Below are 110964 nucleotides of genomic sequence, written 5' to 3'. Positions count from 1 at the left end.
CCGTGGTCATCGAGGGGCCGCATTTCAGGCCGATCGGGTTGATGACGCCCTTGCAGAACTCGACATGGGCGCCCTCGGGCTGGCGGGTGCGGTCGCCGATCCAGATCAGGTGGCCCGAGGTGTCGACCTGCTGCCCGGTGAGCGAGTCGGTGCGGGTCAGCGCCTCTTCGTACTCCAGCAGCAGCGCCTCGTGGGAGGTGTAGAAGTCCACCGTCGCCAGCTCGTGGTTCGTCTCCGAGGTCAGCCCGGCCGCGGTCATGAAGTCGAGCGCATCCTGGATGCGGTTCGCCATGTCGCGGTACTTCTCCGCTTCCTCGCTGTCGGTGAAGCCGAGGGTCCAGGCGTGGACGCGGTGAATGTCGGCGAAACCGCCCTTCGAGAAGGCGCGCAGCAGGTTCAGCGTGGCCGCGGCCTGGGAATAGGCCTCGATCATACGGTTCGGATCGGGGATCCGCGCCTCGGCCGTGAAGTCGAAGCCGTTGATGATGTCGCCGCGGTAGCTCGGCAGCTCGACGCCGCCCACCGTCTCGGTCGGGGCGCTGCGCGGCTTGGCGAACTGGCCGGCCATGCGGCCGACCTTCACCGTCGGCACCTTGGCGCCGAAGGTCAGGACCATCGCCATCTGGAGCATCACCTTGAAGGTGTCGCGGATGTTGTCGCCGCTGAACTCGGCGAAGCTTTCGGCGCAGTCGCCGCCCTGGAGCAGGAACGCCTCCCCGCGGGAAACGGCGGCCAGCTCCTTCCTGAGCGTGCGCGCCTCGCCCGCGAAGACCAGAGGCGGAAACTTCGCCAGCCGCGCCTCGGCCTTCTTCAGCGCCTCGGCGTCGGTATACTCCGGCATCTGGACCCGCGGTTTGCTGCGCCAGTCGGTTTTTTGCCAGGGTGTCATGGTCTCGCTCCGTCAGAAAAGGGCGATGCGGGCGTGCGGCCCGGATCGGCGCGTTGTATAACGGTGGAAGGGCCCGGGGCCAACTGCAAATGGCGTGATCCCGCGGCTTGCCGGCAGCGATACCCCGAACGCGACATTTGCCGTCGCCCCCAGACGGCCGCTTGATCCCCGCCCGCAAACCTGCTTCGCTCCGGATGAAACGATCGGATGCCCCATGGAAGCGAATTTCTACAGCGTCGACGTGGACGTTCAGGGCCGCAAGCCCCGTCACTTCGTCTTCGTCCTTCTCGAAAACTTCACCCTGCTGTCCTTCGCGGCCAGCCTGGATTCGCTCAGGATCGCCAACCGGCTGTCGAGAAAGACGCTCTATACCTGGAGCCTGATCGGGGACGGCGGCGAGGAGGTCAGCTGTTCGGCGGGCACCAGGTTCAGGCTCGACGGCGATCTGGACGAGCTGAACCGCGAGGACACGGTGCTGGTCTGCGGCGGCATCGACGTGGCGCAGGCGACGTCGAAACGGCTTCTGAACTGGCTCCGGCGCGAGGCGCGGCGCGGCGTGACCATGGGCGGGCTCTGCACCGCGGGCTATTCGCTGGCCAAGGCCGGGCTTCTGGACGGCAAGCGCGCCACGATCCACTGGGAGAACCAGGACAGCTTCGCCGAGGAGTTCGAGGAGGTGGACCTGACGAAATCCGTCTTCGTGATCGACGGCAACCGCTACACCACCGCCGGGGGCACATCGTCCATCGACCTGATGCTGAAGCTGATCGGGGACCACCACGGCGAAACGCTGGCCAGCGCGGTGGCCGACCAGCTGATCTATTCCTCGATCCGCACCGACCAGGACACGCAGCGCCTGTCCACCCCTACCCGGATCGGCGTCCGGCACCCGAAGCTCAGCCAGGTGATCCAGATGATGGAGAACCACATCGAGGATCCGATCAGCCCCGCCACCCTCGCCCGCGACGTCGGCATGAGCACGCGCCAGCTGGAACGGCTGTTCCGCCGCTACCTGAACCGCTCGCCCAAGCGGTACTACATGGAACTGAGGCTCCAGAAGGCGCGCAACCTGTTGATGCAGACGGACATGAGCGTGATAAACGTCGCCCTTGCCTGCGGTTTCGCCAGCCCCTCGCATTTCTCGAAATGCTACCGCTCGCACTACGACACGACACCCTATCGCGAGCGGGGCGTGCATGTCGCGCGGCTTTCCATCTGAGGCTGAACTGCCGCTACGGCCGCCAGCGTATTGTCTTTTCTTTCCAAATCCGCCGCTTTAGCATCCGGCGCAGGACAATGTTCCGCAACAGGGAGAATGACATGAGAAAGCTGCTTCTTGCCACGACCGCATCGGCCATGGCGATGATCGGCACCGCGCAGGCCGAGGACATCAAGCTCGGGGTCCTGCTGGGCTTCACCGGACCGCTCGAGACGATCACGCCGACCATGGGCGCCGCGGCCGAAATGGCGATCAAGGAAGTGTCGGACTCGGGCCAGCTGCTGGACGGCTCCACCGTCGAGGCGGTGCGCGGCGACAGCACCTGCATCGACGCCGGCGCCGCGACGGCCGCGGCCGAGCGCCTGGTGACCTCCGACAAGGTGGCCGCGATCGTCGGCGCCGACTGCTCGGGCGTGACCGGCGCCGTGCTGCAGAACGTGGCGCGGCCGAACGGCATCGTCATGGTCTCGCCCTCGGCCACCTCGCCCGGCCTGACCACTGCCGAATCCGACGACCTGTTCTACCGCACCGCGCCCTCCGACGCCCGCCAGGGCCAAGTGATGGCCGAGGTGATCAAGAACCGCGGCATCAACTCGGTCGCACTGACCTACACCAACAACGATTACGGCAAGGGCCTGGCCGATGCCTTCCAGGCGGCGTTCGAGGAGATGGGCGGCGAGGTCACCATCTCGGCCGCGCACGAGGACGGCAAGGCCGACTACTCGGCCGAAGTCGGCGCGCTGGCCTCGGCCGGGGGCGAGATCCTGGTCGTGGCGGGCTATGTCGACCAGGGCGGCAAGGGCGTGATCCAGGCCGCCGTCGACAGCGGCGCCTTCGACGTCTTCTACCTGCCCGACGGCATGTACGGCGAATCGCTGCTGCAGGCGCTCGGCGATTCGATGGACGGCAGCTTCGGCGACGTCCCGGGCATCGACAACGAGGGGTCGCAGAAGTTCCTCGAGATGGCGAAGGCCGCGGGCATCGACGGCACCTCGTCCTTCGCGCCGGAATCCTACGACGCGGCGGCGCTGATCCTGCTGGCGATGCAGGCGGCGAAGTCCTCGAACTCGGCCGACTTCAAGGGCAAGATCCTCGAGGTCGCCAACGGCCCCGGCGAGAAGATCCTGCCGGGCGAGCTGGCCAAGGGGCTGGAACTGCTGAAGAACGGCACCGCGATCGACTATGACGGCGCCACCGCCGTCGACCTCGTGAACGGCCGCGAGAGCAAGGGCAACTACCGGATCTACAACATCGAGGGCGGCAAGGCCGTCACCGACGGCTACATGTGATCCCGACAGGCGGTCCGGCATTGGCCGGGCCGCCTTCTGCCTTTCCCGAACGGAGAACTGCCCATGATCGTTGCCGAGAACGTCCACAAGCACTTCGGCGGTTTCCACGCCGTGGACGGGGCTTCGATCAGTATCGCGGAAGGGTCGATCACCGGACTGATCGGGCCGAACGGCGCCGGAAAGACCACGCTCTTCAACGTGATCGCGGGCGTCCTTCAACCGACCTCGGGCAAGGTGACGATGGCGGGCGAGGACATCACCGGCCTGCCGCCGCACACCCTGTTCCACAAGGGGTTGCTGCGAACGTTCCAGATCGCCCACGAATTCGGCTCGATGACCGTGCGCGAGAACCTGATGATGGTGCCCCCCGCGCAGGCGGGCGAGACGCTGTGGAACGCCTGGTTCAACCGCTCGCGCATCGCGCAGGAGGAAGCGGCGCTTCTGAGGAAGGCCGACGAAGTCCTTGAATTCCTGACGATAGACCACCTGAAGGACGAGCGTGCGGGGAACCTGTCGGGCGGCCAGAAGAAGCTTCTGGAGCTTGGCCGCACGATGATGGTCGAGGCGAAGATCGTGTTCCTGGACGAGGTCGGCGCGGGCGTGAACCGGACGCTGCTGAATACCGTGGGCGACGCGATCCTGCGGCTGAACCGGGAGCGCGGGTATACCTTCTGCATGATCGAGCACGACATGGATTTCATCGGCCGCCTCTGCGATCCGGTCATCGTGATGGCCGAGGGCAAGGTGCTGGCCGAGGGCTCGATCGAGGAGATCAAGGCGAACGAGCAGGTGATCGAGGCCTATCTCGGCACCGGGCTGAAGAACAAGGTGACGGCGTGAGCGGCAATCCCTGGCAGGACGGGCGGGGCAACAAGGACCGCTCGATCACGAAGAGCGACCGCGCGGGCAGCACCGGCGACGATCCGGTGCGCCGCGGCGGAAAGGCCCATGCGGCCCCTGGGGGACCATTCCTGATCGGCGATGGCATGACCGGCGGCTACGGCTCGGGCGCCGATATCCTGCACGGCTGCACCCTGTCGGTCGAGAAGGGCCAGATCGCGGTGATCGTCGGGCCGAACGGCGCGGGCAAGTCCACGGCGATGAAGGCCGTCTTCGGGATGCTGAACCTGCGCGAGGGCGCGGTGCGGCTCGACGGGACCGACATCACCGACCTCACGCCGCAGGACCGTGTGGCCCATGGCATGGGCTTCGTACCCCAGACCCACAACATCTTCACCTCGATGAGCGTCGAGGAGAACCTTGAAATGGGCGCCTTCCTGCGCCGCGACGACATCCGGGGCACGATGGAGCAGGTGTACGAACTGTTCCCGATCCTGAAGGAGAAGCGTCGGCAGGCGGCGGGCGAGCTTTCGGGCGGCCAGCGCCAGCAGGTCGCGGTGGGGCGCGCTCTGATGACCCAGCCGAAACTGCTGATGCTGGACGAGCCGACCGCGGGCGTGTCGCCCATCGTGATGGACGAGCTGTTCGACCGGATCATCGAGGTGGCGCGCACCGGCATATCGATCCTGATGGTCGAGCAGAACGCGCGCCAGGCGCTGGAGATCGCGGACCGCGGCTATGTGCTGGTGCAGGGGCGCAACGCCTTCACCGGGACGGGCCAGGAGCTTCTGGCCGATCCCGAGGTACGGCGGAGCTTCCTGGGCGGATGAGGATGCAGCGGTTTCCGGCGTTCGCGCCCTGCACGTTTTCTGGACGGGACCATGCCGTTCGGCCCATTGCTGACGCAGGCGCAACAGTCGTACAAAAAATTTGTGACAACACGAAACCTTTAAGCGGATATTGGCGTTTCCCATGGTTTGCTCAGGCCACGCGCTGCCTGTCGAGCGGTGGCGCACCCATCGCCCGGACCGGGGCGGCGGCGCTGGGGGCCGGGACGGGCCCTGCCCTCGCTGCGCCTTCGGCAGACCGGGCGGCAAACGAGGTGAACGCCCATGTCCATGCTGCCCCTGCTCCTCAGCGGCCTCCTGAGCGCCGTGTCCCCTGCCGCCGAGGTCAAACCCATGTCCTGTTCGTTCCAGAGCGGCGACTCGCCCGCCCTGACGGTGCGGATCGCGCCGAAGAGCGGCGCGGTGGCACCGGGCATGTTCCGGGTCGAGATGCAGCTGAAGGGCCAGGAGATCACGGGCAGCGCCGTGCCGCTGGCACGCAAGGACACCAACAACGTGGTGGTGCGGGCGGTGACGGCGGACCGGACCAAATGGCTGATCGCGGTGCGCGACAACGGCGCGGCCTTCCTCAAGGCGCAGGGCAGCGGATCGGACGTGGTCTCGCGCCCCGGCTCCTGCCGCGACGTCGGCGCGGCCTTCGAGGTCTGGCTGCACGGCTGAGCCTCGCGGGGCTGCTGCTGCCCGCCGCCGCTCCGGCCCTTGCCGAAGGCGCGGTGGTGCATCTGGAATGCCGCGTCGTGATGCGCTGCGACGGTGCGGGCACCTGCGCCGCACGGGATGAACCGGTCACGTTCACGCTGGACCCCATGGGCGCGGCCGAGGGCGGCGGCACGCGCTACCTGATCTCCTGGCGCGATACCTCTGCCGAGGCGGTCAGCCGCGACGGGCGGAGCTTCACCTTTTCCGAAGGCGCCGGTGACGTGCAGACGCTGCTGGCCGGCAACGGCACCGGACTGGTCTGGCACCGGCTGACCGAGGGCGCCGCGCCGTCCGCCACTGTCGATTTCCTGGATTGCGAGGCACCCCGCTGATGGACCCGTTGAACGCCATCGTGGCGCTGGCCAATTACGTCCTGATCCCCGGCGCCGCCTACGGCGCGCAGCTTGCGCTCGGCGCGCTCGGGGTCACGCTGATCTACGGCATCCTGCGCTTCTCGAACTTCGCCCACGGCGACACCATGGCCTTCGGGGCGATGGTGACGATCCTGTTCACCTGGGCGTTCCAGTCCTGGGGGATCGGCTTCGGCGTGCTGCCGACGGCGCTGCTGGCCCTGCCCTTCGGCATTGCCGTCACCGCGCTGCTGCTGCTCGGGACCGACCGCGCGGTCTACCGCTTTTATCGGCGGCAGAAGGCGGCGCCGGTGATCCTGGTGATCGTGTCGGTGGGCGTGATGTTCATCATGAACGGGCTGGTGCGGTTCATCATCGGCCCCGACGACCAGCAGTTCGCGGACGGCGCGCGCTTCGTCTTCTCGGCCCGCGACTTCAAGGAGTGGAGCGGGCTGGACGAGGCGCTGGTGCTCCGGACCTCGCAGGCGATCACCGTCGTCACGGCGGTGGTGGTGGTGATCGCGCTGTTCTGGTTCCTGAACCGCACCCGCACGGGCAAGTCGATGCGCGCCTTCTCGGACAACGAGGACCTGGCGCTGCTTTCCGGCATCAACCCCGAACGGGTGGTGGCGATCACCTGGATCATCGTCGCGGCCCTCGCCACGGTGGCCGGCGTGCTTTACGGACTCGACAAGTCGTTCCGGCCCTTCGTCTATTTCCAGCTGCTCCTGCCGGTCTTCGCCTCGGCCATCGTCGGCGGTCTCGGCTCGCCCGTCGGGGCGATCGCGGGGGGCTTCCTCATCGCCTTCTCCGAGGTCACGGTGACCTACGCGTTCAAGAAGGTGCTGGGCTATCTCGCGCCCGGCGGATGGGAGCCGGACGGGTTGGTGCAGCTTCTGTCCACCGACTACAAGTTCGCGGTCAGCTTCGCGATCCTGATCGTGGTGCTGCTGTTCCGTCCGACAGGTCTGTTCCGGGGGAAATCGGTATGAATTCCATGGGCATGGTGGCGGTGCAGGCCGTCGTTCTGGGGGCTCTCGGGTATTTCGCCGGCGGCGCGGCGGTGGCACTGCTGCTGGTGGCGCTGCGGCTTCTGGCCTTCGGCGTGACGGCCAGCGGAGCGGCCGGGCGGGCGGACCTCAGGAACGCGGCGCTGTTCGCGATCGTGGCGGTGCTGCTGGTCTATTCCGGCGCGACGCAGGGCTGGAACGTGGCGCTTGGCATCTTCAACATGGGCCTGATCAGCGCGATCATGGCGCTCGGCGTGAACATGCAGTGGGGCTATGCCGGGCTCTTCAACGTCGGGATCATGGGCTTCGTCGCCCTCGGCGGGCTTGGCGCCGTGCTGACGGGCATGCCGCCGGTGGCCGAAGCCTGGGCGGCGGGCGGTCTGCGCGTGCTTGCCGGCCTTGCCATCGGCGCTGCCACCATCGCCGGGGCGGTGGTGCTGTGGAAGCGGATGGCGAAGGGCGCCGCGCGGGGCTGGAGCATGGTGGCGCTGCTGGTTGTCGGCTTCTTCCTGTTCCGCTTCGTCTTCGACGCCGGCGTCGCCGCGGTGGAGGCGGTCAATCCCGCTTCGACGGGATATCTCGGCGGGCTGGGCCTGCCGGTGCTGATCGGCTGGCCGGTGGGCGGGCTGCTGGCGGCGGGGGCGGCCTGGATCGTGGGCAAGACGGCGCTCGGGCTGCGCAGCGACTACCTGGCCATCGCGACCCTCGGCATCGCCGAGATCGTGATCGCGGTGATGAAGAACGAGGACTGGCTGGCGCGTGGCGTGAAGAACGTGATCGGCCTGCCCCGCCCCGTGCCTTACGAGGTGAACCTCCAGGACACGGCCTCTTTCGTGCAGACCGCGCGGGATCTCGGGATGGATCCGGTCGAGGCCTCGTCCATCGCGGTGAAGCTCTGCTATGCCGGGCTGTTCGGCATCGTGCTGATCGCACTGCTCTGGCTCAGCCAGGCGGCGCTGAAATCGCCCTGGGGGCGGATGATGCGGGCGATCCGCGACAACGAGGTGGCGGCCGAGGCCATGGGCAAGGACGTGACCCGCCGCCATCTGCAGGTGTTCATTCTCGGTTCCGCCGTCTGCGGCCTGGCGGGCGCGATGATGACGACGCTCGACGGCCAGCTGACACCGGGCACCTACCAGCCGCTGCGCTTCACCTTCCTGATCTGGGTCATGGTGATCGTCGGCGGCTCGGGCAACAACTTCGGCGCGGTGCTGGGCGGGTTCCTGATCTGGTTCCTGTGGATCCAGGTCGAACCGATGGGCGCCTGGGTCATGCAGATCGTCACCTGGCCCCTGCCCGAAGGCTCGATGCTGCGCGATCACCTGGCGGATTCGGCGGCCTACATGCGCTACCTGACCATGGGGGTGGTGCTGCTCCTGGTGCTGCGCTTCTCGCCCCGGGGTCTGATCCCGGAGAAATGAGCGCGACATGAGCAGCGCCCTTCCCGTCACGATCCTTCTTTCCGCGGCGGGATCCTCCACGCGGATGCGGGGGCGTGACAAGCTGCTCGAGCCGGTGGCGGGCGAGCCGCTGCTTCGGCGTCAGGCCCGCGCGGCCTGCGCCACGGGGTGCCCGGTGCTGGTGACGCTTCCCCCCGATGCCGCGGCCCGGCGGCGCGCGCTGGCCGGGCTCGACCTTCGGATCCTGGAAGTGGCGCGCGCGGCCGAGGGCATGGGCGAGAGCCTGAAGGCCGGCGTGGCCGCTGCGGATCCGCGGGCGGCGGTGCTGGTGATGCTCGCCGACATGCCCGAGATCGGGGCCGCGGACCTCGACCGGCTGCTCGACGCCTATCGCAACCACGGCGGCACGGCGCTGGTGCGCGCGGCCGGTGCGGACGGCACGCCGGGCCATCCGGTGATCTTCCCGCCCGACACCCTGCCCGCCTTCGAGCGCCTGAAGGGCGATACGGGGGCAAAGGAGATCCTGAAAGCCGAGGCGCACCGCCTGAAGCTGCTGGCGCTGCCGGACCGACGGGCGCTGACCGACCTCGACACGCCCGAGGACTGGGCGGCCTGGAGGGCGTGGCGGGACTGACACGGGCCCGATCCTGCAACCGACCTGACCCGAAAGGAAAGGCCCGGATCCATGGATCCGGGCTGGAACATCGGCGACAACCCCGAGACGACGATGTCCACGCCTGTCCGCACATGCCGTGCGGGGTGCGGCGGCCGAACCCCTCCGGCCACCACACCGGCGTTCCTGTCACTTCACCAGCAGCTTCGCCTCGTGCTTCTTCAGCGTCCGGCGGGCCGACTCGTAGTTCTTGATGCCGGTGGCGTGCTCCAGCTCGGGGAACAGCTCCAGGATCTCGGAGCGCTGCGCGTTGCCGATCCCCTTCAGCGAGTAGTCGCCGGGCTGGAAGCTTTCGGTCCAGGCGCCATCGGACAGGACCACTTCGTGCTGCTCGAACATGAAGTGGATATAGGTCGTCTGGCTGGCCTCGACCGAGACGATGCCCTTGCCGTCGACCAGGTGCTTCGCCGCGACCAGAACCTCGCGCTCCTCGAAGTAGAGGGCGGTCTTGTCGTTGGCCACGAGCACGCGGTGGTTCGGCGACACCAGCATGTCCCGCTCGGGCAGGCCGTGGCCCAGGGCGCCGGCGCGGATCAGCACCGGCTGCATGTGCGGGCTGGCGGCCAGTTCGCGGCGGTCGATGGACTTTGCACCGACCCAGGCGATCTCCTGGATGCCGTTGTCGCGGGTGATGACCCGGTCGCCGGCCTTCAGCTCTTCCACCGGACGTTCGCCCCGCGGGGTCGCGATCAGGCTGCCGGGGGTGAAGCAGGGGATGATCTGCTCGATGTTGGTGAAGTCGATGCGCCCGGCCTCGTCGCCGTTGCCGTCGAAGTACACCACGGTGCCGTCGATGCCGTTGCCGTCGCTGTCGGTGGTGACATCCTGCAACTCGTAGCGCACGGCGCCCGAGGTGGCCCCGATCGAGCCGGTGAGGTCCAGCGTGTCGAAGTCCTGGCTTGTGGGGCCGAAGCCCGCCCCGCCCGACACAGTGTCGCCGCCGTTCAGGTCGGTGAAGGTGTCGGCATCGTCGGCGCCCGACAGGAAGTCGCTGCCGCCGTTGCCGGCGATGGTGTCCTCGCCGTCGTTGCCTTCCACCGTGTCGTCGCCGACGCCGCCGGACAGGATATCCTCGCCCGCGCCGCCGACGATGCTGTCGTCGCCGTCGCCGCCGGTCACCGCGTCGTTGCCGAAGCCGCCGACGATGGTGTCGTTGCCCATGCCGCCGTCGATGATGTCGTCGCCTTGGTTGCCGTCGATGCTGTCGTCACCGGTGCCGCCGAGCATGAAGTCGTTGCCTTGGCCACCCGACAGGGTGTCGTTGCCTGCGCCGCCTTCCACGGTGTCGTCCTGCGCGCCGCCCGCGACATAGTCGTCGCCCTCGCCGCCGACCACCGAGTCCTCGCCGCCGCCGCCGACGATGCTGTCATCGTCCACGCCGCCGTCGATGGTGTCGTTGCCCGACCCGCCGAGCAGGGTGTCGTTGTCGTCCTCGCCGTAGACCAGGTCGTTGCCTGCACCGGCGTTGACGAAGTCGCGTCCGTTCAGCGGCTGTGGATCGGTGGCGTCCGGGATCTCGCCGTCGAAGCCGGGGATCGGCTCGGGGCCGAAGCCGCCGTAGACGGTGTCGTCGCCCGCGCCCGCGTTGATCGTGTCGGAGCCGTGGGAGCCGATGAGCATGTCGTTGCCCGCGCCGCCGTCCACGCTGTCGTCGTCGATGCCCGCGTTCACGAAGTCGTTGCCGAGGCCGCCGACGACCGTGTCGCGGTCGTCGCCGGTGCGGATCGAGTCGTCGCCGTCGCCGCCGTCGACGAAGTCGCGCCCGTCCTCCTGGTTCGGGTCGGACTGGCCCGGCAGGTTGTTCGGGTCGTCGCCGACATAGTCGGACAGGGTGTCGATGCCCGCGATGATCGTGTCGTTGCCGTCGTTGCCGTAGATCGTGTCGGCGCCCTGGAGATCGTCGATATAGTCGTTGCCGGCACCGCCGTAGACCAGATCGTTGTCGATCCCTGCCATGATCGAGTCGTCGCCGTCGCCGCCATGGACGGTGTCGCGGTCGTCGCCAGTCATGATGGTGTCGTTGCCCGCGCCGCCCTCGACCGAGTCGCGGTCGTCGTTCGGGAAGGCGTCGGGTTCGAGAACGCCGGGGATCACGGCCACCGGATCGTCCAGCGCCGGGTCGTTGCCCGCGACGTCGATCAGGTCGTCGCCGTCGCCACCGATGGCGGTGTCCGAACCGCTGTCGTCGGTCAGGGTGTCGTTGCCGGTGCCGCCGTCGAGATAGTCGTCGCCCGCGCCGCCGTCGACGTTGTCGTCGCCGTCCATCGCATGGACCGTGTCGTCGCCCTCGTAGGCCTCGACGATGTCGTCGTTGCTGCCGGGGTTGCCGAGGATCGCGTCGCTGTTGTCGATCCGGTCGCCTTCGGGATCGCCGGTGTAGCCGAGGTCGATCAGGTCGTCGCCGGTGGTGCCTTCGACGATGCCGTCCAGCGCCGGGCCGACGCCAAGCAGGGTCTCGATCTCCTTGAAGTCGACGATGGTGCCGTCGTCGAGCGTCGCCACGCCCGCCAGGCCGCCGCCCGCGCCGGGATCGGAGTTGGTGTAGCTGACCTGGCTCGCATCGCTGATCAGGCCGGTGAGGTCGAGCGTGTCGCCCACCGTCTCGTCGCCCTCGCCGCCGGTGATGAAGATCGTCTGCCCTGCGCCCAGCTGGTTCTGGTCGATGGTGAAGCTGTCGTCGCCGTCGCCGCCGTTCACGGTGTCCTCGACACCGGCCGCGATCTGGTCGTTGCCCTTGCCGCCGTCGAAGACGTTGAGGCCGTCGCCGCCCCGCAGGGTGTCGTCGAAGTCGGAGCCGATGATGCCCTCGACGCTGTCGTTGATCGAATCGTTGCCGGCCGCGCCGCCCGAAAGGGTGTTCGCGGCGAGGTCGATGTTCACGCCCGCGTCGGAGGCGGAATAATCGATTGTGTCGAGCCCGGTGTTGCCGAAGAAGCTGTCGGCGCCCTCGCCCGCGATGAACACGTCGTCGCCCGCGCCGCCTTCGAGATAGTTCAGCCCGCCGTCGCCCTGCAGCGTGTCGTTGCCATCGCCGCCGCGCAGCGTGTCCTCGCCCGCGCCGCCGTGGATCTCGTCGTCGCCGTCCTGGCCGTAGGCGTCGTCGTTGCCCTCGCCCGCATAGATGGTGTCGTTGCCGACCCCCGCCTTGATCAGGTCGTCGTTGCTTCCGACGTTGCCGAAGACGGCGTCGTTGTTGTCGACACGGTCGCCTTCCGGATCGTCGAGGTAGTTGACGTCGATCAGGTCGTCCTTGTCTGCGTTCTGGTCGCCGGACACGATGCCGTTCGGCCCGCTGGACGGGGGCGTGACGGGATTGCAATCCAGTTCCGCGGCCGTGTCCTCGGGGGTGTAATCGTCATTCTTCATCGTACGGCTCCATCCATTGCAACGCGCAACCCGCGGCGGCGTCGAAATCCACATTCAAAACGCAGACGGCTCGACCGCCCTCGCCCTCACCAGCGCCCCTGAAGGGACGCGAAATCGTGCTTTGCCCAAGCGATGACCGCTCGCAGCAGACCTTTGTTCGACCGATCTTCGGAGTTTTCTCCCCTGGCCGGTCCGGTCGTCCCCCAACGACACTTCGAAAACCCAGTTCGCAGGGTCAATCTACTGGAACGCCCGAAGCCACCAAGGACAAAATTGTCCGAAAATTGGCATCGAAGGGATGCACGGCGGCCTTGTCGCGGCCTTTCTTTCCCACGCCAGACCCCCGATCACGGCATTTTGTTTCCATGAGCGCGACAGACGTCCCCGCGCCGCTGCGTCTACGGTCCAGTTTTTCGAGAGAAGAGGGGTGACGCGCTTCGGAGTCACCACTCTTGGCGGCGCGATCCGGAAACGATGCCATACCTCTTAAGAATTGGCCTTCCGAAGGCTCATGCCGTCTTGATCTTGCCACATTGCCGACACGGTCCGGGCATCAATGGCGCAGGCATGGCGGGATTGATGGCAGATTTCGAACGATGGTGTTCGAATCAATTCGAAACCGGTCGGACGGCCTGCCTTCAGACGCTCCACGCCGGGGCGCGCTTCTCGAGGAAGGCGCCGATACCCTCGGCGGTGTCCTCGCGCAGCATGTTGGTCACCATGACCTGCCCGGTGTGGGCATAGGCGGCGGCGAGGTCCATCTCGAGCTGTTCGTAGAAGGCGCGCTTGCCGATCCGGACCGCGCTGCCGAGCTTCGCGGCGATGGTGTCGGCCAGATCGGCCGTCTCCGCCTCCAGCCGCTCCGGCGCCACGGCCCGGTTTATCAGGCCCAGTTCCACCGCGCGGGCGGCGGTGATGAAGCTGCCGGTGGTCAGCATCTCGAACGCCTGCTTGCGGGGTATGTTGCGGGAGAGCGCGACCATGGGGGTCGAGCAGAACAGGCCGATGTTCACCCCGTTGACGCCGAAGCGCGTATCCTCGGCCGCGACCGCCAGATCGCAGGTGGCGACAAGCTGGCAGCCCGCGGCGGTGGCGATGCCGTGGACCCGGGCGATCACCGGCTGCGGCAGTTCGGGGATCATCTGCATGACCTCCGAGCAGCGGCTGAACAGGTCGGCGAAGGCGGCGGCGCCACCATCGGCCTGCGCCCTTGCCGCCGTCATCTCCTTCAGGTCGTGCCCCGCGCAGAAGGCTTTCCCGGCCCCCGCGATGACCACGACGCGGATCGCCCTGTCCTCGGCCAGGGCCGTAAACGCGGACTTCAGCTCGGCCAGCATCGCGTCCGACAGCGCGTTGAGGTTCGCGGGCGAGTTCAGCGTCAGCTGCGCCACCGCGCCACGGTCTTCTCTCTCAAGGATCGCCATCTTGTCCTCCACCGGCTTTGCGGCAAGTCTAGCGCGGCAGAGCGGCGGGAGAAAGCATGACACTGAAGATGGACGCGGACGCGCTGACCGCCTTCCTGGCCGAGGCATTCCCGCAGGTGGCGGCTGATTTCACCGTGGTGGCGGCGGAGCCCGACCTGCTGCGCGTGCGCCTCGACGTGGCCGAGCGCCACTTGCGCCCCGGCGGCACGGTGTCGGGGCCGTCGATGTTCGCGCTGGCCGATGTCGCGATCTACCTCGCGATCCTCGCCCGGATCGGGCCGGAGGCCTTGAGCGTGACGACGAACTGCTCGATCGACTTCATGAGGAAGCCCGCCGCGGGGGTGCCGCTGGTGGCCGAGGCGCGGCTGCTGAAGCTGGGCCGGGTGCTGGCGGTGGGCGACGTGCTGATCTTCTCGGAAGGGGTCGCGGCGCCGGTGGCCCGGGCCTCGCTCACCTATTCGATCCCGCCCGCAAGACCTCAGGCGGCGCGCTGAACCATGCCGAAGAGGTCGCGGGCATCGTCGGGGTCGGCGATCATGTCGAGCTCCTGGAACAGGCCGGTGTCCTTCAGCCGGGCCCGGACGTAGCGCAGCGCCGAGAAATCCTCGATGGCGAAGCCGACCGAGTCGAACAGCGTGATCTGCGCCTTCGACGTGCGCCCCTCGGCCGTGCCCGCCATGACCTGCCACAGCTCTGTCACCGGGTGGTCGTCGTCGAACTGCTGGATCTCGCCCTCGACCCGGGTCTGCGGCGGGTATTCGACGAAGATGGAGGAGCGCAGCAGGATGTCGCGGTGCAGCTCGGTCTTGCCGGGGCAGTCGCCGCCGATGGCGTTGATGTGGACACCCGCGCCGACCATGTTGTCGGTCAGGATCGTCGCGTACTGCTTGTCGGCGGTGCAGGTGGTGATGATGTCGGCGCCCTCGATGCAGGCCTCGGGGCTGTCGCAGGCGACGAGTTCCAGACCCTGCCCCTGCAGGTTCCGCATCGCCTTCCCGGTGGCCTTGCTGTCGATGTCGTAGAGGCGCACCGTGTCGATCCCGCAGACCGCCTTGAAGGCCAGCGCCTGGAATTCGCACTGTGCGCCGTTGCCGATCATCGCCATGACCTTCGCGTCCCGCGGCGCCAAGTGCTTCGCCGCCAGCGCCGACATGGCGGCGGTCCGGAGCGCGGTCAGGATCGTCATCTCCGACAGAAGCACCGGGTATCCGGTTGCGACATCCGCCAAGAGCCCGAAGGCCGTCACCGTCTGGAGGCCGGTCTTCGTGTTCTTCGGATGGCCGTTGACGTACTTGAACCCGTAGACGTCGCCGTCGGAGGTCGGCATCAGCTCGATCACCCCTTCGGCGGAGTGCGAGGCGATGCGCGGGGTCTTGTCGAAACTTTCCCACCTCAGGAAGTCGGCCTCAATCTCGGCGGCGATGCCGCGCAGCATCTCCTCGATGCCGATCTCGTGGATCAGCTGCATCATGTGCTGGACCGAGACGAACGGAACGAAGGCGCGGGGCGAAGGGGCTATCATCGGGCATATCCCTGGTGGAAGGGGCGGTTCGGGCGGTCGAACACCTTGCGGCCCATAAGCGAGCCGGTGAGGTCGACCATCAGCTGCGCGGTGCGGCCGCGCTCGTCGAGGAAGGGGTTCAGCTCGACGAGGTCCAGCGAGGTGACGAGGCCGCTTTCGTGCAGCATCTCCATCACGAGGTGCGCCTCGCGGAAGGTCGCGCCGCCGGGGACGGTGGTGCCCACGGCGGGGGCGATGGCGGGATCGAGGAAATCGACGTCGAGCGAGACGTGCAGCATCCCGTTCGCCGCCTCGACCTTCTCCAGGAACTCGCGCAGCGGCGCCGCCATGCCCGTTTCGTCGATCTGGCGCATGTCGTAGACCGAAACGTCAGTGTCGATCAGGGCGCTGTATTCCGCCGGGTCGACCGAACGGATGCCGATCATGCAGATGTTGGCGTCGGGCACGGGCGCCTCGACCTTCGGGAAGGGATCGAAGCCCGCGCGCCCCGTGGCATAGGCGACGGGCGTGCCGTGGAGGTTGCCGCTGGTCGAGGTCTCCATGGTGTGGAAATCGGTGTGGGCGTCGAGCCACAGCACGAACTGCTGCCGGCCCTGCGCCGCCGCGTGGGCCGCGACGCCTGTCACGGTGCCCATGGCCAGCGCATGGTCGCCGCCAAGGAAGATCGGCATGCTGTCCTTCATGGCGTCCCGCGCCGCGGCCTGCAGCGCTTTCGTCCAGGCCACGGTTTCGCCGAGGTGCTGGATATGGGCGGGCGCTCCGGGGTGCTCGGAGGCTGCGCCGGGGATGACGTTGCCCGCGTCGCGCACGCTGTGGCCCAGCCCCTCCAGCGCGGCGGCAAGGCCGGCCACGCGGAAGGCGTCGGGGCCCATCAGGCAGCCGCGCCGGGCCTTGCCGCAGTCCACGGGCGCGCCGATCAGGGTCACTTGGGTCATGGGGGTCTCCGTCCTGTCTGTCGCTGCCTGTGTCTACGCGGATCGGGTCGGACAACAGCGCACATTCTGATCAAATCGGGATGGCATTGGCCAAAACGATAAGTCATGCTACCGGAATGGACGATACCGACAAGGCCCTTCTGGCGGCGCTGCGCCGCGATGCCCGTGCCCCGCTCTCCGATCTCGCGATCGAGGTCGGGATCTCCCGTGCCACGGCCCGAACCCGGATCGAGCGGATGCAGGCCCGCGGCGACATCCAGGGCTTCACCGTGCTGACCCGCGCCGACGTCACCCGGGCCCCGGTGCGCGGCCTGATGATGCTGGCGATCGAGGGCGCGGGCACCCGCAAGCTGATCCATCGCCTGCGCGGACTGCGCCCGGTGAAGGCGGTCCATTCCACCAACGGCAAGTGGGACCTGATCGTGGAACTCGAGGCCGGGACGCTGGAGGAACTCGACCGCACCCTGTTCGAGATCCGCGAGCTTTCGGGCGTCACGGCGAGCGAGACCAGCCTGCTGCTGACGACAAGCACCGCCTGATCAGGTGTCGGCGCGTGGGGTTTGTCAGCAAGGAAGATGCCCCGGCTTCTTCTTTGCCCAAATACTCCCGCCGGAGGCGTCCGCACTATCCGCCCCGCGCCGTCCCCGCCGGCAGGGCGCCGTCAGCCCCGCCGCACCGCCTTGAGCCAGATCAGCGCCAGCAGGAACGAGAACAGCGCGTTCCACCCGGCCATGGAGATCCCCATGAGCGTCCAGGCCGCCTGGTCGCACATCACCACGAAGTTGCCCGCGCTGGTGTCGAGCAGGTCGGCACCCGACAACCCGCCGATCCCGCCGCCGCTGCCGGTGCAGGAGGTCGGGCCGGGCCAGAACTTCCACTCGATCCCCGCGTGATAGACCCCGATGCCCGAGGTCAGCAGCGCCGCGAGCCCGCCGATGACGGCGACGAGGCGCGCAGGCCAGAAGAAGCCGACGCCGCCCATGGCGATCGCCAGCCCGTGCGGCCAGCGCTGCCAGATGCAGAGCTTGCAGGGCGCATAGCCGAGGATCTGGAACACGAAGGCCCCGAGCAGCAGGAGAAGCGAGCCGCTTGCGGCGACAAGGATGAGGAACCGTCTGCTCATAGATATTTCACCAGGTAAAAGCCCCCGAGGATACCGACCACCAGGAGCGTGAACAGGAGTGCGAGCCGCCGCTCGATGAAGTCGCGGATCGGCGCGCCGAACTTCCACAGAAGCGCCGCGACGATGAAGAACCGCATTCCTCTCGCGACGATGCTGGCGGCGATGAAGATGGGCAGCGACAGGCCGGTGCTGCCCGACAGGATCGTGATGACCTTGAACGGGAACGGCGTGACCCCGGCGATCAGCACCGCCCAGGCGCCGAAGTCGTTGTAGCGGGCGCGGAACTCGTCGAAATAGACGTCCTTGCCGTAGAACTGCAGGACCGGCTTGCCCACCGTCTCGAACAGCCCGGCCCCGATCCAGTAGCCAAGCAGCGCGCCCAGCACCGAGCCGACAAGGCAGACCGTGGCGATCAGCCAGGCGCGCGAGGGGCGGGCCAGGATCATCGGGATCATCAACACGTCGGGCGGGATCGGAAAGACCGAGCTTTCGGCGAAGGCGACGAGCGCCAGCGCCCAGAGGGCGTGCGGCGACTCGGCCAGCGCGATCGTCCTGTCGTAGAGCGTTCTCAGCATGGCCCCGTCCCTGTTCGGCGCTCTTGCTACACCCTCCTCTCCCGGCGTCAATGGCACAGGCGCTGTCGGCGGGAACCGCCGCGGCCGGTGAGGCATTGCGTCACAGGCGCGCCGGGACGGTCCCCGCGCAAGGCAGGGAGAGACGGCAGGATGAGATGGCAGGGACGGCGGGGCAGCCGCAACATCGAGGATCGCCGCTCCATGTCCGGGGGCGCGATCGGCGGGATCGGCGGCGTCGGGCTTCTGGCGGTGCTCGCCATCGGCTATTTCTTCGGCATCGACGTCACGCCGATCCTGAACGAAGTGTCGGGCCAGGGACAGGGCCGCGGCGGCGAGGTCGAGCTGACGGAAGCCGACCAGCAGGCGGGCCAGTTCGTCTCGGTCACGCTGGCCGACACCGAGGAGATCTGGGGCCGCATCTTCCAGCAGCAGCTGGGCGCGACCTACGATCCGGCGACGCTGGTGCTGTTCAAGGGCGTCACGCAAAGCCCCTGCGGCAATGCCTCGGGTGCCACTGGCCCCTTCTACTGCCCGCTCGACCAGAAGGTGTACCTCGACACCGCCTTCTTCACCACGCTGTCCCGGCAGCTTGGCGCGAAGGGCGATTTCGCCGCCGCCTACGTCGTGGCCCACGAGGTCGCCCACCACGTGCAGGACGAGCTTGGCATCCTCGAAAAGGCCAACGCGCTGCGCCAGCGCTCGAGCGAGGCGGAGTCCAACGCGATCTCGGTCCGGATCGAGCTGCAGGCCGACTGCTTTTCCGGGATCTGGGCGAAGCAGGCGGAGGCGCAGTTCGGCACGCTCGAACCCGGCGACGTGGACGAGGCGATGAACGCCGCGGCGCAGATCGGCGACGACACGCTCCAGCGCAACGCGGGCCGGGTGCCCGCCCCCGAAAGCTTCACCCACGGCACGTCCGAGCAGCGCCAGCGCTGGTTCGCCAACGGCTATGAAGGCGGCGACGTCGACTCGTGCGACACCTTCGGGGCGAACCGGCTGTAACGGCGGCGCGCGATCTCAGGCCTTTTCCGCTGCCCTCGCGTGGCGGGCGAGGTCCTGGCAGACGGCGAAGGCGCCCTTGATCCGCTCGCCCGTCTTCGACCAGTCGCGCAGCACCACCACCTTGTTGTCCTTCACCTTCGCCTGGCCCTTCTGTTCGTTCAGGAAGGCGACGAGGCCAGCGGGATTGGCGAACTTGTCGTTGTGGAACAGGATCGTCGCGCCCTTCGGCCCGGCGTCGAGCTTGGCGATGCCCGCGCGCTTGCACTCGGCCTTGATGCGCACCACCAGCAGCAGCGTGTTCACCTCCTTCGGCAGCTTGCCGAAGCGGTCGATCAGTTCTGCCGCGAAACCCTCCAGCTCGACCTTGGTCGTCAGCGTCGAAAGGCGGCGATAGAGGCCGAGGCGCACGTCGAGGTCGGGGACATAGTCCTCGGGGATCAGGACCGGCACGCCGAGGTTGATCTGCGGCGCCCACTGCTCGTCCCCGCTGTCCGTCAGCCCTTCCAGGTCGCCCGAGCGGATCTTCGCGATCGCCTCCTCCAGCATCGACTGGTAGAGTTCGTAGCCGACCTCGCGCACCTGCCCCGACTGCTCCTCGCCCACGAGGTTGCCGGCGCCGCGGATGTCGAGATCCTGGCTTGCGAGCGTGAAGCCCGCCCCGAGCGAGTCGAGCGAGCCGAGGACGCGCAGGCGCTTCTCGGCGGTCTGGGTCAGCTTCACGCGCGGCTTGGTCGTGAGATAGGCATAGGCGCGGGTCTTCGACCGCCCCACCCGGCCCCGGATCTGGTAGAGCTGGGCAAGCCCGAACATGTCGGCGCGGTGCACGATCATCGTGTTGGCGGTGGGGATGTCGAGGCCCGATTCCACGATGGTCGTCGCCAGGAGCACGTCGTACTTGCCGTCGTAGAAGGCGTTCATCCGGTCGTCGAGCTCGCCCGCCGCCATCTGCCCCGTGGCGGTGATGAAGCTGACCTCGGGGACGTGGTCGCGCAGGAACTGCTCCATCTCGCCCATGTCCGAGATGCGCGGCACCACGACGAAGCTCTGTCCGCCGCGGTAGTGCTCGCGCAGCAGCGCCTCGCGCAGGGTCAGGGTGTCGAACTCCGAGACGTAGGTGCGTATCGCCAGGCGGTCGACCGGGGGCGTGCCGATGATCGAGAGATCCCGCACGCCGGTGAGGCTCAGTTGCAGCGTCCGGGGGATCGGCGTCGCGGTCAGGGTCAGCACATGCACGTCGGTGCGCATCTGCTTCAGCCGTTCCTTGTGGTTGACGCCGAAATGCTGCTCCTCGTCGATGATGAGCAGGCCGAGGTTGCGGAACTTCACCGATTTCGCCAGCAGCGCGTGGGTGCCGATGACGATGTCCACCTGCCCGTCCGCGATTCCTTCGCGGGTCTTTGCGGCGTCCCTTGCGGAGACGAAGCGCGACAGGGGCCGGACGTTCACCGGGAAGCCGCGGAAGCGTTCGGCGAAGGACTTGTAGTGCTGGCGGGCCAGCAGCGTCGTCGGCGCGATCACCGCCACCTGCACCCCGCCCATGGCGGCGACGAAGGCCGCGCGCATCGCCACCTCGGTCTTGCCGAAGCCGACGTCGCCGCAGATCAGCCGGTCCATGGGCGAGCCGGCGGAAAGGTCCTCCAGCACGTCGTCGATGGCGGCCTGCTGGTCGTCGGTCTCGTCATAGGGGAAGCGGGCGGCGAAATCGTCCCACATGCCGTCCGGCGGCGTCAGGATCGGGGCGCGGCGCAGGGCGCGTTCGGCGGCGACGCGGATCAGCCGGTCGGCGATCTCGCGGATGCGCTGCTTCAGCCGCGCCTTCTTCGCCTGCCAGGCCCCGCCGCCCAGCTTGTCGAGAAGCCCCTCCTCGTGCCCGTAGCGCGACAGAAGCTCGATGTTCTCGACCGGCAGGTACAGCCGGTCGCCGCCCGCGTATTCCAGCAGGATGCATTCGTGCGCGGCGCCAAGCGCCTGCACGACCTCGAGCCCGCGGTAGATGCCGACGCCGTGATCGACGTGGACGATCAGGTCGCCGGGCGAAAGGCTCTGCACCTCGGTCAGGAAGTTGTCGGCGCGCTTCTTCTTCTTGGCGGACCGGATCAGCCGGTCGCCCAGCACGTCCTGCTCGGCGATGGCGGTCAGGCCGTCGCCCTCGAACCCGTGCTCCAGCGCCCAGACGGCGAGGAAGACGCCGCCGGTGCCCTCGGGAATGTCGCGCCAGTCCGCGATCGGCTTGGCGGTGGTGATCCCCTCGTCCTCGATCAGGCCCTGAAGCCGCTCGCGCGCGCCCTCGGAATAGCTCGCGATCACCACCTGCGAGCCCTTGCGCCTGGCCTGGACGTGATCGGCCAGCGCCTTGAAGAGGCTCACGTTCTCCTGCTGCCGTTCGGGCGCGAAGTTGCGCCCGATGCGCCCGCCCGCGTCGATCACGCCGGGCCCGGTGGGCTGGGGCAGCGGGTTGAACCGCAGCACGCGGTGATCGGCGACCGCCTTCTCCCACGCCGCATCGTCGAGATAGAGCAGCCCCGGCGGCGCGGGCTTGTAGACGCTGTCGACCCGCGCCTTGCTGGTCATCGCCTCGCGGCGGTTGTCGTACTGGTCGGCGATCCCCTCCCAGCGGGCCAGACGCGCGGGCGTCGTCTGGTCGTCGAGGCAGAGAGTGGCGCCCGGCAGGTAGTCGAACAGCGTCTCCAGCTTCTCATGGAAGAACGGCAGCCAGTGCTCGACGCCCGCGTGCTTCTTTCCCGCGCTCACCGCCTCGTAGAGCGGATCGTCGGTGCCGACCGCGCCGAACTCGATGCGGTAGTTCTGGCGGAAGCGGGTGATCGCCGCCTCGTCCAGGATCACCTCGGAGACCGGCGCAAGCTCGATCACCTTCAGCTTTTCGGTGGTGCGCTGCGTCGCCGGGTCGAAGCGCCGCGCGCCGTCCAGCACGTCGCCGAAGAGGTCGAGGCGCACCGGCCCGATCTCCCCAGGCGGCCAGACGTCGATGATGCCGCCCCGGACGGCATAGTCGCCCGGCTCCATCACGGTCGGCGCCTGGGTGAAGCCCATGCGCACGAGGAAGGCGCGAAGCCCCGCCTCGTCGATGCGCGAGCCGACACGGGCCGAGAATGCGGCCTCCTTCAGCACCTCGCGCGCGGGCACCCGCTGGGTCGCGGCGTTCAGCGTCGTCAGCAGCACGAACTTCCCCGGCACCCCGTGGGCCAGGGCCGCCAGTGTCGCCATCCGGGTGGCCGAGATGTCGGGGTTCGGCGAGACGCGGTCGTAGGGCAGGCAGTCCCAGCTCGGGAAGGTCAGCACCGTGACCTGCGGCGCGAAGAAGGCCAGCGCGGCGCGCATCGCCGAAAGCCGCTTGTCGTCGCGCGCGACATGGACGACGGCGCCCTCGGCCTTCTGCAGCTCGCGGGCGATCAGGTGGGCGTCGAACCCCTCGGGCGCGCCGGAGACGGTGATGTGGGAGGGCTTTGCCATGGAGGCTGAGGTAACGGCGCGGGGGGCGGTGTCAATCGCAAACCGTGCGGCGGCGGCCTCAACCGCCCAGCGGGCCGACGTCGAGGTTCTGGTACATCCCCCACATCGCGGTGAGGAAGATCGACAGGATGCCGATGAACTGGGTCCAGAGGCGCTGGCGGGTCAGGCGGCGGCGCAGCGCCTCGCCGTGGCTGCCCTCGGCGCGGATCGCCTCGGCGGTGGCGACGGACATGCCGCCGACGGCGGTCATCGGCAGCGCGATCAGCACCACGGCCTGGGCGAACTCGATCCCGTACCAGAATCCGAGCAGCAGCAGCCCCGACAGGATCATCGAGGTCAGCGAGACCAGGCCGAGACCCGAGACCGAGGTGATGTAGAGCAGGCGGTTGACGTTCACGCGGGTGATCGCCTCGAGATCCCGCTGCGCCTCGCCCTCGTAGCGGCGGGCCCGCGTGACCATGTCGTAGGGCACGCCAAGCACCCAGTGCGAGGCCGAGGACCAGATGGCAGCGAGGGAAATCCAGTACCAGAGGTTCGAGAAGGACCGCAGGTCGATCAGTTCAAAGACGGCCGTGTACCAGTCCACGCGCGGCTCCCGGGATAGTTCGGCGCGACACTACTCAGGCGGTCCGCCGAAGGCCACCCGGGAAACGGCGCCGGTACGGAAGGACTTGAGCCGGCGCGGCATCCGTGCAACCCAGTGCCACCCGCGATCGAGGCCCGAGACATGACAACCGCCCCCTTCCCCGCCGCCCGCTTCCGCCGCCTGAAATCCTCCGCCGCCCTGCGCGCCCTCGCCCGCGAGAACGTGCTGTCGGTCGGCGACCTGATCTGGCCGGTCTTCGTGCGCGACGGCGAGGGCCAGAGCGAGCCGGTGGCTTCCATGCCCGGCGTCAACCGGCTCTCGGTGGACCTGCTGGTGGAGGCGGTGAAGGAGGCGGCGGATCTCGGCATCCCCGCGGTCTGCATCTTTCCCTATACCGACCCCACGCTGAAAACCCAGCTCTGCGAGGAGGCCTGGAGCCCCGACAACCTGTCGAACCGGGCGATCCGCGCGATCAAGGCGGCGGTGCCGGAGATCGCGGTGATGACCGACATCGCGCTCGACCCCTACAACGTCAACGGCCACGACGGGATCGTCCGGGACGGCGTCATCGTCAACGACGAGACGGTCGAGGCGCTGGTGCGGATGGCGCTGGCCCAGGCCGAGTCCGGCGCCGACATCCTCGGCCCGTCCGACATGATGGACGGGCGGATCGGCGCGATCCGCGGCGCGCTCGAGGCGGCGGGGCACCGCGACGTGGCGATCATGTCCTATGCGGCCAAGTACGCCTCGGCCTTCTACGGGCCGTTCCGCGACGCGGTCGGGGCGACCGGCGCGCTGACCGGGGACAAGAAGACCTACCAGATGGACCCGGCCAACTCCGACGAGGCCCTGCGCCTGGTCGAGCGTGACCTTTCCGAGGGCGCCGACATGGTGATGGTGAAGCCCGGCCTGCCCTATCTCGACATCTGCCGGCGGGTGAAGGACCGCTTCGGCGCGCCGACCTTCGCCTACCAGGTCAGCGGCGAATACGCGATGATCCAGGCCGCGGCGGCGCAGAACTGGATCGACGGGCAGAAGGTGATGGCCGAGTCGCTCATCGCCTTCAAGCGGGCGGGCTGCGACGGCATCCTGACCTATTTCGCCCCCGCCATGGCGCGGCTTCTCGGCCACGGCCCCGTGGCGCACTGACAGCGGGTGGCCGCCGCCGGTAGCGCCGGCGCCGCGGCGAGCCCCGGCTCCGGCCCACGGGGGCGAAACGCTCCCATCTTTGCTTCCATAAATATCCCCGCCGGAGGCTCCCGAACCCTCGGCCCTCGCACCGGCCGGTCGGCGCGCCGCGCAAAAGCTGTCCCGGATCGCCGTTCCCGCCCGCGACACATCCCGCCCGCAATCCCGGCGGGCCCGGTTATTGTGGCCGACGCAGGCAGATCCCCGCCAAACACCGCATGAAAGCGTGACACGTCCACGACTTCCGGTTAGGATTCCACCCAGAACGGCCGGTCAAGGCCGTCGCACCCCCGAGGCAACCGGCAGCATGAAGGGCAATCCCCGATGAAGATCCATACCCGCCGCAGCGTTCTCGCCGGCGCCGCGTCCGCCGTGTTCGTGACAGGCGCCTGTTCCAACGGCATCGGCAGCAACGGCGCCGCGACGATCGACGCCCGCGTCAGAAGCACGCTCGACTATCTCTATTCCACCTATCCCGCCACCCGCGACCTGCGCGACAAGTCCGCGGGGATGCTGGTCATGCCGCTCGTGACCCAGGCCGGGCTCGGCATCGGCGGCGCCTACGGGCGCGGCGCGCTGCTGGTCGCGGACACCACGGTGGACTACTACTCCGCGGCCCAGGCCAGCGTCGGCCTCCAGATCGGCGCGCAGCAGTATGCGCACGTGCTGTTCTTCATGACGAACGACGCGCTCTACAAGTTCCGCAGCTCCCCCGGCTACTCGGCGGGCGCCGACGTGCAGTATGTCGCCAACGACCAGGGCGGCAACCTCAGCGCCGACACCACGACGTCGCTCTCGCCGGTGATCGCGGTGATCTTCGGCCAGGCCGGGCTTCTGGCCGGGGCGACGCTGAAGGGCACGAAATACACCCGCATCATTCCCTGATCCGGCGGCCCGTCAGGGCCGGGCGGCGCCCCCTTTCGCCGGGGGCGCCGCCAAGCTAGGGTGCGCGCGATTTCAGCTGACCCCGGAGCGCGTTCCATGCCCCTTCTGCTTAACCCCAACATGGCCGCGACCTTTCCGCCACCGGTGATGGAGGCGCGCCGCTGGCTGGCCGATGCCGTCTTCCCGCCCGAGCGTCCGCTGATCAACGTGAGCCAGGCCGCCCCGGTCGAGCCGCCCCACCCCGACCTGCGCGCCGCCATGGCCGAGGCGGTGCTGAACCGGAACGAGACGCATCTCTACGGCCCCGTGCTGGGCATGCCGGAGCTGCGCGCCGAGGTGGCGGCGACCTGGAGCCGGGACTACAACGGCCGCGTCGCGCCGGAGCAGGTGGCGATCACCTCGGGCTGCAACCAGGCCTTCACCGCGGTGATGTCGACCATCGCCGCCCAGGGCGACGAGGTGATCCTGCCGACGCCCTGGTATTTCAACCACAAGATGTGGCTCGACATGACCGGCGTCCGGGCGGTCCCGCTGCCCACAGGCGCGACTCTGATCCCCGATGCCGAGGCCGCCGCGGCGCTGATCGGGCCGCGCACCAGGGCGATCGTGCTGGTGACGCCGAACAACCCCGGCGGCGCGGAATACCCGGCCGAGACGGTGCGCGCCTTTTACGAGCTGGCAAGGGCGAAGGGCCTGCCGCTGCTGGTCGACGAGACCTACCGCGATTTCGACAGCCGATCCGGCGCGGCCCACGACCTGTTCACCGATCCCGACTGGGACCAGACGCTGATCCAGCTCTACTCCTTCTCCAAGGCCTACCGGCTGACGGGGCACCGCGTCGGCGCGCTCACGGCGTCTGTCGCCCGGCTGGCGGAGGTGGAGAAGTTCCTCGACACCGTGACGATCTGCCCCTCCCAGCTCGGCCAGCACGCGGCGCTCTGGGGGATGCGCCACCTCGGGCAATGGCTGGCGGGCGAGCGGGACGAGATCCTCGACCGCCGCGCCGCCATCGAGGAGGGCTTTCCGCGGCTCGAAGGCTGGCGGCTGCTCGGCTGCGGCGCCTATTTCGCCTATGTCGAGCATCCGTTCGACCTGCCCTCCGACGCGCTGGCGCAGCGGCTGGTGCAGGAGGCGGGGGTGCTGCTGCTGCCCGGCACGATGTTCACGCCCGAAGGCGACGCCGACGGCAGGCGGCAGCTCAGGATCGCCTTCGCCAACGTGGACCGTGCGGGGATCGGGGCGCTGTTCGACCGGCTGGAAGGGCTGCGGTTCTAGAGGCTCCGCCCCGCTGCGGTCCGCGGCGAAGCACGGCAGCAGGGACGCGAGGAAAGCCCTTCGGCGTCTTCTTTCCGCCGATACTCCCGCCGGTGTAGCCGCCGCGATCTCGCCTCACACGCGGGATGCGCGCTCCCGCCGCGTCAGCACGACCACCCCCGCCGCGGCGCAGGGCGGCACCAGCGCGGCGCAGGCCAGGAGCACCTGCGCGCCCCCTGCCCCGAGCCGCACGATCAGCACCGCGCCCAGCAGCGGCGCCGCGGCCGAGGCCAGCAGGACCGGCGTGGCGAGCCGACCCATGACGCGGGGATAGGCGTCGGGGCCGAAGACCTCCATCGGCAGCGTGCCCCGCGCGATCGACCAGAGCCCGTTCCCGGCACCGAAGGCCACCAGCACCGCCGCCGCCGGCAGCCCGACCGCGAGGCCCACCAGCCCGACCGCCACCAGCGCGGTCGAGATCGCCATGGTCCACACGGCGTGGTGCCGGCCCCGCCCCAGCATCTCGACCAGCCGCGCGCCCACCTGGGCCGGGCCGATCAGCGCGCCGACCGCGACCGCCTGGGCCAGGGTCAGCCCGCGCTCGGCGAGGAAGGCGAAGAGGTGGATCGATAGGAGCGAGGAGAGCATCGTCATCGTCACCCCCGCCAGAGCGATCAGCCAGAACCGCGGATCGCCCGCCCCCTCGGCCGACGGTTGTCCCTGGCCCGCGGCGGGCGGCGCCACGGCGGGCACGGGCGGCAGCGCGAAGCGGCAGAGCGGCGCCGTCACGCAGAGGTGGACCGCCGCATAGGCCAGGCAGGCGCCGCGCCAGCCGAGCGTATCGGCAAGAACGGCCGTGAGCGGCCAGCAGACGGTGCTGGCGAACCCGCCCCATAGGGTCAGCTGCGTGATCGCCCGCCGCGTGGCGGTGCCATAGAGCCGCCCCAGCACCGAGAACGCGGCGTCGTAAAGCGAGGCGCCCATGCCGCAGCCGATCACCAGCCAGCCGAGCAGGTAGACCGGCAGGCTTTGCGACAGGCCGACCACCGCAAGCCCCGCGGCAAGCAGCAGGCACCCCGTCGCCAGCACCCGCCGTCCGCCCCCGGTGGCGATGATCCCGCCGATCCGCCGCGCGGCGAGGCCCGAGGCGAGCAGCCCGCAGGAGACGCCCCCGGCCACCCACCGCAGCGGCCAGCCGGTCGCGTCGTGGATCGGCGCGGCGAGCACGGCGAGCAGGTAGAAACTGGATCCCCAGGTCAGGATCTGCACCACGCCCAGCACCGCCACGGTGCGTGTCATCCCCGAGGGTCCAAGTCGGGTCGTCGCACCCATGAAGCGCCGCGCCTTCTGTCCTGTCCGCCCATCCATGGCACAGGCCGCCTGACGATCAAGTGATATTTCGAGACCCGTCGAAGCGTTCGCGGCGCGCCGCGCCCCTTGCTCCCCTTCCCGGCCTGTCATAGGTATCCGCCCGATGAAATAAGACCGGCCGCGGCCGGCACGCACAGGGTATCGGGGAGGCACCATGGCCAAGGGCGCGGCACGCAAGGCATCGGACTTCTTCGTCTGGCTCATCCTGCTTCTGCTGGTGGTCGGCCTCGCCGGCTTCGGGGCGGTGAACTTCGGCGGCTCCGTGCGCAGCATCGGCCGCGTCGGCGACACCGAGATCTCGACCGACCGCTATGCCCAAGCCGTGCAGCAGGAGCTGCGCTCGCTCCAGGCGCAGACCGGCCAGCAGTTCACCTTTGCCCAGGCCCAGGCCTTCGGGCTGGACCGCGCGGTGCTCCAGCAGGTGGTCGCGTCGGCGGCGCTGGAGAACGAGGCGGACCGCATCGGTCTTTCGGTCGGCGACGCGGCGGTCCAGCGCGAGCTTCTGCGCGTCCCCGCCTTCCAGGGCCTGAACGGCGGCTTCGACCGCGACGCCTATACCGCCGCGCTGCGCCAGGTCGGCCAGTCGGTCGGCCAGTTCGAGGAATCGATCCGCGACGATACCGCCCGCACGCTGCTCCAGGGGGCGCTGGTCGCCGCCACGGCGACGCCGCCGGTCTTCACCGACACGCTCTACACCTATGCCCGCGAGCAGCGCGACATCACCTATGTCCCCTTCGGCCCCGGCGACCTGGCCGAGCCGCTGCCCGAACCCGACGAGGCGACGCTGAAGGCTTACTACGACGCCCACCCCGAGACCTTCACCCTGCCCGAGCGGCGCAAGATCACCTATGCCTGGCTCAGCCCGCAGATGATGACCGACAAGGTCGAGGTCGACGATGCCGACCTGCGCGCCCTCTACGACCAGCGCATCGACGAGTTCGTGCAGCCCGAGCGGCGGCTGGTCGAGCGGCTGGTCTTCGGCTCCGAGCAGGAGGCGGCGGACGCGAAGGCCGCCATCGACGCGGGCGAGACGACCTTCGACGACCTGGTCGAGCAGCGCGGCCTCTCGCTCCAGGACGTCGATCTCGGCGACCTGTCGAAGGCGCAGCTGGGCCAAGCGGGCGATGCCGTCTTCGCCGTCGAGGGCACGGGGGTCGCAGGCCCGGTCGAGACCGATCTCGGCCCCGCGCTGTTCCGCGTCAACGGCGTTCTCGCCGCGCAGGAGCGCAGCTTCGAGGAGGTCCGCCCCGAGCTGGTCGACGAATTCGCCGCCGACGCGGCCCGCCGCCTCGTCTCCGACCAGATCGACCCGGTGGACGATCTTCTCGCCGGCGGCGCGACGCTGGAAGATGTGGCGCAGGAGACGCCTCTGGAGCTTGGCACCCTCCTGCTGTCCGACCAGAGCAGCGAGCCCATCGCGGCCTATACCGAGTTCCGCACCGCCGCCGAGGCGGCCGAGGTCGGCGACTTCCCCGAGGTCGGCCAGCTGGCCGACGGCGGCATCTTCGCCCTGCGCCTCGACGAGATCGTGCCGCCCGCCCTGCAACCCTTCGAGGACGTCAAGGTCGCCGTGATCTCGGCCTGGGAGCAGGACGAGACGAACAAGGCGCTGGTGGCCCAGGCCGAGGCGCTGAAGCAGTCCGTCGACGGCGGCCAGGCGATCGACACCGCGCCGGTCGCCCCGGTCGAGCAGAAGGGCCTGCTGCGCGACGGCTTCGTGGAAGGCGCGCCGAACGAGATGGTGACCGCCGCCTTCGAGATGCAGCCGGGCGAGACGCGGGTGCTGTCTGATGCCAACGGCGCCGTGCTGCTGCGCCTCGACGCCGTGGTGGCGCCGGACATGGAGACGGAGGAGGCGCAGAAGATCCGCACCGACTTCTCGGCCCAGACCGCCCAGAGCTATGCCCGCGACATGGCCGACGCCTTCACCCGCGCGATCGAGACCAACGCGGGCATCCAGCTGAACCAGGCGGCGATCAACGCCGTCAACGCCCAGTTCCCCTGATTTCCGAAAGTCCCGGCGATGCAGTTCCTTCCCTCCTACGACGAATTCGCCAGGGCTTACGAGGCGGGGCGCAACCAGGTGGTCTATGCCCGCCTCGCCGCCGACCTCGACACGCCGGTCTCGCTGATGCTGAAGCTCTCGGGCGGCCGCTCCGACAGCTTCCTTCTGGAATCCGTCACGGGCGGCGAGGTGCGCGGGCGCTACTCGATGATCGGCATGAAGCCGGACCTGATATGGGACTGCCGCGGCACCCGCTCGCGGCTGAACCGGCAGGCCCGCTTCGACCCCGAGGCCTGGGCGGAACTGGAAGGCAGCCCGCTCGAGACGCTGCGCGCGCTGATCGCCGAAAGCCGGATCGACCTGCCCGCCGACCTGCCCGCCTCTTCCGCCGGGCTGTTCGGCTATCTCGGCTACGACATGATCCGGCTGGTCGAACACCTGCCCGACGTGAACCCCGATCCGCTGGACCTGCCCGACGCGGTGCTGCTGCGCCCTTCGGTCATGGCGGTGCTCGACGGGGTGAAGGGCGAGGTGACGGTGGTGGCGCCCGCATGGGTCGGCTCGGGCCTGTCGGCGCGGGCGGCCTATGCCCAGGCAGCCGAGCGGGTGATGGACGCGGTGCGCGACCTCGAACGCAGCCCCCAGGGCGAAAGCCGCGACCTCGGGCAGGAGATCGCGCCGGTCACGCTGACTTCGAACTTCACCCACGAGGGATACCTGGCGGCGGTCGAGAAGGCCCGCGCCTATATCGAGGCCGGGGACATCTTCCAGGTCGTGCCCTCGCAGCGCTGGTCGGCGCCCTTCGCGCTGCCGCCCTTCTCGCTCTACCGCTCGCTCCGGCGCACCAATCCGTCGCCCTTCATGTTCTTCTTCAACTTCGGCGGCTTCCAGGTGATCGGCGCCAGCCCCGAGATCCTAGTCCGCGTCTTCGGCGGCGAGGTCACGGTGCGCCCCATCGCGGGCACCCGCCCCCGGGGCGAGACGCCGGAGCAGGACCGCGCGCACGAGGCGGACCTGCTGGCCGACGAGAAGGAGCTGGCCGAACACCTGATGCTGCTCGACCTCGGGCGCAACGACGTGGGCCGGGTGGCGAAGATCGGCACGGTGCGCCCCACCGAGGAGTTCATCATCGAGCGCTACAGCCACGTCATGCACATCGTCTCGAACGTCGTGGGCGAGCTGAACGAGGGCGAGGACGCGCTCTCGGCCCTGCTGGCCGGCCTGCCGGCCGGCACCGTCTCGGGCGCGCCGAAGGTGCGCGCGATGGAGATCATCGACGAGCTCGAACCGGAAAAGCGCGGCGTCTACGGCGGCGGCGTCGGCTATTTCGCGGCGAACGGCGACATGGACATGTGCATCGCGCTCAGGACCGCCGTGCTGAAGGACGAGACGCTCTATATCCAGGCGGGCGGTGGCGTCGTCTACGACAGCGACCCCGAGTCCGAGTACCAGGAGACGGTCAACAAGTCCAAGGCCCTGCTGCGCGCGGCCCAGGACGCCGGGCGGTTCGCGACGCGCTCGAACGGCTGAGGCAGCGCGGGCCGAAAGGTCGGACGCCTCCGGCGAGGGAGTATTTGGACAAAGAAGAAGCCCCGGCGGTCGAAATCCGCCCCCTGTTTCTTCTTTGCGATAAATACTCCCGCCGGAGGCTCCCGCACCCTCCGCCCGCGCGAGGGTTCAGAGGTTGCGGAATGCCTGTTCCTGGCGTGGCGTCCAGCGCACGGTCAGGTCGAACCCCGTCTCGGTCTGGACCTCCGATTCCACCACGCCTTCCTGGTGCAGCCAGGCCCGCTTCCGGCCGTCGCCGAAGGCCAGGGTCAGCGCACGCTCGGTGCGCTCGTCGTCGAGCGCGGTGGCGATGGCGGCATAGAGCGCGTCGAGGCCCGCGCCGGTGAGGGCGGAGATGGCCAGCACCCCGTCCTGCCGGGCGGCGGCGGTGGTGACGGCGTCGCGCCGTTCCGCGGGCAGCGCGTCGATCTTGTTCCAGAGCTCGAACTGCGGCGTGGCCTGTGTCACGCCCAGCTCCTTCAGGATGGCGCGCACGTCGCTTGCCTGTTCCTCGGAATTCGCGTGGGAGATGTCGCGCACGTGGAGGATCAGGTCGGCCGCCAGCACCTCTTCCAGGGTCGCTCGGAAGGCGGCGACGAGCTGGGTCGGCAGGTCCGAGATGAAGCCCACGGTATCGGACAGGATCACCCGCTTGCCCGAGGGCAGGTCGACCGCGCGCATGGTCGGATCGAGGGTCGCGAAAAGCATGTCCTCGGCCATCACCTCGGCCCCGGTCATGCGGTTGAAGAGGGTCGACTTCCCGGCGTTGGTATAGCCGACGAGGGCGACGATGGGGAACGGCACCTTGTCGCGCGCCGCGCGGTGCAACTCGCGTGTCTTGGCGACCTTGGCAAGCTGCTTCTTCAGCCGCAGGATCTGCTCGTCGATGGCGCGGCGGTCCGCCTCGATCTGGGTCTCGCCGGGGCCGCCGACGAAGCCCAAACCCCCACGCTGCCGTTCGAGGTGGGTCCAGGCGCGCACCAGGCGCGTGCGCTGGTAGGACAGCGCCGCCATCTCGACCTGCAACACGCCCTCGCGGGTGCGGGCGCGGTCGGAGAAGATTTCCAGGATCAGGCCGGTGCGGTCGAGCAGCTTGACGCCCCATTCCTTTTCGAGGTTGCGCTGCTGCACCGGCGACACCGGGCCGTCGATCAGCACAAGCCCGACCTCGGCCTCCTTGAAACGCGCCTTCAGTTCCTCGATCTTGCCGCTGCCGAACAGCATCCCCGGCTGGAGCTTCGGCAGGCGCACGACCTCGCTGCCCACCACATCGAGGTTCGGCAGCGCGGCGGCCAGTCCCACGGCCTCGGCCAGCGCGGCCTCGGGGTCGCGGCGGTCGCGGTCGGACTTCAGCTCGGGATGCAGGACCCAGGCGCGCATGGCCTGAACCGCGGTCTCATCCATCGAGATTACTCTTCCCCGTCGTAGAGGTTGATCGGCGAGGCGGGCATGATGGTGGAGATCGCGTGCTTGTAGACAAGCTGCGATTGCCCGTCGCGGCGCAGAAGCACGCAGAAATTGTCAAACCAGGTGATGACGCCCTGCAGCTTCACGCCGTTGATCAGGAAGATCGTCACGGGGACCTTTGTCTTCCGCACATGATTGAGGAAGGCATCTTGCAGATTCTGTCTATCGCCGGCCATTGTCCCGTCCAAATCTTGTTCTTGGCCCGTCATTCGATGCGGGCGTCATTTTTCACACCGCTTCAAGTATGAAGCGGCTTTCCGCGAGTTTAAAGAGTGAAATCGTCGCCGCATCGGATTCGGTCGGCTCCGCCCCCTCAGCGCCGCCAGAAGTCAGGGTTCAGCAGGGCGATCAGCGCCAGCGTTTCCAGCCGGCCCAGCACCATGGCGACGGCGAAGATGGCGCGCACCGGTCCGCCCTGCTCGGCCAGCAGGATCGGGTCGGCCACCGCGAGCGTCAGCAGCGGGCCGGTGGTGGTGAGCGAGGCGATGGTCAGCACCACCGATTGCTCGAACTGGAGCCCGGTCAGCGAGAAGGCCATCATGCCGACGGCGATGGAGACGGCGAAGAGCATGAAGAAGATCCACGCCACATAGGCCCCCTTGCGCCGCATCCGCCGCGCGGCCGAGCCCGAGCCGCCGACCGAGGTGGGATGGACCAGTTTTTCCAGCTCGCGCACCCCGTGCTTGTAGAGCGCGTAGATCCTGAGCAGCTTCACGCCCCCCGCCGTGGTCGCCACGCCGCCGCCGAACAGGGCGAGCCCCATCAGCACCAGTCCCGGCGTCGACAGGCCCGACCAGCTTTGCGCCTCGTCCCAGTAGCTCGATTCGAAGCCGGTGGTGGTGAGGAAGGACAGCGTGGTGAAGACCGCGCCCCAGAAGGCCAGCAGCGAGGCCTGGAGGTTCATCTCGTCGTCGACCTCGAGCGCGCCGATCCAGTGGCGCAGGAACAGGAACAGCGGCAGGGCGGTCACTAGGAACAGGCCGATCTGCATTTCCGGGTCGCGGCTCAGGCGCCGAGGCCCCGCGCCCTCGCGCGAGAAGGTCAGGCGGGAGACGGCGAAGAACAGGAAGACGAAGATCAGCATCTCGGCCGGAAGCCCGCCCATGCCGCCCTGCCCGCTGACGATCCCGCTGGTGGCGAGCGTCGACATCGCGCGGCAGACGGCGGCAAGCGGCGCCTCGCCCGAGACCAGAAGACCGATCCAGAGCGCCAGCGTCAGCCCGCCGTAGATCGGCGCGAGGCGCGCGGTGAAGCGGACGATCCGCTGCGAGCCGTCGGCCACGCGGGTGATCTGCGTGGCCGAGGGGCTGGTCCCCTCGCCGATCTGCTCGCCCGAGAGCACCTCGAAGCCGCCGAGGTTCAGCGGCGCGATGATCGCCACCGCCGTCACCCAGACGTAGAGCCCGCCGAGCCAGCCCGCGAGCGCGCGCCAGAGGTGCAGGCTGTCGGACAGGCGCGCGGGTTCGTAGAGGGTCGCGCCGGTGGTGGTGACCGAGGAGACCATCTCGAACCAGGCGCGGGCGAAGGTGGTGGTGCCGAGCGCCTCGTAGAACGGCACGGCCATCACCGCGGGCACCAGGGTGAAGCCCGCCACCATCGAGATCAGGTAGCCGCGGGCGCGGCGCCGCACCACGAGGCCCGAGGTGGCGACGGCGATCAGGCTGACGATGACGCCGAACAGGATCGCGGAATAGAGGAATACCCGCGCCGTGCGGTTGTCGCCGATGGCGGTGGCATGGGCGGCGGGCACCAGCATCGCCAGCACCGCGATGCCGAGCAGCACGACGATGAACGGAAGCTTGGTGAGAAGGCGTTCCATGGCCTCAGAAGAAGTCGATGCTGACCTGGAACAGCCGCTCGACATCGGGCACGTCCTTGGCCAGCGCGAACAGCACGATCACGTCGCCCTCCTCGATCCGCGTCGCGCCCGTGGGGGTGATGACGGTGTCGCCCTTCTGCACGGCGCCGACCAGCACACCTTCCGGGAAGTCGATGTCGCGCACCAGCTGGCCGGAGATCGAGGAGGTGGACAGCACCTGCGCCTCGATCACCTCGGCCTCGGCGTCGCCGATGGAATAGACGCCGCGGATCCGGCCCTGGCGGACGTGGCGCAGGATCGAGGACACGGTGGTCGAGCGGGGGTTGATGAAGGCGTCGATGTCGAGCGGGCCCATGAGCGAATGCAGCGTCGGATCGTTGACGAGGCAGATCGCCATCTTGCACCCGGCCGTCTTGGCGCGCACCGCGGCCAGCACGTTCGTCTTGTCGTCGTCGGTGACGGCGAGCACGGCGTCGGCCTTGCCGATGCTGGCCTCGTTCAGAAGCTCCATGTTCAGCCCGTCGCCATGCAGCACGATGGTGCGCTCCAGCGTGTCGGCGGCGCGTTCGGCCACGGCGCGGGTGCGCTCGATGATCTTCACGCGCACCCGTTCGGCCCGCTTCTCGAGGTGGCGCGCCACGGCGAGGCCCACGTTGCCGCCGCCGATGATGACGACGCGGTGCTGGCGGGTCACGAGCTTGCCGAAGATCTCCAGCGTGCGGTTCACGTCCTCGCGGTGGGACATGACGTAGATCTGGTCGTCCTCGAACAGCTGGTCCGCGGGGTCCGGCGCGAAGAGCTGGCCCTTCCGGCGGATCCCCACGACGACGGCGCGCAGGGTCGAGAAGAGATCGGTCAGCTGGCGCAGCGGCGTGTTCAGCACCGGGCAGTCGGGGCCGAGGGAGATGCCCAGAAGCTGCGCCTGCCCGCCAAGGAAGGACTGTGTGTCGAAGGCCACCGGGGCCGCGAGGCGGCGCAGCGCGGCCTCGGCCACCTCCTTTTCGGGCGAGATCACCACGTCGATCGGCATGTGGTCGCGGCGGTAGAGGTCGGAGTAGATCGCGGTCAGGTAGGACTGCGCGCGCAGGCGGGCGATCTTGCGCGGCACCGAGAAGACGGAGTGCGCGACCTGGCAGGTCACCATGTTCACCTCGTCCGAGAAGGTCGCGGCGATGATCATGTCGGCATCCCGCGCCCCGGCCCGGTCCAGCACGTCCGGATAGGAGGCGTGGCCGGCGATTCCCTGCACGTCGAGCGTATCGGTGGCGCGGCGCACGAGGTCGGGGTTGTTGTCGACCACGGTGACGTCGTTCCTCTCGCCCGAAAGATGCTTGGCGATCTGCCAGCCGACCTGGCCCGCGCCGCAGATGATGACCTTCATGGTGTTCCCTCGTCGGCCCGTCCCGGCCCTCGCAATGCGTGCTGGACATGGCGCGCGGTTCGTCGGAACCTGCCGTCGGCACGCCATCAGTCATGGCAACACGGGCAGGAGGACGCAATGGCAAACCGAATGATCTGGCTTCTGCCGCTGCTGCTGCTGGCCTGCGCGCCCTATCGCGGCTTCTACCGCGAGGGGGTATCGGTGACGCGGCTGAACGCCGATCTGACCGACTGCGAGGTGAGCGGCGTGAACCGGGTGCCGCCGAACACGCAGATCCGCACCACGCCGATCGAGGTGTTGCCGCCGCGCCGGGTGTGCAGCCGGGACGGGCTGCACTGCCGCCTGATCGGCGGGGACATCGTGGGGGGCGAGACCTATACCTACGACGCGAACGCCGGGCTCAGGGCGCGGGTGATCTCGCAGTGCATGGCGGCGCGGGGCTATTCGCCGGTCGAGATCCCGATGTGTTCGCCCGAGGCCCAGCGTGACTCCGGCGGCCGGGTGCCCGCGACGCTGCCGCCCCTGGGTCCGAACGTCTGCGCGGTGCGGGTGCAGGGCGGCGGCGTCGGGTTCCTGACGACGGGGTGACGAGCCGTTCCGGCCGCGGCAATCCAGACCACGACGGAGCTTCGCTCGGAGGGCCGCGCCCGACCCTGGGAGGGCGCTTTGAGACGCTCCTGCGTTGTGTTTCGTCAGCAAGCAGACGTGTCGCTCGTGCTGCGGACGACATCGCCAATGCGCCCTCCCGGGGGGAGGGTCGGGCGCGGCCCGGCGTTGCCGCCGGGCCCGACGGCTGAGCTGTTTCTGCCAAGATCCTCCGGAACCTCGGGATTTCAGGACAGCAGTCCCAATCACCCACCCAGAAACCCCTCCGCCAGCGGCAGGAACAGGTCCGGGCGGCTGCGCATGGGCCAGTGGCCGGTCGGCAGGATCCGAAGCCGCCCGTCCCGCAGCAGCGGCGCGGCGGCCTCGGCGTAACGGACGGGCACCACGCGGTCGTGGCGGCCGTGGACCAGCAGCACCGGCGCCGCCAGGTCCGGCAGCCGCGGCGTGAGGTCCGAGAGCAGCCCGGCGGACGACATCTCGCCCGCGAGGAAATCGTCGAAGCTGCGCTTCACCCGCTGCTCGCGCGCCAGCGCCTGGAACTCGGCCAGCGCCGCCGGGGGCACGCGCAGCGCGCCGCCCCACTCGGCCGCGAGCGCCAGGCGCAGCGGCAGGCCGCCGCGCACACCGACGGCGTAGAGATGGCGCATCCAGCCGCGCCGGGCGGCATAGGCGGCCAGCGGATGGTAGCGCACGCGCCGCATCAGCCCGTAGGAGCCCGCGGCGATCATCCGGCGCACGCGGTCCGGCCGTTCCAGCGCCAGCAGCAGTCCCGCCCCCGCCCCCATGGAGACGCCGCAAAGGTCGGCGCGGGCGATGCCGAGCGTATCGAGGAAATCGCCGAGCCAGCCTGCGAGATCGGCCAGCGTATGGGTCCGCGCGAACCCCGCGCTGCCGCCATAGCCCGGCAGGTCGGGCAGGATCACGCGGCGCCCCGTTGCCAGACCCGGGAAGGTCGCGGCCCATGTCGGCAGCGCCCCGTCGAAGCCGCCGCCGTGCAGCAGCACCAGCGGTGCCGCCCCGCCCGCGCCCGCCTCGCGGAAGGCGACGGGGCGGCCCTGCACCTCGATCAGGCGCGGCGTCGGCAGCGGGTCGGTCAGGTCTCGACGTCCTCGATATGGGCGATCCGGCTGCCCTGCTTGACCGAGGTCACGACGTTCAGCGACTTCAGCTTCCGGTGCAGCGCCGAACGCTCCATCCCGACGAAGGAGGCGGTGCGCGAGATGTTGCCACCGAAGCGGTTGATCTGGGTCAGCAGGTATTCCCGCTCGAACAGCTCGCGCGCCTCGCGCAGCGGCAGGGTGGCGAGCGAGCCCGAGAGGACCACGCGTCCCTCCTCGTCCGACGGGCCCTCGGTCCCGGGAAGCTCGGCCGCCGTGATCTCGCCCTTGTCGGAGCCGAGGATCAGCACCCGCTCCATCACGTTCTTCAGCTGCCGCACGTTGCCGGGCCAGAGCATCGTCTGGAGCAGCGCCACCGCCTCCTCGCTGAGGCTGCGCAGGGGCAGGCCCTGGGACTTGTTGAAACCGGCGATGAAGTGGTGGGCGAGTTCGGGAATGTCCTCGCGCCGCTCGTCGAGAGAGGGCACGGCGATCGGCACGACCGAGAGGCGGTGGAACAGCTCCTGGCGGAAGCGGCCCAGCTTGATCTCGGCGGCGAGGTCGCGGTTGGTCGAGGAGATTACGCGGATGTCGACCTTGATCTTCTCGCTGCCGCCGACGCGGGTGAAGGACTGTTCGACCAGCACGCGCAGGATCTTCGATTGCGTGCCGGGGGGCATGTCGGCCACCTCGTCGAAGAACAGGACACCGCCGTCCGCCTGCTCCAGCAGCCCCGGTTCGATCCCGCGGTCCGAACCTTCGCGGCCGAACAGCACGTCCTCCATCCGCTCGGGTTCGATCGTGGCGGAGGAGACGGTGACGAAGGGCGCGTCGGCGCGGTTGGAATTGGCGTGGATGTAACGCGCGGCGACCTCCTTGCCGCTGCCCGCGGGCCCCGAGAGCATCACGCGCCCGTTGCTCTTCGTCACCTTGTCGAGCTGCGATTTCAGCGACTTGAAGGCGGCGCTGGATCCGATCATCTCGGCCACCGTGCCGTCCCGCCGCTTCAGCTCGGTGTTCTCGCGGCGCAGGCGCGAGGTTTCCATGGCGCGGCCGATCACCACCGTCAGCTGGTCGATGTTGAACGGCTTCTCGATGAAGTCGTAGGCGCCCTGCTTGATCGCGGCGACCGCGATCTCGACGTTGCCGTGGCCCGAGATGATGATGATCGGAATCCCCGGATGGTCGCGCTTCGTCGCCTTCAGGATGTCGATGCCGTCCATCTGGCTGTCCTTCAGCCAGATGTCGAGGATCATCAGCGACGGCAGCTCGGCCGCGATCTGGGCCATGCATTCGTCGGAATTGCCGGCCAGCCGGGTGGTATAGCCTTCGTCCTTCAGGATGTCCGAGATCAGCTCCCGGATGTCCCGCTCGTCATCGACAATCAGAATGTCGCCCATCAGTGAATTCCTTTCGTCATACTGCCATTTCCTCTGCCTCACCCGCCTCGGCCTCGATCAGCCGGGGCAGTCTTATGTCGGCCCGCGCGCCGCGGTGCCCGGTTGCATCGAAGGGCTCGGCGTCGCTCAGGGTCAGCGTGCCGCCGTGCTCCTCGATGATCTTCTTGACGATCGGCAGGCCCAGCCCCGTGCCCTGGCTGCGGGTCGTCACGTAGGGTTCGAACAGCCGCGCCCGGTCCTCGGGCAGGCCGATGCCGTTGTCGGAGATCGCGATCTGGATCTCCTGCGCATCCGCCTGCATGGCAACGCGGATCTGCGGCGCGTGCCCGTCCGGCCTGCCCCTCTCGTACAGTGATTCAATGGCTTCGCCGGCGTTCTTGATGAGGTTTGTCAGCGCCTGGTTCAGCATCGTCGCGTCGAAATCGGCCAGCACCGGGGCGGCCGGGATGTCGGCGGTGATCTTCACGTCGTGCTGCCCCGCCTCCTGCAGCGTCACCACGTCGCGCAGGAGCTTTGCCATGTCATGGGTGCGCCGCTCGGGCTCGGGCATGCGGGCGAATTTCGAGAACTCGTCGACGATCCGGCGCAGGTCGTTGGTCTGGCGGACGATGACGCCGGTATACTGTTCAAGTGCCTCGGCATCTTCCTCGGGCAATGCCTTGGAAAACTTGCGCTTTATCCGCTCGGCGGAGAGCTGGATCGGGGTCAGGGGGTTCTTGATCTCGTGCGCGATGCGCCGTGCCACGTCGCCCCAGGCGGCCATCCGCTGCGCCGCGACAAGGTCGGTCACGTCGTCGAAGGCGACGACGTAGCCCTCCAGCTTGCCCGCTTCCGAGCGGCGTGTGGACATGCGCACCAGCAGGCTTTCCAGCTTGCCGCCCCGGCTGACCTTGATCTCCTCCTGCGCCACGTCGCTGCGGCGATTGGCGCGCAGGCGGTCGAACAGCGGGCCGAACTCGGGCACCGCCACGGCCAGCGCCACCGACTGCCCGTCGGATTCGCCGAGTTGCAGCAGCCGCTCGGCCGAGCGGTTGACGAAGGTGACGCGCCCCTTGGGGTCGAGCCCGACGAGGCCCGCGGTGACCGAGGACAGGACGGAGTCGAACAGCCGCCGCCGCCGGTCGATCTGGTCGTTGGTCGCCAGCAGCGTCTCGCGCTGGCCCTTCAGCTGGCGGGTCATCTGGTTGAACAGGCGGCCCAGCATGGCGATCTCGTCGTCGCCCTTCTCCTCCTTCACCTGCACGTCGAGGTCCCCTGCCCCGACCCGCTGCGCCGCGCCGGCCAGCCGCCCCACGGGGCCGGACAGGCGTTCGGCGAACCAGAGGCCCAGCCAGATCGCGGCGAGGATCAGGATGACGGCGAAGCCGAGGTAGACGAGGCCGAACTCGAACAGGATGCGGCCGCGCTCGTTCTCCAGCTGGTTGTAGAGGCGGACGGATTCCTGGGTGTCGTCGAGCAGCGACAGGATCTTGCCGTCGACGTCGCGGCTGACATAGAGTAGCCGGTTGCCCAGCCCGTCGAGACGCCGCAGCGCGCGGAACTCGTTCACGCCCCAGTCCTCGATCACCACGGTCTCGCCCGCCTCGGCGCGCGAGATGTCCTCGGCCGAGGGGCGTTCGTAGTCGAACAGGTAGGAGCGTTCGCCGCGCGCGCGGATGTCGCCGGTGGTGTCGATGACGAAGGCTTCGGAGAGGCCGCGCTGGATCCGGCTCTGACCCTGGGCCAGAAGCTGGCGCATCTCGCCGTCCGACAGCTGGAAGCTGTTGGCGCGGACGGAGGAGAGGAAGGTGGCCAGCGCCTCGGTGTCCGTCCTGAGCGACTGGCGCTGCTCGTCCTCATAGGCCTCGGCCGCGGCGAGCGAGGCGCCGACCACGTTGCGCACCCGGTCCGAGAACCAGCCCTCGAGCCCGACGTTGACCGTGAGGCCCGCGAAGATGGCGACCGTCACCGTGGGGATCAGCGCGATCAGCGCGAACACCCCGGTCAGCCGCAGGTGCAGGCGCGAACCCGCGGACTGCGCCCGCCGCGCCGCCACCATCCGGGCCAGCGCGTTCAGCACCAGCGTGGCGATCACCAGCACGTAGACGAGGTCGGCCAGCAGGACGAGGCGCAGCGTGATCGTGGAGGTGCCCTGGTCGAGCGGGCCGAGGACGAAGAAGGTGGCGAGGGTCAGGACCGGGCCCAGAACCACGAGCCCGAGGGTCGACAGGTTCTGGACACGCTTCATGCGTCGCAGGGCCGCGACACGTTCCCAAGTGACCGTGCGGACACGCCCTGTCACGGGTTTACCCCCAATTTGATGTGGCGCTTTGCGCGCCGTACCGCTCTATCTGGTGGTCTCGCCCCGACTGACGCCGGAGGGCCACACATTCTGTTGCGGTTTTACATCAACTTGCGGCGCCGTGTCACGCGAATATCGAGGTCGGTGATCTTCTTTCTGAGCGTGTTCCGGTTGATGCCCAGCAGATCGGCGCATTTCGCCTGGTTTCCGCCGGTGGCATCCAGCGCGATCTCGATCAGCGGGCCTTCGACCTCGCGCAGGATCCGCTGGTAGAGGCCCGGCGGCGGCAGAAGCCCGCCGTGCAGGTCGAAATACCGCTTCAGGTGCTTGCTGACCGAGCCCGAGAGCTTCTCGCCCTCGCCGCCGCCGACGAGCGGTTCCATCGCCGGCTGGTTGCCGAGCACCGCCTCGGTCTCGGCGCGGCTGATCTCTTCCTCGACGCCCGTCACCATGATCCGGCGCACAGTGTTCTCCAGCTGGCGGACGTTGCCGGGCCAGCTGTAGGCGCGGATCAGCTCCATCGCGTCGTTCGAGAAGCGGCGCGAGGTGTTGCCGTCGCGCTCGGCCCGCTTCAGGAAATGCTCGGTCAGCAGCGGGATGTCGTCCACCCGCTCGCGCAGGGCCGGCACCGACAGGGTAACGCCGCCGAGGCGGTAGAACAGGTCCTGCCGGAACTGCCCGTTCTCCATCTTCGCGGCGAGGTTCGCCTGGGACGAGGCCATGATCCGCGGCGCGTTGTCGGTGAAGCTGTCGAGCATCCGAACGATCCGCGCCTGCGCGTCCTCGTCGAGGTCGCCCACCTCGTCGAACAGGATCGAGCCGCCCCGCGCCTTGGCGATGATCTGCGCCGGGCCTTCCATCGTGGCGAGGTCCGAGACCCCCGCGACGACGAAGGGCTGCGTGCGCCGGTCCGAGAAGTCGTGGATGGCCCGGGCGATCAGCGACTTGCCGGTGCCGGATTCGCCGATGATGAGCACGGCGAGGTCGGTGTTCATCACCCGCGCGACCAGACGGTAGAGCGCCTGCATCGCGGGCGTGCGGCCCACCAGCGGCAGGTCGTCGCTGGGCAGGCCGGTCTTCGCGGGCTTCGGCGGGGGCGCGCGGCGCTTGACCTCCAGCGCGCGGGCGGCGCGCTTCATCAGGTCGGGCAGGTCGAAGGGTTTCGGCAGGTAGTCGTAGGCATCGGCCTCGGCGGCCTGGATCGCCGTCATGATGGTGTTCTGGGCGGAAATGACGATCACCGGCAGGCCGGGACGTTCCACCGCGATCTTCGGCAGCGCTTCCAGCCCGTTGCCGTCGGGCATGATGACGTCGGAGATCACCAGGTCGCCCTTCCCCTCCTCGACCCAGCGCATCAGCGTGACCATGGAGGAGGTCGCATGCACCTTGCACCCCGCCCGGGTCAGCGCCTGGGTCAACACGGTGCGGATCGTGCGGTCGTCGTCGGCGACAAGTACGGTTCCATCCATCAGTCGTTGGTCCTTGCAAGAGTACGGATGTGTCGGGTCATGCCTCGTCCCCGTCGCGCGCGTCCTTCGGTGCGACCGGCAGGGACAACCTGAATACGGTGTGCCCCGGCACGGAATCAACCGAGATCCAGCCGTTATGCTCGGAGATGATCTTGCTGACCAGAGCCAGACCCAGGCCGGTGCCGTTCTCGCGGCCCGAGACGAAGGGTTCGAAGATGTCGGCGGCGATCTCGGGCGGCAGGCCCGGGCCGTCGTCGATGATCTCGACCTGGAGCGGCAGCGCCCCGTCGCCGCCGTCCTTGCGGCGCAGGCGCAGCGACAGGTCGTAGAAGGTGCGAAGCGTGATCGTGCCGCCCTCGGGGCCCGCGGCCCCGGTCGCGTTCCTGAGCAGGTTCAGGAACACCTGGAGCAGCTGGTCGGCGTCCACGAAGGTCGGCGGCAGCGAGGGGTCGTATTCCTCGGTCATCCGCATGTGCCCGGCGAAGCCGACCATCGCCGTCTTGCGGGCACGGTCCAGCAGGTCGTGGATGTTGATCGCCTTCTTCAGCGGCGGGCGGAGGTTGCCGAACTGCTCCACCTGGTCCAGCAGCGCGACGATGCGGCGGCTCTCCATCACGATCAGGTCGGTCAGTTCCAGATCCTCGCCCGACAGCCCCATGGACAGGAGCTGCGCCGCCCCGGTGATGCCGGCGAGCGGGTTCTTGATCTCGTGGGCCAGCATCTCGGCCATGCCGATGGCCGAGCGCGCCGAGGTCTGCACCTGGTAGGCGCGCCCCAGCCGGTCGGCGATCTGGCGCGGCTCCAGCAGGACCAGCACGAAGCCCGGCATGCCGATCATCGGGCCGATCTGGACGTTGCACTGGACCGGCGGACGCTGGCCGGTGCCGACGTCGACGTTGTTGATGAACAGGGCCCCCTGGTCGCGGCGGACGCGGGTGAACGCCTCTTCCAGCGGCGCGTCGATGGCGAGGCGGTCGAACACCGGGGCGCCGCGCATGGAGCGGGCGGAGGCGTTCAGGAACTGCTCGGCGGCGGGGTTGATCTCGGAAATCATGTCGCCGGGATCGAGCAGCAGCGCGGGCAGCGGCAGCGATGTCCAGAGCGACTCGGACAGCGCGCTCATGCGGCGAGCGCCTTCGCCTGGCCCTCGGCCATGGCGTCGGGCAGCAGCGCGGGCACCTGCCCGGGGGCCGCCGTCAGCACGCGCCTGCGCAACGCGGGCTCGGTGCCCGCATGGTCCATGTACCAGCCGAGGTGCTTGCGCACGACCTTCGCGCCGAGGTCGCGGCCGTAGAAGGACAGCGCCGCTGCGTAGTGTCCCGCCACGAGGTCGGCCAGCGCCGCGCCGGTCGGCACCTCGGGCGCGGGCGCGCCGGTGAGCGATGCCGCGACCTCGGACAGCCGCCACGGCACGCCCTGCGCGCCCCGCCCGATCATCACGCCCGCCGCGCCCGAAAGCCTGAGCGCGTCGCGGGCGTCGTCGGCGTTGCGGATGTCGCCGTTGGCGATCACCGGCACCGACACCGCGTCCACCACCGCCCGGATCGCCGCCCAGTCGGCGCGGCCGGTGTAGAACTGGCAGCGGGTGCGGCCGTGGATCGTGATCATCCGCACCCCCGCCGCCTCGGCCCGCCGCGCGAGCTCGGGGGCGTTCAGCAGCGCGTCGTCCCAGCCGAGCCGGGTCTTCAGCGTCACCGGCACCTTTACCGCGCCCACCACCGCCTCGATCAGCCCGAGCGCGTGGTCGAGATCCTTCAGCAGCGCCGAGCCGGAATAGCCGTTGACCACCCGCTTCGCCGGGCAGCCCATGTTGATGTCGATGACCTCGGCCCCGTTCGCCTCGACCATCCGCGCGGCCTCGGCCATCCAGTGCGCCTCGCGCCCCGCCAGCTGCACCGCCGTCCGCGCCTCGCCGAAGCCCAGCTCCGCCTTCTCGCGCATGCCGGGCTTGGCCTGAACCATCTCCTGGCTTGCCACCATCTCGCTGACGACGAGACCCGCGCCGAAGCCTGCGACCAGGCGGCGGAACGGCAGGTCGGTGATGCCGGCCATGGGGGCCAGCAGGACGGGAGTGTCGAAGAGGGTGCGCGTCACGGCGTCGTTGCTCAATCGTTGTGCAATTGCCTGAACTGCTATCGCCGACGGCGCCGAAACGCAAACCGGCGTCATCGCCGAATCGTCCCGGAAGGCAGGGTAATCTTCCGCTGCACAAAAAAAGTGCAGATGCGCCGCCCCGGCGCTTTGCATTGTGACCGGAATCGCCATGACGTAGTTACCGAAGATGCCGCGGGCCGCACCGCGGCCACAGCGCGGGGACGGCAGGATGACGACAGCGGCGGTGATCGTGGCCGCGGGACGGGGCACGCGGGTGGGCGGGCCGGTCCCGAAGCAGTGGCGCGACCTTTGCGGCCGGGTGGTGCTGGCGCGCACGCTCGACGCCTTCCGCGGGGCACCCGGCGTCTGTCACGTCGTGCTGGTGCTCCACCCCGAGGACATGGGCCTTGCTCCGGGCTATACCGCCCTGCCCGAGGTCAGCGCGGTGCCCGGCGGCGCAAGCCGGGGCGAGAGCGTGCGCGCCGGGCTGGAGGCGCTGGAGCGGTTGGGCGTCGAGCGGGTGCTGATCCACGACGCCGCCCGCCCCCTCGTCAGCCAGGCGCTGATCGCCAGGGTCTGCGCCGTGCTCGACACCTCGCCCGGCGCGGCGCCGGCCCTGCCCGTCACCGACGCCCTGTGGCAGGGCGCCGCGGGAAAGGTCCGTGGATTGCAGGACCGGGAGGGCCTGTTCCGCGCACAGACCCCGCAGGGCTTCCACCTGGCCGCGATCCTCGCCGCCCATCGCAACCACCCCGGCATGGCGGCCGACGACGTGGCCGTGGCCCATGCCGCCGGTCTTCCGGTTGCCATCGTCGACGGGGACGAGGATAACCTGAAGATCACCACCGAGGCCGACTTCACCCGCGCGGCCCGAATCCTGGAGCGCACCATGGACATCCGCACCGGCAACGGTTTCGACGTGCACGCCTTCTGCCCGGGGGACCACGTCACGCTCTGCGGCGTTCGCGTCCCCCACGACCAAGCCCTGCTCGGCCATTCGGACGCCGACGTGGGGATACATGCCGTGACCGATGCGATCTACGGCGCGCTGGCCGAGGGCGACATCGGCCGCCACTTCCCGCCGTCCGATCCGCAGTGGAAGGGCGCCGCCTCGCACATCTTCCTGACCCATGCAGTCGAACTTGCGGCGCAGCGCGGGTTCCGCATCTCCAATGCCGATTGCACGCTGGTCTGCGAGGCGCCGAAGATCGGGCCCCACGCCGCGGCGATGCAGGCCGAGATGGCGCGCATCATGGGACTCGAGCAAGGTCGCGTCTCGGTCAAGGCCACCACGTCCGAGCGGCTGGGCTTCACCGGGCGGGGCGAAGGCATCGCCGCGCTCGCCACCGTCACGCTGGTGACGCCATGAGGCTGTCGCATCTGGTCGCCACCGTCTGCGGCATCGGCCACCTGCGCCCCGCCTCGGGCACCTGGGGCTCGCTCGCCGCGCTGCCGCTCGCCTATCTTCTGATCGTCGCCGGCGGCCTCTGGCTGTTCCTGCCCGCCATCGTCGCCGCCTATGCCGCCGGGCTCTGGGCGACGCGGGTCGAGACGGCGGGAAAGGCGAACCACGACCCCTCGGAAATCGTCATCGACGAAGTGGTGGGACAGTGGATCGCGCTGCTGCCGATCGTCCTCGGCGTGCAGATGACGGGAGCCGCGCCCGAGCGGCTCTGGCCCGGCTGGATCGGCGCCTTCCTGATGTTCCGCCTTTTCGACATCTGGAAGCCCGGTCCCATCGGCCGCGCCGACCGGCGGAACGATTTCCACGGCGTGATGCTTGACGATGTGCTGGCCGGTGTCGCCGCGGCCGTCGTCACCGCCCTTGCGGCGGCCATTGCCCATGGAGTGCTGATGTGACCCTTTCCGCCGAGACCCTGCTTCAGAAGGCGCGCGCCGCCCGCATGATGGTGGCCACCGCCGAAAGCTGCACTGGAGGGCTTCTGGCGGGGGCGATCACCGAGATTCCCGGCTCGTCCGAGGTGTTCGAACGGGGCTTTGTCACCTATTCCAACGCCGCCAAGGTCGAGATGCTGGGCGTCTCGGAAACCACCCTCACCCAGCACGGCGCGGTCAGCGAACCGGTGGCGCGCGAGATGGCCGAAGGTGCGCTGGCCTGGTCGGCGGCGGATCTCGCGGTGTCGATCACCGGCATCGCGGGCCCCGGCGGATCGGAGTCCAAGCCCGAGGGCCGGGTCTGCTTCGGACTGGCGCGCACCGGCACCCAGCCGCAGACCTGGACCCGCGACTTCGGCGCCATCGGCCGCGCCGAGGTCCGGCGCAGCAGCGTGGACTTCGCGCTGGCGCTGCTGCTGGAGGCCCTGGGCGACGGCGCTCAGACCGCGCCGGCCAGTTTCCGGCGATAGGAGAACAGGCAGAACACCTCGGCCGTGCGGCGGCGTTCGGGGCGCGGGGTCAGCGGCGGCAGGGCGCGCGGAACCCGGCGCGGCATGACCGTGTCGGGACGGGCGCGGCGGCCCCAGTCGAAGTCGGCGTCGCGATACGACAGGGCGGCCACAGGGCGTTTGGCCGGAGCGGGGGAGCAGATGATGAGGCGCATGTGGCGATCTCCTTGTTTGGCCCTCCCATATGCGCGGCGAACTGTGAAAACTTCGTGGCCTTATTCAGGAAAAGTTAGCAATTACAAATACATGGTTAACGCGCCACACAAGGCACGTTGACCCGACCGTCAGCCGTGCAGCGCCGCCGCCCGCCGTTCGAAGGCGCGCACGATCCGCTGCATGGCATCGTTGAAGAACATCCCCGCCGCGGTCTGCAAAATCCGGTTCTTGAACTCGAAATCGACGAAGAACTCGACCTCGCAACCGCCCTCCACGTCCCGGAAGCTCCACTTCGAGATCATGTGCTTGAATGGGCCGTCCAGGTACTCCGTGTCGATCTTCATGTCCTCGGGCCACAGCGTGACCTTGCTCGCGAAGCGTTCGCGGAAGACCTTGAACGAGATCACCAGGTCCGCCTCCATCACCTCTCCGCCCTCGATGGGCCGGGTCGAGCGGACGCGCGCCGCGGCGCACCAGGGGAGGAATTCGGGGTAGCTGCCGACGTCGGCGACCAGATCGTACATCTGTTGCGCGGTATAGGGCAGCTTTCGGGTTTCGTGATGTGTGGGCATGTCTTATCTGTTTCCGGGCGTCCGGGTCGATGTCGGCCATGGGGCACCATAAATCAAGGGGGCGTCATGGCGCAGCCGGCCTATGCGATCGACCAGATGATCTCGGCCAAGTCCATCGCGGCGCGGATCGAGGCGCTGGCGAAGGAGATCAAGGCGCATTACGGCGAGACCGAGAAGCTGGTCGTCGTCGGGCTGCTGCGCGGCTCGTTCGTGTTCATCGCCGACCTCGTGCGCGAGCTCGACATGAACGTGGAGGTCGATTTCCTGGAGGCGTCGAGCTATGGCAACGCCACCGAGAGCAGCCGCGAGGTCAGGATACTCAAGGATCTGCGGGGCGAGATCGGCGGGCGCGACGTGCTGGTGGTCGAGGACATCGTCGACACCGGCTTCACCCTGCTCCACGTCACGCGGATGCTGCTGAACCGGGAGCCGCGGCGGCTGGAGACCATCGCCCTGCTCGACAAGCCCGCCCGCCGCGAGGTCGACATCAAGGCGACCTGGACCGGCTTCGAGATCCCCGACGAGTTCGTGGTGGGCTACGGCATCGACTACGCGCAGAGAAACCGCAACCTGCCCTTCATCGGCAAGGTGCGCTTCCTCGACGAGGGCGCATGAACCTCCACTGGCTGCTGCGCGCGGCGCAATGGGCGCGCCATCCCCCTTCGCCCCGCCGGGTCAAGCTGGTGCTGGCGGTGATCGCCATCTGCCTGATTCTTCTCGCGATCGAGCATTTCGTGGGCTGGCCCGAGGCGCTGAGCCTAGATCCCGCCCGGCGCGCGCCGGTGCTGCGCTGATCCCTTTCCAATTCCCCGCCATGGTCTACCATCGCCCTGTTTCTCAGAAAGGACGCCGTCGATGCCCCCGTTCCTGCGCTGGCTGATCTTCCTCGCCCTCGTCGGCTCCCTCGGCTTCTGGTTCCTCACCCGCCCCGAACCGCTCGCCGCCGACGCGCTGGACGGGCTGACCGGCGATGCGGCGGCGGGAGAGCGGGTGTTCCTGGCCGCGGGCTGCGCCTCCTGCCACGTCGCGCCTGATGCGGAGAAGTCCGACGGACCGCCGGTGCTGGCGGGGGGCGAGGCCTTCACCACGGATTTCGGCACCTTCTATGCCCCGAACATCTCGCCCGACCTCGAGCACGGGGTCGGCAGCTGGAGCGACCTCGAGCTTGCCAGCGCCATCCAGCGCGGCGTCGGACCGGGCGGCGAGCACCTCTATCCCGTCTTTCCGTACGATTCCTATATCAGGGCCCAGACCGGCGACATCGTGAACCTGATCGCCTACCTGCGCACCCTGCCCGCCTCGGAGACGCCGAGCAGACCGCACGACGTGTCCTTCCCGTTCAACATCCGCCGCCTGATGGGGGGCTGGAAACTGCTCTACCTCGACCGCGACTGGGTGGTGACGGGCGACCTGACCGAGGAACAGCAGCGCGGCCGTTACCTGGTCGAGGCGCTCGGCCATTGCGGCGCCTGCCACACGCCGAGGAACCTCCTTGGCGGGCCGAAGGCGGGCGCCTGGCTCGCCGGAGGGCCGGACCCGAACGGCAAGGGAAAGATCCCGAACATCACGCCGGGCGGGCTCGACTGGTCGGAGGACGAGATCGTGGAATACCTCACGAGCGGCTTCACCCCCGAATACGACACGGTGGGCGGCGCGATGGTGGCGGTGGTCGACAAGATCTCGAAGCTGCCCGGGAGCGACCGGGCGGCCATCGCGGCCTACCTGAAGGCGGTGCCGCCGCATCCGTGAGGTTCGCCGCCCCACTTTCGGCGTCGCGCGGGCCGAAAGTGCGGGACCGGGGGCCAGCCCCCGGACCCCCGGGATATTTGGGAAGCAAAGATGGGGGGCCGGGCAGACCGGCTGACGGTCAGAGGGCGGCGAGCTTCTTCAGGCGGGCTTCGCGCAGGCGCTGGAAGTCGTCGCCGGCATGGTAGCTCGACCGGGTCAGCGGCGTCGCCGAGACCATCAGGAAGCCCTTGCCGAGGGCGGCCTTCTCGTAGGCGGCGAATTCCTCGGGCGTCACGAAGCGGTCGACACGGTGGTGCTTCGGCGTCGGTTGCAGGTACTGGCCGATGGTGAGGAAGTCGATGTCGGCGGCGCGCATGTCGTCCATCACCTGGCGCACCGCCTGCGCGTCCTCGCCGAGGCCGACCATGATGCCGGACTTGGTGAACATCGCCGGATCCAGCTCCTTCACCCGCTGGAGCAGGCGCAGGGAGTGGAAGTAGCGCGCACCGGGGCGCACCTCGGGATAGAGGCCGGGAACGGTCTCGAGGTTGTGGTTGAAGACGTCGGGCTTCGCCTCGACCACCTTCTCGAGCGCCTCGGGGCCGCATTTCAGGAAGTCGGGCGTCAGGATCTCGATCGTGGTGCCCGGCGCCTGACGGCGGATCGCGCGGATCGTCTGGGCGAAGTGCTCGGCGCCGCCGTCCTCCACGTCGTCGCGGTCGACCGAGGTGATGACGACGTGGTTCAGGCCCAGCTTCTTCACCGCATCGGCCACGCGCCCCGGTTCGAACACGTCGAGCGCATCGGGGCGGCCCGTGGCGACGTTGCAGAAGGTGCAGCCGCGGGTGCAGATCTCGCCCATGATCATCATGGTGGCGTGGCCCTGGGACCAGCATTCGCCCACGTTGGGGCAGCCCGCCTCTTCGCAGACGGTGCTGAGCCTGTGCTCGCGCATGATGGCGCGGGTCTTCTGGTAGCCGTCGCCGGTGGGCGCCTTGACGCGGATCCAGTTCGGCTTCTTCGGCTGGGCGCTGTCGGGGCGGCGCGCCTTTTCGGGATGGCGCTGGTCCGGGATCTTCAGGTCACGCATGTCGGTCCTTCCTTTGCCCCTCATATAGACCCTTCCGGCGGGGATGTCGCGGCCCGTTTCCGAAGATGTGTCCTGCCCTCGGCACATGGCGCTCAGCCGAGCACGGGGCCGAACCTGTCGCGCAGCATCGCCACCGTCGCCGCGTCGTTCCCGGCCACCAGCGTGCCCTCGGTCAGCGTCGCATCGTAGGCGCGACCGTCGAGCATCAGGGCGGCGCCCCCGGCCTCGCGCACGCAGAGTTCGCCCGCGGCGTGGTCCCAGGCGTTGAGGCCGCCGTTCACCAGGAAATCGACCCGGCCCTGCGCCAGCAGGCGGTATTCGTGGCAGGAACAGCGGAAGGTCGTGGCCCGGCGGAAGCCGAGCATCGCCTCGGCCGCGGCGGCGCGGCGGGCGTCGGGGAACATGAAGACCGGCACGAAGCCGGTCATCGCGGCGGGGTCGGCCTCCCGCGAGACGGACAGGCGCTGCGGCGCCGCGCCCTCGCGGCAGAACCACGCGCCGCCGCCGGGACGCGCCATCACCCAGTCGTCCATCACCGGATCGTAGAGCAGCCCGAAGACGCAGCGGCCCCGCACCGTCACCGCGAGGATCACGCCGAAGACAGCGACGCCGCTGGCGAAGTTCCAGGTGCCGTCAACGGGATCGAGGATTACCACCAAATCGCCGCCGATCCGTTCCAGCACGCCCGGATCGGCCGAGACGGCCTCTTCGCCGACCACCAGCGCATCGGGCAGGATCCGCCGCACGCCCGCGGTCAGCGCGGCCTCGGCGGCGGTGTCGGCCTCGGTCACGAGGTCGTCGGGGGCGGTCTTCGCGCTGACCCCGGCGGCGTCGAGCCGCCGGAACCGCGGCAGGATCTCGGCCTGCGCCACCTGCCGCACGAGCGCGACGAGCGCGTCCTCGATCCCGGTGCCGAGACCCTGCTCCGCCTTGCCGCTGTCCATGATCGCCCTGCTCCCGCGCTGTTGCCGCGCGACCCTAGCGGGGGCCGCAGGCGGCAACAACCGGATCAGCCGACCATCGCCGCCCACCGGCCCTCGACCGTGTCGTAGTAGCGACGCAGCCGCTGCAGGGCGATCCGCAGCACGATCTTGCCCGAACGCGCGGCCCAGCCCATGCGCCGCTCGATGCTCTCCATCCCCTCGAGGCAGCAGCAGCAGCGCAGCGCCACGTCCGACAGCCCCGGCCCGAGGTCCGCCAGCGCCCGCCCGAGCCTGAGGCGCGCCATCTCGGGGCCGGGCGCCATCAGCGCGTCGCCTTCGGGCAGGTCCCCGGCCGCCGCGGCGAGCAGCGCCTCGAGCGCCGGCGGAGTCTTCAGCCCTGCGAGCGCCAGTTCGTAATCCTCGCGCATGCGCTCGGCCGCGGCCACCAGGTCGTCGGTCAGGAAGGGCGTGCCGTCGCGTTCGCGCCGGCGCGCCAGCGCCAGCAGCGGGCTTTCCGCGGCGCCGTAGCGCATCCGCAGGCTGCCGACCTCGGGTCCGCGATTGGTCGCGGGACGCAGCGCCGCGGCCTGATCCAGCTGCTGCTTCAGCGCCGCGCGTCCCGAGGCGGTGATCGCGTAGCGGGTGATCTTGCCGCTGACCGTGGCGGTGATCCAGCCGCGGAGGGCCATCACCTCGGCCACCGCGCAGGGCAGCACGGCCGTGCGCACGGTGTCGCCCGCGGGTGTCTGGCGCACGACGACGGCGTTCTCCATGCCGGTGGCGATGGCCAGGCAGGCGCCGGGTTCGCCGAGGCGGCGCAGCGCCCGGCGGATGTCCTTGTCGAGTGTCGCGGGATCGGTGACGGCAGGGGGAATGGAAACGTGGTGCATGTGAACATCGTCTCTGGTGGGGGGAAGTTCGGAAGTGCGCCGGACCGTCGCCGCCCCGAGCCGCCGCAGCGCGCGGTCGACCAGCGGATCGTCGCGCCGCTGCTCCAGACGGCGGACACGGCGCAGCACGGTGGAGGCGTGGCAGCCCTCGGCCCGGGCGAGGGAGCGGATCGAGGTTCCCTGTTCGGTATGGGCGAGATAGACCCGCGCCGCGGACGGCACCCATTCGGGCATCAGCCCGTCTGCCTGTTGGTTCGACATGGTCTTGTCCCCTCTTCACTGGCCGAGGCACCGGTTGTGTCCACAGGCTTATCCCCAGCAGCCACAATCCTTGGTTGCAATTCTTAGCGGTTGGTTAACAATCGGGCGCATTTCGCAGAATGCTTCCAATTCGTAAACAAATTTGAGGATCAGCGAACGCTGGCTCCCCGCTTCGGCAACGCCCCCCCTGCCCGTGCCATGGTGCCCCGCATCCGAACCTACGACAGGAGCGAAAGCGCCATGACCCGTTGTTCCGAAACCGTTCTGTCCAACCTGCGCCGTCCGCGCCTGCTGATCCGCGCGGCCCGGTTCGCGCTTGGCGACTACGACCGCGCCCGCGGTCTTGCCCGTGTCCTCGGACCCGGTGCCGCGGGCGGCGGCGGCGCCACGCTGGATCACCTGATCGCCTGCGAGGCGGAGCTGGAACAGGACCGCAGGAGCGGCAGCGCCGGGTATTGCATCGCCCGCCACATCGAGGTGCTGGTGGCCCTGATGGCCGAGGCGCGGCAGGCGCTTTCGCCGGACGTGCGCGCCTGAGATGCGCGCCGGTGCTGCGTCCCCTGCCCGTCCAGGCGGCGGCAAGGATATGCGCCGCCGTCAGGGCGACCGAGAGGCCAGGCAGCATGAGGAACAGCGCGCCCCCGGCTCGTTCCGTCGCCGCGTTGAAGGGCGGCATCAGGTCCTGCCGGGCACGGGCCGCGCCCAGGGCGGCGGCGGTCAGCGGTTCACGGTCCCCGGCTTGCGCGCCTCGCCCATCCAGATGACCGACGTCAGAGGCAGCGGTCCGAACACGAGGTCGAACCGCCGGTTCACGCCCCGCGGCCCGAGGCCCCGCCGCCCTCCGGTAACGAGGCCCGCGCGATGCAGCGCCCTCTCCATCTCCTCCGGGCGGATGAACTTCTCCGGATCGTGGGTTCCCTGCGGCAGCACGCGCAGCAGGTCCTCGGCCACGGTGATCGCCGCGAACCGCGCCAGAGCGGTGCGGTTGATCGTGTCGTACAGGAACAACCCGCCCGGAACCAGCACCCGCGCCACCTCGGCCAGCACCCGGTCGAGGTCGGCGACATGCTCCAGCACGTCGACGCAGACGACGATGTCGAAGCTTGCGTCGCCGTGGGGCAGATCCTCGCCCGCGCCCACGTCATAGGCGATGTCGAGCCCCTCCTGCGCCCCATGGGCGCGGGCCGCGGCGATGGCCTGCCCGGCGGGGTCGATACCGGTTACGCGGGCGCCGCGCCGCGCCAGCGCCTCGGCCATGAAGCCGCCCGCGCAGCCGAGGTCGAGCACCCGCCGGCCCTCCCACTCCGCCAGCCTGTCGAACCACTTCAGCCGTCCCGGCACCATGTTCTTCAGGGTGCGCACCCAGCGGATCTCGTCGCTCCACCAGTGCGCGGCGGCCGTGTCGTAGATGGCGAGGTCGTTGCGGCGGCGCTCAGCCACGGGCGTCTCCGTCGCTCGTGACCGCCGACGGGACCGCCGGCTGGACGGGCGCCGCGCTCACAGGCGAGCCTCCAGCATCGGGCGGACCGCCACCCGCGCGCCCAGCCGGGCGCCCAGCAGGAACATCCCCCCGAGCTTGCGCTGGAGATAGAGCACGTCCATAGGCAGCGGCGGCGGGACGAAGCCGTCCTCGGCCAGGGCGATCCCTTCCTGCCGCATCCGCCCGGTCAGCGCGGTATCGGTGAAATCGAACGGCCCCTCGCCGCGCAGCTCGTCGAACACCATCCCGATCATGGCGAGGATCCGCGACCGGTGGCGCGGCGCGACGGCGGGCCCGAGCACCCCGATCGCCTCCGCCGCCGCGGCGATGCCCGGCGCGTCGTCCGCCAGCCCCGCCGCCATCATCTGCCGACAGGCGGCGACGGTGTCGGCGCCGAAGGCCCGGGTCGCGCCGAAGTCCAGCAGCACGATCCGCCCGCTCGCCGGATCGAAGCGGTAGTTTGCGAAGTTCGGGTCGGTCTGCATCAGTCCGAAGTCGAACAGCTCGCGCAGAACCAGTCCGACGAGGTCGCCCGTGACCCGCTCGCGGGTCGCCGGGTCGCGGGCGGCGACCGATTCGATCGGCTCGCCCGGCGCGAAGGACATCGCCAGCACCCGCGGCGTCGACCAGTCCGCATGGCACTGCGGCACCGCGAAGGCCGGATCGCCCGCCAAAAGCGCGCCGAACCGCGTCATCTGCGCGGCCTCGGCCAGATAGTCCGTCTCCTCGTGCAGCTGGCGCCGCGCCTCGGCGAGATAGGGCGCAAGGTCGAACCCCTCGGGCACCAGCCCGGCCATGCGGACCAGGGCCGCGACGTTGCTCACGTCGCTGTCGATGCTCCGCGCGACGCCGGGATACTGCACCTTCACCGCAAGGTCGCGCCCGTCCTTCAGCTGCGCGCGGTGCACCTGCCCGATCGAGGCCGCGGCCATGGGTCGGACATCGAACCGCGCGAAGGCCCGCCGCCACTCCGTCCCCCACTCGGCGTCGAGCACGCGCTTCAGCTGTGCGGGCGGCATGAAATGGGCGTCGTTGCGCAGCCGGGCCAGCACCTCGGCCAGCTCCGGCGGCAGCACATCGCCGGTGTCCATCGAGATCAGCTGGCCGATTTTCATTGCCGCGCCGCGCATCCGCGCAAGGTCGTCGGCGAAGCGGCGCGCGTTGGCGGGGGTCATCAGCAGTCTGCGGAACCCGGGCCGCTGCCCGCGGGCAAGGCTGCGCGCCCCGTTCCACGCCACGTCGCCCGCAATTCCCCCGACCATGGAGCCAAGCCGCGCCAGCCGCGCGATGCGCCCCGAGGGCACCGCAAGCGGCCGTCCCCCCGACTGATCCATCGCCATGTCGCACCTCTCTGCCTGTGCGGGGCGACATATCGCGGGGGCCTCCACAATCAACGCGCCGCCCCGGATCCGGGTGCGACGCGCTGTCTCACGTCCCGTCTGCGGGGCCGGCGGCCTGCCGCATCAGGTCCATTCGACCTCGGTGAAGGACATGACGTCGCCGGCGTTCCATCCGCCGTCCGAGTAGGTCCAGTCGATCTTCTCGAAATTCAGGGACAGATCCTCCAGCGGCACCTGTCCGTCGCGGGCCGTGCCGATTTCGGCCGAGAGGGTGCCGTCGACCCTGCCGTCGCCATCGAGGTCGATGCCGAAGAAGACAAAGCGGTCGCCGTCCTCGTCGACCGCCTGGCCCATGGTGGCGATGTCGCACCAGTCCTTGTGATCGTGGTCGAGCACGGTGCGCGCGCTGTCCCCGAGGCTCTGGATCACCGTCCACTGCTTGTGGGCGCTGTCCCTGCTCTCCCCGTCGATGTCACCGATCTTCATGTAGACAGGCATGGCGATCTCCTTATTCGTCCGGAATGGGCGCCCTCGCGGTGCGGCGCCGGGATCGGAGGATCATGCCGGGAAGACCCCCCGCGGCACAGTCCGGTAATCCGGACCCTCGCCGGAGCGCACGAGATCGACACGGCCGGGTATCGCAATGTTGCGGCACGGGAGATGCGGCCAACCCATCGGGACTCCGCCGATCCATGTGATGCAAGACGACGCGGTGCCTGAGGACGGTGCCAAACAAGACCGCGGGCCGCGCCGGCCTCAGAAATCGTAGAACTCGAACCAGACCTCGTGCAGCACCTGCTCGGCGCTGAGCCCCATGAACCGGATCCGGTGGCCGTTCGAGACGAGGTCGGTCCAGAGCGGCGCTAGGTCGTTGCCCTCCTGCTCGACGTAGGAGCCCGCGAACTCGGCGTCGGAGAAGTTGCCGAAGACGACGACGTCGCCGGCGCTGCCGAGCGTGCAGTCGAGGATGACGTCGACCTCGCCCGGGCGCCGTTCGGGAAAGACGAAGGCGTCGATGCCCGCGCCGCCCTGCAGGATGTCGTCGCCGGTGTCGCCGTACAGGACATCGTCCCCGTCGCCGCCGCGAAGCGTGTCGGCGCCGCTTCCGCCGACCAGGGTATCGCGCCCGTTCTCGCCGTTCAGCATATCGTCGCCGGCGCCGCCGGAGAGGATGTCCTGCATCGCGCCGCCGAGGAGCGTATCCGCGTCGTTGCCGCCCTCCAGGCTGTCGTCGCCGCCGCCGCCCGAAAGAATGTCGGTGCCGGGTCCGCCGAGCAGCAGATCGTCACCGCCCTCCCCGAACAGCCTGTCGTTCCCGTCGCCACCGCGCAGCGTGTCCTCGTCGCTGCCGCCAAGCAGCAGGTCGTCGCCCTGCCCGCCGTCGAGGCTGTCCCAACCCGTGGCGCCCCGGATGGTGTCGTTGCCCGCCCCGCCCAGAAGCAGGTCTGCCGCGGCGAAACCGTTGATCGCGTCGTTGTCGAGTCCTCCGAGGATCGTATCGCCGTTCCCGCCGCCCCGAAGCGTGTCGTCCCCGGCCTGCCCAAGCAGCTGGTTGGCGCCCGCCGTCACGCTGAGGACGTCGTTGCCGGTGCCTCCGATCAGGGTGTCCGCCCCGGCACCGCCGCGCAGGATGTCGTCGCCGCCGTGGCCGCGCAGCAGGTCGTCTCCCAGGCCGCCGTCAGCCTGATCGTCGCCGCCGCCGCCGAGCAGCGTGTCGTTGCCCGCCTCGCCCAGCAGCCGGTCGTTCCCGCCGCCACCGTCGAGGCGGTCGTCGTCGTCGCCGCCGAGCAGAGTGTCGTCGCCCGTCTCGCCCAGCAGCGTGTCGCGCCCCTCGAGGCCGAACAGGAGATCCTGGCCGCCGCCGCCGAGGATCCGGTCGTGCCAGTCGTCGCCGCGAACAGTCTCGTCGGCCGCGGTCCCGAAGAAGCGGACCGAAGGGATGTGGTAGACCTCGACCGGCGTGGACCAGACCGTCTCGGTGTTCCCGGCCCCGTCGACGAAGCTGTAGCGCAGGCGGATCTCGGCCCCGAGATGGGATTCGTACACGTGGAAGACGTCCTCGGCAGAGCGGGGCCGGCCGTCCACGAACCAGGTCACGACCTCGGGGCCGGCGATGCCGTCGGGATCCGAGACGTCGGAGAGGTCGGGGCGCAGCACTTCGCCCGGCCGCGCCTCGCCCCATATCCGCGGATGGCCCTGCGCGGGTGCCGAGAGAATGACGACCGGTTCGGTCGGGGCGCTCAGGATCTGCCGGGTCAGGCCGTCGGCCGTGACATAGGTGATGCCGAGCGCGATCTGCTCGCCGTCGTGCAAGCGACCGGGGATGTAGGTATCGACCACCTCGTTCAGGATCGCGTTGTCCCGGGTCACCGACAGCCAGGAATAGCTGCGCGGTGCATCCCCGATCAGCGCGTCCAGCGCCGCGAGGTCGACCGTCAGGGGCGCCCCCACCCGCGCGTCGCCGAGGATCAGGTCGCCCCCCGGAAGCGGCACCGTGTCGCGGACCGTGATGGCGACCCTGGCGGAGCTCGGGTCGTGCAGCGGGACCACGCCCGGACCGGGCTGGACGGTGGCGTTGCTGACCGAGACGTCGATCCGGTGGGCCTCGCTCGGCTCCGCGAGGAAATCGAGGGCCGCGGAAAAGCGGATCGGGATGACGACCTCCGTCGGACCGCCCGCGACCGTCACGATCTGCCCGCTCCGCCCCAGCGGACCTCCGTCATCGGACATGAAATCGGCATCGAGCCCTGCGAGCTGCCACGACCAGTTGGTGACGCCGGGCGTCAACCCGCTGACGATCACGTCGAAGGCGATGCCCTCGCCTTCATGCACCGTGCGCGCGCTGAGCGCCACGATGTCGACGACCGCATCTGGCATGGAAAGGGCCCTCCGTCGTGACTGTCGGAGCGACCCACGTCAGGCAGCGTTGTCGCGGTCCCGCTTTCCTGTCAAGCGGCGCGTGCAGGTCGCCGGACCGGATGGCCGGGGGGCGATGGCGGAACGTCAGTCCCAGACCGCTCCGAGAACCACGCGCGAGCCTTGACCGCGTTGCCAGGAGTGGACGTCGAGCCCACAGGGCGGTGCAACTCGCCAGGCACTTTGCGCCGGGCCCGGTGGTCGCGCAGCGTCTGGAGAGAGCGAGGATTCCCCTCGGCATCCCCGGACCGAGCCGAGAAGCACCCGAACTGCCGCAATCATCTGATCTTGTGGCGGACCCATCAGGATTCGAACCTGAGGCCTCTGCCTTCGGAGGGCAGCGCTCTATCCAGCTGAGCTATGGGTCCGTGCCGGGGTTCTATAGTCTGCCCCGTCGGCCCCCGCAACGGAAATCGGGGGGCTTCAGGCAAAGAGCTCGTGGCAGAACTCCAGCGCCTCGACCAGGGCGTCGACCTCGGCGCGGGTGTTGTAGAGGCCGAAGGAGGCGCGGCATGTCGCGTTCAGCCCGAGGTGATCCATCAGCGGCCCGGTGCAGTGCTGCCCGGCCCTGACCGCGACACCCTTCTTGTCGAGCACGGTCGAGATGTCGTGGGCATGGGCCGGCCCGTCCAGCGTGAACGAGAAGATCGCCCCCTTGCCCGGCGCATGTCCCTGCACCTGCAACCAGTTCAGCCCCGAGAGCCGCGACTGGGCGTAATCGCGCAGGTCGGCCTCGTGGGCGGCGATGTTCTCCATCCCGAGCCCGGTCATGTAGTCGAGCGCGACGCCGAGGCCGATCTGCTGGACGATGCCCGGCGTGCCGGCCTCGAACTTCATCGGCGGGTCGTTCCAGGTGATGGCGTCCTTGTGGACCTCGCGGATCATGTCGCCGCCGCCGAGGAACGGGCGCATCTCGGCCATCCGCTCGGCCCGGACATAGATCGCGCCCGACCCCGAGGGGCCGTAAAGCTTGTGACCCGTGATCGGGTAGAAGTCGCAGCCGATGTCCTGCACGTCCACCGGCCCGTGCACCGCGGCCTGCGAACCGTCGACCAGCGTGGCCACGCCCCGCTCCCGCGCGCCGGCGCAGATCGCCTTCACGTCCACCCGGGTGCCGAGCACGTTCGACATGTGGGTGATGGCGACGAGCTTCGTCCTCGGCCCGATCGCCTCCAGCACCTTGGCGGGGTCGAGCGCGCCCGTCTCGTCCACGTCGACCCATTTCAGCACCACGCCCTGCCGTTCGCGCAGGAAGTGCCAGGGAACGATGTTGGCATGGTGCTCCATCACCGAAAGCACGATCTCGTCCCCCGCCTCCATCCGCGGCATGGCCCAGCCGTAGGCGACCATGTTGATCCCCTCGGTGGTGCCCGTGTTCATCACGATCTCGTCTTCGCTCGCGGCGTTGAGGAATCGCGCGATCTTGCCGCGGACCGCCTCGTACTGTTCGGTCGCGAGGTTCGAAAGGTAATGCAAGCCCCTGTGGACGTTGGCATATTCCATCGAGTAGGCGCGCGTCACCGCGTCGATCACCACCTGCGGCTTCTGGGCCGAGGCACCGTTGTCGAGATAGACCAGGGGCCGGCCGTTGACCTCGCGTGACAGGATCGGGAAATCCGCGCGCACCGTGTTCACGTCGTACATCGTCACACCATTCCGGGGATCGAGACCCCGACCAGAGCCAGAAGAAGCGACAGCCCGAACGCGAAGCCGAAGCCCGCCAGGACGATCGTCAGGAACACCCGCCCGAGCGAGGTGAAGCCGTGCGCCGCCGCGATGAAATGCGTCAGAAGCCACATGAAGACGACCAGGCCCAGGATCCCGATCGCCCAGGCCACCGGGGCCAGGACCAGGATCGCGAGGGTCTGCACCACCTGCAGGCAGACCATGATGAACTGAAGCCAGACGACCAGCACCAACCCGTCCTGGAACCGCCCGGTGCCGCCGAAGGCCCGGCCGACCCAGAAGATCGCGAAGACGACCATGACCAGCAGCGAAAGCTGGATCATCCCGATGGTCAGCGGGCTGATGAAGCCGACCGGCGCCTCGGGCGAGCCCATGCCGGCGGCAAGGAGGATGACGTTGGTGATCTCGGCCAGCAGGATCGACAGCACGACCACCAGCGCCAGCGCCTGCCACAGCACGTCGCGCCCGAGGTTCAGCGCCATCAGCCGCTCGGCCATCTCGCGCGGCGCCTTCAGCGTCTCCACCGCCATGGGCAGCAGCACCGAAAGGTTCATCATTGCGCCGTCTCCCCGCGCTCCAGCGTCGTCAGTCCTGCGATCCAGATCGCAAGGAAGGCGCCGAGCGCGACAAGCCCGGTCGCGTTCAGCGCCGCCCCCGCGCCCAGGAAACCCGCGACGAGCCCCCAGAGCAGCCAGAGCGGCGAGGCGGCGAGCAGCGCCCAGAACAGCGCCATCCGCGCGCCGAACCAGCTGCCCCGCCCGCCCATCAGCCGCGCGACCAGGTGCGACAGGGCGGCGAGCGCATAGAGGAAGAGCGGCGCGATGATGAGCCAGCCCAGCAGCGCGCCCGCCATCAGGCCGTTCAGCTCCTGCCCCGTGAGGAAGGCCTCGCGCGACAGCCGCGGCCACTGGGCGACGAAGATCAGCCCGCAGGCCAGCATCACCGTCACCAGCGCCCGGTCCTCCCGCGCCGGACCCGACGTGCGGCGGCGCAGGACCGCGCCCGGCCGCACGTAGGAGGCTGCGATGTCGCGGGTCAGCGCCATGCTCTCACCGCCGTCGCGCCAGCCAGGCTTCGAGCCGGGACAGGATCTCGGCCGCGATGCCCTGGTCGTCGATCTCCTCGATCGCCTCGGCGAGGAAGGAGAGCACCAGCAGATCCTCGGCCGCCGCCTTCGGCACCCCGCGCGAGCGCAGGTAGAACAGCGCCGTCTCGTCGATCGCCCCGGTGGTCGAGCCGTGGGAGCAGGCGACGTCGTCGGCATAGATCTCGAGCTCGGGCTTGGCCAGGAACTGGCTGTCGTCGTCCAGGAGCAGCGCCTGGCTGATCTGGTAGCCGTCCGTCTTCTGCGCCCCGGCCTTCACCAGGATCTTGCCCTGGAACACGCCCGTGGCGCCGTTCCTGAGCACGTTCTTGAACACCTGCCGGCTTTCGCAGTCCAGCGCGTCGTGGGTGATGAACACCGTGTCGTCGTGGTGAAAGTCGCCGTCGCCGACCGAGGCGCCCGCGACATGGGCCACGCCCTCGTCGCCGGTGAACTCGATCACGCATTCGTTGCGCGTCAGGACTCCGTTCATGGTCAGCGTGAAGGACTTGAACACCGACTCCGCGCCGAGCCGCGCGAAGACATGGGTCATCGTCCGCCGCTCGTGATCGCGCCCCTGCACGCGGATGTGGTCGAAGCGCCCGCCGTCGGCCACCTCGACCTCCATCACCTTGGAGAAGCGCGAGGCGCCCGGACCGCTTTCCAGCACCGACAGCGCGGCACCGGATTCGACGCGGATGCAGTGGTGCACCATCGCGTCCGACGCGGCCGCGCCGTGGTGATAGACCAGCGCCACCGGCTTCTCGGCCTTGCCGGTCGCGCGGATCACCACGCCTTCGGCCGCGAAAGCGGTATTCAGCGCGGCAAGCGTGCGCGGCACCGGCGACTGGCCCCGCGCCTCCAGGACGCCAAACAGGTCCTTGGCCCAGTGGATGTCGGCCGCCGCCGCATCCCCCAGCCTCTCGATCTCGACCCCGCCGAGGGACGGGTCGTCGGATTGCGCCGGATCGAACACGCCGTCGACGAAGACCAGCTTCACGCTGTCGATTTCGCCGAAGATCGGCGCCTCGCCCGCGTCGAACACCGCCGCCTCGGGTGCGTCGGGGGCGACCAGCGACTCGGGCCGGGTCCATTTCCAGTATTCGTCGCGCCGCCCGGGCAGACCCATGGCGTTGACGCGCGACAAGGCCTCCTCGCGCGCCGCGGTCGCCCACTTGGCGCCCTCGGGCATCCTCAGCGCGGCGGTCCGCGCCGCGGTCGCGTCGGCTTTGGGTTGGGGAAGTGCCATCACGCCTCCTCCGCCAGGATCCCGGCGTATCCGTTGGTTTCGACTTCCAGCGCCAGGTCGGGGCCGCCGGTCTTCACGATGCGGCCGTCCGCCATGATATGCACCACGTCGGGGCGGATGTGGTCGAGCAGCCGCTGGTAGTGGGTGATGACCAAGAACGACCGGCCTTCCGAGCGCAGGGCGTTCACCCCGTCCGCCACCAGCTTCATCGCGTCGACGTCGAGGCCCGAGTCGGTCTCGTCCAGCACGCACATCTTCGGCTCCAGCATCGCCATCTGCAGGATCTCGTTGCGCTTCTTCTCGCCGCCCGAGAAGCCCACGTTGACGGGCCGCTTCAGCATGTCGGCATCGATCTGCAACTCCTTCGCCTTCGCACGGATCTCCTTCAGGAAATCGGTCGAGGACATCTCGGCCTCGCCCCGCGCCTTGCGCTGCGCGTTCACCGCCGTCCGAAGGAAGGTCATGTTGCCGACGCCCGGGATCTCGACCGGGTACTGGAACGCCAGGAACAGCCCGGCCGCCGCGCGCTCCTCGGGCTCCATCTCCAGCAGGTCCGCGCCGTCGAGCGTCGCCGCGCCCTCGGTCACCTCGTAGCCGTCGCGCCCGGACAGCACATAGGACAGCGTCGACTTGCCCGACCCGTTCGGCCCCATGATCGCATGGACCTGGCCGGCGCCGACCTCAAGATCGACCCCCTTCAGGATCTGCTTGTCCTCTTCCTCGAGCTTCACGTGCAGGTTGCTGATCTTCAACATCTTTCCATCCTCTTGTCTCGTCTCGCGGGGTATGCCCGCCTCATCCCTGATCCGGCAGCCGGTCCACGTAGGCCCGTGCCGCCGCCTGTTCCACCGCACCCCGCGCGACCAGCAGGTCGAGACAGCGCACGGCGACGTCGAAACTCTCGATCACCGTATCGGCGAGGATCGCGAGGTGCTTCAACCCCTCGTCGCCGATCCGGTCCGGGGCGCGCAGCGACCGCAGGAACACCGCGTCCCCGTCCAGAAGCTGGTTCGCGTGCCCCTTCTTGTTCAGCTGCGTGTTCATGCCCCCCCTCAGCGAGAACGCCTTGAGGAACAGGAACTTGTGCAGGTCGAACCCGAGCGGCCGCAGAAACCCCATTTGCGCGTCCAGCAGCGGCTGATCGACATAAAGCGGCACGAACCCCACCTCGGTGATCACCGCAGCACATCCCGCCAGCTTCCCCGCCGCGCCGGAATAGACCTGAAGTTCAGCCCCTTGCACGTCGATCTTCAACAGATCGAACCCCGGGATCTCGTCCAGGTCGTCCAGCCGCACCGTCTTTACCGGCACCTCCTTCTCGACCCGCGTCGGACTGGCGAGCCGCTGGAAGAAGGCCGCCGTCGCCGGGTCGGGCTTCAGCAGCGACGAGAGCGAGATCGACCTGCAGACATTGAACACCGCCTCCGAGCCGTCGCCAACCGCCACCGGCAGATAGGTCCTGCCCTCGCCCTGCGTCAGCCGCGCGAAGGCCCGCTCCTCCGGCTCGAACCCCCAGACCTCGCAGGCGCCCATCTCCATCAGGTCGCCATAGGGATTGTCGTTGATAGGGTTCGCACCCACCTCGACCACCCGCGTCCGCCGCGCGGGCGCCAGCAGCGCGATCAGGGCCTCCGCCCGCTCCCTGTCGAACAGCCTGCCCACGACCCCGTCACGTCCGCTTCTTCAGGAAGGCCCGCGCGTTCGCCGCGCCGACCGCACCCGACACCAGCGCCGCGACGACGAACCGCCACCAGGCGCCGCCGTCCCACCAGGACAGGCTCGCGATCAACCCCAGCACAACCGCGGCGCCGATGATGACGCTGCGGGCGAACCGGCGGCTTTCCGGGGGACGGATCGGGTCGAGTTCGCTCACCCGACCGACCCTTCGAGGCTGATCGCCACCAGCTGCTGCGCCTCCATGGCGAACTCCATCGGCAGCGCCTGCAGCACTTCCTTGCAGAAGCCGTTGACGACCAGCGCCACCGCCTCCTCCTCGTCCATGCCGCGCGAGCGGCAGTAGAACAGCTGATCGTCGTCCACCTTCGACGTCGTCGCCTCGTGTTCCACCCGGGACGAGTTGTTGCGCACCTCGATGTAAGGCACCGTATGCGCCCCGCACCTGTCGCCGATCAGCAGGCTGTCGCACTGGGTGTAGTTGCGCGAATTCTTCGCCTTCGGGTGCATCGACACGAGCCCGCGATAGGTGTTCTGCGCCTGTCCCGCCGAAATCCCCTTCGACACGATCCGGCTCTTCGTCCGCTTGCCGAGGTGGACCATCTTCGTCCCCGTGTCGGCCTGCTGGAAGTTGTTGGTGATCGCGATCGAATAGAACTCGCCCTGAGAGTCATCGCCCCGCAGGATGCAGGACGGGTACTTCCACGTCACGGCCGAGCCGGTCTCGACCTGGGTCCACATCACCTTGGACCGGTCGCCGCGGCAGTCCGCGCGCTTGGTCACGAAGTTGTAGATCCCGCCCTTGCCATTCTCGTCACCGGGATACCAGTTCTGCACCGTCGAATACTTCACCTCAGCATCGTCCAGCGCCACGATCTCGACCACCGCCGCGTGCAGCTGCACTGTGTCGCGCATCGGCGCGGTGCAGCCTTCGAGATAGGAGACGTAAGCCTCCTTGTCGCAGATGATCAGCGTGCGCTCGAACTGGCCGGTGTTCTCGGCGTTGATCCGGAAATAGGTGCTCAGCTCCATCGGGCAGCGCACCCCCGGCGGAACGTAGACGAACGAGCCGTCCGAGAACACGGCGCTGTTCAGCGTCGCGAAGAAGTTGTCCGACGCGGGCACGACCGAGCCGAGATACTTCCTCACCAGCTCCGGATGCTCGCGGATCGCCTCGGAGATCGAGCAGAAGATGACGCCCGCCTTCTTCAGCTCCTTCTGGAACGTGGTGCCGACGGAGACCGAATCGAAGACGGCATCCACCGCGACCTTGCGGTTCTCGTCCGCTTCCTCGGCGCCCTCCACGCCCGCGAGGATCATCTGCTCCTTCAGCGGAATCCCCAGCTTCTTGTAGGTCTCCAGAAGCTTCGGATCGACCTCGTCCAGCGATTTCGGCTTGGTCTCCATGGACTTCGGCCGGGCGTAGTAGAACTGCTCCTGGTAGTCGACCCTGGGGTAATTGACCATCGACCAGTCCGGCTCGTCCATCTGCTGCCAGCGGCGGAACGCCTCCAGCCGCCACTCGGTCATCCACTCGGGCTCCTGGTTCTTGGCCGAGATCAGCCGCACGATGTCCTCGCTCAGGCCCTTCGGCGCGAAGTCCATCTCGATCTCGGTGTTCCAGCCGTACTTGTACTTGCCGGACAGGCTCTTCACCGCCTCGACGGTCTCGCGGTCCACGCCGTCCTTCACCTCGGTGTCCAAAGCGTTCATGTCCTACTCCTCTCGCGGCCGGTCCGGCCGGATCCCTGTCTCTTCACGTCTCAGGCCGCGCGGGCCCGGAATTTACTCTCCTGCGCGCCCCACGCCTCGGCGAAGCGCTCGACGTCCTGCCGCCGCGTCAGCGGCCCCAGCGACACGCGGATCGCGCTCGCCGCGGCGACGTCGTCCAGTCCCATGGCGGCCAGCACCCGGCTGGCGCGCACCTTGCCGCTGGAACAGGCCGAGCCCGCCGAGACGGCGAACCCCGCCAGGTCCATCGCCATCACCTGCGTCTCGCCCTTCCAGCCGGGGGTGGCGAAACAGCTGGTGTTGGGCAGCCGGGGCAGGCTTCCGTCTTTCCCGACAAAAATAGTCTTGTTCGCGGAAGACACCAACCCCGTTTCTAGAATATTTCTAAGTTCCGCAACCCGCTCCCACACGCCGTCCGCCAGATCCCGTGCCGCCGCTTCGGCCGCGGCGCCCATCCCGGCGATCCCGACGACGTTCTCGGTGCCCGAGCGCCGCCCCATCTCCTGCCCGCCGCCGCGGATCTGCGCCGCCACGTCGAGACCCCGGCGCAGCAGCAGCGCCCCCACGCCCTTCGGCCCGCCGAACTTGTGGGCCGAGACGATGGCGGCATCGGCCCCCGTCCACTCGAAGGCGAAAGGCACCTTGCCGAAGGCCTGCGTCGCATCGACGAAGGCCAGCCCCTCGGGCAGGTCCTGCATCACCCCGGTCTCGGAATTGGCCAGCTGCAACGCCGTGCGCGCCGGATCGGTGACGGCGACGCGCCCCTCCGCGTCCACCGCCAGTGCGCCGTCGCACCAGGCCGCCACCGCCTCGTGCTCCACCGGGGCGCAGGACAGTCTCCGCCCCGCCAGCCCGAGGGCCGCGCCCTCGGTCGCCGAGGAGACGAACACGATGTCCGAGGCCTCCGCCCCGCAGGCCGCCGCCACCTGCGCCCGCGCCCGCTCGATCACGGCCTTCGCCGCGCGCCCCTCGCCATGGACCGAGGACGGGTTGCCGACGACATCCATCGCCGCCACCATCGCCGCCCGCGCCTCCGGTCTGAGGGGCGTCGTCGCGTTCCAGTCGAGATAGACCCGCTCCCTCACGCGATGGCCCCCATCTTTGCTTCCGAAATATCCTCGGGGGAGGCGGCGCAGCCGCCGCGGGGGCAGACAGCCCCCGGCCGGCCCGCAGGGCCGGCATCCCGGCCCGACACCCTCATGCCCCGTCCACCACCGTGAAGAGCCCCGGCACGGCAGGACAGGGCGCCAGCCCGTTCGTCACCACCTCGGCCAGCGTCACCTGGTGCAGGAAGACATAGACATGGGCCGAAAGGCTCTCCCACAGCCGGTTCGTCAGCGACTGCGCCCGCGTGCCCGACAGCCCGCCCGAGGCGCCGGCCCCCGTGTGCATCGCGCTCACCGTCTCCTCGACGGCAAGCAGCACGTCGGCGACCCGGATCTCCTCGGCCGCGCGCGCGAGGCGATAGCCGCCGCCGGGCCCGCGCACCGACTCGACCAGCCCCGCCCGGCGGAGCTTGACGAACAGCTGCTCGAGATAGGGCAGCGAGATGTGCTGGCGTTTCGACAATTCGCTCAGCGGCACCAGCCTGCCCGGTCCCGCCAGTGCGAGATCGCTGAGCGCGACCATCGCATACCGCCCCTTGGTGCTGAGTTTCACCGGCCCGATCCCCTTCGCGCCCCCGAAAGGACAGTTGACGATGGGGGGCGGGACGCTTACCTCGGCACAGTGCAAGGCCCCGCAGCCCCAGCAGATTAGAACAGTTCTAAGGTGCCGTGCCGCCCCCGTCAAGAAGACGCCCGGCGCCGGACCGCAACCCGTCAGGGAGACATATGCCCGAGGTAATCTTTCCCGGACCGGAAGGGCGGCTCGAAGGCCGCTACCATCCCCAGAAGAAATCCGACGCCCCCATCGCGATCATCCTGCACCCGCATCCGCAGTTCGGCGGGACGATGAACAACCGTGTCGTCTACAACCTCCACTACGCCTTCCACGCCATGGGCTTCACCGTGCTCAGGTTCAACTTCCGCGGCGTCGGGCGCTCGCAGGGCGAATACGACCAGGGCATCGGCGAGCTGTCCGATGCCGCCTCGGCCCTCGACTACCTCCAGTCGATGAACCAGAACGCCAAGCATTGCTGGGTCGCGGGATTCTCCTTCGGCGCCTGGATCGGGATGCAGCTCCTGATGCGCCGCCCCGAGATCACCGGCTTCATCAGCGTGAGCCCGCCCGCCAACATGTACGACTTCTCGTTCCTCGCCCCCTGCCCGGCTTCCGGCCTCATCATCAATGGCACCGCCGACCGCGTGGCGCCGCCCCGCGACACCGCGGCGCTGGTCGACAAGCTGCACGAGCAGAAGGGGATCACCATCACCCACACCCAGATCGAAGGCGCGGGCCACTTCTTCGAGGATCCGCACATGGAACAGATGATCGGCGACGTCGAGACCTATGTCCGCCGCCGCCTCACCGAGAGCACGCGATAGAGCCCCCAAGCCGGGCAGATGCAGGAGGCCAGCCGATGGACATGAACACCCTCACCGACCGCTACACCGTGTCGGGTCAGATCGCGCCGCAGGACATGGCGGCGCTCAGGGCCGCCGGGTTCACGATGGTGATCTGCAACCGCCCCGACAGCGAGGTCACGGCGGCCGAGGACCACGAGGCGATGCGCGGCGCGGCCGAGGCCGAGGGACTCGCCTTCGTCTACAACCCCGTCGCGGGCAGCGGCATGACCGCCGACAACGTCGCCGCGCAGGGCGAAGCCGTCGCCGCCGCCACGGGTCCTGTCTTCGCCTACTGCCGCTCCGGCACCCGCTCCACCTTCGTCTGGGCGATGAGCCAGGCCGGCCGGGTCCCCGCGGAAGAGCTGATAGCGGCCGCCGCCCGGGGCGGCTACTCGATCGAACCCCTTCGCCCGCAGCTCGAGGCCGCCGAACGGCGCTGACGCCACCGGATCCCCGTCGACCGTCCCCTCCGCGCGGCGCAATTTTCCTCGAGGAAAATTGTCCGGTTTCCTCGAGGAAACCGGATCCCCGCCCCCCGATCCGGTGCCGGGCCGACCGGCCCGTCGAATGGTTACGCGCATCGCCCCGGGCGCTCGCTTGCCCCGGCCGCTCCGCGCCCCCGATTTCCTCGAGGAAATCGGACTGGTTTCTTCGAAGAAACCAGTCCCTCCCGAACCGTCACGCCATCGCCGGGACAAGCCGGGCGCAGCGCGGACGCCCCGCGGCACCGGGCCTTCGCGCGGTGTTCCGTCGCGCTCAGGGGCGACCGCGCAGCTGCGGCGGCGCCGGGCTCGGGTCGAGGGTTTCGAGCAGGATCGCCTTCATCCCGCCGCTCTGGCCGAGACGGCCGCGGGCCATGACGGCGCCGGTGCATCCCGCAAGCTCGACCTGCGACAGGGCCCGCGGGTCAATCTCCAGCAGATCCCCGGGCGCCAGCGCCGTCACCTCCTCCACTGGCAGGCGCAGCCGCGCAAGGATCGCCCTCAGATCGGCGTGGCTCTTCATCAGGTGCTGCGACAGGTCCTCCGACCAGGCGCGGCGGTCCTCGGAGCGCAGGGCGTCGGGCACCTCCAGCTCGGGGGGCAGAAGGATGCGCAACCGGCCCTCGCGCCCCGATCCGTCGAGCTCCATCCGGCATTCGACCAGGCGGTGCGGCTCGTCGCGCAGGGCCAGCGCCATGGCATCGGCACCGGCGGCCAGGGTCGCGAAGCGCAGGCCGGTGGCGGTCGCCACCCCGTCCAGTCCGCTCGCCCGCGCCTCGAACTCCTTCAGCACCCGGTCCAGCGGGTCGGCGACGAGCGCCGCATCGGTCGGCGTCGGGACCCGGGGCACGGCCGCGCGCCCCAGCACCCGGCCCATGGTCTGCACCTCGGTGATCGCGGCCATGAGCTGCACGTCGAGCACCGCCGCACCGAAGCCCCAGGGCCCTTCCAGAAGCAGCGTCAGATCCCCCTGCTCCACCAGTTCGGGGATCTCCGCCGGGGCGACCTCGCACGTGGCATGGCCGACGAAGCGCAGGGTCAGGCCGATCGCCGCGGACAGGCCGCGGGTCAGCGCAAGCCGCCAGGCCCGTTCCACGGTCATCTCGGCCTTCGGCGCCGCGGGACGCGCCGCGCCCGCCTTGCGCTGTAGGACCGTCCGCACGGCGCCCTCCGTCATCTCTGCTGACCTTCTGACTGCATTGCCCCCTGTCTGCCGCAGCAGTCTTTAGAAATCCTGAAGACCGCCCGGCCCCCTGGCGGTATCCTGCCCCGCGGCTATTCGGCCGCCCGCGCTAGCCTGAGCGGCAGGCTCACCCGGAAGGCCGCGCCGCCCTGTCCGGGCAGGTAGGCGATACGCCCGCCGAGCCGTGCCGTGATCTCGCGGCAGATCGCGAGCCCCAGCCCGGCGCCGCCCGCCGCGCGGGTGTCGCCGAGGCGGCTGAACTTCTCGAAGATCACGGACTGGCTGGCGGGCGGGATCCCCGCCCCGTTGTCGGTGAAATCGACGCTGACGCCCTCCGCTCCGCGGGAAACCGAGATCCGCAGCACCGGCTGGTCCGCCGTGCAGTATTTCTCGCTGTTCGAGATCAGGTTGATGAACACCTGCGCCAGCCGGTCGGGATCGGTCAGCAGCATCACCCGCTCGCCCTCCGCCCGCCGCTCGATCCTCAGGCGGCCCTCGCGGCTCTGCGCCGCCGCCACGGCGCGGTCCAGCACCTCGGACAGCGACACGAGGCTCTCGTGCAGCGTCACCTGGCCGTTCTCCAGCACCGACAGGTCGAGGAGGTCGTCGAGCAGCCGGGTCAGGCGGCGCGTCTCGTCGTGGATGATGCCGGAATAGCGCGCCCGGTCCGCCGCGGCCATGCCGGGATCGTCGCGCAGGATCTCGGAGAAGGCGCGGATCGAGGTCATGGGCGTCCTCAGCTCGTGGCTGATCTGGGAGAGGAAGGCGTCCTTCTGGATCGAAAGCTGGGTCAGCTTGTCGTTCGCCTCGCGCAGCTGGCGGGCGGTGCGGCCCAGCTCCTCGGACTTCGCTTCCAGCTGGTTCGAATATTCCATCATCTGCGCCGTCTCGTCGGCCACGCGCATCAGTTCTTCCACCGACACCGCCCCGCCGCCGGTGATCTGGCCCAGCATCGCATGGGCCGTCGCGGCGCCGACGGATCCCGCCAGCTCGCGTTCCAGCCGTTCGAGGAAGTCCGATGTCACGTCCGGCAGGTAGCCCTCCTTCCCCTGCCCGCGTGCGGCCGCCTGGAACAGCGCCTGCGCCTCGGCCGCGCCGAGGATGCGCTGGGTCATCATCAGCAGGTCCTCGGCCTCGACCGCCGTGGGCGACCAGCCCCGCGCCCCCGCGCTGTGACGGAAGACGTTGACGAACTCGGCCCCCTGGAGACGTTCCAGCGGCCCCGGGAAGCTCAGCAGCGACGCGCCGACGAAGGCCAGCGCGTTCAGACCCAGCGACCACAGCGCGGCATGGACGACGGGATCGAGCCCGGCGATCCCGAACAGCGCCTGCGCCCTGAGCCAGCCGATGCCGAAGGGCCCCTCGGTCAGGACCGACACCGGCAGCGCGGCCCCGGGCCCGAAGCTCGGCAGCAGCAGGGAATAGACCCAGACCGCGAAGCCCAGCGTCAGACCCGCCGCCGCCCCCATCCGCGTCGCCCCGCGCCAGTAGAGCCCGCCGATCAGCGCGGGCAGCACCTGCGCGAGGCCGACGAAGGCGATCAGACCGATGGCCGCCAGCGCCTCGCCCCCGCCCGACATCCGGAAATAGAGATAGCCGAGACCCAGCACCGCCGCGATGGACAGCCGCCGCGACAGCAGCACCACGTCCCGCACGTCGCCCGACAGCGTCGCCTCGCCGCGCCGCGCGCTCAGCCAGATCGGCATGACGATGTGGTTCGACACCATGGTCGACAGCGCGATGGCCGCGACGATCACCATGGAGGTGGCCGAGGAGAAGCCGCCGAGGAAGGCCAGCATCGCCAGCCCCTCCTGCCGAAAGGCCAGCGGCACGGTCAGCACGAACAGGTCGGGGTTGGCGCCCTCGGGCAGCACGGCAAGGCCGACGACGGCGATGGGCACCACGAACAGGCTCATCAGGAACAGGTAGAGCGGGAAGGCCCAGGAGGCGGTGGCGAGGTGCTTCTCGTCCGAGTTCTCGACCACCGTCACCTGGAACATCCGCGGCAGGCAGACGAAGGCGGCGCCCGCCAGCGCCGTCAGCGTCACCCAGCGGCCCTGCTCCATCTGCCAGTCCGCGATCGGGCTCGCCTCGATCATCGCATGGATGCCGACCGGACCCCCGGCGACGCCCCAGACCACGAAGATCCCGACGGCGAGGAGCGCGACGAGCTTCACCACCGCCTCCAGCGCGATGGCGGTGACCACGCCGTGGTGGCGTTCGTTCACGTCGAGGTTGCGGGTGCCGAAGACGATGGTGAACAGCGTCAGCCCCGCCGCCACCCAGAGCGCGGTCGCACCGAGGCTTCCGGCCCCCTCCGCCCCCTGGGCCGCGCCGGTGAAGACCGAGAAGGACAGGGTCACCGACTGGAGCTGGAGCGCGATGTAGGGCGTGGTGCCGACCACGGCGAGCAGCGTGACCAGCATCCCCAGCAGCGACGACTTGCCGTAGCGCGACGAGATCAGGTCGGCGATCGAGGTGATCCGCTGGGTCCGCCCGATCCTGACCAGCTTGCGCAGGAAGGCCCACCAGCCGACGATCACCAGCGTCGGACCGAGGTAGATCGTCACGAACTCGAGCCCCGAGCGCGCGGCATAGCCGACCGCGCCGTAGAAGGTCCAGGCTGTGCAGTAGATCGACAGCGACAGGGTATAGACGAGGGGCGAGCGCAGCACGCCGAGCCGCCCCGCCTCGGCCCTCCGTTCGGCAAGGAAGGCGACTGCGAAAAGCAGCGCCACGTAGACGAGGCAGGCCGCGACAAGCAGGTTGAAGGAGAGCGTCATCTCGGGCCGCCGGGCCGCTCCACCGGCCCCTCGCTGCGGCTGAGCGGGCGCGCCATCGCCGCCGCCGCCAGGATCAGCAGGGTCCAGACGCCGAAGACGTACAGCCCGCCGTTCGCGGTTCCCGGCCGCTCGGGCGCGCCGGCGGTCACGGCGGCGCCGCCGTCCATCGGCGCGGTCTCGGCCGGGCCGCTGCGCGCGTCGAGCCCGGCGAACCACAGCATCGGCACCATGAACAGCACCGCACCCAGCACCGGCAGCACCCGCGCCGCGTCCATCAGCCGACGCCGCCGGTAGGTCTGCCGTTCCAGGAACACCGGCTCGCGCGGGGGGGCCATGGACGCCGCCTCAGCCCGCGCCGAGGCCTGCGAGATCGCGCAGGCAGGCCAGCACCTCTGCATTGGCGAAGGGCTTGGTCATGAAGCGGTCCGCCCCCAGCCGCTCGGCCATCTCGCGGTCGGCGCGCTGGCCGCGTGCGGTCAGCATCAGCACCGGGATCGCCGCCAGACCCGCGTCGGCCCGGAGGTCGCGCAGGATGTCGAAGCCCGAGCGGTTGGGCAGCATCGCGTCCAGCACGATCACGTCGGGCCGCCGCCGCGCCACCGCGTCCAGCGCCGTCGCCCCGTTGGCATGGGTGTCCACCGCCCAGCCCTCCCGCGTCAGGATGTACCTCACCGCCTCGATGATGTTCGGTTCGTCCTCGATCAGCAGCACGCGCTTGACCATGCCGTCTCCTCCCCCCGGCGCCCGGCCTTTTGACCTTGTGCGCATGGGAAAACTATGGCCCCCGCGGCACGGGCTGTCAAAGGCTCCGCCGACCCCGCGTCAGCCGACGATCGACGGCTCGCGGCGCCCGGCGCAGCCCGCGCGCGGGCAGATGCGGCAGGTGACGCCCACGGGGCGCGCCGCCTCTTCCGTGCCGCCGGCGGGCAGGATCAGCATCGACGCCTCCACCACCGGCGGGCTGCCGAAGCCGCCGGGGTGGTCCATCCGCGACTGCGCGAAGGTCAGGAACCGCTGCGGCAGCCGCCCCGCCGTCTCGACCACGGTGCGCAGAGGCACGAAGGGCTGTCCGAGGCTCTGGTAGAGCGGCCAGAGCGCGCAGCCCGCCCCGAAGCGCGGCACCTCGAACCCCGGCACGGGCTTGCGGAAGGTCAGGCTGCCCGACGCGTCGCAGACGAGAAGGCCCACGGGCTGGCCCCCGACCCCCTCGGGCAGGGCGGCGAGCCTGCGGAACACGCGGCCGAGATCCGCGCCCAGTTCGCCCGCCAGCGCCGCCGGATCGGGGCCCGCACGCTCCAGCGCCGCGCGCAGCCGGGACAGCGGAACGGCCTCGGCATCCGCGCGCACCTGCGCGGCATGGGCCGCGATCAGCCGCGCGGCCGCGCTCCCGACGCGACCGGGATCGGCCAGCGGCTGCCCCGCCTCCACCTCCGCCAGGTGGAAGCCGCGCGCCGCCAGCCAGGCCTCGAAGGTCTCCTGCGGCACTACCGGCGCGCGCTCCTCGTCCTCCCGCGCGTCGAGATAGGCGACGAGCGACTGCGCCCGCTCGGCCAGCTTCTGGCTGTCCTCGTGCAGGTTCCTGTGGAACCGCGCCTGCCACTCGGCATCCACCGCCCCCTCGCCCGCGAGGATGGCCGAGGTCGAGCGGATCGCGGTCACGCTCGACAGCACGTCGTGTAGCGCGGCCGACAGGTGCGGGTCGTGGGTGATCCGGTCGTTCAGCGTCTGCACCGTCCGCTCCAGCGCCGCGATGCGCCGCGCCTGCGCCGCGGCCAGCGCCGCCCAGCCGGGGAAGCGGCCCGCGAAATCCTCCGCCCGCTCCAGATCCGCCGCGCCGCCCTGCCCCGCCGCGGCGTCGCGCAACCCGTCGAGCAGCGCCCCCTCCGCCCCCTCGGCAAGCGCCGCAGCGTCCGTCTCCAGCGCCCGCGCGATGGCGCTCAGCAGCTTGCCTGCGACCTGTCGGCGGTTGTGCTCGATGAGGTTCAGGTAGGAGGCCGAGATCCCGAGCCTGCGCGCGAGGTCCGCCTGCCGCATCCCGAGGTCGAGGCGGCGCGCGCGGATCCGGCTGCCCGCCAGCCGCATCCCCCCTTTCGCCAAATCTGCCGTCTTTTCAGACACTTTCTGCACCGCGCCGAAAATTAGTTTACAAGCCATCCTGCTGTCTTGTGCATTTCTTGACAAGATAATTGTTTGCCCTGAGGCACTTGTTGCGAAATTTTCGGACCGGCCGCATTCTTGCCGCAGTCCTGTAAAAGGACCGGCGCCTCCCCGGCACATCCGGGGCAGCGCGGACATAAGTCAACGCATTCTGGGAGGAACCGTATGACGAAATCCAACTTCACGAGACGCGGTCTGCTGAAGACCGGCACGGCGGCGGGCGCCGGCCTTGCCATGCCCACGATCTTCACCTCGAAGGTCTGGGGCGCCGCCCACACCGGCTTCACCAACGCGCCCCAGGGCGACACCGTGACGCTCGGCTTCAACGTGCCCCAGTCCGGCCCCTATGCCGACGAGGGCGCGGACGAGCTGCGCGCGTTCCAGCTGGCGGTCGAGCACCTGAACGGCGAGGGCGACGGCGGCATGATGCAGACCTTCAGCAGCAAGACGCTGGAAGGCAACGGCATCATGGGCAAGAAGGTCCAGTTCGTCTCGGGCGACACCCAGACGAAATCGGACGCGGCCCGCGCCTCGGCCAAGTCGATGATCGAGAAGGACGGCGCGATCATGATCTCCGGCGGCTCGTCCTCGGGCGTGGCCGTGGCCGTGCAGGCGCTCTGCCAGGAGGCCGGGATCATCTTCATGGCCGGCCTGACCCACGCCAACGACACCACCGGCAAGGACAAGAAGGCCAACGGGTTCCGCCACTTCTTCAACTCCTACATGTCCGGCGCGGCGCTGGCGCCGATCCTCGCCAAGGAATACGGCAAGGACCGCAAGGCCTATCACCTGACCGCCGACTACAACTGGGGCTACACGACCGAGCAGGCGATCCGCGAATCGACCGAGGCGCTCGGCTGGGAAACCGTGAACTCGGTCCTGACGCCGCTGACCCAGACCGACTTCTCGTCCTACATCGCGCCGGTGCTGAACTCGGGCGCAGATGTGCTGGTCCTGAACCACTACGGCGGAAACATGGTCAACTCGCTGACCAACGCCGTGCAGTTCGGCCTGCGCGAGGCCACCGCCAACGGCAAGAAGTTCGAGATCGTCGTGCCGCTCTACTCCGAGCTGATGGCCCGCGGTGCGGGCAAGAACATCGCCGGCATCCTCGGCTCGCAGAACTGGGACTGGAAGCTCGAGAACGAGAAGGGCGCGCGCTACACCGGCACCAATGCCTTCGTGAAGTCCTTCGGCGAGAAGTACGGCTTCCCCCCGAGCCAGGCGGCGCACACCTGCTACGTGCAGACCCTGCTTTATGCCGACGCGGTGAACCGCGCGGGCAGCTTCAACCCCTGCGCCGTGGTCGAGGCCCTGGAAGGGTTCGAGTTCGACGGCATGGGCAACGGCCCGACCCTCTACCGCGCCGAGGACCACCAGTGCTTCAAGGACGTGGTCGTGGTGCGCGGCAAGGAGAACCCGGAGAACGAGTTCGACCTCGTGGAGATCGTCGAGGTCACGCCGGTGGACCAGGTCACCTATCCGCCCGACCACCCGCAGTTCGCGGGCGGTGCGCTGGGCGAGTGCAACCCCGGCGCCTGAGCCGGACCGCAGACCAAACCGGACATCCGGCTGTAACCGACCATCCGCGCGCCCCCCGACCGGGGCGCGCGTGACCCATCTGCTGCGTCGCGCGCGGCCCCTCTCCCTGCCCGGACACGGGCCAATCGAAAGGCGGAACGGACATGGACGCCCTCATCCTGCAAATCCTGAACGGCCTCGACAAGGGCAGCGCCTATGCGCTGATCGCACTGGGCCTCACGCTGATCTTCGGCACCCTCGGTGTCGTCAACTTCGCCCACGGCGCGCTGTTCATGCTCGGCGCCTTCTGCGCGGTGACGCTGAACCGGATCCTGACCCTCAGCCACACCGTGGTCGACGAGAGCCGCACCGACTTCCTCGGCAATCCGATGAAGGTCGACGTGCCCTACCTGTTCGACATCGTCGGCCCCGACACGGGCGCGAAGCTGATCGAATGGTCGGTGCCGCTGTCGATCCTGTTCGCGATCCCGGTGATGATCCTGATCGGCGTCGTGATGGAGCGCGGGCTGATCAAGCACTTCTACAAACGTCCCCACGCCGACCAGATCCTCGTCACCTTCGGCCTCGCCATCGTGCTGCAGGAGGTCGTCAAGTACTTCTACGGCGCCAACCCGATCCCGACGCCCGCACCCTCGGCCTTCTCCGGCTCCTTCGACTTCGGCGTGCTGCTCGGCTTCGATCCCTACGTGATCATTTATCCCTACTGGCGGCTCGTCTACTTCGCCTTCGCCATGGTCGTGATCGCCGCCGTCTTCGCCTTCCTCCAGTTCTCGACCTTCGGGATGGTGGTCCGGGCCGGCATGGCCGACCGCGAGACGGTAGGCCTGCTCGGCATCAACATCGACCGCCGCTTCACCATCATGTTCGGCATCGCCGCCGCGGTCGCGGGGCTGGCCGGGGTGATGTACACGCCGATCAACCCGCCGAACTACCACATGGGCATGGATTTCCTGGTGCTCAGCTTCGTCGTGGTGGTCGTCGGCGGCATGGGCTCGCTGCCCGGCGCGGTGCTGGCGGGCTTCCTGCTCGGCATCCTCGAAAGCCTCGCCTCCATGGGCTGGGTCATCGACCTGATCCCCGGCATCAACCAGATCATCATCTACCTCGTCGCCATCGTCGTCCTCCTGACCCGCCCGCGCGGCCTGATGGGACGCAAGGGCGTGATGGAGGACTAATCCATGACCGACCACACCACCGATCCCCGCACGGCCGCCAGCGCCCGTCCCGCCACCGCCAGCCACGCCACCGAGACGGCCTTCCTGGGCCTCGGGCCCAAGGATTTCCGGCTGCTGCTGATCGTCATCGCGCTGACGATGCTGGCGCCGTTCCTGCTGAACCCGTTTCCCGCGGGATCCGAGCTGGCGCAGTTCAACGCGGGCTATCCCGACCTGATGCAGCGGTTCGTGATCTTCGGCATCTTCGCCATCGGCTTCAACATCCTGTTCGGCCTCACCGGCTACCTCTCCTTCGGCCACGCGGCCTTCCTCGGGGTCGGCTCCTATGCCGCGATCTGGATGATGAAGCTTCTCACGATGAACGTGATCCCGGCGATCGTGCTGTCGGTGATCGTCGCGGGCATCTTCGCGCTGCTCGTCGGCTTCATCTCGCTGCGCCGCTCGGGCATCTACTTCTCGATCCTGACGCTGGCCTTCGCGCAGATGTCCTATGCGCTCGCCTATTCGGTGCTGACCCCGATCACCGGGGGCGAGACCGGGCTCCAGGCCAAGATCAACGATCCGCGCATCCTCGACCCCGGCGCGGGCCAGAGCCTCGGCCGCGCCAACCTCTTCGGTCTCGAGATGGGCAGCAGCTACAACCTCCAGATCGGCGACTGGTCGTTCACCTTCAACGCGGGCTACTACCTGGCCGCCATCGTCATGCTCGTCGGCTTCTACCTCGCGATCCGGCTGTTCCGCTCGCCCTTCGGCATGATGCTGCGGGCGGTGAAGTCGAACCAGCAGCGGATGAACTACACCGGCCTGAACTCCCGCCCCTACACGCTGGCCGCCTTCGTGATCTCGGGGATGTATGCCGGGCTGGCCGGTGGCCTGATGGTCGCCATGGACACCCAGGTGGGCCCCGAGCGGATGTTCTGGACCGCCTCCGGCGAGGTGGTGCTGATGACGATCCTCGGCGGCGCAGGCACCCTGATCGGCCCGGTGCTGGGCGCGGGCATGATCAAGTACATGGAAAACATCGTCTCCAAGATCAACGACAACATCCTGCACCAGTGGTTCTCGTTCCTGCCCGACGGGCTGGAGGATGCGCTGGTCGCCATCGTCTATCCCTTCATCGGCAAGGGCTGGAACCTGACGCTCGGCATCGTCTTCATGCTGGTCGTGATCTTCCTGCCCGGCGGCCTCGTGCAGGGCGGACAGAAGGTGGCCCGGCTGTTCCGCCGCAACAACCGCAAGGGCGGCGGCGCCGAATCCGAGGCCGCCAAGAAGCAACCCGCCGAATAAGGACCGGAGCCATGGGAATCCTCGAAGTCAAGAACGTGGGCAAGCGGTTCGGCGGGCTGAAGGCGCTCGACAACGTCAACCTCTCGGTCCAGGAGAACACGGTCCACGCGATCATCGGGCCGAACGGGGCGGGCAAGTCGACGCTGCTGAACTGCCTGATCGGCAAGCTGATCCCCGACACCGGCAGCGTCATGTTCGACGGCCAGTCGGTACTGGGCAGGAAGCCCCACGAGATCAACCAGATGGGCATCAGCCGGGTGTTCCAGACGCCCGAGATCTTCGGCGACCTGACGGTGTTCGAGAACGTGATGATCCCGATCTTCGCCCGGCGCGACGGCGCCTTCGCGCTCCACGCCTTCAAGCAGGTGATGAACGACCGCGACATCCGCGAGCGGACCGAGGCGATGCTGGCCGACGTCAACATGCTGGACAAGCGCGACGCCCATGCCGCGTCGCTGTCGCGGGGCGACAAGCGGCGGCTGGAGATGGCGATGTGCCTCAGCCAGCAGCCGAAGCTCCTGCTGCTGGACGAACCGACCGCGGGCATGGCCCGCGCCGACACCAACAACACCATCGACCTTCTGAAGGAGATCAAGGCCAAGCGCGACATCACGATGTGCATCATCGAGCACGACATGCACGTCGTCTTCTCGCTGGCCGAGCGGATCACCGTCCTGGCCCAGGGCACGCCGCTCGTCGAGGATGTTCCCGACAACATCAAGGGGCATCCGAAGGTCCGCGAAGCTTATCTGGGGACGGCACACTGATGGAACAGGCACTGAACGAACTGCGCGACGCCCGCCGCAAGGAAGCCGCCCGTGGCAAGGACAGCCACGCCCCGGCCTTCCTGTCGGTCTGGAACATCGAGGCCTATTACGGCGAAAGCTACATCGTCCAGGACGTGAGCTTCAACATCCACGAGGGCGAGATCCTCGCGCTTCTCGGCCGCAACGGCGCGGGCAAGACGACCACGCTGCGCACCCTCGCCCGCCTCGACAAGCCCGAACTGCGCGGCGGCGAGATCTGGCTGGACCACCAGCCGCTGCACAAGATGAAGTCGCACGAGGCCTCGGCGGCGGGCATCGCGCTGGTGCCCGAGGACCGGCGCATCATCCCGGGCCTCACGGTCGAGGAGAACCTGAAGCTGGCCCAGATCGCGCCCCCCGTGGGCTGGTCGATCGAGCGGGTCTACGGCCTGTTCCCCCGCCTCGGCGAGCGGCGGAAGCAGGAGGGCGTGACGCTCTCGGGGGGCGAGCAGCAGATGCTCGCCATCGCCCGCGCGCTCTGCCGCGACATCAAGGTGCTGCTGTTGGACGAGCCTTACGAGGGCCTTGCGCCGGTCATCGTGCAGGAGATCGCCAAGACCCTGAACGTCATCCGCGACCAGGGCATCACCACGGTGATCGTGGAACAGAATGCCGTTGCCGCGCTTAAACTTGCGGACCGCGCGGTGATCCTCGATACCGGGTCCGTCGTCTATGACGGCTCGGCGCAGGAGGTGCTCGACAACGAGAAGCTGCGCGCCGAATACCTCGCCATCTGAGACCCGCATGGGGGCGCATGCCGTGCCCCGCACAGGGTCCGAAGCGTTCACGACCGGGAGGACACCATGACCGACACCACCTATCCGCCATCCGAGGCCTTCGCCGCCGCGTCCCACGCCGACCGCGCGACCTATGACCGGATGTATGCCGACAGCATCGCGGTCCCCGAGGCCTTCTGGGGCGAGCAGGGCAAGCGGATCGACTGGATCAAGCCCTATTCGCGGGTCAAGGACGTGTCGTTCCAGCCCGGCGCCGTGGCGATCAAGTGGTACGAGGACGGCACGCTGAACGTCGCCGCCAACTGCATCGACCGCCACCTGAAGGACCGCGCCGACCAGACCGCGATCATCTGGGAGCCGGACGACCCCAAGGACGAGCCGCAGCACATCACCTATCGGCAGCTCCACGCCCATGTCTGCAAGTTCGCCAACGTCCTGAAGGAGATGGGTGTGCAGCGCGGCGACCGCGTCGTGCTCTACATGCCGATGATCCCCCAGGCGGCCTATGCCATGCTCGCCTGTGCGCGGATCGGCGCGATCCACTCGGTCGTCTTCGCAGGCTTCTCCCCCGATGCGCTGGCCGCGCGCATCAACGGCTCGACCGCCCGCGTGGTGATCACCGCCGACGGCGCGCCCCGGGGCGGCAAGGTCACCAACCTGAAGGACAACGTCAACAAGGCGCTGCTGAACGTGCTGCACGACGTGAAATGCCTCTGCGTGAAGCGCACCGGCCAGCAGATCGCCTGGCGCCCCGAGGGCGATTTCTGGCTGCACGAGATGGAGGACGGCGTCGGGACCGACTGCCCGCCGGAAGAGATGCGCGCCGAGGATCCGCTGTTCATCCTCTACACCTCGGGCTCGACCGGCCAGCCCAAGGGCGTCGTCCACACCTCGGGCGGCTACCTCGTCTATGCCGCGATGACCCACCAGTACACCTTCGACTACCACGACGGCGACGTGTTCTGGTGCACCGCCGATGTCGGCTGGGTGACGGGCCACAGCTATATCGTCTACGGACCCCTCGCGAACGGCGCGACGACGCTGATGTTCGAAGGCGTGCCCACCTGGCCCGATGCCGGCCGCTGCTGGGCCACGGTCGAGCGCCACAAGGTCGCGCAGTTCTACACCGCCCCGACCGCGATCCGCGCGCTGATGGGCCAGGGCAAGGAGTTCGTCGAGAAATACGACCTCTCCTCGCTCAAGGTCCTCGGCACCGTGGGCGAGCCGATCAATCCCGAGGCCTGGAACTGGTACAACACCGTCGTCGGCAAGTGCGAGCGGCCCATCGTCGACACCTGGTGGCAGACCGAGACCGGCGGCCACCTCCTGACCCCGTTGCCCGGCGCCATCGCGACCAAGCCCGGCTCGGCCACCCTGCCCTTCTTCGGGATCGAACCCGTGGTGCTCGATCCCACCTCCGGGCAGGAGATCGAGGGCAACCCGGCCGAGGGCGTCCTCTGCATCAAGTCCAGCTGGCCGGGCCAGATGCGCACCGTCTACGGCGATCACGAGCGGTTCGAGAAGACGTATTTCTCCGACTACAAGGGCATGTACTTCACCGGCGACGGCTGCAAGCGCGACGCCGACGGCTACTACTGGATCACCGGCCGGGTCGACGACGTGCTGAACGTCTCGGGCCACCGCATGGGCACGGCCGAGATCGAAAGCGCCCTCGTCGCCCACGAGGCCGTGGCCGAGGCCGCCGTCGTCGGCTACCCGCACAAGGTCAAGGGCCAGGGCATCTATGCCTATGTCACGCTGATGAACGGGGTCGAGCCGTCGGACGCGCTGCGCAAGGAACTCGAGACCTTCGTGCGCTCCGAGATCGGCCCGATCGCCAAGCCCGACCTGATCCAGTGGGCACCGGGCCTGCCCAAGACACGTTCGGGCAAGATCATGCGCCGGATCCTCAGGAAGATCGCCGAGAACGACCACGGCAGCCTCGGCGACACCTCCACCCTGGCCGACCCGGCCGTGGTCGAGGACCTGGTCGAGAACCGCATGAACCGCGACTGAGACCGGTTCTCACCCCCGGATCCCCGGACCTGTTCCGGGGATCCGAAGCGCCAGACGGCCGCCACGAAGGCCGCGTCCGCTCAAGCCGATACTGAAAACCGCACGGCGCCCACCAGGGTTCCGCGGTTTTTCCGCCTATCGCCACCTTGCCCCGAAAATGCCGCCAGGCATGTCCCAGGACATCCAAGACGCGGTTTTTCCCGGCGAATTCCGCATCTGATCGGAACCCGACCGCGCTCCCAGACTTGTGAAGGCAACACAGTCACAGAACGGAGCCTACCATGTTCGACACCCGGAAAACCCTTCTCGCCGCGACGTCGGTCATCGCCCTCGCCGCCGGTCCCGTCTTCGCCGAAAGCCACGTGACGGTCGACGACACCAACGCGTCCCAGGCCGCCGAATCCGCCGACAACGCGATGGACAGCGCCGGCAACGCGCTGGAGAACGCGGGCGAGGCGACCGAGAACGCCGCCGAGGACGCGGCCCAAGCCACCGGCAACGCGCTGGAGAATGCCGGCGAAGCGACCGAGAACGCGGCCGAGGATGCCGCCGAGGCCACCGAGAACACCGCCGAAGATGCCGCACAGGCCACCGAGAACGCCGCCGAGGCCACCGGTGATGCGGTCGAGAATGCGGCCGAATCCACTGCCGCCGCCACCGCCAGCCTCGGCGACAAGATCGAGGCCGAGTTCGCCGACATCGCCGACCGTCCAATCGGCGACCTGACCGGCACCGACGTCGCCACCGCCAACGGCGACGAGGTCGGCGAGATCGACGACTTCGCGATGCAGGACGGCAAGCTGGTCGCCCTCGTCGGCATCGGCGGCTTCCTCGGCCTCGGCGAGCATGACGTCGCCCTCGACCTGTCGCGCATGAGCTGGAACGCCGAGGAAGAGGAGTTCGTCGTCAACGGCTACACCGAGGACGAGCTGAAGGAACTGCCGCAGTACGACAAGGACGCGGTCCAGATCCTCGACGACGACGCCGTGACGCTGAAGGCGGCCGCGACCGAGACCATGTAAGCCTCCCCGCCGCCGCACCGGAATCACCGGTGCGGCGCCTCCGACACAGGGGACGGGAAAAGGCGCGCCACCGACGGGCGCGCCTTTTCATTTTCTTGGCCAGGAAGGGTCGACGCGGCTCCTAGCTGCCGAGCGCCTTGTCGGTCACGGCATGGGTGAAGGCGCCCTCAGGCTCCTTGGTGATCACCGGATCCGAACCGCCGCCCAGCAGCGTCTCGACCGTGCGCTGGTAATCCGCCTCGTCCAGCGACCCGTCCGACCCCGCCGTCAGCTTCGCCACCTCGCGCATCATGCGCTTCTGGTGCTCCTCGGTCTGCGCGCCGGTCTCGTCGTTCTCCAGCACGATCTCCGCCGCCTCGTCCGGGTTCTCCTCGGCGTATTTCCAGCCCTTCATCGAGGCCTTCACGAAGCGCGCCATCTCGTCCACGAAGGCGGGATCCTCCAGCCGGTCCTCGAGCACGTAAAGCCCGTCCTCCAGCGTCGCGACCCCCTGGTCCTCGTACTTGAAGGTCACCAGCTGCTCGGGCGTGATCCCGGCGTCGATCACCTGCCAGTACTCGTTGTAGGTCATGGTCGAGATGCAGTCGGCCTGCTTCTGGAGCAGCGGATCGACGTTGAAGCCCTGCTTCAGCACCGTCACCCCGCCGTCGGATCCGTCGGTCGGAATGCCGAGCTGGCTCATCCAGGACAGGAACGGATACTCGTTGCCGAAGAACCAGACCCCGAGCGTCCGGCCCGGGAAATCCTCGGGCGACTTCACCCCTGTCTCGGCCAGGCAGGTCAGCATCATGCCCGAGGACTTGAACGGCTGGGCGATGTTGACCAGCGGCAGCCCCTTCTCCCGCGCGGCGAGCGCCGAGGGCATCCAGTCCACCACTACGTCGGCACCGCCCCCCGCCAGCACCTGCGTCGGCGCGATGTCGGGGCCGCCCGGCTTGATCGTGACGTTCAGCCCCTCCTCCTCGTAGAACCCCTTCTCCTGGGCGACGTAATAGCCCGCGAACTGCGCCTGGGTCACCCATTTCAACTGCAGCGTCACGTCGTCGGCCGCCCGGGCCGCCCCGCCGCCCAGCATGGCGAAGGCCAGCGCCGCACTCATCACCTTGGTCATCGGTCGTACTCCCTGTCGGTTGTCATTTTCGTTGCGACGGATGCCAGAAGGTCACCCGCCGTTCGGCCAGGGCGAGGGCGCCATAGAAGGCCGACCCCGCCACGGCCGCCACCGCAATCTCGGCCCAAACCATGTCGAGCGCCAGACGCCCGACCTCGGTCGAGATGCGGAATCCCATGCCCCTGATCGGAGAGCCGAAAAATTCGGCAACGATGGCGCCGATCAGCGCCAGCGTCGTCGCGATCTTCAGCCCGTTGAAGACGAAGGGCATCGCCGCGGGCAGCCGCAGCTTCAGAAGCGTCTGCCCGTAGGACGCGCCGTAGGTGCGCATCAGGTCCCGCTGCATCGCCCCGCTCGCCGCCAGCCCCGCGACCGTGTTCACCAGCACCGGGAAGAACACCATGACGACGACCACCGCCGCCTTGCTCTGCCAGTCGAAGCCGAACCACATGACGAGGATCGGCGCCGTCCCGACGATCGGCAGCGCCGCAACGAAGTTGCCGACCGGCAGCAGCCCCCGCTGCAGGAAGGGCGAACGGTCGATCAGCACGGCCACCGCCACCGCCGCCCCGCAGCCCAGGACATATCCCGTCAGCGCCCCCTTGAAGAAGGTCTGCACCAGATCCCCCCAGAGCAGCGGCAGGTTCGCCCCGATCGCCGCGGCGATGGCGCTCGGCGCGGGCAGGATCACGCCCGGCACTCCGAACAGCCGCACCACCATCTCCCAGAGCAGCAGCAGCGTCAGCCCGAAGATCGCGGGCACCGCCAGCCGCACCGCGCGCCCGCCCCGCGCAGCCAGCCAGGCGTTCAACGCCCAGAGCCCGCCCCAGACGGCGAGGACCAGGGCAAGGCCAAAAACGCCGCTCACACCCCTCCCCCCATCTTTGCTTTCCAAATATCCTGGGGGGCAAGGGGGCAAAGCCCCCATGCGGCCCGCAGGGCCGCCCCCTTCCGAACCCCGGAATTCACCGCCCGAACCCCATCCGCCCCAGCACCACCTTCTGCAACAGACCCACGACCCCGACCAGCACCGCCGCGCAGACCGCCGCCATCAGCAGCGCCGCCCAGATCTGCACCGTCTGCCCGTAATAGGACCCCGACAGCAGCCGCGCGCCAAGGCCCCGCACGGCCCCGGTCGGCAGTTCCCCGACGATCGCTCCGACCAGCGCCGCCGCGATCCCGACCTTCAGCGAGGCAAACAGGTAAGGCAGCGACGACGGCAGCCGCAGCCGCCAGAACACCTGCGACCGGCTGGCGCCGTAGGTCTTCAGCAGGTCCATCTGCATGGCGTCCGGCGCCCTGAGCCCGCTCACCATCCCGACGACCACCGGGAAGAACGACAGATAGGCCGAGATCACCGCCTTTGGCAGCAGCCCCTGCACGCCGACCGAGTTCATCACCACGATGATCATCGGCGCCAGCGCGAGGATCGGGATCGTCTGCGAGGCGATGGCCCAGGGCAGCACGCTCATGTCCATCGCCCGGTTGTGGACGATCCCGACCGCCAGCAGGATGCCAAGCGCGGTGCCGATGGCAAAGCCCAGCAGGGTCGCGCTGAGCGTGATCCAGGCGTGGTAGACGAGGCTCCTCTTCGAGGTCACCGCCTTGGCGATCACCGTGTCGTAAAGCTCTGCCGCGACCTGGTGGGGCGCGGGCAGCAGCGGGCGCTCCTGGGACAGGGTGTCCTGCAGCAGGAGCGGCAGCGTCACCTCGGTGCCCGCCCGCGCCGCCTGGTCGCGGGTCCACTGGGCATTCATCCAGACGGCGCCCGCGTACCAGAGCAGCAGCAGCGCCGCGACGACCGTCAGCACCGGCAGGAGCGCCGCGCGCACCCAGAGCCGCCCCCGCCGCCCGATCCCGGCCCCCGGCGCCGCGATGTTCGGCGCACCGCTCACCGGGCGCCCCGGCGGGCCGCGGAGGGGCGGAAGCGGCCGCGCGGCTCAGTCATGGGAGTGGCCCGCCCTCAGACCCTCGCGGACCCGGTGGGCGATCTCGATGAACTCGGCCGTGTCGCGGATGTCGAGCGGACGCTCCCGCGGCAGGGGGCTGTCGATGATGTCGGTGATCCGCCCGGGCCGCGGGCTCATCACCACGATCTTCGTCGAGAGGTACACCGCCTCGGGGATCGAATGGGTCACGAAGAGGCAGGTCTTCTCCGTCCGCGCCCAGAGGCTCAGGAGCTGTTCGTTCAGGTGGTCGCGCACGATCTCGTCCAGCGCGCCGAAGGGCTCGTCCATCAGCAGCAGGTCGGCGTCGAAGGCCAGCGCCCGCGCGATGCTCGCCCGCTGCTGCATGCCGCCCGAAAGCTGCCAGGGATACTTCCCCTCGAACGCCGCCAGATCCACCAGTTGCAGGACGTCCTTCACCCGCCGCCTCTGCTCTTCCCTCGGATAGCCCATGATCTCCAGCGGCAGGCTGACGTTCCGGCCGATGGTGCGCCAGGGGTACAGCCCCGCCGCCTGGAAGACGTAGCCATAGGCGCGGGCGCGGCGCGCCTCGTCCGCGCTCATCCCGTTGACCGAGAGCGTCCCCGAGGTCGGCGTCTCCAGCGCGGCGACGCAGCGCAGGAAGGTGGTCTTGCCGCAGCCCGAGGGCCCGATGAAGCTGACGAACTCGCCCCGCGCGACGTCGAGCGTGACGCAGCTCAGCGCCTGCACCTGGCCGTCGCCGGTGTCGAAGGTCAGGTTCAGATTCTTGGCCGAGACTACGCTTGACATGGACCCTCCGCGGACCTTCCCATGATCCCGCGCAACGGCGGGAGGGTCCGATGTCCGACGAGATGCCGAAGGCCTGCCACAAGGTCCGGGCCGAGACGACCTACGACGGCAAGCAGGGTTTCACCTATTTCGAGGGGATCGCGAAGGAGACGACGGGCTCCCAGGCCATCTGCATGCACATCCTGCGCATTCCGCCGGGCGGCCGCGCGAAGGCCCACAAGCACGAAACCCACGAAACCGCGATCTACGTCATCGAGGGGCGCGCGGTGATGTACTGGGGCGAGCGGCTGGAACACCTGATGGAGACGGTCGCGGGCGACATGGTCTACATCCCCGCGAACGTCCCCCACCTGCCGATCAACACCTCCGACTCTGTCGTGACCGCGGTCATCGCCCGCACCGACCCCCACGAGCGGGAATCGGTCGTGCTGCTGCCCGAGCTGGAGGCGCTGGTGTCGGGGTAACCGGTCATAGCCCTCGATCTTGCCGCAGAAGCACCGCCTCGCCAGCGAACCCGCTTCTTGCAGCAAACATCCAGAACGACCGGCTAGGGATAATTGCCTGACCTCTCGCGTCCTCGGTGCGGTCCATCCGAGGTATTCAGAGCGGCTGGCGAACCCGGCACAACTCACAACCTGGAGTACGCCCGCGGGCGACTGCAGGACGACCTCTCCGGTCTGGAGGGTGAGGCCGACGACACGGGCGGAAGCGAACGTCTCGCTCACATCTTCGGCTCCTTGCGCGGGGCATTGGAAAAGACCTCAGCATGGAATTCCCTCAGCGTCAGCATGCGGAGGTTTGCCTGCAACACGAATGCGATCGAGATAAAGAGAATCATTAAGAAGCCATAAACGCCCAAGGCATCGCTGGCCGAGGTCAGGTTCGCGATACCGAAGAACACGGTCGCCAGCCAGACCGATTGAGCGACGACCGGAACGCCCACCCAAGTCAACAGCACGGCTGCTCCCAAGACGAAGGGCATGGGAAGGGAAGTGAACCACGACGCCGTGTTACCCGTCAGCGCCTGAACGAGGATTGCCACGACAGTGATGTTGAGAGCCAGCGCGGCGAGGCCCAAAACGCTCATCCGGAAAACCCAGAACCCCCGAAGGTGCAGGGCCAATACCATGGCGATGGCAAGCAGGCCGGACCATAGGTCAGGGCGGAGGCTGACGTTGCGTGCCTTGAAGAAAAGCCAGCCATCAACGCGGTAGTCCTGCACTCCAATAAGGATCGCGCACGTCAAGAGGGCCAGTGTCAACCAACGCCGGTGGTCCTTTGTCAGCGCCATGTCGCCACGCACGGCATCCGGCAACAGCTTTGTTGAACCGTCCATGCGTCTCTCAAACCCCGCTCGCCGGGATCCCCGACCGCTCGACCTTGCGCGGCGCGGTCAGTTCCTTCCAGGTCGACAGGGCCTTGTTCACCGCGGTCAGCGGCGGGCGTTCGACGAACTTGCCGTGGCCCTCCTCGGTGCGGATCTCGCCGTCGTGGACGGCCACCTTGCCACGGGTCAGGGTGAAGCGCGGCAGGCCCTTCACCTCCTTGCCCTCGAACACGTTGTAGTCGATGGCGGACTGCTGGGTGCTGGCCGAGATCGTCTTCGACTTCTCCGGGTCCCACACCACGAGGTCGGCATCGGCGCCGACCAGCACCGCGCCCTTCCTCGGGTAGCAGTTCAGGATCTTGGCGATGTTCGTCGACGTCACCGCGACGAACTCGTTCATCGTCAGCCGCCCCGTCGCGACGCCGTGGGTCCAGAGCATCGGCATCCGGTCCTCGAGCCCGCCCGTGCCGTTCGGGATCTTGGTGAAGTCGCCGACGCCGGTGCGCTTCTGCTCGGTCGTGAAGGCGCAGTGATCCGTCGCCACCACCGAGAGCGAGCCCGACTGCAACCCGGCCCAGAGCGAATCCTGGTGCTTCCTGTCGCGGAACGGCGGGCTCATCACCCGGCGGGCGGCGTGGTCCCAGTCGGGGTGGGCATATTCGCTTTCGTCGAGCGTCAGGTGCTGGATCAGCGGCTCGCCGTACACGCGCTTGCCCTGCTGGCGGGCGCGCCGGATCGCCTCGTGGCTCTCCTCGCAGCTCGTGTGAACGACATAAAGCGGCACGCCCGCCATGTCGGCAATCATGATCGCCCGGTTCGTCGCCTCGCCCTCCACCGCGGGGGGCCGGGAATAGGCGTGCGCCTCGGGCCCGTCATTGCCCGCCGCCAGAAGCCGCGCCTGAAGGTCGGCCACGACGTCGCCGTTCTCGGCATGGACCAGCGGCAGGGCGCCGAGTTCGGCACAGCGCTGGAACGACGCGAACATCTCGTCGTCGTTCACCATCAGCGCGCCCTTGTAGGCCATGAAGTGCTTGAAGGTGTTGATGCCCCGCTCGGTGACGTCCTTCATCTCGTTGAACACCTGCTCGCCCCACCAGGTGATCGCCATGTGGAAGGAGTAGTCGCAGTTCGCGCGGGTCGACTTGTTGTCCCACATCCGGATCGCGTCGAGCAGCCCCTGTCCCGGCGAGGGCAGCGCGAAGTCGACCACCATCGTCGTGCCCCCCGCCAGCGCCGCACGGGTGCCGGACTCGAAATCGTCCGAGGAATAGGTGCCCATGAACGGCATTTCAAGGTGGGTGTGCGGATCGATCCCGCCGGGCATGATGTAGCAGCCGGTGGCGTCCAGCTTCTCGTCGCCGGTCAGCCCCTCGCCGATGGCGTCGATCACGCCGTTCTTGATTCGCACATCGGCCTTGTAGGTCAGGTCGGCCGTGACCACCGTGCCGTTCTTGATGACTGTGGACATCCCCAATCCCTCCTGTTGTCGAAGCCCCGCGCGCCGGATCCGGTCCGGCGCGCGAGGCCCTCAGCCTATTGCGGATCGCAGACCTGCTTGCCGGTCGCGTCCAGCAGCGCGACGCCCGTCTGCGGCTCGCTCTGCTCGATGCCGATGCCGTAGCAGCCGTTGGCGTCCTTGATCAGGAACGACTTGTCGACGCCGGGCGGCAGGGCGGCGATGGCGGCGGGCGACGGGCCCGCGGGGGGCTGCACGCAGGCCGCAAGCCCCAGCAAGGCCGTGCCGAGCGCGATGTTCCGGATGTCCATGGGTCTCTCCCTCATTTCACTGTTATTCTTGGATGACTGCTGTTTCGACGACCGCGTGGAACAGTACATTCGCACCCGCTGCGGCCCAGTCGGGGGAAATCTCTTCGGCCTCGTTGTGGGAGAGGCCGTCGACGCAGGGGCACATGATCATCGCCGTGGGGGCCACGCGGTTGATCCAGCAGGCATCGTGACCCGCCCCCGAGATCAGGTTCATGTGGCTGTAGCCCAGCCGCTCGGCCGCGTTGCGCACCGCGGTGACGCAGCCTTCGTCGAAGGCCACGGGATCGAAGCCGCCGACCTTCTCGAAGCTGACCTCCAGCCCCATGTCGTCGCAGATCTTCCTCGCCCCCGCCTGCATCCGCTGCTCCATGTCCTCGATCACGGCGAGGTCGGGCGAGCGGAAATCGACGGTGAACACGGCCTTGCCGGGGATCACGTTGCGCGAGTTCGGGTAGATGTCGATGTGGCCCGCGGCCCCCACGGCGTGGGGCTTGTGCGACCAGGCGATCTCGTCCACCAGCTCCAGTACCCGCGCCATGCCGAGGCCGGCATTCTTCCGCATCGGCATCGGGGTCGAGCCGGTATGGCTGTCCTTCCCGGTGATCGTGACCTCGATCCAGCTCAGGCCCTGGCCGTGGGTGACGACGCCGATCTCCTTGCCCTCGGCTTCCAGGATCGGGCCCTGCTCGATGTGCAGTTCGAAGAAGGCGTGCATCTTCCGCGCGCCCACCTCCTCCTCGCCGCGCCAGCCGATCCGCTTCAGCTCGTCGCCGAAGCTCAGCCCCCTGGCGTCCTTGCGCTCGTAGGCCCAATCCTGGCTGTGGATGCCCGCGAAGACGCCCGAGGACAGCATGGCGGGCGCAAACCGCGTGCCCTCCTCGTTGGTGAAGTTCGTCACCACGATCGGGTGCTTCGTCCTGATGCCGAGGTCGTTCAGCGAGCGGATCACCTCCAGCCCGCCGAGCACGCCGAGGACACCGTCGTACTTGCCCCCGGTCGGCTGCGTATCGAGGTGCGAACCGACATAGACCGGCAGCGCCTCGGGGTCGGTCCCCTCGCGGCGGGCGAACATGTTGCCCATCTGGTCCACGCCCATGGTCAGCCCCGCCGCCTCGCACCATTTCCGGAACAGCGCGCGGCCTTCGCCATCGGCATCGGTCAGGGTCTGGCGGTTGTTGCCGCCCGCGACACCGGGACCGATCTTCGCCATTTCCATCAGGCTGTCCCAGAGCCGCGCGCCGTCGATCTTGAGGTTCTCACCGGGTGCGGGCATGGAGGCTCCTTCGTGCGGCCGACAAGGGGGGCCCGCGTGCAGACCCCTGAAATTGTTTGACCAAACGGTCAGGATCACGCTAGCAGGGAAAGGCGGGCAGTCAAGAATTTCGCCGCCTCCCGTGCCACGATCCGCTGCCGACGCCGATCTTTGTCCGATGCGATGCTTTTTGCGGCAGCACACGACCTGACGATCTCCAGTTGAGCACGGAGCGCGGAAACAGTCCATGACGAACGCCACCGGCCCGACCCGAATCCAGCGGCGCAACACCTCGCTGATCCTCGAGGCGGCGCTGGAGGTGTTCTCGTCCCAGGGGTTCGGCGGGGCGACGCTCGACCAGATCGCGCGCCATGCCGGGCTGTCGAAGCCGAACCTGCTCTATTACTTCGCCTCGAAGGAGGCGATCCATGCCGCGCTGCTTGACGGGCTGCTCGAAACCTGGCTCGATCCGCTGCGCGCCCTCGATCCCGCGGGCGAGCCGGTAGACGAGATCGTCGCCTATGTCCTGCGCAAGCTCGAGATGTCGCGGGAGTTTCCCCGCGAAAGCCGGCTCTTCGCCAACGAGATCCTGCAGGGGGCGCCGCGGATCGGAGGCATGATCACGGGCGAGCTGAAGCGGCTGGTGGACGAGAAGGCGGCGCTGATCGCCTCGTGGCAGGCGGCGGGTCGGGTCGCGCAGCTGGACCCCCATCACCTGATCTTCTCGATCTGGGCGACGACGCAGCACTATGCCGATTTCGACGTGCAGGTGCGCGGCATCCTCGACCCCGCGGGCGATGCGCATTTCGCCCGGGCGGCCGTGTTTCTGGAACAACTGTTCCGCGGTGCCCTGATGCCGCGTGAAGATTTCGTCAAGATTCACGCTTCATAAAGATTCGTGGCGCAGTCTGGGCAGGAAGGGTGCATCAGCAGAGGAGGTCCGGACATGCAACCGACAAGTTCCATTGCCGTGCTGCCGGGGGCCGGGGGCTCCGGCGGGATCGGCGAGGGCTGGCGCAACGTGCAGGCCGCGCTCCAGGCGATGCAGGCGCTGCGCGGCCGCTCCATCGGCAGCGGCCCCGCCACGCTGTCCTCCCGCCCGGTCCTTGCCCCGGAGGCGGCCGAGCGCGGCACCGTCCGGCCCGACCTCAGGGCGCGGGTGGCGACACAGCGGATCGGCACGGACATCCCGACGGGGCCGCGCCCGACGTTCGAGCGCACGCCGCTTGAGAAGATGCGGATCGAGGCGCTGGATCCCGCGGTCCCGGGACCGATAGCCGAGGTCGAGGGCGTCGCCGGCCCCGCCGCGGGGGGCTTGCGCCCTGCCCTTTTGCGCTCCGACGTGCCGCCGGTCGATCCGGCCCTGCTGGTGGCCTACAGCGGCCTGCGCACCCTCGACAAGGACTCCGCCAGCGGCCGCAGGCTCGACACCCTGCGCTGACGCCGCAGGCCGCCCCGCCGCAGAACGCGGCCAGGGCCACCCGCCGCCCGCCCCGGCAATCTTCCCGCCCAGACGACGGCCCCGCCTCCGAAGGACCCGCCTCGGAACGAACGGAGCGCCACCGCCATCACTCGGCGGCGGTCGCCGCCGGGTTGTTCGGATGGGTCGTCCAGTTGGCATAGTCCGGCTGGACCGTCCGGCCGGTGCGCGGATCGACGCTGCCGGGGGCCAGGCGTTCCATGGTGATGCAGTCCTCGACCGGGCAGACATTGACGCAGAGGTTGCAGGCCACGCATTCGGCGTCGATCACCTCGAACACCCGGCCGGGCTTCATCGCGATGGCCTGGTGCGACGTGTCCTCGCAGGCGGCATAGCAGCGGCCGCACTTGATGCAGAGATCCTGGTCGATCCGTGCCTTCGTGACGTAGTTCAGGTTCAGGTGCTGCCAGTCGGTCACGTTCGGCACCGCGCGCCCCGACACCTCGGCGACCGAGGCGAAGCCCTTCCTGTCCATCCACTCGGACAGGCCCGAGATCATCTCCTGCACCACCTTGAAGCCATAGGTCATGGCGGCGGTGCAGACCTGCACGTTGCCCGCGCCAAGCGTCAGGAACTCGGCCGCGTCGCGCCACGTCGTCACGCCGCCGATGCCGCTGATCGGCATCCCGGCCGTCTCGGCATCCCGCGCGATCTCCGAGACCATCGACAGCGCGATCGGCTTCACCGCCGGGCCGCAGTAGCCGCCGTGGGAGCCCTTGCCGTCGATCGTGGGCTCGGGCGCGAAGCTGTCGAGGTCGACCGAGGTGATCGAGTTGATCGTGTTGATCAGGCTCACCGCATCGGCGCCCCCGGCCTTCGCGGCGCGGGCGGGCTTCCTGATATCGGTGATGTTCGGCGTCAGCTTCACGATCACCGGCATCCGGGTGGTCTGCTTGCACCAGCGGGTGACCATCTCGATGTATTCCGGCACCTGCCCCACGGCCGAGCCCATGCCGCGCTCGCTCATCCCGTGGGGACAGCCGAAGTTCAGCTCGATCCCGTCGGCGCCCGTCTCCTCGACCAGCGGCAGGATCGCCTTCCAGGCCTGCTCCTCGCAGGGGACCATCAGCGACACGACCATCGCGCGGTCGGGCCAGTCGCGCTTGACCTCCTTGATCTCGCGCAGGTTCACCTCGAGCGGGCGGTCGGTGATAAGCTCGATGTTGTTCAGGCCCAGAAGCCTGCGGTCCGCCCCCCAGACCGCGCCATAGCGGGGTCCGTTGACGTTGACGACGGGCGGGCCCTCTTCGCCCAGGGTCTTCCAGACGACGCCGCCCCAGCCGGCCCTGAAGGCGCGCACGACGTTGTAGGCCTTGTCCGTCGGCGGCGCGGAGGCCAGCCAGAAGGGGTTGGGGGATGCGATCCCGGCGAATTCGGTCCGAAGGTCAGCCATGTCCGTTCCTTCCGTGGGGCGCCCGGGCTGCGGGCGGGTGTGATCCGGCGCGGCTCATGCCGCGTCGTTCTGGTGGGCGGGGCAGAAGAAGGCCGTGCGCCCGCCGGATTTCGTCTTCTCGATGGTGCCGTCGCAGCGCGGGCAGTCGGCCCCGGCCTTGCGGTGGTGGATCAGCCAGTCGTCGGGCAGCTTCCCGTAGTCGGCGGAGACGTCGCAGACCGCGGCCAGGATGCGGCGGACGGTTTTGCCGAGCGCCCTCACCGCCTCCCCGGACAGGTCGCGCGCGGGGGTGTCGGGGTGATGGCCGGTCTGGAACAGCGCCTCGTCCGACCAGAGGTTGCCGACCCCCGCAAGCTTTCCCTGGTGCAGCAGCGCCCCCTTGATCGCCCCGCGTCTGCCCGAGATGGCCGCGGCGAAGGCGTCGTCGGAGATCTCCAGCGCATCGGGCCCGAGGCCCCGCGCCGCGATCTCGTCCTCGACGCTCTCCACCACCTTCGCCCAGCCGAACTTCCGCGGGTCGCGGAAGGCGAGCCGACGGTCGCCCTCGAACTCCACGACGAGCCGGGCATGGTCGGGCTGCCCGTCCTGCTGGTCATAGACCCGGACCGACCCCGCCATGCCCATGTGCAGCGCCAGCCAGGGCCCGCCCGCGACCCCCGCGAACAGGTACTTGCCGTGCCGCCTGACCTGCCCGAACCGGTGCCCTTCCAGCCGGGCGCGGTCCCCGGGGCCCGGCAGGTCGACGTGTTTCGTGTCGTTGCCCGGGACCACCCGCAGGATCGTGCGGTTCAGCGCCCCGTCCTCGATCCGGCGGCGATAGGTCTCGACCTCGGGCAGCTCGGGCATCAGGCGGCCGACAGCGCGGCGTGGATGCTCATCGCCGCATCGCGCCCCTCGGCCACGGCGGTGACGGTCAGATCCTCGCCCCCCGCCGCGCAGTCGCCCCCGGCCCAGACGTTGCCGAAGGGGGCGACCTTGCCGCCCTCGAACACGGCGAGCTTGGTGCCGTCCAGCTCCACGTCGGCCAGCGCATCGCCGAGCGGTTCCAGCCACTGGCCGATGGCGACATGGACCTGGTCGGCAGGCAGGCGGATCGTCTCGCCCGTCTCCCGCAGCCCCTCCGGCGTGTCGGCGACATAGGCGAACTCCACCGCCTCCAACGCGCCGTCGGCGCCGTGGTGGGCCGCGACGGGCTGCGCGTTGAAGACCAGCCGCACGCCCTTGCTTGCCGCCAGCTCCTGCTCGTAGGGGCTCGCCGCCATGCGCTCGCGCCCCCGGCGGTAGACGACGGCGACGTTCTCGGCCCCCAGAAGGCGCGACTGCACGGCGGCGTCTATGGCCGTCATCCCGCCGCCGATCACCACCACGTTGCGCCCGATGGGCAAGCCCGAAAGGTCGGTGGACTGGCGCAGGGTGCGGATGAACTCGACCGCCGATCCGATCCCGTTGCCCGCCACGCCCGCGATGTCATAGGCGCCGGGCAGCCCGATCCCGAGGAAGACGGCGTCATAGCTGTCGGCCAGTTCGTCGAGCGTCACGTCGCGGCCGAGCGCCACGCCGTTCCTCAGCTCGATACCGCCGATCTGCATCAGCCAGGCGACCTCGGCCTGGGCGAAGCCCTCGACCGTCTTGTAGCTGGCGATGCCGTATTCGTTCAGCCCGCCGGGCTTCTCCTTCGCCTCGACGATCGTCACGTCATGGCCCAGCATCGCCAGGCGATGCGCGCAGGAAAGCCCCGCGGGCCCCGCGCCGACGACCGCCACGCGCTTGCCGGTCGCCGGGCCGCGGGTGAACGGATGCACCCCCGCCTTCATCAGCGTGTCGGTCGCGTAGCGTTGCAGCCGGCCGATCTCCACCGGCTTGCCCTCGGCGGCCTCGCGCACGCAGGCCTCCTCGCACAGCGTCTCGGTCGGGCAGACCCGGGCGCACATGCCGCCGAGGATGTTCTGCTCGAAGATCGTCCTCGCCGCCGCCTCGGGAGTCCCGGTCGAGATCTGGCGGATGAACAGCGGGATGTCGATGGAGGTGGGACAGGCCGTGATGCAGGGCGCGTCGTGGCAGAAATAGCAGCGGTCCGCCGCCACCGCCGCCTCGTGCGGGTCGAGCGGCGGATGCAGGTCGGCGAAGTTCAGGGCATAGGCCTCGGCCGGAAGGCGGCCGGGCACGACGCCCGGCGTCCAGGAAGAATTGGTCATCGCGCACTCCGTTGGCATCGACGAAATCAGACTGCCACAGGGGCGAATTTTATCAACTGGTAAAATAATTTTCGCGCCCCCCGGCCTTGCACGCATGGTAAAGCTGCCCGAAAACCCGGCAGGAACACGCCCGCCTGCCCGGCTAATACGTCTTTCAACCCCAGCCCGTGTGATTTATACGAGGCCAAACGGGCGAGACCCCCGCGGCAGACGGGTGGCGCAGCAAGGGATGCGACAAGCATGACAGAGAACACCCACAAATCCGACGTGGCCTTCATCCAGGCTCTGGCCGAGCTGCTGCGCGAGAACGACCTGACCGAACTCCGGGTGAAGCGCGAATACGGCGAGGCCGACAGCCTGGACGTGCGCGTCAGCCGCGGCACCCCGGCGCCCGTCTATGCCCAGCCGATGGCGTCCCCCGCCCCGGCCCCGCAAGCCCCCTCGGCCGCCCCCGCCCCGCGCGAGGCGGCACGCACCGACGATCCCGCCGCCCATCCCGGCGCCGTGACCTCGCCCATGGTCGGCACCGCCTACCTCTCGCCCGAGCCGAACGCGCAGGCCTTCGTCAAGGTCGGCGACAGCGTGAACGAGGGCCAGACGCTTCTGATCGTCGAGGCGATGAAGACCATGAACCACATTCCCGCCCCCCGTGCCGGCACCGTGAAGCGGATCCTGATCGAGGACGGATCGCCGGTCGAATTCGGCGCCCCCCTGATGATCGTCGAGTAAGGACACCGCCGCCATGTTCGACAAAATCCTGATCGCCAACCGGGGCGAGATCGCCCTGCGTGTCATCCGCGCCTGCCGCGAGATGGGCATCGGATCGGTCGCCGTCCATTCCACCGCCGACGCCGACGCGATGCACGTCCGCATGGCCGACGAATCCGTCTGCATCGGCCCGCCCCCCGGCACCCAGAGCTATCTCTCGGTCCCCGGCATCATCTCGGCCTGCGAGATCACCGGCGCCCAGGCGATCCACCCCGGCTACGGCTTCCTGTCCGAGAACGCGAACTTCGTGCAGATCGTCGAGGATCACCAGCTGACCTTCATCGGCCCCTCGGCCGAGCACATCCGCATCATGGGCGACAAGATCACCGCCAAGGAGACGATGAAGAAGCTCGGGGTGCCCTGCGTGCCCGGCTCCGACGGCGGCGTGCCCGATCTGGAGAGCGCGCGCAGGATCGCTGCCGAGATCGGCTATCCCGTCATCATCAAGGCGACGGCCGGCGGCGGCGGACGCGGCATGAAACTCGCCAAGACCGAAGGCGACCTGGAACGCGCCTTCCAGACCGCCCGCGCCGAAAGCAAGGCCGCCTTCGGCAACGACGAGGTCTATATCGAGAAGTACCTCACGACGCCCCGCCACATCGAGGTGCAGGTGTTCGGCGACGGCAAGGGCCGCGCGGTGCATCTGGGCGAGCGGGACTGTTCGCTCCAGCGGCGCCACCAGAAGGTGCTGGAAGAGGCCCCCGGCCCCTCGATCACCCCCGAGCAGCGCGCCCGCATCGGCAAGACCTGCGCCGACGCCGTGGCCGCCATCGGATATTCGGGCGCCGGGACCATCGAGTTTCTCTACGAGAACGACGAGTTCTACTTCATCGAGATGAACACCCGCCTGCAGGTCGAACACCCGGTGACCGAGGCGATCTTCGGCGTCGACCTCGTGCGCGAGCAGATCCGCGTCGCGGCCGGCCTGCCGATGGAATTCCAGCAGGAGACGCTGGCGATCCGCGGCCACGCGATCGAGGTCCGGATCAACGCCGAGAAACTGCCGAACTTCTCGCCCTCGCCGGGCCGGATCACGCAGTACCATGCGCCCGGCGGCCTTGGCGTGCGCATCGACTCGGCGCTCTACGACGGCTACCGGATCCCGCCCTACTACGACTCGCTGATCGGCAAGCTGATCGTCCACGGCCGCGACCGGCCGGAGGCGCTGGCCCGGCTGTCCCGTGCCATGGGAGAACTGATCGTCGACGGCGTCGACACCACGATCCCGCTGTTCGAGGCGCTGTTGCAGGAAGAAGCGGTGCAGACCGGCGGCTACAACATCCACTGGCTGGAGCACTGGCTCGAAACCCACATGGGTTGAGGGCCGTGGCCGCGCCGCCGTTCCCACCGCTGACGCCCGAGCTGCTGTTGCGCGCCTATGCCAACGGGATCTTCCCCATGGCGGACGGGCGCGACCGGCCGGACATCCACTGGATCGACCCAAAGCTGCGCGGGATCTTCCCGCTCGCGGGCTTCCACATCTCCCGCAGCCTGCGCCGACGGATCCTGCGCCGCCCCTTCGACATCGCCTTCGACACCGCCTTCGACGCCGTGGTGACGGCCTGCGCCGACCGCCCCGAAACCTGGATCAACGCCGAGATCGCGCGCCTCTACGGCGACCTGCACCACGCGGGATTCGCCCGCTCGGTCGAGCTGTTCGAGGGGACCGAGCTGGTCGGCGGGGTCTACGGCGTCACCCTCGGCAGCGCCTTCTTCGGCGAGTCGATGTTCTCGCGCCGCACCGATGCTTCGAAGATCGCGCTCGCCTACCTGGTCGACCGCCTGCGCCTCGGCGGTTTCACCCTGTTCGACACGCAGTTCCTGACGCCCCACCTCGCCAGCCTCGGCGCCATCGAGATCAGCCGCGCCGCCTATCGCCGGCGCCTCGACCGGGCCCTTGCCACCGATGCCGATTTCGACCGCGCGGGGACCGTCCCTTCACCGGATCAGCTCTTGCAGCGGATGACCCAGACGTCGTAGCGGGGATGCTCCAGCGGGTTCAGCGCCGGGCTCGACGCGACCATCCAGCCCTGGAACACGGGCTGTTCGACACCCGCCTCGCGGATCACCAGCCAGGCAAAGGCGTCGCCCGCGGGATTGTTGACCGGATAGCGGCAGTCGCCCAGCGTCACCTGCAACCGGCCCAGCGGCACGGTCTGCCCGCGCCCGATGTCGATCTCGGCGACGATCCCCGTCAGCTTGTCGAGCCCGCGCAGGATCGCCCCCGGCGCAGAGGCGACGGAGGTGTGTGTGGTCTCGCGCTCGCCGTCCTGGGCCGGCACCACGGTCGGAGCAACGGCCCCCAGCACGAGGCACAGGCCGCACGCGGCAAGGCGGCGGCGTAGCGAAGCTCTGTCCATGGACCTACTCCGGCGTCCAGGCCTCGTAGTCCGAGCGCGGCTTGGGATCGGTGCGGCGCAGCGATCCGGCGGGGGCATAGGCCTTGTCGGTGCCCGTGAGGTTGGCCAGGTGCGGCTTCTCCCAGGGCTTGTGCTGCAGGGGCCGCTCGGTCGGCGGCTCGTTCCACGTGTGGTGCAGCCAGCCGTGCCATTCGGGGCTGACCCGGCTCGCCTCGGCCTCGCCGTTGAAGATCACCCAGCGGCGCTTGCCGTCCTTGCTCTGGTAGAAGACGTTCCCGGCCTCGTCCTCGCCCACCCTGGTACCGTTCCTCCAGGTCCAGAGCTGGGTGTTCAGCGTCTGCCCGTTCCACCAGGTGACGGCGCGCAGCAGGTTCTTCAGGATGCCCATGGGTGCCTCCGGTTTGGCTTTTCCCTCATATGACCGAAGCCGCCGCCAAGGTCCAGTGCGCGCGGCCCGCTCAGCCGGGCAGCCGCGCCGTCACCTCGATCTCGATCTTCATCTCCGGCTCCTGCAGGCCCGCCACGATCATCGTCGCCGCGGGCCGCGCCCGGGCGAACGCCTCGGACACCATGGGCCAGCAGGCGGGCCACTCCGCCGCGTCGGTCAGGATGTAGCGCACCCGCACCACGTCATCCAGCGTCGCGCTCGCCTCGCCCAGGGCCTTCGCGATGGTGGCGAGCGCGTTGGCGCACTGCTCCGCCACCCCCTCCGGCATTGTCATCGTGGCATAATCGTATCCGGTGGTCCCCGCCACGAACACCCAGCCGTCGCAGACCACCGCCCGCGAATAGCCGATCCTCTCCTCGAAGGGCGACCCCGTCGAAATCCGCTGCCGCATCACGTCCTCCCCGAACGCGGAAAGGCCGCCCCACCGGGCGGCCCTTCGCAAGACTGTCACATCCTTGCTTTCCAAATATCCCCGCCGGAGGCTCCCGCAGATGCCGCAAGAACAACCGCCCGCAATGTCACCCCGCCGTCGCGGGCGCCGAGGACTTCTTCGCGTCCGAGTGGATCATCAGCGGCGCCGCGTCCGAGGTCACGGCTTCCTCGTTGACGACAACCTCCTCGACGCTGTCCATGCCCGGCAGTTCGAACATGGTATCCAGCAGGATGTCCTCCATGATCGAGCGCAGGCCCCGCGCGCCGGTCTTCCGCGCGATCGCCCGCTTGGCGATCGACTGGAGCGCGTCGTCGGTGAAGGTCAGCGTGGTGTCCTCCAGCTCGAACAGCCGCTGGTACTGCTTGACCAGCGCGTTCTTCGGCTCGGTCAGGATCGTCACCAGCGCCGCCTCGTCGAGGTCGGTAAGCGTGGCGATGACCGGCAGGCGGCCGACGAATTCGGGGATCAGGCCAAACTTCAGCAGATCCTCCGGCTCGAGCTCGCCGAACATCTCGCCCACGCCGCGGCTGTCGTTGTCCTTGACGTCGGCACCGAAACCGATGGCGCTGCCCTTGCCGCGCTGCGCGATGATCTTCTCGAGCCCCGCGAAGGCGCCGCCGCAGATGAACAGGATGTTCGTCGTGTCCACCTGCAGGAACTCCTGCTGCGGATGCTTGCGCCCGCCCTGCGGCGGCACGCTCGCCACGGTGCCTTCCATGATCTTCAGCAGCGCCTGCTGCACGCCCTCGCCCGAGACGTCGCGGGTGATCGAGGGGTTGTCGGACTTGCGCGTGATCTTGTCGACCTCGTCGATGTAGACGATGCCGCGCTGCGCCCGCTCGACGTTGTACTCGGACGCCTGGAGCAGCTTCAGGATGATGTTCTCGACATCCTCGCCCACGTACCCCGCCTCGGTCAGCGTGGTCGCGTCGGCCATGGTGAAGGGCACGTCGAGGATCCGCGCCAGCGTCTGCGCCAGCAGCGTCTTGCCGCAGCCCGTGGGGCCGATCAGCAGGATGTTCGACTTCGCCAGTTCGATGTCGGACTTCCCGGCATGGTTCAGGCGCTTGTAGTGGTTGTGGACCGCGACCGAGAGCACCCGCTTCGCGTGGACCTGGCCGATCACGTAGTCGTCCAGCACCTCGCAGATCTCGCGGGGCGTCGGCACGCCGTCGCTGGATTTCAGGCCAGCGCTCTTGGTTTCCTCGCGGATGATGTCCATGCACAGTTCCACGCATTCATCGCAGATGAACACGGTGGGGCCTGCAATCAGCTTGCGGACCTCATGCTGGCTCTTGCCGCAGAAGGAGCAGTAGAGCGTGTTCTTGCTGTCGCCGGACGTGTTTGCCATCGTTTTTCCTCTGGGCCGCTGGCCTTCGAATTTCTGGCCGGATCGCTCCGGCCGGTCTGCCCTTGGCTCCAAGCCTAGGACAGACCATTTTCGGGCACAATGTCAAAGTGCCCGGGCGTCGGTCACATCCCCGATCAGCTTGCGGCGTCGGGCCGCACGCGGTTCTCGACGATCTCGTCGATGTGGCCCCATTCCTTCGCCTCTTCCGGCGACATGAAGTGGTCGCGCTCCAGCGCCTTTTCAACCGCCTTGAAGGTCTGGCCGGTGTGCTTGACATAGATCTTGTAGAGCTGTTCCTTGATCTTCTGCGTCTCGGCGGCATGGATCATGATGTCGGTCGCCTGCCCCTGGTAGCCGCCCGAGGGCTGGTGGACCATGATCCGGGCGTTCGGCAGCGCGAAGCGCATGCCCTTCTCGCCCGCCACCGACAGCACCGACCCCATGGAGGCCGCCTGGCCCACGACGAGGGTCGAGACCTTGGGCTTGATGTACTGCATCGTGTCGTAGATCGACAGGCCCGCGGTGACGACGCCGCCGGGGCTGTTGATGTACATGCTGATGTCCTTGGTCGGGTTCTCGGCCTCGAGGTGCAGCAGCTGGGCGACGATCAGCTGGCTCATCCCGTCGTGGATCGGACCGTTCACGAAGATGATCCGCTCCTTCAGCAGGCGCGAGAAGATGTCATAGGCCCGCTCCCCGCGGCTGGTCTGCTCGACGACCATCGGCACGAGGTTGTTGGTGAAGTAGTTGACTGGGTCTTGCATGTGCGTCTGCCTGTTCTCGGGGTGTGCGGGGGATACCGTGAATTTGCTTTCGAGAGTCTTAGTGTCGCGCTCCCGGAGCCGCAAGGGCGACGGAAACGCACCACCGGCAGGCCGTTTCCGCGCGCGTCGCCGCTTGACGGAACGGTCAGCCTTTGCTTACGGTAAGTCATGAGTTACGAAGTTGCAATGGCCGCGCTTGCCGATCCGACCCGCCGGGCGATCCTCGATCTGCTCCGGACTCGGGCGCTCTGCGTGGGCGAGATGGCGATGGCGCTGCCGGTCAGCCGCCCGGCCGTGTCGCAGCACCTGAGGGTGCTGAGCGACGCGGGCCTCGTCACCGCCACCTCGCGAGGCACCCGCAACTTCTATGCCATCGACCCCGAAGGCGTGGCCGCCCTGCGCGGCTACCTCGACGCGATGTGGAGCGATGCGCTCGCCGCCTTCGCCCGCGAGGCGGAGCGCGCTTCAGAGCGCGGGGCCGATGCGCGCCATCCCGACGTCCCCCCGACCCGCACAGGAGACAGGCCATGACCCGCGACATCCGCAAGACCCTGTACGTCCCCCTGCCCCCCGACGCGGCGTTCGAGCTGTTCACCCGCGGGATCGGCCGCTGGTGGCCGGAGGGCGGCGGCGACGCCACCGGCGGGCCGGTGATGTTGGAGCCGCGCCGGGGCGGCAAGCTGACGCGGCGCCGCGCCGACGGCAGCCGGGCGGAGTGGGCGACCGTCACCGACTGGATGCCGGGCCGCCGCTTCGGGCTGGAGTGGTACGCGGGCCGCGACAAGGAGGCCGCGACGACGGTGGAGGTGGAGTTCCTGCCCGACGCTATCGGCACGCAGGTGGTGCTGACCCACTCGGGCTTCGCCGACCTCGCCGGTCTGCCCGGCCGACAGGAAGAGCCGCAGGACTGCGCCGTTTCGCCGCCCCTCTGCCGGGCCGCTTGATCGGGGCGCGGCGCGCCATACCCTTCGGCGATGACCGCCTTCGCCCCCACCCGTGCCGCCGCGCTCGACCGCCTGCAACGCTTCGTGCCCGATGCCGCTGAACGCTATGCCTTGCGCCGCAACCACGACGCCGGGCAGCCCACCACCTCGCAGCTCTCCCCATGGCTGCGACACCGGCTGATCACCGAGCGCGAGGTGCTGCACGTTGTGCTCGACGCCCACGGCGGCAAGGCGGCGGAGAAGTTCATCTCGGAGCTGCTCTGGCGAAGCTACTGGAAAGGCTGGCTGGAGATGCGCCCCGCAATCTGGCGGGACTACCGGCGCGATCTCGACGCGGCGCTGAACCGGGTGCAGACCGAAAGCGGCCTGCGCCGCGACTGGGAGGCGGCCTGCCGGGGCGAGACCGGCATCGCCTGCTTCGACCATTGGGCGCGGGACCTGACCGAGACGGGCTGGCTGCACAACCACGCCCGGATGTGGTTCGCCTCGATCTGGATCTTCACCCTGCGTCTGCCCTGGGAACTGGGCGCCGACCTGTTCCTGCGCCAGCTGCTGGACGGCGACCCGGCGTCGAACACGCTGGGCTGGCGATGGGTCGCGGGGATCCAGACCCGCGGCAAGCACTATGTCGCGACCGCCGACAACATCCGCAGGTACACCGGCGGGCGGTTCGATCCGGCGGGCCAGCTGGACGAGGCGCCCGACCCGCTCGACGCCCCGCCGCCGCCCGAGCCCGGTCCGCTCCCCGCCTCGGACCGCGTGGTGCCGGGCGTTCCGACCGGCCTGCTGCTGATGACGGACGACCTGTCGCCCGGCTTCGCCATGGAGGGCACGAAGATCGCGGCCACCTTCGCGACGGACACGACACCTTTGAGATCGCCGTTGAAGATCGCGCCGCAAGCCGTTGATTTCGCGGAAGGCGCGGCATCAGACACGATCGACCGCCTCGCGCCGGACCTCGGCGAGGTCACGCGGGGAGCGCCGGAAGAAATCGTCGGCTGGGCCCGGTCGGCCGACCTCCGCCAGGTCGTCCTGCCCCATGTTCCGACCGGCCCCGGCACCGACGCGCTCGACGGCGTCGCCGCCGCACTGAAGGCGGAAGGCATCCGCCTCGTCCGGCAGGTGCGCGCCTACGACGCCACGCTCTGGCCCCACGCGAGGAAGGGCTTCTTCCGCTTCCGGCACGACATCCCCGATCCCGCCGGCCTCTGACGATCAGACCGACAGCGTCGCTTTCACGGCCTTGCCCCAGGCGGCGTATTTCCTCGCCCGGTCCGCGTCGCTCATCCGCGGCTCGAAGGTGCGCTCCAGCGCCCAGCTGTCCGAGAAGCCCGCCATGTCGGGATAGACCCCGGCCTTCATCCCCGCGAGCCAGGCCGCGCCGAGCGCCGTCGTCTCCAGCACCGCCGGCCGGTCCACCGGCGCGCCGATGATGTCGGAGAGGAACTGCATCGCCCAGTCGCTGGCGCTCATGCCCCCGTCGACCCTCAGCGTCCTCAGCGTCGCGTTGCCCGGCGCCGACCAGTCGTCGTGCATCGCCTCCAGCAGGTCGCGGGTCTGGAAGCCCACGGACTCCAGCGCCGCCCTGGCGAACTCGGCAGGCCCCGAGTTGCGGGTGAGGCCGAAGATCGCCCCCCGGCACTCGGCATTCCAGTAGGGCGCGCCGAGCCCGGTGAAGGCCGGCACCAGGATCACGCCCTGCGTTTCGTCCGCGCTTTCGGCGAGCGGCTGCGTCTCCTTCGCCTCGCGGATGATCTTCAGCCCGTCGCGCAGCCACTGGACCACGGCACCGGCGATGAAGATGGACCCCTCCAGCGCATAGGTCGGCTTGCCGTCGAACTGGTAGGCGATGGTCGTCAGCAGCCGGTTCTTCGAGGCGACCGGCGTGTCCCCGGTGTTCAGCAGCGCGAAGCAGCCCGTGCCGTAGGTCGATTTCAGCATCCCCGGCTGGAAGCAGGCCTGCCCCACCGTCGCCGCCTGCTGGTCGCCCGCGACGCCCAGGATCGGGATCTCTCGCCCGAAGAGGTCCGAACGGGTCACGCCGAACTCGGCCGCGCTGTCCTTCACCTCGGGCAGCATCTCGTAGGGGATGTCGAGCAGCTTGGCGATCGAGGTCGACCAGCGGCCCTTGTGGATGTCGTAGAGCATCGTGCGGCAGGCGTTCGTCGCGTCCGTGACGTGGGACGCGCCGCCGGTCAGCTTCCAGATCAGGAAGCAGTCGACGGTGCCGAACAGCAGCTTCCCCTCCCGCGCCCGCGCGCGCGCGCCTTCGACGTTGTCGAGGATCCACTTCAGCTTCGTCGCCGAGAAATAGGGATCGAGCAGCAGGCCGGTGCGCGCCGTCACCATCTCCTCGTGGCCGTCGGCCTTCAGCTGCTGGCAGATCTCCGAGGTGCGGCGGTCCTGCCAGACGATGGCGTTGTGGATCGGCTTGCCCGTCTCCCTGTCCCAGACCACCACCGTCTCGCGCTGGTTGGTGATGCCGATGGCGGCGATGTCGGAGGCGGCGACGCCGGTCTTCTCGATCACCGCGCGGCAGGTCGCGGCGGTGGTCGACCAGAGGTCGGAGACGTCATGCTCGACCCAGCCGGAGGCGGGGTAGTGCTGCGTGAACTCCTCCTGCGCGGTGCCCGCGATCTTCATGTCGGCGTCGAACAGGATCGCCCGGCTCGATGTGGTGCCCTGGTCGATGGCAAGAATATGCGGCATCCGTCGTCTCCTCCCTGTCTTGTTCTTGTTCCGGGTCCTGTCCCGGTTCAGGTTCCGGCGCCGCGACATGCCGCCGGCGCCGGTGTCTCGTCACGCGCCGGTCATCCCCGCGCCCCGCTCCGGGCACGCGGCCCGGTCACGGCGCCCCGCTTCCCCGCCATGGGACTCACTCGGCCGCGTCCGCCCCGGCCTCGCCCCGGGCCCGCGCCATCCAGGCGTCGAGCGCCTCGATCTCGGACTTGCTCATCCGCAGCCCCAGCTTCGAGCGGCGCCAGACGACGTCCGCGGCGGTCCGGGCATATTCCCTGTCCATCAGCCAGCGCACCTCGGCCTCGGTCAGGGTGCCGCCGAAGGCCTTCCCCAGGTCGTCCGCGGCCTTCGCGTCGCCAAGGATCTCCTTCGCTTCGGTCCCGTAAGCGCGGATCAGCCGTCCCGCCCAGTAGTCGTCGAGGAAGGGATAGGCCGTCTTCAACTCGTCGGTCAGCGCGCCGACCCCGCGCACCGGAAAATCGCCGCCGGGCAGCGCGACGCCGGCCGTCCAGTCCGCCTTCGCGTTCGGGAAGAACGGCCGCAGCCGCGCGAAGGCCTGCTCCGCCAGCTTGCGGTAGGTGGTGATCTTGCCGCCGAAGACGTTCAGCAGCGGCGGCTCGGACCCCACGCCGCCGTCCGTCGCGGGCCCGGCGTCGAGCGACAGGACATAGTCCCGCGTCGCCGCCGTCGCCGATTTCGCCCCGTCGTCGTAGAGGGGACGGACCCCGGAATAGGTCCAGACGACATCCTCACGCGTCACCGGCTTGCGGAAATAGCTGCTGGCGAAGGCGCAGAGGTAATCGGCCTCCTCGTCGGTGCACTGCGCGGGCTTCGCCGGGTCGTGGCCATGGTCCTTGTCGGTGGTGCCGATCAGGGTGAAGTCGGTCTCGTAGGGGATGGCGAAGATGATCCGCCCGTCCTCGCCCTGGAAGAAGTAGGCCTTGCCGTGGTCGAACAGCTTCTTCGTCACGATATGGCTGCCGCGGACCAGCCGCACGCCCTCGGAGGAGTTCATCCGCACGGTGTTGCGGATCACGTTCTCGACCCACGGACCGCCCGCGTTGACCAGCGCCCGCGCGCGGATCACCTCCTTCGCGCCGGTGTCCGTGTCCTCGACCGTGATGCTCCAGTAGCCCTCGTGGCGCACCGCCTCGACCACCTTGGTGCGCACCATGATCCGCGCGCCCCGCTGCTCGGCATCCCGTGCGTTCAGCACCACCAGCCGCGAATCCTCTACCCAGCAGTCGGAATATTCGTAGGCCTTCCTGAACCGCTCCTGGATCGGCTTGCCCTCGGGGGCGCGGGTCAGGTCCAGCGTCTTCGTGCCCGGCAGGTACTTCCGCCCGCCGAGGTTGTCGTAGAGGAACAGCCCGAACCGGATCAGCCAGGAGGGCCTGCGCCCCTTCATCCAGGGCATGACGGTGTTCAGCAGCTTCGAGGTCGGCGTCTCGCCCTCGAAGCGCATCTCGGGGCTGTAGGGCAGCACGAAGCGCATCGGCCAGCTGATGTGCGGCATGGCCGAAAGCAGCGTCTCGCGCTCGACCAGCGCCTTCTTCACCAGCCCGACCTCGAAGAACTCGAGATAGCGCAGGCCGCCGTGGAACAGCTTCGTCGAGGCCGAGGAGGTGGCCGAGGCCAGGTCGTTCATCTCGGCCAGTGCGACGGACAGCCCCCGCCCCTGCGCATCCCGGGCGATCCCGGTGCCGTTGATCCCGCCGCCGATCACGAACAGATCGAAAGGTTTGCCGGTCTTTTCAGTTGCCGCCATCCTGCCGCCTTTCCGGCCGGCGCCGCGTCTGCGGCGGGCACGGCCCTTGTTCCCGAGCCCCGAACGCGGGGGCAATTTGCATGGCGTGCAATGGTAAAGGCAGCACCGCGATGTTCAACCCCCCGGACAGGGGCGGACGTGACGCGGGCAGGCCCCCCACGCGCCTTAACAATGCCGCGCCACGCCACTAGGGTTGCCGGAAGCCGCCAGCCCCGAGACGTCCCGCCCCATGCCCGACCCTGCCGACAGATCGCCGATCGCGCGCCTTGGCGCCCGCGCCGCCCGGATGCGCGGACAGCTTCGTCTGCGCGCCGCGCTGCGCCATGTCGCGGGACCGCGGCGGCTGTCGCTGGCGGACGGGGACGTCTGTGTCGTCTGCCTGGTGCGCGACGGCATGTACTACCTCGACGCCTTCCTCGCCTACTACCGCGCCATCGGGGCCGCGCATTTCGTCTTCGTCGACAACGGCTCGACCGACGGCACCCCGGCGCGGCTGGCAGAGCAGCCGGACTGCACGCTCCTGCGCGCCGACCTGGCCTGGGGCGCCTTCGAGAACGGGCTGCGCGAGCTTGCCGCGACCCGCTTCGCCAGCGGGCACTGGATCCTCTACGCCGACATGGACGAGATCTTCGACCTGCCTCCGGGCTTCGCCGACCTGCCCGGCCTCGCCCGTCATCTCACCGACGGGGGTCACACGGCGCTGGTGGCGCAGATGCTCGAGATGTTCCCCGAGGGTCCGCTCGCCGATGCGCGGCACCTGCCCTACCCGGAGGTGCTCCACCGCTTCGTCCACTACGATCTCGGCACCCTCCAGCGCCACGCCTACCACGACCCCGCCATCGACTTCGCCTGGTACCTCGCCCGGAACCGGGTCGCCGACCCGGCGACGGAGGTGCTGTTTGGCGGGGTGCGCCGCCGCGTCTTCGGCGAACGCTGCTGCCTGACCAAGCATCCGCTCGTCTTCCTCGGTCCCGGCGTGCGTCCCGGCGTGCATCCCCACTGCGCCATGAACGTCCGATGTGCGCCCTTCACCGGGCTGATCCGCCATTACAAGTTCGCCAACGATCCCTTCGCCCGCGACCGCGCCCTTGTCGAAACCGGCGCGATCCCCCACGGCGAGGATCGGCTGCGGCTCGCGGTGGCGACGGCCGATCCCGGCGTGTCGCTGTTCTCCCCGGCGGCGGAGGAGTTCATCGGCCAGGGACCGCTGCACATGGCCGGGTTCCTGACCGGGGCCCGACACCTGCCGGGCGCAGGGGGGCCGCCGTGAGCCACCCCCCTGTCGCCGCCGTCGTCATCGGCCGGAACGAGGGCGCGCGGCTGCTCGCCTGCCTCGACTCGCTCGCGGGGCGGGTGGTTCGGATCGTCTACGTCGACTCGGGCTCGACCGACGGCAGCGCCGGGGCCGCCCGCGCCCGCGGGGCCGAGGTGGTGGACCTCGACCTGTCGCAGCCCTTCACGGCCGCCCGCGCCCGCAATGCCGGGCTCGCCCGGCTCGATCCGGCGGACACGCCGCTGGTTCAGCTGCTCGATGGCGACTGCGCGCTGCGCGACGGCTGGCTCGACAGGGCGACGGCCTTCCTCGACGCCCGCCCCGAGGTCGCCGTCGTCTGCGGGCGGCGGCGCGAGCGCTTTCCCGGGGCCTCCGTCTACAACCGGCTCTGCGACGCCGAGTGGGACACGCCGGTGGGCGCGGCGACGGCATGCGGCGGCGACGCGCTGGTGCGCCTCGCTGCGCTGCGAGCGGTCGGCGGCTTCGACGACACCCTGATCGCAGGGGAAGAGCCCGACCTCTGCCTGCGCCTGCGCCGGGCGGGCTGGACGGTCTGGCGGCTCGATGCCGAGATGACCTGGCACGATGCGGCGATCCACCGCCTCGGTCAGTGGTGGAAGCGCAGCCGCCGCGCGGGCCACGCCTTTGCCGAGGGCGCTGCACGCCACGGGGCGGGTCCGGAACGCCACTGGGTCCGCGAGAGCCGCCGCGCGCTCGCCTGGGGCTGCGCCCTGCCCCTCGCCGCGCTGGCGGCCGCGCTCGTCTCCCCGCTCGGCCTGCTGCTTCTTCTGGCCTACCCGGCGCAGATCCTGCGCCTCGCGCGGCGCGGCGGCTTCACGCGCCACGCCTGGCAGGCGGCGGCGCTGTCGGTGCTCGGAAAGTTCGCCGAGGCGCAGGGCGCGCTCG

107 protein-coding genes and 1 tRNA gene (1 of these 108 only partly in view) are annotated in these 110964 nt (G+C 69.1%); 45 read left to right on the top strand and 63 right to left on the bottom strand.

The genetic code is table 11. The annotated features are described in order from the left end of the window. On the bottom strand, window positions 1-889 hold the 5' portion of the coding sequence (locus A7B20_RS03735) for a class II 3-deoxy-7-phosphoheptulonate synthase (protein ID WP_102107209.1). It extends 479 nt beyond the left edge of the window; 889 of the gene's 1368 nt are visible here — the first part of the coding sequence; it begins with the start codon at window positions 887-889; the stop codon falls past the left edge of the window. A 214-nt stretch (window positions 890-1103) separates the two neighbouring features. Here A7B20_RS03735 and A7B20_RS03730 point away from each other — a divergent pair, with 214 nt between their 5' ends. The 9 genes from A7B20_RS03730 to A7B20_RS03690 all read left to right on the top strand — a co-directional run bounded on the left by A7B20_RS03730 (window position 1104) and on the right by A7B20_RS03690 (window position 9178). Further along, window positions 1104-2108, top strand: a complete 1005-nt coding sequence (locus A7B20_RS03730; RefSeq protein ID WP_102107208.1) for a GlxA family transcriptional regulator — start codon at window positions 1104-1106, stop codon at window positions 2106-2108. Between the two features lie 101 nt (window positions 2109-2209). Then, the gene (locus A7B20_RS03725; protein ID WP_102107247.1) at window positions 2210-3397 is read left to right on the top strand and encodes an ABC transporter substrate-binding protein; all 1188 of its coding nucleotides are present in this window, start codon (window positions 2210-2212) and stop codon (window positions 3395-3397) included. 63 nt (window positions 3398-3460) lie between these two features. Continuing rightward, entirely contained in the window at window positions 3461-4237 is a 777-nt protein-coding gene (locus tag A7B20_RS03720; RefSeq protein WP_102107207.1) for an ABC transporter ATP-binding protein, read from the top strand. After that, on the top strand, window positions 4234-5067 hold the full coding sequence (locus A7B20_RS03715; RefSeq protein WP_102107206.1) for an ABC transporter ATP-binding protein: 834 nt from the start codon (window positions 4234-4236) through the stop codon (window positions 5065-5067). The genes A7B20_RS03720 and A7B20_RS03715 overlap by 4 nt, the downstream gene beginning before the upstream one ends. Before the next feature lie 282 nt (window positions 5068-5349). Then, the gene (locus tag A7B20_RS03710) at window positions 5350-5745 is read left to right on the top strand and encodes a hypothetical protein (RefSeq protein WP_102107205.1); all 396 of its coding nucleotides are present in this window, start codon (window positions 5350-5352) and stop codon (window positions 5743-5745) included. Between the two features lie 56 nt (window positions 5746-5801). Continuing rightward, window positions 5802-6116, top strand: a complete 315-nt coding sequence (locus A7B20_RS03705; protein WP_157937592.1) for a hypothetical protein — start codon at window positions 5802-5804, stop codon at window positions 6114-6116. After that, complete coding sequence (locus tag A7B20_RS03700) at window positions 6116-7126, top strand: branched-chain amino acid ABC transporter permease (RefSeq protein ID WP_102107203.1); 1011 nt, start codon at window positions 6116-6118, stop codon at window positions 7124-7126. Before A7B20_RS03705 ends, A7B20_RS03700 begins: the two co-directional genes overlap by 1 nt. Continuing rightward, entirely contained in the window at window positions 7123-8565 is a 1443-nt protein-coding gene (locus A7B20_RS03695; protein ID WP_245866515.1) for a branched-chain amino acid ABC transporter permease, read from the top strand. Before A7B20_RS03700 ends, A7B20_RS03695 begins: the two co-directional genes overlap by 4 nt. Before the next feature lie 7 nt (window positions 8566-8572). Further along, complete coding sequence (locus A7B20_RS03690; RefSeq protein WP_102107202.1) at window positions 8573-9178, top strand: nucleotidyltransferase family protein; 606 nt, start codon at window positions 8573-8575, stop codon at window positions 9176-9178. Window positions 9179-9346: 168 nt separating this feature from the next. Here the strand turns inward: A7B20_RS03690 and A7B20_RS03685 are convergent, their stop codons facing one another. Both A7B20_RS03685 and A7B20_RS03675 read right to left on the bottom strand, forming a co-directional pair. After that, the gene (locus A7B20_RS03685; RefSeq protein WP_172960955.1) at window positions 9347-12583 is read right to left on the bottom strand and encodes a Hint domain-containing protein; all 3237 of its coding nucleotides are present in this window, start codon (window positions 12581-12583) and stop codon (window positions 9347-9349) included. 638 nt (window positions 12584-13221) lie between these two features. Beyond that, complete coding sequence (locus tag A7B20_RS03675; protein ID WP_102107201.1) at window positions 13222-14007, bottom strand: enoyl-CoA hydratase; 786 nt, start codon at window positions 14005-14007, stop codon at window positions 13222-13224. A 56-nt stretch (window positions 14008-14063) separates the two neighbouring features. On the opposite strand from A7B20_RS03675, the gene A7B20_RS03670 reads away from it, so the two are divergent. Continuing rightward, a complete protein-coding gene (locus tag A7B20_RS03670; protein ID WP_102107200.1) occupies window positions 14064-14501 on the top strand; it encodes a PaaI family thioesterase in 438 nt (145 codons plus the stop codon). Here A7B20_RS03670 and A7B20_RS03665 read toward each other — a convergent pair. Both A7B20_RS03665 and rocF read right to left on the bottom strand, forming a co-directional pair. After that, window positions 14486-15529, bottom strand: a complete 1044-nt coding sequence (locus A7B20_RS03665; protein ID WP_102107199.1) for an ornithine cyclodeaminase — start codon at window positions 15527-15529, stop codon at window positions 14486-14488. The genes A7B20_RS03670 and A7B20_RS03665 overlap by 16 nt on opposite strands. After that, entirely contained in the window at window positions 15526-16464 is a 939-nt protein-coding gene (gene rocF, locus A7B20_RS03660; protein ID WP_102107198.1) for an arginase, read from the bottom strand. The genes A7B20_RS03665 and rocF overlap by 4 nt, the downstream gene beginning before the upstream one ends. Window positions 16465-16580: 116 nt before the next feature. On the opposite strand from rocF, the gene A7B20_RS03655 reads away from it, so the two are divergent. Then, window positions 16581-17003: an Lrp/AsnC family transcriptional regulator gene (locus A7B20_RS03655; RefSeq protein ID WP_102107197.1), complete on the top strand. Its 423-nt coding sequence runs from the start codon at window positions 16581-16583 to the stop codon at window positions 17001-17003. A gap of 122 nt (window positions 17004-17125) precedes the next feature. Here A7B20_RS03655 and A7B20_RS03650 read toward each other — a convergent pair whose 3' ends face one another. Both A7B20_RS03650 and A7B20_RS03645 read right to left on the bottom strand, forming a co-directional pair. Then, window positions 17126-17587: a disulfide bond formation protein B gene (locus A7B20_RS03650; RefSeq protein ID WP_102107196.1), complete on the bottom strand. Its 462-nt coding sequence runs from the start codon at window positions 17585-17587 to the stop codon at window positions 17126-17128. Further along, window positions 17584-18162, bottom strand: a complete 579-nt coding sequence (locus A7B20_RS03645; protein ID WP_102107195.1) for a YqaA family protein — start codon at window positions 18160-18162, stop codon at window positions 17584-17586. Before A7B20_RS03645 ends, A7B20_RS03650 begins: the two co-directional genes overlap by 4 nt. 150 nt (window positions 18163-18312) lie before the next feature. On the opposite strand from A7B20_RS03645, the gene ypfJ reads away from it, so the two are divergent. Then, the gene (gene ypfJ, locus A7B20_RS03640) at window positions 18313-19164 is read left to right on the top strand and encodes a KPN_02809 family neutral zinc metallopeptidase (protein WP_102107194.1); all 852 of its coding nucleotides are present in this window, start codon (window positions 18313-18315) and stop codon (window positions 19162-19164) included. A 15-nt stretch (window positions 19165-19179) separates the two neighbouring features. On the opposite strand, the gene mfd is transcribed toward ypfJ, so the two are convergent. After that, window positions 19180-22635: a transcription-repair coupling factor gene (mfd, locus tag A7B20_RS03635; RefSeq protein WP_102107193.1), complete on the bottom strand. Its 3456-nt coding sequence runs from the start codon at window positions 22633-22635 to the stop codon at window positions 19180-19182. A gap of 58 nt (window positions 22636-22693) precedes the next feature. After that, on the bottom strand, window positions 22694-23221 hold the full coding sequence (locus tag A7B20_RS03630) for a component of SufBCD complex (protein ID WP_102107192.1): 528 nt from the start codon (window positions 23219-23221) through the stop codon (window positions 22694-22696). Window positions 23222-23362: 141 nt separating this feature from the next. Here A7B20_RS03630 and hemB point away from each other — a divergent pair, with 141 nt between their 5' ends. From hemB to A7B20_RS03615, 3 genes are all read left to right on the top strand, one after another. Next, window positions 23363-24370, top strand: coding sequence for a porphobilinogen synthase (gene hemB, locus A7B20_RS03625; protein ID WP_102107191.1), 1008 nt, complete (start codon window positions 23363-23365; stop codon window positions 24368-24370). 363 nt (window positions 24371-24733) lie between these two features. Then, window positions 24734-25294 carry a lipid-binding SYLF domain-containing protein gene (locus A7B20_RS03620; RefSeq protein WP_102107190.1) on the top strand — a complete coding sequence of 187 codons (561 nt, stop codon included), beginning with the start codon at window positions 24734-24736 and terminating at the stop codon, window positions 25292-25294. 96 nt (window positions 25295-25390) lie between these two features. Next, window positions 25391-26569 carry an aminotransferase gene (locus tag A7B20_RS03615; RefSeq protein ID WP_102107189.1) on the top strand — a complete coding sequence of 393 codons (1179 nt, stop codon included), beginning with the start codon at window positions 25391-25393 and terminating at the stop codon, window positions 26567-26569. Window positions 26570-26683: 114 nt separating this feature from the next. Here the strand turns inward: A7B20_RS03615 and A7B20_RS03610 are convergent, their stop codons facing one another. Beyond that, the gene (locus A7B20_RS03610; RefSeq protein ID WP_102107244.1) at window positions 26684-27847 is read right to left on the bottom strand and encodes an MFS transporter; all 1164 of its coding nucleotides are present in this window, start codon (window positions 27845-27847) and stop codon (window positions 26684-26686) included. A 226-nt stretch (window positions 27848-28073) separates the two neighbouring features. Here A7B20_RS03610 and A7B20_RS03605 point away from each other — a divergent pair, with 226 nt between their 5' ends. Beyond that, entirely contained in the window at window positions 28074-29924 is a 1851-nt protein-coding gene (locus tag A7B20_RS03605; RefSeq protein WP_102107188.1) for a peptidyl-prolyl cis-trans isomerase, read from the top strand. 18 nt (window positions 29925-29942) lie between these two features. After that, window positions 29943-31454, top strand: a complete 1512-nt coding sequence (trpE, locus tag A7B20_RS03600) for an anthranilate synthase component I (protein WP_102107187.1) — start codon at window positions 29943-29945, stop codon at window positions 31452-31454. A gap of 147 nt (window positions 31455-31601) precedes the next feature. Here trpE and hflX read toward each other — a convergent pair whose 3' ends face one another. From hflX to trkA, 4 genes are all read right to left on the bottom strand, one after another. After that, window positions 31602-32876 (bottom strand): GTPase HflX, encoded by a 1275-nt coding sequence (gene hflX / locus A7B20_RS03595; RefSeq protein ID WP_245866513.1) that lies wholly within the window; start codon window positions 32874-32876, stop codon window positions 31602-31604. Between the two features lie 5 nt (window positions 32877-32881). Further along, complete coding sequence (gene hfq / locus A7B20_RS03590) at window positions 32882-33115, bottom strand: RNA chaperone Hfq (RefSeq protein ID WP_102107186.1); 234 nt, start codon at window positions 33113-33115, stop codon at window positions 32882-32884. A gap of 137 nt (window positions 33116-33252) precedes the next feature. Continuing rightward, complete coding sequence (locus A7B20_RS03585) at window positions 33253-34758, bottom strand: potassium transporter TrkG (RefSeq protein ID WP_102107185.1); 1506 nt, start codon at window positions 34756-34758, stop codon at window positions 33253-33255. A gap of 4 nt (window positions 34759-34762) precedes the next feature. Then, window positions 34763-36139, bottom strand: coding sequence for a Trk system potassium transporter TrkA (gene trkA, locus A7B20_RS03580; protein WP_102107184.1), 1377 nt, complete (start codon window positions 36137-36139; stop codon window positions 34763-34765). A gap of 117 nt (window positions 36140-36256) precedes the next feature. Between trkA and A7B20_RS03575 the strand changes: the two genes are divergently transcribed. Then, window positions 36257-36727 (top strand): hypothetical protein, encoded by a 471-nt coding sequence (locus A7B20_RS03575; protein WP_172960954.1) that lies wholly within the window; start codon window positions 36257-36259, stop codon window positions 36725-36727. Window positions 36728-36990: 263 nt separating this feature from the next. Here A7B20_RS03575 and A7B20_RS03570 read toward each other — a convergent pair whose 3' ends face one another. The 6 genes from A7B20_RS03570 to dusB all read right to left on the bottom strand — a co-directional run bounded on the left by A7B20_RS03570 (window position 36991) and on the right by dusB (window position 45086). After that, on the bottom strand, window positions 36991-37806 hold the full coding sequence (locus tag A7B20_RS03570) for an alpha/beta fold hydrolase (protein WP_157937590.1): 816 nt from the start codon (window positions 37804-37806) through the stop codon (window positions 36991-36993). Window positions 37807-37838: 32 nt separating this feature from the next. Next, a complete protein-coding gene (ntrX, locus tag A7B20_RS03565; protein ID WP_102107182.1) occupies window positions 37839-39242 on the bottom strand; it encodes a nitrogen assimilation response regulator NtrX in 1404 nt (467 codons plus the stop codon). A 16-nt stretch (window positions 39243-39258) separates the two neighbouring features. Continuing rightward, window positions 39259-41469 (bottom strand): sensor histidine kinase NtrY-like, encoded by a 2211-nt coding sequence (locus A7B20_RS03560; protein WP_102107181.1) that lies wholly within the window; start codon window positions 41467-41469, stop codon window positions 39259-39261. Between the two features lie 155 nt (window positions 41470-41624). Beyond that, on the bottom strand, window positions 41625-42992 hold the full coding sequence (locus tag A7B20_RS03555; RefSeq protein ID WP_102107180.1) for a response regulator: 1368 nt from the start codon (window positions 42990-42992) through the stop codon (window positions 41625-41627). Between the two features lie 37 nt (window positions 42993-43029). After that, on the bottom strand, window positions 43030-44115 hold the full coding sequence (locus A7B20_RS03550; RefSeq protein ID WP_102107179.1) for a two-component system sensor histidine kinase NtrB: 1086 nt from the start codon (window positions 44113-44115) through the stop codon (window positions 43030-43032). Then, window positions 44112-45086, bottom strand: coding sequence for a tRNA dihydrouridine synthase DusB (gene dusB / locus A7B20_RS03545; protein WP_281260088.1), 975 nt, complete (start codon window positions 45084-45086; stop codon window positions 44112-44114). The genes A7B20_RS03550 and dusB overlap by 4 nt, the downstream gene beginning before the upstream one ends. A gap of 229 nt (window positions 45087-45315) precedes the next feature. Here dusB and A7B20_RS03540 point away from each other — a divergent pair, with 229 nt between their 5' ends. Genes A7B20_RS03540 through A7B20_RS03530 form a run of 3 tightly spaced genes read left to right on the top strand, consistent with a single transcriptional unit; the run spans window position 45316 to window position 47452 of the window. Continuing rightward, window positions 45316-46455, top strand: a complete 1140-nt coding sequence (locus A7B20_RS03540) for a bifunctional 2-C-methyl-D-erythritol 4-phosphate cytidylyltransferase/2-C-methyl-D-erythritol 2,4-cyclodiphosphate synthase (RefSeq protein ID WP_102107177.1) — start codon at window positions 45316-45318, stop codon at window positions 46453-46455. Further along, entirely contained in the window at window positions 46452-46946 is a 495-nt protein-coding gene (locus A7B20_RS03535) for a phosphatidylglycerophosphatase A family protein (RefSeq protein WP_102107176.1), read from the top strand. The genes A7B20_RS03540 and A7B20_RS03535 overlap by 4 nt, the downstream gene beginning before the upstream one ends. Beyond that, window positions 46943-47452: a CinA family protein gene (locus tag A7B20_RS03530; protein ID WP_281260087.1), complete on the top strand. Its 510-nt coding sequence runs from the start codon at window positions 46943-46945 to the stop codon at window positions 47450-47452. Before A7B20_RS03535 ends, A7B20_RS03530 begins: the two co-directional genes overlap by 4 nt. On the opposite strand, the gene A7B20_RS03525 is transcribed toward A7B20_RS03530, so the two are convergent. Both A7B20_RS03525 and A7B20_RS03520 read right to left on the bottom strand, forming a co-directional pair. Next, complete coding sequence (locus A7B20_RS03525) at window positions 47422-47646, bottom strand: hypothetical protein (protein ID WP_102107175.1); 225 nt, start codon at window positions 47644-47646, stop codon at window positions 47422-47424. The genes A7B20_RS03530 and A7B20_RS03525 overlap by 31 nt on opposite strands. Window positions 47647-47775: 129 nt before the next feature. Continuing rightward, window positions 47776-48219, bottom strand: a complete 444-nt coding sequence (locus tag A7B20_RS03520) for a type II toxin-antitoxin system RatA family toxin (protein ID WP_102107174.1) — start codon at window positions 48217-48219, stop codon at window positions 47776-47778. A 66-nt stretch (window positions 48220-48285) separates the two neighbouring features. Here A7B20_RS03520 and hpt point away from each other — a divergent pair, with 66 nt between their 5' ends. The 3 genes from hpt to A7B20_RS03505 all read left to right on the top strand — a co-directional run bounded on the left by hpt (window position 48286) and on the right by A7B20_RS03505 (window position 49968). Further along, window positions 48286-48834: a hypoxanthine phosphoribosyltransferase gene (gene hpt / locus A7B20_RS03515; protein WP_102107173.1), complete on the top strand. Its 549-nt coding sequence runs from the start codon at window positions 48286-48288 to the stop codon at window positions 48832-48834. Then, a complete protein-coding gene (locus A7B20_RS03510) occupies window positions 48831-49013 on the top strand; it encodes a hypothetical protein (RefSeq protein WP_102107172.1) in 183 nt (60 codons plus the stop codon). Before hpt ends, A7B20_RS03510 begins: the two co-directional genes overlap by 4 nt. Before the next feature lie 61 nt (window positions 49014-49074). Then, window positions 49075-49968, top strand: a complete 894-nt coding sequence (locus A7B20_RS03505; protein ID WP_102107171.1) for a c-type cytochrome — start codon at window positions 49075-49077, stop codon at window positions 49966-49968. Between the two features lie 118 nt (window positions 49969-50086). On the opposite strand, the gene lipA is transcribed toward A7B20_RS03505, so the two are convergent. The 3 genes from lipA to A7B20_RS03490 all read right to left on the bottom strand — a co-directional run bounded on the left by lipA (window position 50087) and on the right by A7B20_RS03490 (window position 53111). Then, window positions 50087-51037 carry a lipoyl synthase gene (gene lipA, locus A7B20_RS03500; protein ID WP_102107170.1) on the bottom strand — a complete coding sequence of 317 codons (951 nt, stop codon included), beginning with the start codon at window positions 51035-51037 and terminating at the stop codon, window positions 50087-50089. A gap of 92 nt (window positions 51038-51129) precedes the next feature. After that, a complete protein-coding gene (locus A7B20_RS03495) occupies window positions 51130-51981 on the bottom strand; it encodes an inositol monophosphatase family protein (RefSeq protein WP_102107169.1) in 852 nt (283 codons plus the stop codon). A gap of 65 nt (window positions 51982-52046) precedes the next feature. Then, window positions 52047-53111: a DUF6456 domain-containing protein gene (locus A7B20_RS03490; protein ID WP_102107168.1), complete on the bottom strand. Its 1065-nt coding sequence runs from the start codon at window positions 53109-53111 to the stop codon at window positions 52047-52049. A gap of 240 nt (window positions 53112-53351) precedes the next feature. Between A7B20_RS03490 and A7B20_RS03485 the strand changes: the two genes are divergently transcribed. Further along, the gene (locus A7B20_RS03485; RefSeq protein WP_102107167.1) at window positions 53352-53648 is read left to right on the top strand and encodes a DUF6477 family protein; all 297 of its coding nucleotides are present in this window, start codon (window positions 53352-53354) and stop codon (window positions 53646-53648) included. A 180-nt stretch (window positions 53649-53828) separates the two neighbouring features. On the opposite strand, the gene ubiG is transcribed toward A7B20_RS03485, so the two are convergent. From ubiG to iscR, 15 genes are all read right to left on the bottom strand, one after another. Next, on the bottom strand, window positions 53829-54551 hold the full coding sequence (gene ubiG, locus A7B20_RS03480; protein ID WP_102107166.1) for a bifunctional 2-polyprenyl-6-hydroxyphenol methylase/3-demethylubiquinol 3-O-methyltransferase UbiG: 723 nt from the start codon (window positions 54549-54551) through the stop codon (window positions 53829-53831). Between the two features lie 57 nt (window positions 54552-54608). After that, window positions 54609-55931: an ABC1 kinase family protein gene (locus tag A7B20_RS03475; RefSeq protein WP_102107165.1), complete on the bottom strand. Its 1323-nt coding sequence runs from the start codon at window positions 55929-55931 to the stop codon at window positions 54609-54611. A 123-nt stretch (window positions 55932-56054) separates the two neighbouring features. Beyond that, entirely contained in the window at window positions 56055-56429 is a 375-nt protein-coding gene (locus A7B20_RS03470; protein WP_102107164.1) for an Hcp family type VI secretion system effector, read from the bottom strand. Between the two features lie 258 nt (window positions 56430-56687). Next, the gene (locus tag A7B20_RS03465; protein ID WP_102107163.1) at window positions 56688-58808 is read right to left on the bottom strand and encodes a calcium-binding protein; all 2121 of its coding nucleotides are present in this window, start codon (window positions 58806-58808) and stop codon (window positions 56688-56690) included. A gap of 330 nt (window positions 58809-59138) precedes the next feature. After that, window positions 59139-59215, bottom strand: a tRNA-Arg gene (locus A7B20_RS03460). Between the two features lie 55 nt (window positions 59216-59270). Next, entirely contained in the window at window positions 59271-60491 is a 1221-nt protein-coding gene (locus A7B20_RS03455; RefSeq protein WP_102107162.1) for a cysteine desulfurase, read from the bottom strand. Window positions 60492-60493: 2 nt separating this feature from the next. Further along, window positions 60494-61090 carry a Yip1 family protein gene (locus A7B20_RS03450; protein ID WP_102107161.1) on the bottom strand — a complete coding sequence of 199 codons (597 nt, stop codon included), beginning with the start codon at window positions 61088-61090 and terminating at the stop codon, window positions 60494-60496. Continuing rightward, window positions 61087-61578 (bottom strand): YIP1 family protein, encoded by a 492-nt coding sequence (locus A7B20_RS03445; RefSeq protein ID WP_102107160.1) that lies wholly within the window; start codon window positions 61576-61578, stop codon window positions 61087-61089. The genes A7B20_RS03450 and A7B20_RS03445 overlap by 4 nt, the downstream gene beginning before the upstream one ends. A 4-nt stretch (window positions 61579-61582) precedes the next feature. Next, entirely contained in the window at window positions 61583-62866 is a 1284-nt protein-coding gene (gene sufD, locus A7B20_RS03440; RefSeq protein WP_102107159.1) for a Fe-S cluster assembly protein SufD, read from the bottom strand. After that, window positions 62866-63621: a Fe-S cluster assembly ATPase SufC gene (gene sufC / locus A7B20_RS03435; RefSeq protein ID WP_102107158.1), complete on the bottom strand. Its 756-nt coding sequence runs from the start codon at window positions 63619-63621 to the stop codon at window positions 62866-62868. Before sufC ends, sufD begins: the two co-directional genes overlap by 1 nt. Before the next feature lie 40 nt (window positions 63622-63661). Further along, window positions 63662-64528, bottom strand: coding sequence for an FkbM family methyltransferase (locus tag A7B20_RS03430; RefSeq protein ID WP_102107157.1), 867 nt, complete (start codon window positions 64526-64528; stop codon window positions 63662-63664). 7 nt (window positions 64529-64535) lie between these two features. Then, window positions 64536-64739: a hypothetical protein gene (locus A7B20_RS03425; RefSeq protein WP_102107156.1), complete on the bottom strand. Its 204-nt coding sequence runs from the start codon at window positions 64737-64739 to the stop codon at window positions 64536-64538. Then, window positions 64736-66253 carry a Fe-S cluster assembly protein SufB gene (sufB, locus tag A7B20_RS03420; protein WP_102107155.1) on the bottom strand — a complete coding sequence of 506 codons (1518 nt, stop codon included), beginning with the start codon at window positions 66251-66253 and terminating at the stop codon, window positions 64736-64738. The genes A7B20_RS03425 and sufB overlap by 4 nt, the downstream gene beginning before the upstream one ends. 50 nt (window positions 66254-66303) lie before the next feature. Next, a complete protein-coding gene (locus A7B20_RS03415) occupies window positions 66304-67356 on the bottom strand; it encodes a cysteine desulfurase family protein (RefSeq protein ID WP_102107154.1) in 1053 nt (350 codons plus the stop codon). A gap of 112 nt (window positions 67357-67468) precedes the next feature. Next, window positions 67469-67930: a Fe-S cluster assembly transcriptional regulator IscR gene (gene iscR / locus A7B20_RS03410; protein ID WP_102107153.1), complete on the bottom strand. Its 462-nt coding sequence runs from the start codon at window positions 67928-67930 to the stop codon at window positions 67469-67471. Between the two features lie 173 nt (window positions 67931-68103). Between iscR and A7B20_RS03405 the strand changes: the two genes are divergently transcribed. Both A7B20_RS03405 and A7B20_RS03400 read left to right on the top strand, forming a co-directional pair. Continuing rightward, entirely contained in the window at window positions 68104-68757 is a 654-nt protein-coding gene (locus tag A7B20_RS03405; protein WP_102107152.1) for an alpha/beta hydrolase, read from the top strand. Window positions 68758-68792: 35 nt separating this feature from the next. Continuing rightward, window positions 68793-69218, top strand: coding sequence for a protein tyrosine phosphatase family protein (locus tag A7B20_RS03400; protein WP_102107151.1), 426 nt, complete (start codon window positions 68793-68795; stop codon window positions 69216-69218). Between the two features lie 316 nt (window positions 69219-69534). Here the strand turns inward: A7B20_RS03400 and A7B20_RS03395 are convergent, their stop codons facing one another. The 5 genes from A7B20_RS03395 to A7B20_RS03375 form a co-directional block, all read right to left on the bottom strand. Next, window positions 69535-70422, bottom strand: coding sequence for a FliM/FliN family flagellar motor switch protein (locus A7B20_RS03395; protein WP_157937589.1), 888 nt, complete (start codon window positions 70420-70422; stop codon window positions 69535-69537). Between the two features lie 113 nt (window positions 70423-70535). Beyond that, entirely contained in the window at window positions 70536-73226 is a 2691-nt protein-coding gene (locus tag A7B20_RS03390; RefSeq protein WP_102107149.1) for an ATP-binding protein, read from the bottom strand. Continuing rightward, window positions 73223-73561, bottom strand: a complete 339-nt coding sequence (locus A7B20_RS03385; RefSeq protein WP_102107148.1) for a hypothetical protein — start codon at window positions 73559-73561, stop codon at window positions 73223-73225. Before A7B20_RS03385 ends, A7B20_RS03390 begins: the two co-directional genes overlap by 4 nt. Before the next feature lie 10 nt (window positions 73562-73571). Next, window positions 73572-73949, bottom strand: coding sequence for a response regulator transcription factor (locus A7B20_RS03380; protein WP_102107147.1), 378 nt, complete (start codon window positions 73947-73949; stop codon window positions 73572-73574). 99 nt (window positions 73950-74048) lie between these two features. Further along, entirely contained in the window at window positions 74049-75308 is a 1260-nt protein-coding gene (locus A7B20_RS03375; protein ID WP_102107146.1) for an XRE family transcriptional regulator, read from the bottom strand. 240 nt (window positions 75309-75548) lie between these two features. On the opposite strand from A7B20_RS03375, the gene A7B20_RS03370 reads away from it, so the two are divergent. The 7 genes from A7B20_RS03370 to A7B20_RS03340 all read left to right on the top strand — a co-directional run bounded on the left by A7B20_RS03370 (window position 75549) and on the right by A7B20_RS03340 (window position 83968). Continuing rightward, window positions 75549-76925, top strand: a complete 1377-nt coding sequence (locus A7B20_RS03370; RefSeq protein WP_102107145.1) for a substrate-binding protein — start codon at window positions 75549-75551, stop codon at window positions 76923-76925. Window positions 76926-77068: 143 nt separating this feature from the next. Beyond that, window positions 77069-78100, top strand: coding sequence for a branched-chain amino acid ABC transporter permease (locus tag A7B20_RS03365; protein ID WP_102107144.1), 1032 nt, complete (start codon window positions 77069-77071; stop codon window positions 78098-78100). 138 nt (window positions 78101-78238) lie between these two features. Continuing rightward, window positions 78239-79387 (top strand): branched-chain amino acid ABC transporter permease, encoded by a 1149-nt coding sequence (locus tag A7B20_RS03360; protein ID WP_245866523.1) that lies wholly within the window; start codon window positions 78239-78241, stop codon window positions 79385-79387. 11 nt (window positions 79388-79398) lie between these two features. Beyond that, the gene (locus tag A7B20_RS03355; RefSeq protein WP_102107142.1) at window positions 79399-80154 is read left to right on the top strand and encodes an ABC transporter ATP-binding protein; all 756 of its coding nucleotides are present in this window, start codon (window positions 79399-79401) and stop codon (window positions 80152-80154) included. Then, window positions 80154-80930: an ABC transporter ATP-binding protein gene (locus A7B20_RS03350; protein WP_102107141.1), complete on the top strand. Its 777-nt coding sequence runs from the start codon at window positions 80154-80156 to the stop codon at window positions 80928-80930. The genes A7B20_RS03355 and A7B20_RS03350 overlap by 1 nt, the downstream gene beginning before the upstream one ends. Before the next feature lie 66 nt (window positions 80931-80996). Further along, window positions 80997-82946: an acetate--CoA ligase gene (acs, locus tag A7B20_RS03345; RefSeq protein WP_102107140.1), complete on the top strand. Its 1950-nt coding sequence runs from the start codon at window positions 80997-80999 to the stop codon at window positions 82944-82946. A 281-nt stretch (window positions 82947-83227) separates the two neighbouring features. After that, window positions 83228-83968, top strand: coding sequence for a PRC-barrel domain-containing protein (locus A7B20_RS03340; RefSeq protein WP_102107139.1), 741 nt, complete (start codon window positions 83228-83230; stop codon window positions 83966-83968). A gap of 121 nt (window positions 83969-84089) precedes the next feature. On the opposite strand, the gene A7B20_RS03335 is transcribed toward A7B20_RS03340, so the two are convergent. The 4 genes from A7B20_RS03335 to A7B20_RS03320 all read right to left on the bottom strand — a co-directional run bounded on the left by A7B20_RS03335 (window position 84090) and on the right by A7B20_RS03320 (window position 87796). After that, window positions 84090-85067, bottom strand: coding sequence for an ABC transporter substrate-binding protein (locus tag A7B20_RS03335; protein WP_425437119.1), 978 nt, complete (start codon window positions 85065-85067; stop codon window positions 84090-84092). A 34-nt stretch (window positions 85068-85101) separates the two neighbouring features. After that, window positions 85102-85947, bottom strand: a complete 846-nt coding sequence (locus A7B20_RS03330; protein ID WP_425437118.1) for an ABC transporter permease — start codon at window positions 85945-85947, stop codon at window positions 85102-85104. A gap of 97 nt (window positions 85948-86044) precedes the next feature. Further along, window positions 86045-86911 (bottom strand): ABC transporter permease, encoded by an 867-nt coding sequence (locus A7B20_RS03325; protein WP_245866519.1) that lies wholly within the window; start codon window positions 86909-86911, stop codon window positions 86045-86047. 108 nt (window positions 86912-87019) lie between these two features. Then, window positions 87020-87796, bottom strand: coding sequence for an ABC transporter ATP-binding protein (locus tag A7B20_RS03320; protein ID WP_102107136.1), 777 nt, complete (start codon window positions 87794-87796; stop codon window positions 87020-87022). Window positions 87797-87846: 50 nt separating this feature from the next. Here A7B20_RS03320 and A7B20_RS03315 point away from each other — a divergent pair, with 50 nt between their 5' ends. Then, on the top strand, window positions 87847-88260 hold the full coding sequence (locus A7B20_RS03315) for a cupin domain-containing protein (protein WP_102107135.1): 414 nt from the start codon (window positions 87847-87849) through the stop codon (window positions 88258-88260). A 257-nt stretch (window positions 88261-88517) separates the two neighbouring features. On the opposite strand, the gene A7B20_RS03310 is transcribed toward A7B20_RS03315, so the two are convergent. The 4 genes from A7B20_RS03310 to A7B20_RS03295 form a co-directional block, all read right to left on the bottom strand. After that, window positions 88518-89132, bottom strand: coding sequence for a hypothetical protein (locus A7B20_RS03310; protein WP_157937588.1), 615 nt, complete (start codon window positions 89130-89132; stop codon window positions 88518-88520). Between the two features lie 7 nt (window positions 89133-89139). Then, window positions 89140-90591 (bottom strand): dihydropyrimidinase, encoded by a 1452-nt coding sequence (gene hydA, locus A7B20_RS03305; protein WP_102107133.1) that lies wholly within the window; start codon window positions 90589-90591, stop codon window positions 89140-89142. Between the two features lie 65 nt (window positions 90592-90656). Next, a complete protein-coding gene (locus A7B20_RS03300; protein ID WP_102107132.1) occupies window positions 90657-90890 on the bottom strand; it encodes a hypothetical protein in 234 nt (77 codons plus the stop codon). A gap of 22 nt (window positions 90891-90912) precedes the next feature. Next, window positions 90913-92163, bottom strand: a complete 1251-nt coding sequence (locus A7B20_RS03295) for a Zn-dependent hydrolase (RefSeq protein WP_102107131.1) — start codon at window positions 92161-92163, stop codon at window positions 90913-90915. A 226-nt stretch (window positions 92164-92389) separates the two neighbouring features. Between A7B20_RS03295 and A7B20_RS03290 the strand changes: the two genes are divergently transcribed. Together A7B20_RS03290 and A7B20_RS03285 are read left to right on the top strand one after the other, a co-directional pair. Next, window positions 92390-93034 (top strand): TetR family transcriptional regulator C-terminal domain-containing protein, encoded by a 645-nt coding sequence (locus A7B20_RS03290; RefSeq protein ID WP_102107130.1) that lies wholly within the window; start codon window positions 92390-92392, stop codon window positions 93032-93034. Window positions 93035-93088: 54 nt separating this feature from the next. Beyond that, complete coding sequence (locus tag A7B20_RS03285; protein WP_102107129.1) at window positions 93089-93583, top strand: hypothetical protein; 495 nt, start codon at window positions 93089-93091, stop codon at window positions 93581-93583. 127 nt (window positions 93584-93710) lie between these two features. Here A7B20_RS03285 and preA read toward each other — a convergent pair whose 3' ends face one another. Genes preA through A7B20_RS03270 form a run of 3 tightly spaced genes read right to left on the bottom strand, consistent with a single transcriptional unit; the run spans window position 93711 to window position 97210 of the window. Continuing rightward, window positions 93711-95015, bottom strand: coding sequence for an NAD-dependent dihydropyrimidine dehydrogenase subunit PreA (gene preA / locus A7B20_RS03280; protein ID WP_102107128.1), 1305 nt, complete (start codon window positions 95013-95015; stop codon window positions 93711-93713). Between the two features lie 54 nt (window positions 95016-95069). Further along, window positions 95070-95861, bottom strand: a complete 792-nt coding sequence (locus tag A7B20_RS03275; RefSeq protein WP_102107127.1) for an Fpg/Nei family DNA glycosylase — start codon at window positions 95859-95861, stop codon at window positions 95070-95072. Continuing rightward, window positions 95861-97210: an NAD(P)-dependent oxidoreductase gene (locus A7B20_RS03270; protein WP_102107126.1), complete on the bottom strand. Its 1350-nt coding sequence runs from the start codon at window positions 97208-97210 to the stop codon at window positions 95861-95863. The genes A7B20_RS03275 and A7B20_RS03270 overlap by 1 nt, the downstream gene beginning before the upstream one ends. 240 nt (window positions 97211-97450) lie before the next feature. Here A7B20_RS03270 and accB point away from each other — a divergent pair, with 240 nt between their 5' ends. Genes accB through aat form a run of 3 tightly spaced genes read left to right on the top strand, consistent with a single transcriptional unit; the run spans window position 97451 to window position 99958 of the window. Continuing rightward, window positions 97451-97939, top strand: a complete 489-nt coding sequence (accB, locus tag A7B20_RS03265) for an acetyl-CoA carboxylase biotin carboxyl carrier protein (RefSeq protein WP_102107125.1) — start codon at window positions 97451-97453, stop codon at window positions 97937-97939. A 13-nt stretch (window positions 97940-97952) separates the two neighbouring features. Then, the gene (gene accC / locus A7B20_RS03260; RefSeq protein ID WP_102107124.1) at window positions 97953-99299 is read left to right on the top strand and encodes an acetyl-CoA carboxylase biotin carboxylase subunit; all 1347 of its coding nucleotides are present in this window, start codon (window positions 97953-97955) and stop codon (window positions 99297-99299) included. 5 nt (window positions 99300-99304) lie between these two features. Further along, on the top strand, window positions 99305-99958 hold the full coding sequence (gene aat / locus A7B20_RS03255; protein WP_102107123.1) for a leucyl/phenylalanyl-tRNA--protein transferase: 654 nt from the start codon (window positions 99305-99307) through the stop codon (window positions 99956-99958). Here aat and A7B20_RS03250 read toward each other — a convergent pair. The 5 genes from A7B20_RS03250 to A7B20_RS03230 form a co-directional block, all read right to left on the bottom strand. Next, complete coding sequence (locus A7B20_RS03250) at window positions 99925-100338, bottom strand: DUF2155 domain-containing protein (protein ID WP_102107122.1); 414 nt, start codon at window positions 100336-100338, stop codon at window positions 99925-99927. The genes aat and A7B20_RS03250 overlap by 34 nt on opposite strands. A 4-nt stretch (window positions 100339-100342) precedes the next feature. After that, window positions 100343-100726 carry an NADH:ubiquinone oxidoreductase subunit NDUFA12 gene (locus A7B20_RS03245; protein ID WP_102107121.1) on the bottom strand — a complete coding sequence of 128 codons (384 nt, stop codon included), beginning with the start codon at window positions 100724-100726 and terminating at the stop codon, window positions 100343-100345. Between the two features lie 70 nt (window positions 100727-100796). Next, entirely contained in the window at window positions 100797-101177 is a 381-nt protein-coding gene (locus tag A7B20_RS03240) for a RidA family protein (RefSeq protein ID WP_216641162.1), read from the bottom strand. A gap of 127 nt (window positions 101178-101304) precedes the next feature. Continuing rightward, on the bottom strand, window positions 101305-102570 hold the full coding sequence (gene clpX / locus A7B20_RS03235) for an ATP-dependent Clp protease ATP-binding subunit ClpX (protein ID WP_102107120.1): 1266 nt from the start codon (window positions 102568-102570) through the stop codon (window positions 101305-101307). Between the two features lie 134 nt (window positions 102571-102704). Beyond that, on the bottom strand, window positions 102705-103334 hold the full coding sequence (locus A7B20_RS03230; RefSeq protein ID WP_102107119.1) for an ATP-dependent Clp protease proteolytic subunit: 630 nt from the start codon (window positions 103332-103334) through the stop codon (window positions 102705-102707). Window positions 103335-103502: 168 nt separating this feature from the next. Between A7B20_RS03230 and A7B20_RS03225 the strand changes: the two genes are divergently transcribed. The 3 genes from A7B20_RS03225 to A7B20_RS03215 are packed head-to-tail and all read left to right on the top strand — an operon-like array spanning window position 103503 to window position 105490. After that, on the top strand, window positions 103503-103865 hold the full coding sequence (locus tag A7B20_RS03225) for an ArsR/SmtB family transcription factor (RefSeq protein WP_102107118.1): 363 nt from the start codon (window positions 103503-103505) through the stop codon (window positions 103863-103865). Next, complete coding sequence (locus tag A7B20_RS03220) at window positions 103862-104278, top strand: SRPBCC domain-containing protein (protein ID WP_102107117.1); 417 nt, start codon at window positions 103862-103864, stop codon at window positions 104276-104278. Before A7B20_RS03225 ends, A7B20_RS03220 begins: the two co-directional genes overlap by 4 nt. A gap of 30 nt (window positions 104279-104308) precedes the next feature. Beyond that, a complete protein-coding gene (locus A7B20_RS03215) occupies window positions 104309-105490 on the top strand; it encodes an FAD-binding domain-containing protein (RefSeq protein ID WP_102107116.1) in 1182 nt (393 codons plus the stop codon). A gap of 3 nt (window positions 105491-105493) precedes the next feature. Here the strand turns inward: A7B20_RS03215 and glpK are convergent, their stop codons facing one another. Together glpK and glpD are read right to left on the bottom strand one after the other, a co-directional pair. Then, on the bottom strand, window positions 105494-106987 hold the full coding sequence (gene glpK / locus A7B20_RS03210) for a glycerol kinase GlpK (RefSeq protein ID WP_102107115.1): 1494 nt from the start codon (window positions 106985-106987) through the stop codon (window positions 105494-105496). A 166-nt stretch (window positions 106988-107153) separates the two neighbouring features. Next, entirely contained in the window at window positions 107154-108785 is a 1632-nt protein-coding gene (gene glpD, locus A7B20_RS03205) for a glycerol-3-phosphate dehydrogenase (protein ID WP_102107114.1), read from the bottom strand. 229 nt (window positions 108786-109014) lie between these two features. Between glpD and A7B20_RS21535 the strand changes: the two genes are divergently transcribed. Both A7B20_RS21535 and A7B20_RS03195 read left to right on the top strand, forming a co-directional pair. Beyond that, window positions 109015-110055, top strand: coding sequence for a glycosyltransferase family 2 protein (locus tag A7B20_RS21535; protein WP_102107113.1), 1041 nt, complete (start codon window positions 109015-109017; stop codon window positions 110053-110055). Next, window positions 110052-110964 (top strand): glycosyltransferase family 2 protein (locus A7B20_RS03195; protein WP_245866511.1); only part of this gene is annotated, 913 nt, incomplete at its 3' end. The genes A7B20_RS21535 and A7B20_RS03195, both read left to right, overlap by 4 nt.

Origin of the sequence: Oceaniglobus roseus, assembly GCF_002869745.1 — a bacterium.
GTDB lineage: Bacteria > Pseudomonadota > Alphaproteobacteria > Rhodobacterales > Rhodobacteraceae > Oceaniglobus > Oceaniglobus roseus.
This window is presented reverse-complemented; position numbering and strand designations above follow the sequence as displayed.

What these genes read in the sequence shown, in the direction of transcription:
- A7B20_RS03220 (WP_102107117.1), top strand. Translation starts at nt 103,862, where the DNA reads ATGACCCGCGACATCCGCAAGACCCTGTACGTCCCCCTGCCCCCCGAC.
- A7B20_RS03445 (WP_102107160.1), bottom strand. Translation starts at nt 61,578, where the DNA reads ATGGCGCTGACCCGCGACATCGCAGCCTCCTACGTGCGGCCGGGCGCG.
- A7B20_RS21535 (WP_102107113.1), top strand. Translation starts at nt 109,015, where the DNA reads ATGCCCGACCCTGCCGACAGATCGCCGATCGCGCGCCTTGGCGCCCGC.
- A7B20_RS03620 (WP_102107190.1), top strand. Translation starts at nt 24,734, where the DNA reads ATGAAGATCCATACCCGCCGCAGCGTTCTCGCCGGCGCCGCGTCCGCC.
- sufB (WP_102107155.1), bottom strand. Translation starts at nt 66,253, where the DNA reads ATGAACGCTTTGGACACCGAGGTGAAGGACGGCGTGGACCGCGAGACC.
- hpt (WP_102107173.1), top strand. Translation starts at nt 48,286, where the DNA reads ATGGCGCAGCCGGCCTATGCGATCGACCAGATGATCTCGGCCAAGTCC.
- glpK (WP_102107115.1), bottom strand. Translation starts at nt 106,987, where the DNA reads ATGCCGCATATTCTTGCCATCGACCAGGGCACCACATCGAGCCGGGCG.
- A7B20_RS03230 (WP_102107119.1), bottom strand. Translation starts at nt 103,334, where the DNA reads ATGCAAGACCCAGTCAACTACTTCACCAACAACCTCGTGCCGATGGTC.
- A7B20_RS03550 (WP_102107179.1), bottom strand. Translation starts at nt 44,115, where the DNA reads ATGAGCGCGCTGTCCGAGTCGCTCTGGACATCGCTGCCGCTGCCCGCG.
- A7B20_RS03285 (WP_102107129.1), top strand. Translation starts at nt 93,089, where the DNA reads ATGCAACCGACAAGTTCCATTGCCGTGCTGCCGGGGGCCGGGGGCTCC.
- A7B20_RS03615 (WP_102107189.1), top strand. Translation starts at nt 25,391, where the DNA reads ATGCCCCTTCTGCTTAACCCCAACATGGCCGCGACCTTTCCGCCACCG.
- A7B20_RS03475 (WP_102107165.1), bottom strand. Translation starts at nt 55,931, where the DNA reads ATGGCGATGGATCAGTCGGGGGGACGGCCGCTTGCGGTGCCCTCGGGG.
- A7B20_RS03320 (WP_102107136.1), bottom strand. Translation starts at nt 87,796, where the DNA reads ATGTCAAGCGTAGTCTCGGCCAAGAATCTGAACCTGACCTTCGACACC.
- A7B20_RS03720 (WP_102107207.1), top strand. Translation starts at nt 3,461, where the DNA reads ATGATCGTTGCCGAGAACGTCCACAAGCACTTCGGCGGTTTCCACGCC.
- A7B20_RS03535 (WP_102107176.1), top strand. Translation starts at nt 46,452, where the DNA reads ATGAGGCTGTCGCATCTGGTCGCCACCGTCTGCGGCATCGGCCACCTG.
- A7B20_RS03250 (WP_102107122.1), bottom strand. Translation starts at nt 100,338, where the DNA reads ATGGACAGAGCTTCGCTACGCCGCCGCCTTGCCGCGTGCGGCCTGTGC.
- A7B20_RS03450 (WP_102107161.1), bottom strand. Translation starts at nt 61,090, where the DNA reads ATGATGAACCTTTCGGTGCTGCTGCCCATGGCGGTGGAGACGCTGAAG.
- A7B20_RS03390 (WP_102107149.1), bottom strand. Translation starts at nt 73,226, where the DNA reads ATGACGCTCTCCTTCAACCTGCTTGTCGCGGCCTGCCTCGTCTACGTG.
- accC (WP_102107124.1), top strand. Translation starts at nt 97,953, where the DNA reads ATGTTCGACAAAATCCTGATCGCCAACCGGGGCGAGATCGCCCTGCGT.
- A7B20_RS03400 (WP_102107151.1), top strand. Translation starts at nt 68,793, where the DNA reads ATGGACATGAACACCCTCACCGACCGCTACACCGTGTCGGGTCAGATC.
- A7B20_RS03290 (WP_102107130.1), top strand. Translation starts at nt 92,390, where the DNA reads ATGACGAACGCCACCGGCCCGACCCGAATCCAGCGGCGCAACACCTCG.
- A7B20_RS03225 (WP_102107118.1), top strand. Translation starts at nt 103,503, where the DNA reads ATGAGTTACGAAGTTGCAATGGCCGCGCTTGCCGATCCGACCCGCCGG.
- A7B20_RS03350 (WP_102107141.1), top strand. Translation starts at nt 80,154, where the DNA reads ATGGAACAGGCACTGAACGAACTGCGCGACGCCCGCCGCAAGGAAGCC.
- ntrX (WP_102107182.1), bottom strand. Translation starts at nt 39,242, where the DNA reads ATGGGCGACATTCTGATTGTCGATGACGAGCGGGACATCCGGGAGCTG.
- A7B20_RS03650 (WP_102107196.1), bottom strand. Translation starts at nt 17,587, where the DNA reads ATGAGCAGACGGTTCCTCATCCTTGTCGCCGCAAGCGGCTCGCTTCTC.
- A7B20_RS03670 (WP_102107200.1), top strand. Translation starts at nt 14,064, where the DNA reads ATGACACTGAAGATGGACGCGGACGCGCTGACCGCCTTCCTGGCCGAG.
- A7B20_RS03365 (WP_102107144.1), top strand. Translation starts at nt 77,069, where the DNA reads ATGGACGCCCTCATCCTGCAAATCCTGAACGGCCTCGACAAGGGCAGC.
- A7B20_RS03730 (WP_102107208.1), top strand. Translation starts at nt 1,104, where the DNA reads ATGGAAGCGAATTTCTACAGCGTCGACGTGGACGTTCAGGGCCGCAAG.
- mfd (WP_102107193.1), bottom strand. Translation starts at nt 22,635, where the DNA reads ATGGCAAAGCCCTCCCACATCACCGTCTCCGGCGCGCCCGAGGGGTTC.
- hydA (WP_102107133.1), bottom strand. Translation starts at nt 90,591, where the DNA reads ATGTCCACAGTCATCAAGAACGGCACGGTGGTCACGGCCGACCTGACC.
- rocF (WP_102107198.1), bottom strand. Translation starts at nt 16,464, where the DNA reads ATGACCCAAGTGACCCTGATCGGCGCGCCCGTGGACTGCGGCAAGGCC.
- A7B20_RS03270 (WP_102107126.1), bottom strand. Translation starts at nt 97,210, where the DNA reads ATGACCAATTCTTCCTGGACGCCGGGCGTCGTGCCCGGCCGCCTTCCG.
- hfq (WP_102107186.1), bottom strand. Translation starts at nt 33,115, where the DNA reads ATGGCCGGCGATAGACAGAATCTGCAAGATGCCTTCCTCAATCATGTG.
- A7B20_RS03355 (WP_102107142.1), top strand. Translation starts at nt 79,399, where the DNA reads ATGGGAATCCTCGAAGTCAAGAACGTGGGCAAGCGGTTCGGCGGGCTG.
- hflX (WP_245866513.1), bottom strand. Translation starts at nt 32,876, where the DNA reads ATGGATGAGACCGCGGTTCAGGCCATGCGCGCCTGGGTCCTGCATCCC.
- A7B20_RS03725 (WP_102107247.1), top strand. Translation starts at nt 2,210, where the DNA reads ATGAGAAAGCTGCTTCTTGCCACGACCGCATCGGCCATGGCGATGATC.
- sufC (WP_102107158.1), bottom strand. Translation starts at nt 63,621, where the DNA reads ATGTTGAAGATCAGCAACCTGCACGTGAAGCTCGAGGAAGAGGACAAG.
- A7B20_RS03310 (WP_157937588.1), bottom strand. Translation starts at nt 89,132, where the DNA reads ATGGACGGTTCAACAAAGCTGTTGCCGGATGCCGTGCGTGGCGACATG.
- trkA (WP_102107184.1), bottom strand. Translation starts at nt 36,139, where the DNA reads ATGAAGGTCATCATCTGCGGCGCGGGCCAGGTCGGCTGGCAGATCGCC.
- A7B20_RS03655 (WP_102107197.1), top strand. Translation starts at nt 16,581, where the DNA reads ATGGACGATACCGACAAGGCCCTTCTGGCGGCGCTGCGCCGCGATGCC.
- A7B20_RS03300 (WP_102107132.1), bottom strand. Translation starts at nt 90,890, where the DNA reads ATGGACATCCGGAACATCGCGCTCGGCACGGCCTTGCTGGGGCTTGCG.
- sufD (WP_102107159.1), bottom strand. Translation starts at nt 62,866, where the DNA reads ATGGCACTTCCCCAACCCAAAGCCGACGCGACCGCGGCGCGGACCGCC.
- A7B20_RS03385 (WP_102107148.1), bottom strand. Translation starts at nt 73,561, where the DNA reads ATGGCCCCCCCGCGCGAGCCGGTGTTCCTGGAACGGCAGACCTACCGG.
- A7B20_RS03505 (WP_102107171.1), top strand. Translation starts at nt 49,075, where the DNA reads ATGCCCCCGTTCCTGCGCTGGCTGATCTTCCTCGCCCTCGTCGGCTCC.
- A7B20_RS03710 (WP_102107205.1), top strand. Translation starts at nt 5,350, where the DNA reads ATGTCCATGCTGCCCCTGCTCCTCAGCGGCCTCCTGAGCGCCGTGTCC.
- A7B20_RS03470 (WP_102107164.1), bottom strand. Translation starts at nt 56,429, where the DNA reads ATGCCTGTCTACATGAAGATCGGTGACATCGACGGGGAGAGCAGGGAC.
- A7B20_RS03375 (WP_102107146.1), bottom strand. Translation starts at nt 75,308, where the DNA reads ATGCGGCTGGCGGGCAGCCGGATCCGCGCGCGCCGCCTCGACCTCGGG.
- A7B20_RS03455 (WP_102107162.1), bottom strand. Translation starts at nt 60,491, where the DNA reads ATGTACGACGTGAACACGGTGCGCGCGGATTTCCCGATCCTGTCACGC.
- A7B20_RS03340 (WP_102107139.1), top strand. Translation starts at nt 83,228, where the DNA reads ATGTTCGACACCCGGAAAACCCTTCTCGCCGCGACGTCGGTCATCGCC.
- A7B20_RS03685 (WP_172960955.1), bottom strand. Translation starts at nt 12,583, where the DNA reads ATGAAGAATGACGATTACACCCCCGAGGACACGGCCGCGGAACTGGAT.
- A7B20_RS03665 (WP_102107199.1), bottom strand. Translation starts at nt 15,529, where the DNA reads ATGATAGCCCCTTCGCCCCGCGCCTTCGTTCCGTTCGTCTCGGTCCAG.
- A7B20_RS03560 (WP_102107181.1), bottom strand. Translation starts at nt 41,469, where the DNA reads ATGAAGCGTGTCCAGAACCTGTCGACCCTCGGGCTCGTGGTTCTGGGC.
- A7B20_RS03525 (WP_102107175.1), bottom strand. Translation starts at nt 47,646, where the DNA reads ATGCGCCTCATCATCTGCTCCCCCGCTCCGGCCAAACGCCCTGTGGCC.
- acs (WP_102107140.1), top strand. Translation starts at nt 80,997, where the DNA reads ATGACCGACACCACCTATCCGCCATCCGAGGCCTTCGCCGCCGCGTCC.
- A7B20_RS03605 (WP_102107188.1), top strand. Translation starts at nt 28,074, where the DNA reads ATGGCCAAGGGCGCGGCACGCAAGGCATCGGACTTCTTCGTCTGGCTC.
- preA (WP_102107128.1), bottom strand. Translation starts at nt 95,015, where the DNA reads ATGGCTGACCTTCGGACCGAATTCGCCGGGATCGCATCCCCCAACCCC.
- A7B20_RS03575 (WP_172960954.1), top strand. Translation starts at nt 36,257, where the DNA reads ATGGCAAACCGAATGATCTGGCTTCTGCCGCTGCTGCTGCTGGCCTGC.
- A7B20_RS03245 (WP_102107121.1), bottom strand. Translation starts at nt 100,726, where the DNA reads ATGGGCATCCTGAAGAACCTGCTGCGCGCCGTCACCTGGTGGAACGGG.
- A7B20_RS03690 (WP_102107202.1), top strand. Translation starts at nt 8,573, where the DNA reads ATGAGCAGCGCCCTTCCCGTCACGATCCTTCTTTCCGCGGCGGGATCC.
- lipA (WP_102107170.1), bottom strand. Translation starts at nt 51,037, where the DNA reads ATGCGTGACCTGAAGATCCCGGACCAGCGCCATCCCGAAAAGGCGCGC.
- A7B20_RS03240 (WP_216641162.1), bottom strand. Translation starts at nt 101,177, where the DNA reads ATGCGGCAGCGGATTTCGACGGGGTCGCCCTTCGAGGAGAGGATCGGC.
- A7B20_RS03495 (WP_102107169.1), bottom strand. Translation starts at nt 51,981, where the DNA reads ATGGACAGCGGCAAGGCGGAGCAGGGTCTCGGCACCGGGATCGAGGAC.
- A7B20_RS03540 (WP_102107177.1), top strand. Translation starts at nt 45,316, where the DNA reads ATGACGACAGCGGCGGTGATCGTGGCCGCGGGACGGGGCACGCGGGTG.
- A7B20_RS03675 (WP_102107201.1), bottom strand. Translation starts at nt 14,007, where the DNA reads ATGGCGATCCTTGAGAGAGAAGACCGTGGCGCGGTGGCGCAGCTGACG.
- A7B20_RS03700 (WP_102107203.1), top strand. Translation starts at nt 6,116, where the DNA reads ATGGACCCGTTGAACGCCATCGTGGCGCTGGCCAATTACGTCCTGATC.
- A7B20_RS03510 (WP_102107172.1), top strand. Translation starts at nt 48,831, where the DNA reads ATGAACCTCCACTGGCTGCTGCGCGCGGCGCAATGGGCGCGCCATCCC.
- accB (WP_102107125.1), top strand. Translation starts at nt 97,451, where the DNA reads ATGACAGAGAACACCCACAAATCCGACGTGGCCTTCATCCAGGCTCTG.
- A7B20_RS03315 (WP_102107135.1), top strand. Translation starts at nt 87,847, where the DNA reads ATGTCCGACGAGATGCCGAAGGCCTGCCACAAGGTCCGGGCCGAGACG.
- clpX (WP_102107120.1), bottom strand. Translation starts at nt 102,570, where the DNA reads ATGGCAAACACGTCCGGCGACAGCAAGAACACGCTCTACTGCTCCTTC.
- A7B20_RS03610 (WP_102107244.1), bottom strand. Translation starts at nt 27,847, where the DNA reads ATGACACGCACCGTGGCGGTGCTGGGCGTGGTGCAGATCCTGACCTGG.
- hemB (WP_102107191.1), top strand. Translation starts at nt 23,363, where the DNA reads ATGACAACCGCCCCCTTCCCCGCCGCCCGCTTCCGCCGCCTGAAATCC.
- A7B20_RS03360 (WP_245866523.1), top strand. Translation starts at nt 78,239, where the DNA reads ATGCTGGCGCCGTTCCTGCTGAACCCGTTTCCCGCGGGATCCGAGCTG.
- A7B20_RS03405 (WP_102107152.1), top strand. Translation starts at nt 68,104, where the DNA reads ATGCCCGAGGTAATCTTTCCCGGACCGGAAGGGCGGCTCGAAGGCCGC.
- A7B20_RS03695 (WP_245866515.1), top strand. Translation starts at nt 7,123, where the DNA reads ATGAATTCCATGGGCATGGTGGCGGTGCAGGCCGTCGTTCTGGGGGCT.
- A7B20_RS03370 (WP_102107145.1), top strand. Translation starts at nt 75,549, where the DNA reads ATGACGAAATCCAACTTCACGAGACGCGGTCTGCTGAAGACCGGCACG.
- A7B20_RS03465 (WP_102107163.1), bottom strand. Translation starts at nt 58,808, where the DNA reads ATGCCAGATGCGGTCGTCGACATCGTGGCGCTCAGCGCGCGCACGGTG.
- ypfJ (WP_102107194.1), top strand. Translation starts at nt 18,313, where the DNA reads ATGAGATGGCAGGGACGGCGGGGCAGCCGCAACATCGAGGATCGCCGC.
- A7B20_RS03585 (WP_102107185.1), bottom strand. Translation starts at nt 34,758, where the DNA reads ATGGAACGCCTTCTCACCAAGCTTCCGTTCATCGTCGTGCTGCTCGGC.
- trpE (WP_102107187.1), top strand. Translation starts at nt 29,943, where the DNA reads ATGCAGTTCCTTCCCTCCTACGACGAATTCGCCAGGGCTTACGAGGCG.
- A7B20_RS03485 (WP_102107167.1), top strand. Translation starts at nt 53,352, where the DNA reads ATGACCCGTTGTTCCGAAACCGTTCTGTCCAACCTGCGCCGTCCGCGC.
- A7B20_RS03215 (WP_102107116.1), top strand. Translation starts at nt 104,309, where the DNA reads ATGACCGCCTTCGCCCCCACCCGTGCCGCCGCGCTCGACCGCCTGCAA.
- glpD (WP_102107114.1), bottom strand. Translation starts at nt 108,785, where the DNA reads ATGGCGGCAACTGAAAAGACCGGCAAACCTTTCGATCTGTTCGTGATC.
- A7B20_RS03275 (WP_102107127.1), bottom strand. Translation starts at nt 95,861, where the DNA reads ATGCCCGAGCTGCCCGAGGTCGAGACCTATCGCCGCCGGATCGAGGAC.
- A7B20_RS03645 (WP_102107195.1), bottom strand. Translation starts at nt 18,162, where the DNA reads ATGCTGAGAACGCTCTACGACAGGACGATCGCGCTGGCCGAGTCGCCG.
- A7B20_RS03490 (WP_102107168.1), bottom strand. Translation starts at nt 53,111, where the DNA reads ATGTCGAACCAACAGGCAGACGGGCTGATGCCCGAATGGGTGCCGTCC.
- A7B20_RS03380 (WP_102107147.1), bottom strand. Translation starts at nt 73,949, where the DNA reads ATGGTCAAGCGCGTGCTGCTGATCGAGGACGAACCGAACATCATCGAG.
- A7B20_RS03295 (WP_102107131.1), bottom strand. Translation starts at nt 92,163, where the DNA reads ATGCCCGCACCCGGTGAGAACCTCAAGATCGACGGCGCGCGGCTCTGG.
- A7B20_RS03555 (WP_102107180.1), bottom strand. Translation starts at nt 42,992, where the DNA reads ATGGATGGAACCGTACTTGTCGCCGACGACGACCGCACGATCCGCACC.
- A7B20_RS03520 (WP_102107174.1), bottom strand. Translation starts at nt 48,219, where the DNA reads ATGCCCACACATCACGAAACCCGAAAGCTGCCCTATACCGCGCAACAG.
- A7B20_RS03335 (WP_425437119.1), bottom strand. Translation starts at nt 85,067, where the DNA reads ATGAGTGCGGCGCTGGCCTTCGCCATGCTGGGCGGCGGGGCGGCCCGG.